This window comes from Micromonospora sp. NPDC005237, assembly GCF_040607775.1.
In the GTDB taxonomy this organism is placed as follows: domain Bacteria; phylum Actinomycetota; class Actinomycetes; order Mycobacteriales; family Micromonosporaceae; genus Micromonospora.
The window spans coordinates 392,650-507,992 of the sequence record NZ_JBEXHJ010000004.1; the positions used below are offsets into that span (position 1 = coordinate 392,650).

97 protein-coding genes, 3 tRNA genes, 1 other RNA gene and 2 pseudogenes (1 of these 103 running past the window's edge) are annotated in these 115,343 nt (G+C 72.3%); 47 read left to right on the forward strand and 56 right to left on the reverse strand.

All coding sequences use genetic code 11. The features are described 5' to 3' along the window. Together ABZT87_RS14310 and ABZT87_RS14315 are read left to right on the forward strand one after the other, a co-directional pair. Positions 1–1,995, forward strand: the 3' portion of a protein-coding gene (locus ABZT87_RS14310; protein WP_355135795.1) for an FtsK/SpoIIIE domain-containing protein. Its footprint begins 567 nt before the window's first position; only the last 1,995 of its 2,562 coding nucleotides appear in the window; its start codon lies off the left edge, out of view; it ends in the stop codon at positions 1,993–1,995. 46 nt (positions 1,996–2,041) lie between these two features. Then, the gene (locus ABZT87_RS14315) at positions 2,042–2,743 is read left to right on the forward strand and encodes a hypothetical protein (RefSeq protein ID WP_355135931.1); all 702 of its coding nucleotides are present in this window, start codon (positions 2,042–2,044) and stop codon (positions 2,741–2,743) included. A gap of 107 nt (positions 2,744–2,850) precedes the next feature. Here ABZT87_RS14315 and folE read toward each other — a convergent pair whose 3' ends face one another. The 4 genes from folE to ABZT87_RS14335 form a co-directional block, all read right to left on the reverse strand. Further along, on the reverse strand, positions 2,851–3,516 hold the full coding sequence (gene folE / locus ABZT87_RS14320; RefSeq protein ID WP_355135933.1) for a GTP cyclohydrolase I FolE: 666 nt from the start codon (positions 3,514–3,516) through the stop codon (positions 2,851–2,853). 35 nt (positions 3,517–3,551) lie between these two features. Next, a complete protein-coding gene (gene ftsH / locus ABZT87_RS14325; RefSeq protein WP_355135796.1) occupies positions 3,552–5,570 on the reverse strand; it encodes an ATP-dependent zinc metalloprotease FtsH in 2,019 nt (672 codons plus the stop codon). Between the two features lie 529 nt (positions 5,571–6,099). Continuing rightward, positions 6,100–6,675, reverse strand: a complete 576-nt coding sequence (hpt, locus tag ABZT87_RS14330; protein WP_354860805.1) for a hypoxanthine phosphoribosyltransferase — start codon at positions 6,673–6,675, stop codon at positions 6,100–6,102. Positions 6,676–6,775: 100 nt separating this feature from the next. After that, a complete protein-coding gene (locus tag ABZT87_RS14335; protein WP_234587421.1) occupies positions 6,776–6,925 on the reverse strand; it encodes a hypothetical protein in 150 nt (49 codons plus the stop codon). A gap of 138 nt (positions 6,926–7,063) precedes the next feature. On the opposite strand from ABZT87_RS14335, the gene ABZT87_RS14340 reads away from it, so the two are divergent. Then, positions 7,064–8,044 (forward strand): helix-turn-helix domain-containing protein, encoded by a 981-nt coding sequence (locus ABZT87_RS14340; protein ID WP_355135798.1) that lies wholly within the window; start codon positions 7,064–7,066, stop codon positions 8,042–8,044. On the opposite strand, the gene tilS is transcribed toward ABZT87_RS14340, so the two are convergent. The 3 genes from tilS to dacB all read right to left on the reverse strand — a co-directional run bounded on the left by tilS (position 8,031) and on the right by dacB (position 11,683). Beyond that, on the reverse strand, positions 8,031–9,023 hold the full coding sequence (tilS, locus tag ABZT87_RS14345) for a tRNA lysidine(34) synthetase TilS (protein WP_355135800.1): 993 nt from the start codon (positions 9,021–9,023) through the stop codon (positions 8,031–8,033). The genes ABZT87_RS14340 and tilS overlap by 14 nt on opposite strands. A 10-nt stretch (positions 9,024–9,033) precedes the next feature. Beyond that, positions 9,034–10,104, reverse strand: coding sequence for a zinc-dependent metalloprotease (locus ABZT87_RS14350; RefSeq protein WP_354860810.1), 1,071 nt, complete (start codon positions 10,102–10,104; stop codon positions 9,034–9,036). Between the two features lie 103 nt (positions 10,105–10,207). Further along, positions 10,208–11,683 carry a D-alanyl-D-alanine carboxypeptidase/D-alanyl-D-alanine-endopeptidase gene (gene dacB / locus ABZT87_RS14355; RefSeq protein ID WP_355135935.1) on the reverse strand — a complete coding sequence of 492 codons (1,476 nt, stop codon included), beginning with the start codon at positions 11,681–11,683 and terminating at the stop codon, positions 10,208–10,210. 526 nt (positions 11,684–12,209) lie between these two features. Here dacB and ABZT87_RS14360 point away from each other — a divergent pair. After that, positions 12,210–12,716, forward strand: coding sequence for an inorganic diphosphatase (locus ABZT87_RS14360; RefSeq protein ID WP_039907066.1), 507 nt, complete (start codon positions 12,210–12,212; stop codon positions 12,714–12,716). A gap of 31 nt (positions 12,717–12,747) precedes the next feature. Here the strand turns inward: ABZT87_RS14360 and eccD are convergent, their stop codons facing one another. After that, on the reverse strand, positions 12,748–14,151 hold the full coding sequence (gene eccD, locus ABZT87_RS14365; protein ID WP_355135802.1) for a type VII secretion integral membrane protein EccD: 1,404 nt from the start codon (positions 14,149–14,151) through the stop codon (positions 12,748–12,750). A 101-nt stretch (positions 14,152–14,252) separates the two neighbouring features. Here eccD and eccCa point away from each other — a divergent pair, with 101 nt between their 5' ends. The 4 genes from eccCa (at position 14,253) to ABZT87_RS14385 (ending at position 21,213) form a co-directional block, all read left to right on the forward strand. Next, complete coding sequence (gene eccCa, locus ABZT87_RS14370) at positions 14,253–18,227, forward strand: type VII secretion protein EccCa (protein WP_355135804.1); 3,975 nt, start codon at positions 14,253–14,255, stop codon at positions 18,225–18,227. Between the two features lie 77 nt (positions 18,228–18,304). Next, positions 18,305–19,636: a type VII secretion-associated serine protease mycosin gene (gene mycP / locus ABZT87_RS14375; protein WP_355135806.1), complete on the forward strand. Its 1,332-nt coding sequence runs from the start codon at positions 18,305–18,307 to the stop codon at positions 19,634–19,636. Positions 19,637–19,688: 52 nt separating this feature from the next. Further along, complete coding sequence (locus ABZT87_RS14380; RefSeq protein ID WP_354860818.1) at positions 19,689–20,480, forward strand: phosphatase PAP2 family protein; 792 nt, start codon at positions 19,689–19,691, stop codon at positions 20,478–20,480. Between the two features lie 37 nt (positions 20,481–20,517). After that, positions 20,518–21,213, forward strand: coding sequence for a phosphatase PAP2 family protein (locus ABZT87_RS14385; RefSeq protein ID WP_354860819.1), 696 nt, complete (start codon positions 20,518–20,520; stop codon positions 21,211–21,213). 13 nt (positions 21,214–21,226) lie between these two features. Here ABZT87_RS14385 and ABZT87_RS14390 read toward each other — a convergent pair whose 3' ends face one another. The 6 genes from ABZT87_RS14390 to ABZT87_RS14415 all read right to left on the reverse strand — a co-directional run bounded on the left by ABZT87_RS14390 (position 21,227) and on the right by ABZT87_RS14415 (position 26,524). After that, positions 21,227–22,405, reverse strand: a complete 1,179-nt coding sequence (locus ABZT87_RS14390; protein ID WP_354860820.1) for a MarP family serine protease — start codon at positions 22,403–22,405, stop codon at positions 21,227–21,229. 64 nt (positions 22,406–22,469) lie between these two features. Continuing rightward, positions 22,470–23,162 (reverse strand): CoA pyrophosphatase, encoded by a 693-nt coding sequence (locus ABZT87_RS14395; RefSeq protein ID WP_354860821.1) that lies wholly within the window; start codon positions 23,160–23,162, stop codon positions 22,470–22,472. Next, entirely contained in the window at positions 23,159–23,800 is a 642-nt protein-coding gene (locus ABZT87_RS14400) for a redoxin domain-containing protein (protein ID WP_355135808.1), read from the reverse strand. The genes ABZT87_RS14395 and ABZT87_RS14400 overlap by 4 nt, the downstream gene beginning before the upstream one ends. Then, positions 23,797–24,585, reverse strand: a complete 789-nt coding sequence (nth, locus tag ABZT87_RS14405; protein WP_354860824.1) for an endonuclease III — start codon at positions 24,583–24,585, stop codon at positions 23,797–23,799. The genes ABZT87_RS14400 and nth overlap by 4 nt, the downstream gene beginning before the upstream one ends. 41 nt (positions 24,586–24,626) lie before the next feature. Then, entirely contained in the window at positions 24,627–25,805 is a 1,179-nt protein-coding gene (locus ABZT87_RS14410; RefSeq protein ID WP_355135810.1) for a CapA family protein, read from the reverse strand. Positions 25,806–25,861: 56 nt separating this feature from the next. Further along, a complete protein-coding gene (locus ABZT87_RS14415; RefSeq protein WP_355135812.1) occupies positions 25,862–26,524 on the reverse strand; it encodes an adenosylcobinamide amidohydrolase in 663 nt (220 codons plus the stop codon). A 143-nt stretch (positions 26,525–26,667) separates the two neighbouring features. On the opposite strand from ABZT87_RS14415, the gene ABZT87_RS14420 reads away from it, so the two are divergent. From ABZT87_RS14420 to ABZT87_RS14460, 9 genes are all read left to right on the forward strand, one after another. After that, complete coding sequence (locus ABZT87_RS14420; protein ID WP_007466162.1) at positions 26,668–27,345, forward strand: Crp/Fnr family transcriptional regulator; 678 nt, start codon at positions 26,668–26,670, stop codon at positions 27,343–27,345. Between the two features lie 109 nt (positions 27,346–27,454). Beyond that, positions 27,455–28,198 (forward strand): metallophosphoesterase family protein, encoded by a 744-nt coding sequence (locus ABZT87_RS14425; RefSeq protein WP_355135814.1) that lies wholly within the window; start codon positions 27,455–27,457, stop codon positions 28,196–28,198. Between the two features lie 661 nt (positions 28,199–28,859). Continuing rightward, entirely contained in the window at positions 28,860–29,444 is a 585-nt protein-coding gene (locus ABZT87_RS14430) for a TetR/AcrR family transcriptional regulator (protein ID WP_354856553.1), read from the forward strand. A 37-nt stretch (positions 29,445–29,481) separates the two neighbouring features. Beyond that, the gene (locus tag ABZT87_RS14435) at positions 29,482–30,279 is read left to right on the forward strand and encodes a TIGR03084 family metal-binding protein (RefSeq protein ID WP_355135816.1); all 798 of its coding nucleotides are present in this window, start codon (positions 29,482–29,484) and stop codon (positions 30,277–30,279) included. Continuing rightward, positions 30,276–31,952: an acyclic terpene utilization AtuA family protein gene (locus tag ABZT87_RS14440; RefSeq protein WP_355135818.1), complete on the forward strand. Its 1,677-nt coding sequence runs from the start codon at positions 30,276–30,278 to the stop codon at positions 31,950–31,952. Before ABZT87_RS14435 ends, ABZT87_RS14440 begins: the two co-directional genes overlap by 4 nt. Next, on the forward strand, positions 31,949–33,196 hold the full coding sequence (locus ABZT87_RS14445; protein WP_354856544.1) for an acyl-CoA dehydrogenase family protein: 1,248 nt from the start codon (positions 31,949–31,951) through the stop codon (positions 33,194–33,196). The genes ABZT87_RS14440 and ABZT87_RS14445 overlap by 4 nt, the downstream gene beginning before the upstream one ends. Then, positions 33,193–34,794, forward strand: a complete 1,602-nt coding sequence (locus ABZT87_RS14450; RefSeq protein ID WP_355135820.1) for a carboxyl transferase domain-containing protein — start codon at positions 33,193–33,195, stop codon at positions 34,792–34,794. The genes ABZT87_RS14445 and ABZT87_RS14450 overlap by 4 nt, the downstream gene beginning before the upstream one ends. An 11-nt stretch (positions 34,795–34,805) precedes the next feature. Further along, positions 34,806–36,881, forward strand: a complete 2,076-nt coding sequence (locus tag ABZT87_RS14455) for a biotin carboxylase N-terminal domain-containing protein (protein WP_355135822.1) — start codon at positions 34,806–34,808, stop codon at positions 36,879–36,881. Continuing rightward, positions 36,878–38,041, forward strand: a complete 1,164-nt coding sequence (locus ABZT87_RS14460) for an acyl-CoA dehydrogenase (RefSeq protein WP_355135824.1) — start codon at positions 36,878–36,880, stop codon at positions 38,039–38,041. Before ABZT87_RS14455 ends, ABZT87_RS14460 begins: the two co-directional genes overlap by 4 nt. A 2-nt stretch (positions 38,042–38,043) precedes the next feature. Here the strand turns inward: ABZT87_RS14460 and ABZT87_RS14465 are convergent, their stop codons facing one another. Both ABZT87_RS14465 and ABZT87_RS14470 read right to left on the reverse strand, forming a co-directional pair. Next, positions 38,044–39,198, reverse strand: coding sequence for a hypothetical protein (locus ABZT87_RS14465; protein WP_355135826.1), 1,155 nt, complete (start codon positions 39,196–39,198; stop codon positions 38,044–38,046). Continuing rightward, on the reverse strand, positions 39,195–40,136 hold the full coding sequence (locus tag ABZT87_RS14470) for a transporter substrate-binding domain-containing protein (protein ID WP_354856532.1): 942 nt from the start codon (positions 40,134–40,136) through the stop codon (positions 39,195–39,197). The genes ABZT87_RS14465 and ABZT87_RS14470 overlap by 4 nt, the downstream gene beginning before the upstream one ends. A gap of 169 nt (positions 40,137–40,305) precedes the next feature. Between ABZT87_RS14470 and ABZT87_RS14475 the strand changes: the two genes are divergently transcribed. Further along, complete coding sequence (locus ABZT87_RS14475) at positions 40,306–40,647, forward strand: hypothetical protein (protein ID WP_355135828.1); 342 nt, start codon at positions 40,306–40,308, stop codon at positions 40,645–40,647. On the opposite strand, the gene ABZT87_RS14480 is transcribed toward ABZT87_RS14475, so the two are convergent. From ABZT87_RS14480 to ABZT87_RS14510, 7 genes and pseudogenes are all read right to left on the reverse strand, one after another. Further along, positions 40,634–42,178 carry a serine/threonine-protein kinase gene (locus tag ABZT87_RS14480; protein ID WP_355135830.1) on the reverse strand — a complete coding sequence of 515 codons (1,545 nt, stop codon included), beginning with the start codon at positions 42,176–42,178 and terminating at the stop codon, positions 40,634–40,636. The two genes, ABZT87_RS14475 and ABZT87_RS14480, sit on opposite strands and share 14 nt — an antisense overlap. Positions 42,179–42,385: 207 nt before the next feature. Next, positions 42,386–42,763: pseudogene (locus tag ABZT87_RS14485) on the reverse strand (hypothetical protein); the annotation flags it as partial. Positions 42,764–43,013: 250 nt separating this feature from the next. Beyond that, positions 43,014–46,616, reverse strand: coding sequence for an adenylate/guanylate cyclase domain-containing protein (locus ABZT87_RS14490; protein ID WP_355135832.1), 3,603 nt, complete (start codon positions 46,614–46,616; stop codon positions 43,014–43,016). After that, positions 46,613–47,449 (reverse strand): MBL fold metallo-hydrolase, encoded by an 837-nt coding sequence (locus ABZT87_RS14495; RefSeq protein WP_355135834.1) that lies wholly within the window; start codon positions 47,447–47,449, stop codon positions 46,613–46,615. Before ABZT87_RS14495 ends, ABZT87_RS14490 begins: the two co-directional genes overlap by 4 nt. 125 nt (positions 47,450–47,574) lie before the next feature. Then, positions 47,575–48,036, reverse strand: coding sequence for a RidA family protein (locus ABZT87_RS14500; RefSeq protein ID WP_007466196.1), 462 nt, complete (start codon positions 48,034–48,036; stop codon positions 47,575–47,577). Beyond that, positions 48,033–48,188, reverse strand: coding sequence for a DUF4177 domain-containing protein (locus tag ABZT87_RS14505; RefSeq protein WP_007466198.1), 156 nt, complete (start codon positions 48,186–48,188; stop codon positions 48,033–48,035). Before ABZT87_RS14505 ends, ABZT87_RS14500 begins: the two co-directional genes overlap by 4 nt. Positions 48,189–48,231: 43 nt before the next feature. Continuing rightward, positions 48,232–48,717, reverse strand: coding sequence for a hypothetical protein (locus ABZT87_RS14510; protein WP_354856521.1), 486 nt, complete (start codon positions 48,715–48,717; stop codon positions 48,232–48,234). A gap of 754 nt (positions 48,718–49,471) precedes the next feature. Between ABZT87_RS14510 and ABZT87_RS14515 the strand changes: the two genes are divergently transcribed. The 3 genes from ABZT87_RS14515 to ABZT87_RS14525 are packed head-to-tail and all read left to right on the forward strand — an operon-like array spanning position 49,472 to position 52,263. Beyond that, positions 49,472–50,053 (forward strand): hypothetical protein, encoded by a 582-nt coding sequence (locus ABZT87_RS14515; protein WP_354856551.1) that lies wholly within the window; start codon positions 49,472–49,474, stop codon positions 50,051–50,053. Between the two features lie 26 nt (positions 50,054–50,079). After that, on the forward strand, positions 50,080–51,057 hold the full coding sequence (locus ABZT87_RS14520) for an ArsA-related P-loop ATPase (RefSeq protein ID WP_355135836.1): 978 nt from the start codon (positions 50,080–50,082) through the stop codon (positions 51,055–51,057). A 54-nt stretch (positions 51,058–51,111) separates the two neighbouring features. Continuing rightward, the gene (locus ABZT87_RS14525) at positions 51,112–52,263 is read left to right on the forward strand and encodes an ArsA-related P-loop ATPase (RefSeq protein ID WP_355135838.1); all 1,152 of its coding nucleotides are present in this window, start codon (positions 51,112–51,114) and stop codon (positions 52,261–52,263) included. A 6-nt stretch (positions 52,264–52,269) separates the two neighbouring features. Here ABZT87_RS14525 and ABZT87_RS14530 read toward each other — a convergent pair whose 3' ends face one another. Continuing rightward, positions 52,270–52,590 carry a WhiB family transcriptional regulator gene (locus ABZT87_RS14530; RefSeq protein WP_007466209.1) on the reverse strand — a complete coding sequence of 107 codons (321 nt, stop codon included), beginning with the start codon at positions 52,588–52,590 and terminating at the stop codon, positions 52,270–52,272. Positions 52,591–52,994: 404 nt separating this feature from the next. On the opposite strand from ABZT87_RS14530, the gene ABZT87_RS14535 reads away from it, so the two are divergent. Next, positions 52,995–55,430, forward strand: a complete 2,436-nt coding sequence (locus tag ABZT87_RS14535; RefSeq protein ID WP_354856514.1) for a transglycosylase domain-containing protein — start codon at positions 52,995–52,997, stop codon at positions 55,428–55,430. Between the two features lie 77 nt (positions 55,431–55,507). Here ABZT87_RS14535 and ABZT87_RS14540 read toward each other — a convergent pair whose 3' ends face one another. Further along, positions 55,508–55,963 (reverse strand): GatB/YqeY domain-containing protein, encoded by a 456-nt coding sequence (locus ABZT87_RS14540; protein ID WP_355135840.1) that lies wholly within the window; start codon positions 55,961–55,963, stop codon positions 55,508–55,510. Positions 55,964–55,988: 25 nt separating this feature from the next. Between ABZT87_RS14540 and ABZT87_RS14545 the strand changes: the two genes are divergently transcribed. Further along, the gene (locus tag ABZT87_RS14545; protein WP_354856508.1) at positions 55,989–56,882 is read left to right on the forward strand and encodes a metallophosphoesterase; all 894 of its coding nucleotides are present in this window, start codon (positions 55,989–55,991) and stop codon (positions 56,880–56,882) included. 112 nt (positions 56,883–56,994) lie between these two features. Beyond that, a tRNA-Pro gene (locus ABZT87_RS14550) sits at positions 56,995–57,071 on the forward strand. A gap of 101 nt (positions 57,072–57,172) precedes the next feature. Here ABZT87_RS14550 and ABZT87_RS14555 read toward each other — a convergent pair. After that, the gene (locus tag ABZT87_RS14555; protein ID WP_355135842.1) at positions 57,173–57,646 is read right to left on the reverse strand and encodes a hypothetical protein; all 474 of its coding nucleotides are present in this window, start codon (positions 57,644–57,646) and stop codon (positions 57,173–57,175) included. A 129-nt stretch (positions 57,647–57,775) separates the two neighbouring features. On the opposite strand from ABZT87_RS14555, the gene ABZT87_RS14560 reads away from it, so the two are divergent. Continuing rightward, complete coding sequence (locus tag ABZT87_RS14560) at positions 57,776–59,053, forward strand: MFS transporter (protein WP_354856500.1); 1,278 nt, start codon at positions 57,776–57,778, stop codon at positions 59,051–59,053. A 105-nt stretch (positions 59,054–59,158) separates the two neighbouring features. On the opposite strand, the gene ABZT87_RS14565 is transcribed toward ABZT87_RS14560, so the two are convergent. From ABZT87_RS14565 to ABZT87_RS14580, 4 genes are all read right to left on the reverse strand, one after another. Continuing rightward, complete coding sequence (locus tag ABZT87_RS14565) at positions 59,159–60,865, reverse strand: bifunctional metallophosphatase/5'-nucleotidase (protein WP_354856497.1); 1,707 nt, start codon at positions 60,863–60,865, stop codon at positions 59,159–59,161. A gap of 269 nt (positions 60,866–61,134) precedes the next feature. Beyond that, positions 61,135–61,590: a lamin tail domain-containing protein gene (locus ABZT87_RS14570; protein ID WP_354856495.1), complete on the reverse strand. Its 456-nt coding sequence runs from the start codon at positions 61,588–61,590 to the stop codon at positions 61,135–61,137. Between the two features lie 311 nt (positions 61,591–61,901). Continuing rightward, the gene (locus ABZT87_RS14575) at positions 61,902–62,558 is read right to left on the reverse strand and encodes a histone deacetylase (RefSeq protein WP_354856493.1); all 657 of its coding nucleotides are present in this window, start codon (positions 62,556–62,558) and stop codon (positions 61,902–61,904) included. Positions 62,559–62,569: 11 nt separating this feature from the next. After that, positions 62,570–63,349, reverse strand: coding sequence for a phosphodiesterase (locus tag ABZT87_RS14580; RefSeq protein ID WP_355135844.1), 780 nt, complete (start codon positions 63,347–63,349; stop codon positions 62,570–62,572). A 168-nt stretch (positions 63,350–63,517) separates the two neighbouring features. Between ABZT87_RS14580 and ABZT87_RS14585 the strand changes: the two genes are divergently transcribed. Next, positions 63,518–64,939, forward strand: coding sequence for a sensor domain-containing diguanylate cyclase (locus ABZT87_RS14585; RefSeq protein ID WP_355064871.1), 1,422 nt, complete (start codon positions 63,518–63,520; stop codon positions 64,937–64,939). 91 nt (positions 64,940–65,030) lie between these two features. Here ABZT87_RS14585 and ABZT87_RS14590 read toward each other — a convergent pair whose 3' ends face one another. Both ABZT87_RS14590 and ABZT87_RS14595 read right to left on the reverse strand, forming a co-directional pair. Then, positions 65,031–66,092 (reverse strand): aspartate-semialdehyde dehydrogenase, encoded by a 1,062-nt coding sequence (locus ABZT87_RS14590; RefSeq protein WP_354856484.1) that lies wholly within the window; start codon positions 66,090–66,092, stop codon positions 65,031–65,033. A gap of 5 nt (positions 66,093–66,097) precedes the next feature. Further along, positions 66,098–67,363 carry an aspartate kinase gene (locus ABZT87_RS14595; RefSeq protein WP_354856481.1) on the reverse strand — a complete coding sequence of 422 codons (1,266 nt, stop codon included), beginning with the start codon at positions 67,361–67,363 and terminating at the stop codon, positions 66,098–66,100. Between the two features lie 267 nt (positions 67,364–67,630). Here ABZT87_RS14595 and ABZT87_RS14600 point away from each other — a divergent pair, with 267 nt between their 5' ends. Both ABZT87_RS14600 and ABZT87_RS14605 read left to right on the forward strand, forming a co-directional pair. Then, positions 67,631–68,416, forward strand: coding sequence for a hypothetical protein (locus ABZT87_RS14600; protein WP_355135846.1), 786 nt, complete (start codon positions 67,631–67,633; stop codon positions 68,414–68,416). Between the two features lie 84 nt (positions 68,417–68,500). Continuing rightward, positions 68,501–69,031, forward strand: coding sequence for a nitroreductase family protein (locus ABZT87_RS14605; RefSeq protein ID WP_354856475.1), 531 nt, complete (start codon positions 68,501–68,503; stop codon positions 69,029–69,031). On the opposite strand, the gene ABZT87_RS14610 is transcribed toward ABZT87_RS14605, so the two are convergent. After that, positions 69,032–70,030, reverse strand: a complete 999-nt coding sequence (locus tag ABZT87_RS14610) for an ArsR family transcriptional regulator (protein ID WP_355135848.1) — start codon at positions 70,028–70,030, stop codon at positions 69,032–69,034. A gap of 79 nt (positions 70,031–70,109) precedes the next feature. Here ABZT87_RS14610 and ABZT87_RS14615 point away from each other — a divergent pair, with 79 nt between their 5' ends. Further along, positions 70,110–71,381, forward strand: coding sequence for an MFS transporter (locus ABZT87_RS14615; protein WP_355135850.1), 1,272 nt, complete (start codon positions 70,110–70,112; stop codon positions 71,379–71,381). A 237-nt stretch (positions 71,382–71,618) separates the two neighbouring features. Further along, the gene (leuA, locus tag ABZT87_RS14620; protein WP_355135852.1) at positions 71,619–73,370 is read left to right on the forward strand and encodes a 2-isopropylmalate synthase; all 1,752 of its coding nucleotides are present in this window, start codon (positions 71,619–71,621) and stop codon (positions 73,368–73,370) included. 30 nt (positions 73,371–73,400) lie between these two features. Here the strand turns inward: leuA and ABZT87_RS14625 are convergent, their stop codons facing one another. Next, entirely contained in the window at positions 73,401–74,894 is a 1,494-nt protein-coding gene (locus ABZT87_RS14625) for an MFS transporter (RefSeq protein WP_355135854.1), read from the reverse strand. A 107-nt stretch (positions 74,895–75,001) separates the two neighbouring features. Here ABZT87_RS14625 and ABZT87_RS14630 point away from each other — a divergent pair, with 107 nt between their 5' ends. Together ABZT87_RS14630 and ABZT87_RS14635 are read left to right on the forward strand one after the other, a co-directional pair. Further along, positions 75,002–75,643: an HNH endonuclease family protein gene (locus tag ABZT87_RS14630; RefSeq protein ID WP_355135856.1), complete on the forward strand. Its 642-nt coding sequence runs from the start codon at positions 75,002–75,004 to the stop codon at positions 75,641–75,643. Next, on the forward strand, positions 75,643–76,035 hold the full coding sequence (locus ABZT87_RS14635) for a hypothetical protein (protein WP_355135858.1): 393 nt from the start codon (positions 75,643–75,645) through the stop codon (positions 76,033–76,035). The genes ABZT87_RS14630 and ABZT87_RS14635 overlap by 1 nt, the downstream gene beginning before the upstream one ends. Positions 76,036–76,163: 128 nt before the next feature. Here ABZT87_RS14635 and ABZT87_RS14640 read toward each other — a convergent pair whose 3' ends face one another. From ABZT87_RS14640 to ABZT87_RS14680, 9 genes are all read right to left on the reverse strand, one after another. After that, the gene (locus tag ABZT87_RS14640; RefSeq protein WP_354856455.1) at positions 76,164–77,264 is read right to left on the reverse strand and encodes an oligopeptide/dipeptide ABC transporter ATP-binding protein; all 1,101 of its coding nucleotides are present in this window, start codon (positions 77,262–77,264) and stop codon (positions 76,164–76,166) included. Then, positions 77,261–78,247, reverse strand: a complete 987-nt coding sequence (locus ABZT87_RS14645; RefSeq protein ID WP_354856452.1) for an ABC transporter ATP-binding protein — start codon at positions 78,245–78,247, stop codon at positions 77,261–77,263. Before ABZT87_RS14645 ends, ABZT87_RS14640 begins: the two co-directional genes overlap by 4 nt. A 55-nt stretch (positions 78,248–78,302) precedes the next feature. Beyond that, on the reverse strand, positions 78,303–79,262 hold the full coding sequence (locus ABZT87_RS14650) for an ABC transporter permease (protein WP_354856549.1): 960 nt from the start codon (positions 79,260–79,262) through the stop codon (positions 78,303–78,305). A gap of 65 nt (positions 79,263–79,327) precedes the next feature. Further along, entirely contained in the window at positions 79,328–80,335 is a 1,008-nt protein-coding gene (locus ABZT87_RS14655; RefSeq protein ID WP_354856450.1) for an ABC transporter permease, read from the reverse strand. Between the two features lie 98 nt (positions 80,336–80,433). Then, positions 80,434–82,107: an ABC transporter substrate-binding protein gene (locus ABZT87_RS14660; protein WP_355135860.1), complete on the reverse strand. Its 1,674-nt coding sequence runs from the start codon at positions 82,105–82,107 to the stop codon at positions 80,434–80,436. Positions 82,108–82,334: 227 nt separating this feature from the next. Continuing rightward, on the reverse strand, positions 82,335–82,793 hold the full coding sequence (locus tag ABZT87_RS14665) for a hypothetical protein (protein ID WP_355135862.1): 459 nt from the start codon (positions 82,791–82,793) through the stop codon (positions 82,335–82,337). 62 nt (positions 82,794–82,855) lie between these two features. Then, positions 82,856–86,806: an SGNH/GDSL hydrolase family protein gene (locus ABZT87_RS14670; RefSeq protein WP_355135864.1), complete on the reverse strand. Its 3,951-nt coding sequence runs from the start codon at positions 86,804–86,806 to the stop codon at positions 82,856–82,858. 141 nt (positions 86,807–86,947) lie between these two features. Next, entirely contained in the window at positions 86,948–87,541 is a 594-nt protein-coding gene (recR, locus tag ABZT87_RS14675; protein ID WP_234583245.1) for a recombination mediator RecR, read from the reverse strand. 8 nt (positions 87,542–87,549) lie between these two features. Further along, positions 87,550–87,858, reverse strand: a complete 309-nt coding sequence (locus tag ABZT87_RS14680; protein ID WP_220090758.1) for a YbaB/EbfC family nucleoid-associated protein — start codon at positions 87,856–87,858, stop codon at positions 87,550–87,552. 275 nt (positions 87,859–88,133) lie between these two features. Between ABZT87_RS14680 and ABZT87_RS14685 the strand changes: the two genes are divergently transcribed. Then, a complete protein-coding gene (locus tag ABZT87_RS14685; RefSeq protein ID WP_355135866.1) occupies positions 88,134–88,826 on the forward strand; it encodes a DUF998 domain-containing protein in 693 nt (230 codons plus the stop codon). 16 nt (positions 88,827–88,842) lie between these two features. Here the strand turns inward: ABZT87_RS14685 and ABZT87_RS14690 are convergent, their stop codons facing one another. Both ABZT87_RS14690 and ffs read right to left on the reverse strand, forming a co-directional pair. Beyond that, positions 88,843–91,764: a DNA polymerase III subunit gamma and tau gene (locus ABZT87_RS14690; protein WP_355135868.1), complete on the reverse strand. Its 2,922-nt coding sequence runs from the start codon at positions 91,762–91,764 to the stop codon at positions 88,843–88,845. Between the two features lie 189 nt (positions 91,765–91,953). Continuing rightward, positions 91,954–92,043: signal recognition particle sRNA small type (gene ffs / locus ABZT87_RS14695), an RNA gene on the reverse strand. An 82-nt stretch (positions 92,044–92,125) separates the two neighbouring features. Here ffs and ABZT87_RS14700 point away from each other — a divergent pair. Together ABZT87_RS14700 and ABZT87_RS14705 are read left to right on the forward strand one after the other, a co-directional pair. Continuing rightward, positions 92,126–92,210, forward strand: a tRNA-Ser gene (locus ABZT87_RS14700). A 77-nt stretch (positions 92,211–92,287) separates the two neighbouring features. Beyond that, the gene (locus tag ABZT87_RS14705) at positions 92,288–93,124 is read left to right on the forward strand and encodes a class I SAM-dependent methyltransferase (protein ID WP_355135870.1); all 837 of its coding nucleotides are present in this window, start codon (positions 92,288–92,290) and stop codon (positions 93,122–93,124) included. A 193-nt stretch (positions 93,125–93,317) separates the two neighbouring features. Here the strand turns inward: ABZT87_RS14705 and ABZT87_RS14710 are convergent, their stop codons facing one another. Then, positions 93,318–93,560, reverse strand: a complete 243-nt coding sequence (locus tag ABZT87_RS14710; RefSeq protein WP_354856438.1) for a flavin reductase — start codon at positions 93,558–93,560, stop codon at positions 93,318–93,320. 196 nt (positions 93,561–93,756) lie between these two features. Here ABZT87_RS14710 and ABZT87_RS14715 point away from each other — a divergent pair, with 196 nt between their 5' ends. The 5 genes from ABZT87_RS14715 to ABZT87_RS14735 all read left to right on the forward strand — a co-directional run bounded on the left by ABZT87_RS14715 (position 93,757) and on the right by ABZT87_RS14735 (position 98,650). Beyond that, complete coding sequence (locus tag ABZT87_RS14715; protein WP_355064841.1) at positions 93,757–94,524, forward strand: helix-turn-helix transcriptional regulator; 768 nt, start codon at positions 93,757–93,759, stop codon at positions 94,522–94,524. Next, positions 94,515–94,706 (forward strand): DUF397 domain-containing protein, encoded by a 192-nt coding sequence (locus ABZT87_RS14720; protein WP_355135872.1) that lies wholly within the window; start codon positions 94,515–94,517, stop codon positions 94,704–94,706. Before ABZT87_RS14715 ends, ABZT87_RS14720 begins: the two co-directional genes overlap by 10 nt. A 213-nt stretch (positions 94,707–94,919) precedes the next feature. Next, positions 94,920–95,474, forward strand: coding sequence for a hypothetical protein (locus ABZT87_RS14725; RefSeq protein WP_355135874.1), 555 nt, complete (start codon positions 94,920–94,922; stop codon positions 95,472–95,474). Positions 95,475–95,567: 93 nt separating this feature from the next. Then, entirely contained in the window at positions 95,568–96,062 is a 495-nt protein-coding gene (locus ABZT87_RS14730; protein WP_355135937.1) for a hypothetical protein, read from the forward strand. A 158-nt stretch (positions 96,063–96,220) separates the two neighbouring features. Next, positions 96,221–98,650, forward strand: a complete 2,430-nt coding sequence (locus ABZT87_RS14735) for a hypothetical protein (protein ID WP_355135876.1) — start codon at positions 96,221–96,223, stop codon at positions 98,648–98,650. Positions 98,651–98,788: 138 nt separating this feature from the next. Here the strand turns inward: ABZT87_RS14735 and ABZT87_RS14740 are convergent, their stop codons facing one another. Further along, a complete protein-coding gene (locus ABZT87_RS14740; RefSeq protein ID WP_355135878.1) occupies positions 98,789–99,133 on the reverse strand; it encodes a hypothetical protein in 345 nt (114 codons plus the stop codon). A gap of 80 nt (positions 99,134–99,213) precedes the next feature. Here ABZT87_RS14740 and ABZT87_RS14745 point away from each other — a divergent pair. Continuing rightward, positions 99,214–99,801, forward strand: a pseudogene (locus tag ABZT87_RS14745) (SDR family oxidoreductase); the annotation flags it as partial. 57 nt (positions 99,802–99,858) lie between these two features. Here the strand turns inward: ABZT87_RS14745 and ABZT87_RS14750 are convergent. After that, positions 99,859–99,945 (reverse strand) — tRNA-Ser (locus ABZT87_RS14750). A 75-nt stretch (positions 99,946–100,020) separates the two neighbouring features. Here ABZT87_RS14750 and deoD point away from each other — a divergent pair. Beyond that, positions 100,021–100,728, forward strand: coding sequence for a purine-nucleoside phosphorylase (gene deoD, locus ABZT87_RS14755; RefSeq protein WP_030328147.1), 708 nt, complete (start codon positions 100,021–100,023; stop codon positions 100,726–100,728). 150 nt (positions 100,729–100,878) lie between these two features. Here deoD and ABZT87_RS14760 read toward each other — a convergent pair whose 3' ends face one another. The 4 genes from ABZT87_RS14760 to ABZT87_RS14775 form a co-directional block, all read right to left on the reverse strand. Beyond that, on the reverse strand, positions 100,879–101,325 hold the full coding sequence (locus ABZT87_RS14760; protein WP_355135939.1) for a nucleoside deaminase: 447 nt from the start codon (positions 101,323–101,325) through the stop codon (positions 100,879–100,881). A gap of 196 nt (positions 101,326–101,521) precedes the next feature. Next, entirely contained in the window at positions 101,522–102,049 is a 528-nt protein-coding gene (locus tag ABZT87_RS14765; protein WP_355064830.1) for a tRNA adenosine deaminase-associated protein, read from the reverse strand. Between the two features lie 117 nt (positions 102,050–102,166). Further along, positions 102,167–102,334: a hypothetical protein gene (locus ABZT87_RS14770; RefSeq protein WP_167626078.1), complete on the reverse strand. Its 168-nt coding sequence runs from the start codon at positions 102,332–102,334 to the stop codon at positions 102,167–102,169. A gap of 112 nt (positions 102,335–102,446) precedes the next feature. Then, a complete protein-coding gene (locus tag ABZT87_RS14775; protein WP_355135880.1) occupies positions 102,447–102,836 on the reverse strand; it encodes a hypothetical protein in 390 nt (129 codons plus the stop codon). Positions 102,837–102,898: 62 nt separating this feature from the next. On the opposite strand from ABZT87_RS14775, the gene ABZT87_RS14780 reads away from it, so the two are divergent. Both ABZT87_RS14780 and ABZT87_RS14785 read left to right on the forward strand, forming a co-directional pair. Then, the gene (locus ABZT87_RS14780) at positions 102,899–103,660 is read left to right on the forward strand and encodes a M23 family metallopeptidase (protein ID WP_355135882.1); all 762 of its coding nucleotides are present in this window, start codon (positions 102,899–102,901) and stop codon (positions 103,658–103,660) included. Positions 103,661–103,689: 29 nt separating this feature from the next. Beyond that, on the forward strand, positions 103,690–104,760 hold the full coding sequence (locus ABZT87_RS14785) for a PHP domain-containing protein (protein WP_355135884.1): 1,071 nt from the start codon (positions 103,690–103,692) through the stop codon (positions 104,758–104,760). 18 nt (positions 104,761–104,778) lie between these two features. Here the strand turns inward: ABZT87_RS14785 and ABZT87_RS14790 are convergent, their stop codons facing one another. Then, complete coding sequence (locus ABZT87_RS14790) at positions 104,779–105,765, reverse strand: DMT family transporter (RefSeq protein ID WP_355135886.1); 987 nt, start codon at positions 105,763–105,765, stop codon at positions 104,779–104,781. Between the two features lie 120 nt (positions 105,766–105,885). On the opposite strand from ABZT87_RS14790, the gene ABZT87_RS14795 reads away from it, so the two are divergent. Beyond that, positions 105,886–107,556, forward strand: a complete 1,671-nt coding sequence (locus ABZT87_RS14795) for a DUF885 domain-containing protein (RefSeq protein WP_355064822.1) — start codon at positions 105,886–105,888, stop codon at positions 107,554–107,556. Positions 107,557–107,638: 82 nt separating this feature from the next. Here the strand turns inward: ABZT87_RS14795 and ABZT87_RS14800 are convergent, their stop codons facing one another. Together ABZT87_RS14800 and ABZT87_RS14805 are read right to left on the reverse strand one after the other, a co-directional pair. After that, on the reverse strand, positions 107,639–109,159 hold the full coding sequence (locus tag ABZT87_RS14800; protein WP_355135888.1) for a DUF6114 domain-containing protein: 1,521 nt from the start codon (positions 109,157–109,159) through the stop codon (positions 107,639–107,641). A gap of 73 nt (positions 109,160–109,232) precedes the next feature. Continuing rightward, positions 109,233–109,856, reverse strand: a complete 624-nt coding sequence (locus ABZT87_RS14805; protein WP_355135890.1) for a DUF6230 family protein — start codon at positions 109,854–109,856, stop codon at positions 109,233–109,235. A gap of 413 nt (positions 109,857–110,269) precedes the next feature. Between ABZT87_RS14805 and ABZT87_RS14810 the strand changes: the two genes are divergently transcribed. Then, positions 110,270–111,013, forward strand: coding sequence for a class I SAM-dependent methyltransferase (locus ABZT87_RS14810; RefSeq protein ID WP_355135892.1), 744 nt, complete (start codon positions 110,270–110,272; stop codon positions 111,011–111,013). Positions 111,014–111,090: 77 nt separating this feature from the next. On the opposite strand, the gene ABZT87_RS14815 is transcribed toward ABZT87_RS14810, so the two are convergent. After that, on the reverse strand, positions 111,091–112,134 hold the full coding sequence (locus tag ABZT87_RS14815; protein WP_355135894.1) for a DUF3068 domain-containing protein: 1,044 nt from the start codon (positions 112,132–112,134) through the stop codon (positions 111,091–111,093). Between the two features lie 266 nt (positions 112,135–112,400). Between ABZT87_RS14815 and ABZT87_RS14820 the strand changes: the two genes are divergently transcribed. Then, positions 112,401–113,750 (forward strand): acyltransferase, encoded by a 1,350-nt coding sequence (locus ABZT87_RS14820; RefSeq protein ID WP_355135941.1) that lies wholly within the window; start codon positions 112,401–112,403, stop codon positions 113,748–113,750. Positions 113,751–115,343: the final 1,593 nt, after the last annotated feature.

A 115,343-nucleotide genomic window follows, 5' to 3' on the forward strand; every position in this document is an offset into this window, starting at 1 on the left:
GCGAGCGGGCGTCGTCGCCACGACCGCACCCTGCTGCTGGTGGTCGCCGCGTTGCCGGAGCTGACCGGTCCGACCGACCTGGCGCGGATCGAGGCGCTGGCCGAGCAGGGGCCCACGGCCGGCCTGCACCTGGTGGTGGCCGGTTGGCCGCCACCGGGCCCGTACGCGTCCCGGGCACCGTTGCCGCAGGCCACCTCACTGGTGCTGCGCAACGCGTACGCGCTGCTCGGCGACCCGCCGGGGGCGTCGTTCGCGGGCCCCGGAGCCGAGCCACCGGGCGGGTTGAACTCACCGGTCTTCGTGGAGACGGACCCGCCGGCGGATCTCGTCGACGCGGTCTGTCGACGGCTCGCCGCCCAGGTGGAGGCGGGCTCCCGGTTGGCACTGGCCGATCTCCTGCCGGCGACGGGTGAGCGGCTCTGGGAGGCGGACTCCTCGGACAGCCTCACCACGATGGTGGGTGACGCCGGGGGCCGGCCGGTGCCGCTGGGCTTCACCGAGTTGACCCCGCACTGGTTGGTCAGTGGCCGGTCCGGGGCGGGACGTGCGGCGTTCCTGACCACCGCGCTGCTGGGGCTCGCCGCCCGGTACGGCCCGGACGACCTGGCGCTCTACCTGGCGGATCTGGGCGACGGTGAGTCGTTCGTGGAGTTTCTGCAGACCGAGCGGGACCGCTCCTGGATCCCGCAGGTGCGGGCCGCGGCCATGGCCGCCGACCGGGAGTACGTCCGGGACCTGCTCGACCAGCTGACGGCCGAGGTGCAACGCCGCGCGGAGGCCGCCGGGCGGGCCGGTGGGCAGCGCTTCGCGGAGCTGCGCCAGCACCGCTCGCTGCCCCGCATCGTCTGTGTGGTGGACAATGTGCCGCTGCTCTTCGCCGAGCGGGATCGGCTGGCCGCCGAGCTGACCGCGCAGGTGGATGGGCTGGCGCGCGCCGGTCGGGCGTACGGCGTACACCTGGTGCTGGCCGGCGCGGGCGAGCTGGGATTGAGTGGCCGCGCGGACGCCGGGCACCGGGATTCGGTTCTCGGACAGTTCCCGGTGCGGGTGGCGTTGCCGGGCGGCGGCCCGGTGCTGGAGCCGACCAACGACTCGGCCGCGGGGCTGCCGGTGGGCAGCGCGGTGGTGAACACCGCCGGAGGGCTCGGTGGTCCCCAGGGCGCGATCCGTGGCCACGAGCGGTTGATCCGGCACCCGGATCCGCTGGACCATCCGGAGGTCGTCGAGCAACTGCGGCACGAGCTGTGGGCGGCCCGGCCGGCCGGGTCGGCGCCGCCGGTGGTGTTCGCCGGTTACGCTCGCCCGCTGCTGAGCAACGATCCGCGTCACCGGGCGGCTCTGGCGGGCCAGGCACACGGACCGGCCGCTCTGCTCGGCCGGGCGGTGGACGTGGCCCGTACGACGGTTGCCGTTCCGATGGGGCCGGCGGCCGGGCGCAACCTCGCGGTGCTGGGCTCGGGGCCGGCGGCGGGTGGCCTGTTGGCGACGGCGGCCCGGAGCACCGCGGCTCATCATCCGCCGGGCACCGCCCGGTTCCTGGTGGCCGCGCCGGACCAGGGGGCACGCCCCCTGGCGGAGGCGTTGACGGCCGAGCTGGCCGCCCGCCATCCGGCGTGCCTGGTGGACGTGCCGACGCTGCTCGCGGACACCGATGGGGAGCTGCCGACGTACCTGGTGGTCTTCGGGTTGGATCGGCCCGGGCCACGGGAGTTGCCGGCCGACCGGTTGCGCGCGCTGCTGCGGGACGGGCCGCCGGCGGGCCGGCACCTGCTGGGCTGGTGGCGGGCGGTGCCGCCGTTCGCCGCGCTGCTGGAGCCGGACGGCGAGGTCGACAAGCTCGCCGCCGTCGTGGTGCTGGACGTGCCGGCGGCGCAGCTCGCCGCCGTCTTCGGCCGGCCGGTCCAGTGGCGGGCACACCCGGACCGGGCGGCGCTGTGGGACGGTCCGGACGAGCGGGGCACGGTCCTGGTGCCGTTCGCCGACAAGGTGGGGTGAGCGGGCGGTGCACGCGGGAGGTGTCGGTGTGGGGTCGAACGTTACGGTGACCGGGCCGGGGCGGCAGCGGACCGCCGGGGCGGACGGCGATGGCACGCCGGCGGCCGTGGAACCCGTCAGCGGCTGGGCCGAGTACCTGGCGGCGGCGCGGCAACTGGATGCGGTCCGGCGCGGCGCGGCTGCCGCCGCCGGTGAGCAGGCCCGCTCGGCGGAGGCCGCCCGGGAGGAACTGACGGTCGTGCGTGCCGGGCTGGCGAGTCAGCAGGAGCGGCTGCGGGAGCGAGGCGTACCGGCGATCTCGCTGGTGCCGTCGCCGCCGGAGCTGACCGAGGCGGCCCGGTCGATGGTCGGCGGCCCGGCCGCCGTACTGGCGGCGCTGCGGGCCGCGCGGGGTCGGGCCGAGGCCGCGGACGCGGCGTTGGCCGCGCGTCGCGGCCTCCGACCGGCCTCCTGGCCCACGCGGGCCCGCAACCTCCTGGTGTACGGGCCGTTGGCGCTGCTGGTGCCGCTGATCCAGGTCATCGTGTACGCGACGACGGGTACGGGCCCGGCCAGCGTGACGGCCCTGATCGCTGGGCTTCCGATGCCGGCGGTCGCCTTCGTGGTCGGCTGGGTGGGTGTCGGTCGGCTGTTCCAGGCGAGCCCCGGCGAGCGGCTGGACCGGACGGTGCGCCTCGGTGCGCTGGTCTGCCTGGTGCCGGCGGTGCTGGTCACGGCCGGCCTGCTCCTGGCCCTGCTGGCCGGCTGACCGGCTGACCGGCTGACCACCCCGCAGACGCGACGGCCGGCCACCCTCAAGACGCGACAGCCGGCCGTCCCGGAAGAGGGCGGCCGGCCGTTGTCGCGTCCGGGAGGTCAGCGGGGAATGATCAGCGCCATCGCCTCGGCCCGCGACTTGGGGTCGGACTGCAGGACGCCGCGCACCGCCGACGTGATGGTCTTGGCACCGGACTTCTGGATGCCACGCATCGCCATGCACATGTGCTCGCATTCGAGCACGACGACGACGCCGCGCGGGGCGAGCTTGCTCATCAGCAGGTCGGCGACCTGCGAGGTGAGCCGCTCCTGCACCTGGGGTCGGCGGGCGAAGACCTCCACGAGGCGGGCCAGCTTGGACAGGCCGGTGATCCGCCCGTCCGGGCCGGGGATGTAGCCGATGTGCGCGCTGCCGCGGAACGGCAGCAGGTGGTGCTCACAGAGGCTCATCACGTCGATGTCCCGGACGATCACCAGCTCTTCGTGGTTGGCCTCGAAGGTGGTGCTGAGCACCTGGGCCGGGTCGACGCGCAGGCCGGCGAAGAGCTCGGCGTACGCGCGGGCCACCCGGGCCGGGGTCTGCTGGAGGCCGTCGCGGTCCGGGTCCTCGCCGACCGCGATCAGGATCTCCCGGACGGCCTTTTCGATCCGGCCGAGGTCGACTGCGTCCTCGATCGGGCGCCCGGTCAACCGGCCGCTGATCAGCCGGGCGGCAACGTAGTCCAGCCCGTCGTCGCCGTCGGGCTCGGTCGCGGAAACGGCCAGCTCCCGGTGAGGGGAGCTGGCCGTCGGGTCGTCGCTCAGTGCGTACCGTCCGAGTTGTTGGACGGCGGGCCGCCACCAACGGACGCCTGCGCGCCGTCGGCCTGGGCCTGCGCCTTGAGCTTGTCCTTCTCCGCAGGGGTGAGCACGGGCGGCTCGGTGGACGGCTGGCGCTTGCCGAAGCCGTTGTACGGAGCCAGCGGCGGGCGCTTGACGACCCGCGCGCAGATCCGCGCCATGTCGGCCGTGGAGAGGGTCTCCTTCTCCATCAGCTCGAGCACGATGCTGTCCAGGACGTCCCGGTATTCCACCAGGATCTCCCAGGCCTCGTCGTGCGCCAGCTCGACCAGTGCCCGCATCTCGCCGTCGATCTCGGCGGCCACCGAGTCCGAGTAGTCCCGCTCGTGGCCCATGTTGCGGCCGAGGAACGGCTCGTCCCCGCTGGTGCCGTACTTGATCGCGCCGAGCTTCGAGCTCATGCCGTACTGGGTGATCATCGCGCGGGCCAGCTGGGTGGCCTTCTCGATGTCGTTGCCGGCGCCGGTGGTCGGCTCGTGGAAGACCAGCTCCTCGGCGGCCCGGCCGCCCAGCGCGTACGCCAGGGTGTCGATCATTTCGGCGCGGGTCTGGGTGTACTTGTCCTCGGTCGGCAGCACCAGGGTGTGGCCCAGCGAGCGGCCACGGGACAGGATCGTCACCTTGTGCACCGGCGCGGCGTGCGGCAGCGCCCAGGCGACCAGCGCGTGCCCACCCTCGTGGTACGCGGTGATCTTCTTTTCGTTGTCGCTCATCACCCGGGTGCGGCGCTGCGGACCGGCGACCACCCGGTCGATCGACTCTTCCAGCGAGTCGTTGGTGATCGCCCGCTGGTCCTTGCGTGCGGTGAGCAGGGCCGACTCGTTGATCACGTTGGCCAGGTCGGCACCGCTGAAGCCCGGGGTACGTCGGGCCACCGCGTCGAGGTCGACGTCGGGGGCGAACGGCTTGCCCTTGGCGTGCACCCGCAGGATGGCCTTGCGACCCTCCATGTCGGGGGCGTCCACCGGGATCTGCCGGTCGAACCGGCCCGGGCGCAGCAGCGCCGGGTCGAGGATGTCCGGTCGGTTGGTGGCCGCGATCAGGATGACCCCGCCCTTGGTGTCGAAGCCGTCCATCTCGACGAGCAGCTGGTTGAGCGTCTGCTCGCGCTCGTCGTGGCCGCCGCCCATGCCGGCGCCACGGTGCCGGCCGACGGCGTCGATCTCGTCGACGAAGACGATCGCCGGGGCGTTGGTCTTGGCCTGCTCGAACAGGTCGCGGACCCGGCTGGCGCCGACACCGACGAACATCTCCACGAAGTCGGAGCCGGAGATGGAGTAGAAGGGCACCCCGGCCTCGCCGGCGACCGCGCGGGCCAGCAGCGTCTTGCCGGTGCCGGGCGGGCCGAACAGCAGCACGCCCTTCGGGATCTTGGCGCCCAGGGCCTGGTACTTCGCAGGGTTCTGCAGGAAGTCCTTGATCTCGTACAGCTCTTCGACGGCCTCCTCGGCACCCGCGACGTCCGCGAAGGTCGTCTTCGGAGTGTCCTTGGTGATCATCTTCGCCTTGGACTTGCCGAAGTTGAGCACCCGGGAGCCGCCGCCCTGCATCTGCGACATGAAGAACAGCAGCAGGAGCACGAGCAGCGCGATCGGCAACAGGTTGACCAGCAGGCTCACCCAGATGCTGTCCGACGAGACCTTGGCGTCGGCCGGGCCGGTGACCCGGTTGGCCGCCTTGGCGTCCAGCACCTGGTTCCAGATCTCGTCCCCAGCCTGGTACGGGAACTGGGCCTCGATCCGGTCGGTGTTGGTCTCACCGAACTTGGTCTTGTTCTTCAGGTCCAGCTGGAGCGTCTGCTCCTTGTCCTGGAAGACGACCTTGTTGATCTGAGCGGTGTGGAGCTGGTCGAGCGCAACGGAAGTGTCCACGCGGTGGTAGCTGGGACCAGCGGTGAACAGCTGACTGAGCACAACGGCGCCGAGGATGACCAGGATGATCCAGACCACCGGTCGGCGGAAGAAACGCGTACGTTCCATACTGTTGTCGAGCGCCGGAGCGCCCGCATCCTCCTGATCGACGTCCTGACCGTCTGATGGTGTCGCCGCCCTGGGCGGCGTCGGAGCCGCCGTGCGGGCCGGCCTCGACCCCGAGGCGCGAAAACTGCCGCGCCGCGGTCATTCGACGGTACACCGTGTACGCGAGGAGTGAGCTTGCGAGCCCCGCAGTGGTGTATCAATCGAAGGCCCCGTGTACGCGAGGAGTGAGCCCGCGAGCCCCGCCCTCGGTTCTCCGTCGCCATCGACGACGGGCTCCGTGAGCGGCCTCGCCAGCCCCGCACCAGGACGTACGGCGGGTCCGGGCAAGAACCGGCGTGGCGGGGAATCCAGCCCGGCCACCCGCACGCCCGGTCACGCGGTCGAGGAGCCGGGCACGGAGTTGCCTCCGCGCCACCGGGCTCCACGGTAACCGGAACAGCTGGGAGCCCGCTGAACGTCGGCTTGACGAATACCGATGCGAGTTGCTCTCACGCCGCCGGGCGCGACCCGTCGGGACGGTCGGCCGGCATCAGGACCGGGCGTAGACCTCGGGCTTGAGCACCCCGACGTAGGGCAGCTCCCGGTACCGCTCGGCGAAATCGAGGCCGTACCCGACCACGAACTCGGTGGGGATGTCGAAGCCGACGTACTTCACGGCCACCGGCACCTTGACCGCCTCCGGCTTGCGGAAGAGCGCGACCACCTCGACGCTCGCCGCCGAGCGCGACTCCAGGTAGCGCAGCAGCCAGGAGAGCGTCAGGCCGGAGTCGACGATGTCCTCCACGACCACGACGTGCCGGCCGGCGATGTCCCGGTCGAGGTCCTTGAGGATGCGGACCACTCCGGAGGAGGTGGTGCCCTGGCCGTAGGAGGAGATGGCCATGAAGTCGAGTTCGGCCGGGGGGCCGTTGCGGCCCAACGCCCGGGCGAAGTCCGCCATGAACATCACCGCGCCCTTGAGCACGCAGACCAGCAGCAGTCCGTCGCCCACGTGGGCGTAGTCGGCGGAGACCTGCTTGGCCAGCTCCGCTGTCTTCTCGCGGATCTGCGCCTCGGAGATGATCACGTGGTCGATGTCGGCGTCGTACCAGGAGCCGTCAGCCATGACTCCTAGCCTGCCGTACGTCGGATGGCCTCCGTCGGCGGGGCCGCACCTTTTGGTGCGGTCCCGCCGGGGATCTTCGGCGCAAAGGGCATCAAACGCATCAGCTGGTGCGAGACCGCCAGCGGCGGCCGTCCTCGCTGGGCTTCCAGTCGGCCGAGTCGTGGCTGTCCGCGGTGAGGCCGGCCGCCGAGGCGGCGACGAGCAGGACGAGGAACAGGAGGAAGAGCAGGAACTCCATGGCGGCGCTCACTTTCGCATGGTTGCTGTCGGTTTCGCCGCCGGTGCGCACCGGACTGAGACCAGTCTGCGCCGACTCCCGCCGGCCGGACAGTGGCAGAGATGCCACTGGGCATCGATTTACTGCCACCTCTCGGGTTACCCTCGTCACATGCTCCGATCCGTCGCCGTCCTCGCCCTCGACCAGGTCGCTCCCTTCGAGCTCGGTGTGCTGGCCGAGGTGTTCGGCACCGACCGGACGGCCGACGGCTTCCCCGCGTACCGCTTCGACGTGTGCAGCCCCGACGGCGCTGCGGTCCGGACGTCCGCCGGCTTCCACCTCACCCCGAACGCCGACCTCGGCCCGCTGGAGGAGGCCGACCTGGTGGCCGTCCCCGCGCACAGCGCGGGCACCGTCATTCCCGACCCGGTGCTCGACGCGCTGCGCCGGGCCGACGCGCGCGGCGCGCACCTGTTCAGCGTCTGCTCCGGCGCCTTCCTGCTCGGTGCGGCGGGCCTGCTGGACGACCGGGAGTGCACCACCCACTGGCGCTACGTCGACGAGCTGCAACGCCGGCATCCCCGCGCCCGGGTGCGCTGCAACTCGCTGTACGTCCAGGACGGTCGGCTGCTCACCAGCGCCGGCACGGCGGCCGGCATCGACGCCTGCCTGCACCTGATCCGCCAGGTGCACGGCTCGGCCACGGCGACCCGGCTGGCCCGGCGGATGGTGGTCCCGCCACACCGCGACGGCGGCCAGTCGCAGTACGTCGAGGCGCCCATCCCCCGGGCCCCCGAGGCGCCGACCCTGGAGCCGGTGCTGGAGTGGCTGATGGGGCACCTGGACCGGACGATCACGGTGGAGGAGCTGGCCGCCCGCGCCGCCATGGCCCCGCGCACGTTCGCCCGCCGGTTCCGCGCCGAGACCGGCACCACGCCGCACGACTGGCTCACCAACCAGCGGGTGCTGCTCGCCCGACGGCTGCTGGAGGAGACCCCGTTGAGCGTGGAGGCCGTCGCCGACCAGGCCGGCTTCAGCGACGCGGCCGCGCTGCGCCACCACTTCAGCCGCCGGGTCGGCGCCACCCCGCACAGCTACCGGACCACCTTCCGGGACCGGGCGGACGGCGCCGGGGCTCTCAGCCCGAGCTGAGGGCCGTCAGCCGGTCGCCACGACGGAGTACGCGGACACCCCCGGGCAGGTCGGTGGGACCCTGACCGTGCCAGTCGGTGACCAGGGCGTCCAGAGCGGCGACGTGCCGGTGCGACAGCGCCCCGGGCACCGCGCCCAGCTCCCGCGCCCAGGCGTGCAGCACCCGACCGCGTACGGCGGCGGTCAGACCGGCCAGCTCCGGCACCGCGAGCCCACCGGCGGGGTGCCGGGCCGCCGCCAGCGCCGTCGCCGCCGTCTCGTCGAGGGCGGCGTTGTCCGCCGCCACCAGTCGGGCGGTACGCGCCAGGTTGTCCACCACGCCCGGCCCGAGCGCCCGCACCAACGCCGGCAGCACGTCGGCCCGCACCCGGGAGCGGGCGTACGACGGGTCGGTGTTGTGCGGGTCCTGCCACGCGCTGAGACCGAGCGCGGCACAGGCGGCGCGGGTCTGCTCCCGACCGATCTCCAGAAGCGGGCGCAGCAGCGGCACCCCGGCCAGCTCCCGCCGGCCGGGCATCCCGGCCAGCCCGCGTGGACCGGCGCCCCGGGCGAGCGCGAGCAGCACGGTCTCCGCCTGGTCGTCGCGGGTGTGCCCGGTGAGCACCGCGACCGCCTCGTGCTGCCGAGCCGCCTCGGTCAACGCCTCGTAGCGGGCCTCCCGGGCCGCCGCCTCCGGGCCACCCGGACGCCCGGCCACCCGCACCCGCACCGCCACCACCGGCGCGAACCCGGCCTCTCGGGCCCAGCCGGCCACCGCCTCCGCGCGCTGCGCCGAGCCCGCCTGCAGGCCGTGGTCGACGGTCACCAGGCCGGCGGTCCGGCCCAGGCGGGGCGCCACGAACACGGTGGCCGCCGCCAGGGCGAGTGAGTCGGAACCACCGGAGCAGGCGACCAGCACCGGGCCGCCGGACGGCAGGTGAGTCAGCGCGCGGCGGACCGCCACCCGGATCGCGGCCACCGGCGGCGCGAGCGCGCCCATCGACGGACGGTCAGCCAGCGGCCGGTACGGTGCCGGCCGGGCCGTGCACCCGCGCCACCCAGGCGTCCGGGTCGCCCAACTCGGACAGCCGGGGCAGGGTGAGCGGCGAGTTGAAGATCGAGTTGAAGCCCTCCATGCCGACCCGCTCGACCACGCCGTGCACGAACTTGCGGCCCTCGGCGTACTGGCGCATCTTGACGTCCACCCCGAGCAGCCGGCGGATCGCCTTCTCCAACGGGTTACCCGCCTCGCGCCGGCGGTTGAACGACGCCCGGATCCGCTCCACGCTCGGGATCACCTGCGGGCCGACGCCGTCCATCACGAACTCGGCGTGCCCCTCCAGCAGGGTCATCAGCGCGGTGAGCCGGTCGAGGACGGCCCGCTGCGCCGGGGTCTGGACAATGTCGAGCACGCTCGTCCGGCTCTCCGGGTCGCGGACCGCCTCGGACAGCGTCGCCACCCCGCGCCGCAGCCGCTCGACGAGGTGCTCGCCGCCGCTGGACGAGGCGTCGACGAACGCCTGCACCTCGCTGAGGAAGTAGGCCCGCATCCATGGCACGGCGGTGAACTGCGTCCGGTGGGTGACCTCGTGCAGGCAGACCCAGAGCCGGAAGTCCCGGGGGTCGGCGCCGAGCTTGCGCTCCACCTCGACGATGTTGGGCGCCACCAGCAGCAGTTGGCCCGGGTCGGCGGAGAAGACCTCGTACTGGCCGAGCACCCGGCCGGAGAGGTAGGCCAGCACGGTGCCGGCCTGCACCCCGGTCAGCCGGGACCCGATCGCCTCGGTGAGCGCGCCGGGTTGCTTGTCGCCGGACAGCCGACTGACCAGCGGAGTGATCACCTCACGCAGCCCGGCGATGTTGGTGGCCGCCCAGTCCCGGCGGTCGACGACCCGCACCGGCGGGTGTGCCACCTGCGCCCGCAGCCCCGTGTAGTCGGCCACGTGCCCGGCCGCCTCGTCGGTCAGCCGACGCAGGTCGCCGACCACGTCGGTGGCCTCCGAGTACGACACCCGGGGGCCCGACTTGCTCAACGCCCCCGCGGTCGCGGCGGCCAGATCCCAGTCCACGAACTGCGCCATGAACCCACCGTACCCGCGTCGCGACACCCCGGCCCGGGCTCGCGTCGGCGATCGACGCCGGTCGCGCGCCCGGCGCCGGCCGGAAACCCCGCCCCGACGCTCGTCAGCGGCAACCGCAGCCGGCCAGCGCGGCGGCGATGCGGTCCAGCGCCGGTTGGGCGGTGTCCGTCCCACCGGGCACCCTGTCGGTGAGCACCGCGAACGTGAGCAGTCGGCCGTCAGCGGTGGTGACCAGGCCGGCGATGGCGTGCACCCCGGTCAGGGTGCCGGTCTTGGCGCGGACGGCGCCCGCCCCGCCGGCGGTGCCGGGAGCGCCCCGGTACCGGTCGCCCAGCGTGCCGGACCAGCCGCCCACCGGCAGACCGCCGAAGACGCCGGCCAGCTCCGGGTGGTCCGGGCTCGCGGCCAGCCGGATCAGGTCGGTGAGCAGTGACGGGCTGATCCGGTTACGGCGGGACAGGCCACTGCCGTCGGAGAGGGTGATCTCCTCGGCGGGCAGGCCCAGCGCCGCCACCTCGGCGTCCATGGCGGCGGCGGCACCGTCGAACGACGCCGTCTGGCTGCGGGCCAGCGCCACCTGGCGGGCCAGCGCCTCGGCCAGCAGGTTGTCACTCTCGCTGATCATGATGTCGACCAGCCGGATCAACGGCGGCGACTGCACCACGCCCAGCTCCGTACCGGGAGGCGGGGTGCCACCGGCGGCGGTCGCCAGGGCCGGGGCCGTGCCCCGCTTGACGGTGCTGGCCGGTACGCCGAGCAGTTGGGCGAACGACCGGCCGGCGGCGAGGTCCGGCTCGGCGACCCGCTCGGCGCCACCGGCCTCGGCACCCGGGTCCTTGCGCGCACCGTCGGTCATCAGCGCGGTCACCGCGCCGCCGTACCCGCCGGTCGGGATGTCGTCGTCCCAGCCGGGGCCGTACACCGGGCCGGAGTAGATCGTGCCGTCGACGGTGACGCTGGTCGGGGCCGTGCCGCCGAGCGCGGTGCGCACCTGCGCGGCCAGGTCGTCCAGGCGTGCCGCCCCGGGGTAGTAGCCCTTCTTGTCCACCGCGAGCGTGGGGTCGCCGCCCCCGACGATCACCACCTCGCCGGGCTTGGCGCCGGCCACCGCCCGGGTGGGGATCCGGTACCCGGGCCCACGGGCGGCCAACACGGTCACCGCGGTCGCCAGCTTCGTCACCGAGGCGGGCACCGTCCCGTCGTCCGCCCCCTTGGCGAACAGCGTCTGACCGGTGGTCACGTCGGCCACCGAGACGTTCACGCGGTCGCCCAGGGCGGAGACACCGACCAACGGGTCCAGCGCGGCCCGTACGCCGTCCGGCGCGGGCAGCGGGGCGTTCGGGTCGGGCCCGTCCAGCACGTCCGCCGGATCGGGTTCCACGGCGGGGCCGGCGGCGGTCGGCGCGGACGCCGCATCCTCGCCCAACCAGCCGGCGACCGGGCCGGGCCGGGTCACCACGACGCCGACACCGGTCAGCACCAGCAGCAACACCACTGCCAGCACGGCCACCAGCCGCCCCCGGCGGCGCGGCGAGGTCGGCGGCGCTACCGGCGGCTCGGCGTCGGCCGGCGCCGGCAGCGCGGAGATCGGCGGGCCCAGAGGCGGTACGCCGGTCGGAATGCGGACAGTGGGGCCGTCACCGGACGGCGCGCCACCCCGGGCCGGACTGGTCGGGGCGGGACTGGTCGGGTGTGCGCCGCTCGGCGGGGCGCTCGTGGGATGGTTTCCACCGCCCAGGACCGGGAAGCGTCCGCTGTTCGGCCCGGCGGAATTCGCCTCCGACGGGTGCCACGGCAGCGGCGGAGGCCGCTCCGGCGCCGACTCCTCGGGCGCCCGGGGAAGGTGGGCGTCGGGCACCGGGACCCGCCCGGTGGCGCCGCCGGAGCCGGATCGCCCGGTACCACGCGCGGTGCCCCCGTCCGGGCGGTAGTGTGAATCTTCCCTCCCCACGACCCCCTCCTCCCCCAGCGAAAATCGGCTTGGGTGACACTACTTCGGTCCGAAGACTATGCGGTGGCCGGAGTCGGCGGGTGGGCATTCACCTGTCCGGAGGGCGCCACCAGTGGTTCCGTTAGCCAGCGTGGGCAGACGAGGGAGCGTGCAGATGGATTTCGACGTGACGGTTGAGATCCCCAAAGGTCACCGGAACAAGTACGAGGTGGACCACAAGACCGGCCGGATCCGGCTGGACCGCACCCTGTTCACGTCCACCCAGTACCCGGCCGACTACGGGTTCATCGAGGAGACGCTGGGCGAGGACGGCGACCCGCTGGACGCGCTGGTGCTGGTCCCCGAACCGACCTTCCCGGGCTGCCTCATCCGCTGCCGGACCATCGGCATGTTCCGGATGACCGACGAGAAGGGCGGCGACGACAAGGTCCTCTGCGTGCCCTACGAGGACCCCCGCCAGGAGCACCTGCGCGACATCCACCACCTGGGCGAGTTCGACCGCCTGGAGATCCAGCACTTCTTCGAGGTCTACAAGGACCTGGAGCCCGGCAAGTCGGTCGAGGGCGCGACCTGGGTCGGCCGCACCGAGGCCGAGGCCGAGATCCGGGCCTCCTACCAGCGGGCCCGCGACGCCGAGGCGCGCGGCGAGTCCACCCACTGACGAACGCTGACCGACCGGGCCCGGGAGCCGCTCAACCGAGCAGTCCCCGGGCCCGGTCGTACAGGTCGAGCACCGCGCAGGCGACCGGCACCACGGCGACCACCAGGGCCGTGTCGGTGAGGTCCGCGACCCTTCCGAGGTACGGCGAGACCGCGCGCCGGGCGTACCCGGTGCCGGCGGCCACGGTCACCAGGCCCAGCGCCGCGCCACCGAGGACCAGCGCCAACCGGCCGGTGCCGTCGGCCCGGTCGACCAGCACCGCACCCAGCACCGCGTAGCCGGCGAGTCCGGCGAGCACCGTCGGCACCCGGTGCCGCAGTGCCACGAACAGCCGCGACCGCAGCAGCAGCACGGCCGAGACCACCGCCACCAGCACCGGGCCGGCCGTCCCACCGGCCACGCCGAGGACGACCGCCGCGCCCACCGCCAGCACGGCGTGCCCGAGCAGCATCCCGGTCAGCACCTCCTCGGTGCGGGTGACTGCCGCGTGCACCCGACCCCGGTCCGGCAGGTCCCGGGGGCGCTCCGGCTCGGCACCCGACGCGGCGGCCGGCAGGGTGATCGGCGGCAACGGCAGCTTGCCCAACCGGATGGCGAGCAGCGGGATCGCCCCGAGGGCGAAGACCAGCGCGCTGAGCAGCACCGCCGCCGTGCCCGCCGGGGTCAGCAGCAGCGCGCCGAGCGCCGCGCCGGCACCGAGCAGACCGACCGTGACGCCGGCCACGAAGACCCGCAGTCGGCTGGCCACCCCGAGCAGACCTACCAGCGCCACCAGGAGCAACGCCACCGAGCCGGTCAGCAGCTCGGGTGCGCCGACCCAGCGCATCGGCCCGAGCGGGCCGACCGGATCACCGGAGCCGATCGCCAGGGCGCCGGCCACGAAGGCGTACGGCAAGGCGTAGCCGCCGAGCGTCGCCCCGGCGGCGCCGTCGCCGTTGGCGCGGGAGGCGACCGCGCCGGCCACGGTGAGCAGCAGCGCCACCACCGCCGCCGCGAACCAGCCGCTGGGCAGCGTCGGACCGCCGGCGAGCAGGGCGAACAGCCCGACGGCGAGCGGCACAGCGGCACCGGCCAGGCCGGCGACCCGGGTGGCGTCTGGTGACCAGGCCCCACCCCGTCGGCGGGCGCCGTCGGCGATCGCCTCCACCACGTCGTCGTACTCCAACTCGGGCCAGTGGGCGCGGGCCGGCACCAGGTGCAGCACCTCACCGTCGCGGACCCCCTGCGGCAGCAGCGCCTGCGCCGTCGCCAGCAGCGCCCCGTCGGTACGACGCAGCACCCAGCCGCCGTGCCGCTCGCCGTCGTCGGCCAGGCCCTCGCCGGCGTGTCGGAGCACGTCGGGCAGCAACTCGGCCAGGGGCACCTGCTCCGGCAGTGCGACGTCGACCCGCCGTTGCGGCGCGCTGATGGTGACGCGGGCCAGCCCGGTTGTCATCGAGTGATCTCCATATCGAGGGGGATCGGAGGCTGCGCGGACGACAGGACTTTACCTACGATGAGCCAGGCTCGGGTTACCCAGCGCTGTCAGGAGGCCGAGTGTCCACTGTCGTCATCAAGCGCCCGCCGCGTCGGCCGGCGCCGGAGATCCCCGTTGGCGAGCTGCCCGTCGAGGCGCCGCCGGAGATCCCCGCGGTGGCCGGCGGACGGTGGCAGCAGATGCTGATGGTGCTGCCCATGCTCGGCGGCACGGTGGCGATGGCGATGATGTTCGGCCGGGGCGGCGGCGCCTATTCGTACGTGGTGGGCGGGATGTTCGGGCTCTCGTCGCTGGCGATGCTGGTCACCTCGTGGGGCAGCGCCTCGGGCACCCCGAAGAAGTCGGAGATGATGGCGGCCCGCCGGGAGTACCTGCGCCACCTGGCCACGCTGCGCCGCCGGGTCCGGCAGACCGCCGGGCAGCAGCGGGCCGGGCTCTACTACCGACACCCCGACCCGGGTCGGCTGTGGTCTACGGTGGACAGCCGCCGGGTCTGGGAACGCCGCCCCGCCGACCCGGACTTCGCTGTGGTACGCGTCGCCGTCGGGCCGCAGACCCTGGCCACCCCGCTCGTCGGGCCGGTCACCCGACCGCTCGAGGAGCTGGAGCCGATGACCGCCGGCGCGCTGCGCCGCTTTCTGGACGCGTACTCCGTGGTGCCGGAGCTGCCGGTGGCCCTGTCGCTGCGCAGCTTCGCCCGGGTGCACGTGCGGACCGCCGCCGGTGGCCCGGCCAGCGGTGGGCCGCCCACCGGCGACCCGGCCGCCCAGGCCCTGGCCCGGGCGGTGCTGACCCAGTTGGCCGTGTTCCACGCCCCCGACGAGCTGCTGATCGCGGTCTGCGCCGGCCCGGAACGCCGGGCCGACTGGGAGTGGGTGAAGTGGCTTCCGCACGCGCACCATCCCTCTCGCACGGACGCGCTCGGGCCGGTGCGGCTGGTGACCTCGTCGGCCGCGGAGCTGGAACGGCTGCTCGGTGACGTGCTGGCCAGCCGGTCCCGGTTCAGCCCGGCCGGACCGGCCACCGACGGCCCGCACGTGGTGGTGGTCCTCGACGGCGGTGACCTGACCGGCGCCACCGACCTGACCGGCGACGGCGGCATCGACGCGGTCACCGTGCTGGACCTGGACACTCCGCCGCCCCGCCTGCTCGACCGGTACGCGCTGCTGTTGGAGCTGCGCGGCCGGCGGCTGCACTCGTGGTCGGTCCAGGGGCACGCGGAGGTGGGCACCGCCGACCACCTCGACCTCGCCGACGCCGAGGCGGTCGCCCGGCGGTTGGCGCCGCTGCGGCTGGCCGGCACGGCCCGCGGCCCGGACGCCCCGCTCCAGGTCGAGCTGGGCCTGCCGGAGCTGCTCGGCCTCGGCGATCCGGAGAGCTTCACCGCCGAGCAGGGCTGGGCGCCGCGCTCGGCCCGGGACCGGCTGCGGGTGCCGATCGGGGTGGGTGTCGACGGCGGCGCCATCGAGCTGGACCTCAAGGAGTCCGCCCAGGACGGGATGGGCCCGCACGGCCTGCTCATCGGAGCCACCGGGTCCGGCAAGTCCGAGCTGCTCCGCACGCTGGTGCTGGGGTTGGCGGCGACGCACAGCAGCGAGCAGCTCAACTTCGTCCTGGTCGACTTCAAGGGCGGCGCCACCTTCGCGCCGTTCGACCGGCTGCCGCACACCGCTGCCGTGATCACCAACCTGGCCGACGCGCTGCCCCTGGTCGACCGGATGGTCGACGCGATCAACGGGGAGCTGGTCCGCCGGCAGGAGCTGTTGCGCCGCGCCGGCAACTTCGCCAGCGTGCGCGACTACGAGCGGGCCCGCGCCGCCGGCAGCCCGCTCGCCCCGCTCCCGTCGCTGCTGCTGATCTGCGACGAGTTCTCCGAACTGCTCTCCGCCAAACCCGACTTCATCGACCTGTTCGTGCAGATCGGCCGACTGGGCCGGTCGCTGGGCGTGCACCTGCTGCTCGCCAGCCAGCGCCTGGAGGAGGGCCGGCTGCGCGGGCTCGACACCCACCTGTCGTACCGGATCGGGTTGCGCACCTTCTCCGCGCTGGAGTCCCGGACGGTGCTCGGCGTGCCGGACGCGCACGAGTTGCCCCGCTCGCCGGGTCACGGCTACCTGCGGGCCGGCACCGATCCGCTGGCCCGTTTCAAGGCCGCGTACGTCTCCGGAACGGTGCGCCGCCGGGCCGCGACGGCGGGTGCCACGGCCGGCGGCGGCGCCCGCCTGCTCACGTTCACCACCCACGCCGTGCCGCTGCCCGAGCCGGCCACCCCGGCCCTGACCATGGCGGCCGAGGACGAGAGCGACCGGGAGACCCTGCTCGACCTGCTGGTCGATCGGCTCGTCGGGCAGGGCCCGCCCGCCCACCAGGTGTGGCTTCCGCCGCTCGGTGAGCCGCCGGCCCTGGACGAGCTGTTGGGCCCCGTCGAGGTGGACCCGGCGCGCGGGCTCACCGTGGGCAACCCCGAGCTGCACGGCGCGCTGGGCGTGCCGGTGGCGGTGGTGGACCGGCCGTTGGAGCAGCGCCGGGACCTGCTCTGGCTGACCCTGGACGGCGCGGCCGGGCACGTCGCGGTGGTCGGTGCGCCGCAGAGCGGCAAGTCCACCGCGCTGCGTACGCTGATCTGCGCGTTGGCGCTCACCCACACCCCGGCCGAGGCGCAGGTCTACTGTCTCGACTTCGGCGGCGGTGGCCTCGCGGCGCTGCGCGGTCTGCCGCACGTGGGCGGCGTGGCCGGCCGCGCCGATCCGACCGCCGTGCGGCGCACGGTCGGCGAGATGACGACCCTGCTGGCCGAGCGGGAGCGCCGATTCGCCGAGCTGGGCGTGGAGTCGATGGCCGTGTACCGGCAGCGTCGCGCCGCGGCGGGAACGACCAGCCAGCCGGGCGCCGACCCGTTCGGCGACGTGTTTCTGGTGATCGACGGCTGGAGCACCGTCCGCGGCGAGTACGACGACCTGGAACCGCTGGTCACCGACCTGGCCACCCGGGGTCTGTCGTACGGGGTGCACGTGGTCGCCACGGCGCTGCGCTGGCTGGATTTCCGCCCGGCGATCCGGGACCTGTTCGGCTCCCGGTTGGAGCTGCGCCTCGGCGACCCGGCCGACTCCCTGGTGGCCCGCCGGGCGGCGGCGAACGTGCCGGAGCGCCCCGGCCGGGGGGTGACGGCGGAGAGCCTGCACTTCCTCACCGCGCTCCCGCAGCTCGCCGCCCCGGGCGCGGGCACCGCCGACCTCGTCAAACGGATCGCCGACAGCTGGGCCGGCCCGGCGGCGCCCCGGGTCCGGCTCCTCCCGCCGGTGCTGCCGTACGCCGGCCTGGATCTCGCCGCGACGACCGGGCTGCGGCTGCCGATCGGGATCGCCGAGGCGGACCTGCGGCCGGTGCTGCTCGACTTCGCGAGCGAGCCGCACTTCGTGGTCTTCGGGGACGCGGAGTGCGGCAAGTCGACGTTCCTGCGGGCGCTGGCCGCCTCGATCACCACCCGGTTCACGCCGGAGGAGGCCCGGGTGATCCTGGTCGACTACCGGCGCAGCCTGCTCGGCGCCATCGAGACGCCGCACCTCATCGGGTACGGCACCGCCGCCGCGCACACCGCCGACCTGGTCGAGTCGGCCGCCGGATACCTGGAGCGGCGGGCTCCCGGGCCGGAGGTCACCCCGCAGCAGTTGCGGGACCGCTCCTGGTGGTCGGGGCCGGAACTGTTCGTGCTGGTCGACGACTACGACCTGGTGGCCGCGGGGCCGGCGAACCCGTTGCGGGCCCTGGAGGAGCATCTGCCGCACGCCCGCGACGTCGGGCTGCACCTGGTGCTGGCCCGCCGCTCCGGAGGTGCGGGACGGTCCCAGTACGAGCCGATCGTGCAGCGGCTGCGGGAGCTCTCCACCGCCGGGCTGGTGATGGCGGGCAGCCCCGAGGAGGGTGCGCTCGTCGGCCCGGTGCGGCCCGGGCCGCTGCCGGCGGGCCGTGGTCGGCTCGTCACCCGGCGGGAGGGCGTACGCCTCGTTCAGCTCGCACATCTGCCGCCACCATGACCTGTCTCGGTAGTTCCTCCCGTGACGGGTGGGGAAACCGGTAATCTCCGATCGTCGTGGTTCCGTCGTCGGATTGAATGGCTGGGGATGTGACAGGGGTTCGGCACAGCGGTCCGGCAGTGGCCCGGCGGGCCGGCCGGGCGCTGCTCGGTGTGGCGGCGATGCTCGCTGTCGCGGTCCCGACCGCCGCACCCGTCGCCGCGCCCAGCAGCGGCGGGCAACTCGCCGGCGCGTCGGTGGCGCTCGCCCCCGGTGACAGCGTCGCCCGCACCGACCAGGTCCGTGACGAGCAGTGGCAGCTCGACGAGTTGCGGGCCGACACGGCCTGGCGCACCTCGACCGGCCGGGGCGTGACCGTGGCGGTGGTCGACTCCGGTGTGGACGCCAACCATCCCGACCTGGCCGGCCAGGTGCTGCCCGGCCTCGACCTGGTCGGGCCCGCCGGCGGCGCCGGGCCGGATCCGGTCGGTCACGGCACCACTGTCGCGGGCCTGATCGCCGGGCGTAACGACGACAAGCGGGGCGTGGTCGGCCTGGCGCCGGACTCCCGGATCCTCCCGGTCCGCGTGCTGGACGAGCGCAACAAGTACGACGACGCCCTGATCGTCGCGAAGGGCGTCCGCTGGGCGGTCGACAACGGCGCCCGGGTGATCAACCTGTCGCTGGGCGGCAGCGGGGACAGCCCCGCCCTGGCCGCGGCTCTGGACTACGCGTTCGCCCGGGACGTGGTGGTGGTCGCCTGCACCGGCAACCTGGCCACGTCGACCGACTCCAAGGTCTGGTACCCGGCTCGTGAGCCGGGCGTGATCGCGGTCGCCGGGCTGGAGCGCAGCAGCGACAACCTGTGGTCCGGGTCGATCACCGGCCGGGCGACCGTGCTTACCGCCCCCGCCACCAACCTGGTCGGCGCCCGCCCGGCCGACGGGTACTGGCGGGTGCAGGGCACCAGCTTCGCCGCGCCGTTGGTGGCCGCCACCGCCGCGCTGGTCCGGTCCCGCTTTCCGGACATGCCCGCCGGCGAGGTGGTCAACCGGTTGCTGGCCACCGCCCGTGACCTCGGCCCGACCGGCCGGGACGACCGCTTCGGGTACGGGGTGGTCGACCCGGTGGCGGCGCTGACCGCGGACGTTCCCCCGGTCACCGCCAATCCGCTGGACGATCTGACCTCGCCGGGCGTGGTCGGCTTCGGTCCGGCCCCCGGTTCGGGCGACAACGGCCCGGTCAGCGGCGCCGGCAGCGATCCGCTCGGTTTCACCGCTCCACGGCAGCAGACGGGGTGGACGGCCCGGCCGGCGGGCGCGCCGGACGAATCCGCGCCGGAGCAACTGTGGACCGGGGTTGTGCTCTTCGCCGCCCTGGTGACCGGCGCGGCGCTGATGGTGCGCCGGTTCCGTCAGCGCGCTCGCTGAGCGCCGCTGACGGCAGGTCTGATTGCCCTGCGGGTGGGGTAGAACCGTCCGCATGAGCACGCCCGCCCCCCGTAGCCTCGACACCACCCGGCGCCCGTCCTGGCGGCGCCGCCGCCTCGACCCGGACCACTCGTTGGGTCTGCGGCTGACCCTGGCGGCGACGGCGGCGTTCCTGGTGCTGGTGCCGTTCGCCCTGCTCGCGCTGCTGGTGCTCGGTGCGTGGGCGCCGCTGCACCGGCTGGACACGACGATCACCGACGCGCTGCACGACCACGCGGTGGACCACCCGGCCTGGGTCGCGCTGATGGAGGTCTGGAGTGCGGTGTTCGCGCCCATGCCGCTGCGGGTCGTGGCCCTGCTCGTGGTGATCTGGCTGCTGCGCCGGCAGGCTCGGCGGCTGGCCCTCTGGGTGACCACGACGATGGTGGTCGGCGGGTTGATGGGTCCACTGCTCAAGTTGCTCGTCGGCCGGGACCGGCCGGAGCTGCTCGATCCGGTGGCGCGGGCCGCCGGCTACTCGTTCCCCTCCGGGCACGCGCTGAACGCCACCCTGGCCGCCGGGGTGCTGCTGCTGGTGTTCCTGCCGTACGTCCGACGCTGGGCCTCGCGGGTCGCGCTCTGGGTCGCCGCGCTGCTGCTCACCGTGGTGACCGGGGTGAGCAGGGTCGCGCTCGGTGTGCACTTCACAAGCGACGTGCTCGGCGGTTGGCTGCTCGGCGTGGCGGTGGTCGCGGCGACCACCGCGGCGTTCACCAGTTGGCGGGCGCACACCGGCCTCCGACCGGTCCGGCCGGTCCGCGACGGCGTCGCGCCCGAGGTCGAGCGGCAGCCGGACAAGACCTGAGGCGTGACGACGACGCCGACCGGGTACTGGCCCGCTCATGTCCGACACCGTGGTCCAGATCGTCCGGCGGGTGCTGCTGCCGGTGTCCCTCCTGTTCGGTTTCATGGTGCTGCTCGGGGTGCTGGTCACCCGCGTGTTCGCCCGGACCTGGCCGTTCACCGTCGAGGACGCGGTGAATCGGGAGTTCGCGGGTGACCGCACCGGCGGCTGGAACGACGTCTCGCTGGTGTTCAGCACGCTGGCCAGCACCCAGATGATCGTCGTGGTCACCGTGCTGGTGGCGCTGGCGCTGCGGCTCTGGCTGAAGCGCTGGCGGGAGCCCCTGTTCCTGTGCGCGGCGGTGACCGCCCAGGCGCTGGTGTTCCTGCTCACCACGATGGTGATCGACCGGCAGCGGCCGGCGGTGGAGCACATGGATGTCTCGCCGCCCACGTCGAGCTTCCCGTCCGGGCACACCTCGGCGGCGGTGGCGCTCTACGTCGGTATCGCGGTGCTGATGGCCCTGCGGGCGCGCAGCACCGGAGCGAAGGTCGCCTGGTGGACGCTGCTGCTGATGGTGCCGGTGGGTGTGGCGCTGACCCGCATGTACCGGGGGATGCACCACCCGAGCGACGTGGTGGCGTCCTTCCTCAACGGCGGCGCCTGCGTCGCGATCATGGCCCGGGCGGTGCTGGACCGGGGACTGCGCTGGGGGCGGACGAAGCTGCCGCTCGCCGCACCGGCCCGGACCTGATCCGGCGCGACGCTCAGGTGCACTCGCCGGTGGCGACGGCCCGGTTGCGCTCGGCGCCGGCCAGCGCCACCGGCCGGGCCTCGGCGGCGGTCACCGCGAACCCGGTGTTGGGGTCGTCCGCCGCCGCCGCGAAGATCACGCCGAGCACCAGGCCGTTGGCGGAGAGCAGCGGCCCACCGGAGTTGCCGCTACGCACCAGAGCCCGGATGGTGTAGATCTCCCGGGTGACGTCGCCGGAGGAGTAGATGTCCGGCCCCTTGATCCGGTCGACGTCCCGAACCCGCGCCGACTGCGCGTTGTACGGGCCGTCGAGCGGGAAGCCGAGCACGATGGCGTCCGAGCCGCTGCCCGCGTTGCCGGCGGCGAACCGCAGCGACGGGCCGGGCAGCCCCGGCACCAGCAGCACCGCCAGGTCGCGGTTCGGGTCGTAGACCACCACCTGACCGTCGTACCGCTCCCCGCCCAGCTCCACCGCCACCGATCGGGTGCCGGCGACCACGTGGGCGTTGGTCATGACCCGGTCGTCGGCGTACACGAAGCCGGAGCCCTCGATGCGGCGCGAACAGCTGGGCGCGGAGCCGAGCACCTTGACCACCGAGCGCTGGCCGTTGACCACCAGCTGGGAGCCGGCCAGCGCCGGGTCGGGCGGGTCGACCTGCCGGGCCCGGGTGGGCGCGAGACCACCGAAGACGTCCGGGAACCCGTCGGTGTCGACGGTGTCCTCCAGAGCGGTGGAGAGCCGGTGCGCCTCCTCCGGCAGCACCCCGTTCACCACGGTGATCAGCGCGCTGTTGCGCACCGCGGCGGCGAGCCAGGGCACCGACGACGACCCGAGCGGTACGGCGACGAGCCAGGCCAGCAGGAGCACCGCGAACAGTGAGACGAACGCCCCGCCGATGTCGTCGACCCGCCGACCCACGTCGCTGGTGATCGTCTTGCGCAGGTGCGAGCCGAGCCAGCCGGCGAGCGCCTGCCCGATCACGGCCAACCCGAAGATCGCCACCAGTGAGATCAGCACCCGGGTGCCGGCGTCGACGAACTGCCTGGCGAACAGCGGCCCGAGTTGCAGGCCGAGCAGCAGTCCCAGGAAGAAACCGGACAGCGACGTGATGCCGATGACGAAACCCTGGCGGTATCCGCTGATCGCGAACACGAGCATGAGCAGCAGCAGGACGAGATCCACGACGGACACGGGGTCCAGCGTACGGGCAGCGCGCCTACCGGATGACCACCGCTTGCGGAAGGTGACCGCGTGGTCAGCGTAGGGCGGTCTCGTCGACCTCTTCGGTGCCGGCCGACGGCGCGGGAGTGGCCCCCGTGGGCGGCAGCTCGACCAGCCGGCCGGGCGACCACGGGCGGGCCCAGCCACCCATCTCCAGCAGGGCCGCCAGCACCCCGGCGGTGAAGCCCCAGACGAGCATGCCGCGCGCCGAGAACGCCGGCCCCTCCCAGCCGCTGGGATGGCGGACCCGCAGCCGGTTGGCCGGGTCGACCAGCTCGCGGACCGGCAGTCGCGCCACGTGCGCCACCTCGGCGGGCTCCCGCGGGTGCACCGGGTGCGGGTCGTGCCACCAGGCCAGCACGGGGGTGACCACGAAGTCGCTGACCGGGATCCACAACTTCGGCAGTTCGGCCAGCACGGTGACGCTGGCCGGGTCGAGGTCGACCTCCTCGTTCGCCTCGCGGAGCGCGGTGGCCCGGACGTCGGCGTCCTCCGGGTCGGCCGCCCCGCCCGGGAAGGCCGGCTGACCGGCGTGGTTGCGCAGGGTGGCGGCCCGTTGCAGGACCAGCACGTCGGGGCCGGTGCCGGGCTGCTCACCGAGCAGCACCAGCACGGCGCTCTCCCGGCCGCCCTCGGCGGGGGTGGTCAGCCGGGTGAAGTCCTCGGCACGGGCGGTGCCCAGCCGGGTCAGCAACGGCTCGATCCACTCGGGCGGTCGGCGGATCATGCTGGCACCGTCAGGCCGAGATGCTGGCGGACCAGCTTGGCGATCTGCGCGTCATCGAGAGCCCCGGTGGCGTCGATGTGCCGGATGCGGCCCTGCGCGTCGACGAAGAGGGTCAGCGGGAAGGCGTTGCGCTTCAGTTCCCGTTGCAGCGCGTCGCCCTGGTCCACCAGGATCGGGAACCGTACGCCGAAGTCCTCGCCGATGGACTGGGCGCCGCCCCGGCTGTCCCGGGTGTTGACCCCGACCACCTGGAGTCGCCCGGCGGCGCGCTCGCTGAGCCGCTGGAAGGCGGGCAGTTCCTTGCGGCACGGCCCGCACCAGGAGGCCCACACATTGATCACGGCTGGCCCGGCCACGTCGCGCAGAGCGACGGGGGCGCCGCCGGTGAAGCAGGCGAGGGTCAGCTCCGGCAGCTCCTGCCCGCCGGGTGCCGTCGCCGTGCCGGGCGTGGCGGGGGCCGTCGTGCCGGCGCCGGGCGACGCGGCCGTGGGGGGCGTGCCCAGCCCGGCGCAGTCGCGGAAGGGCGACGGCCGTTCGGCGGCGGCCGGCCGTGGTGCGGGGTCGTCGGCCGGGCTGCCGGTGCAACCGGCAACGACCAGTAGCAGCGGCAGGACGAGCACAGCGAGGCGCCGGTTCACGGCACCTCCGCGGCGACCGCCTGCGCGGGCACCAGCTCCGGGTCGACCCCGGCGGCCACCGCGAGGTCACGCGCCCGAGGGCCCTTGAGCAGCTTGGCTGCGGCAGCCGGCTCGGTCGGGCCGGTGCCGTACGAGGGGCAGAGCTTCGCGAGCGTGCACGCCCCGCAGGCGGGCTTGCGGGCATGGCAGACCCGTCGCCCGTGGAAGATGATCCGGTGCGACAGCATGGTCCAGTCGCGCTTGTCGTACAGCGCGCCGATCGCGTGCTCGATCTTGACCGGGTCGGTTTCGGTGGTCAGCCGCCACCGGTGCACCAGCCGCTGGAAGTGCGTGTCGACCGTGATCCCGGGGACGTCGAAGGCGTTGCCGAGAATGACGTTTGCGGTCTTGCGGCCGATCCCGGGAAGCGTCACCAGGTCGACGAGCCGGCCGGGGACCTGACCGTCGTACCGGTCGAGGAGGGCCTGCCCGAGCTTGAGCAGCGAATCGGTCTTGTTGCGGTAGAAGCCAGTGGGCCGGATCAGCTCCTCCATCTCGCCCCGGTCGGCCCCGGCGTACGCGGCGGCGCTCGGGTAGCGGGCGAAGAGCTTCGGGGTGACCTCGTTGACCTTCTTGTCGGTGCACTGCGCCGAGAGGATGGTGGCGACGGCCAGCTCCAGGGCGTTGGAGTGGTCCAGCTCACAGTGCGCGTCGGGGTGCGTCTCGGCCAGCACCCGGCCGATCTTGCGGGCACGACGTTTGCGCCCGAGATCGGTCTCGCTGGCACCGGGAGGGCTACTGGTCACGACGGTCAGCCTACGTCGCGCCCCGGACGTTCCTGCTCGGGTCAACCGGCCGTCGGCGCGGTGATCCTGCCCTGCCCGTCGAACCGGGCCCCACCCTTCGGGAAGTCGGCGCGGCTCAGCTCGGTGACCAGGCCCAGGCCGCGGTCGTCCGGGTCCATCGTCGGCTTGCCGGTGGAGTTCATGTACGTCGAGGTGAACGTGCCGCCGGCCCAACTGCCGTCCGGCTTGAGCGACACCTTCAGCACCCCGCCCCAGCCGAGCCGGCCGGTATTGATCAACGTGTTGCTACCGCCGGCGAAGTTGCCCAGGCTGTACGCGATCAGGCGCCCCTGATAGAACTCCATGCCGCGCAGCACGTGCGGCCCGTGCCCGACGATCAGGTCCGCGCCCGCGTCGATCATGGCGTGCGAGAACTTCACCGGGTCCCCCCGGTTCTCACCCAGGAATATCTCGGTGCCGGGTTTCACCCGGGTCTGGTCCGCGCCCTCGCCGCCCATGTGCACCTGCACCACGACCAGGTCGGCCATGGTGGCCGCCTTGGCCACCACCGTCTTGGCCTTGGCGATGTCGACCAGGCTGTTGGACCAGACATACGACGAGAAACCCACCACGGCAACCTTGACGCCCTTGATGTCGACCACGGTGATCTCGTCCGGGGCGCCGGTGTGCTCCAGGTCGTACTTCTCCAGCGCCTTCTGCGTGTTCTCGTAGCCCTTCGGCCCGTAGTCGTAGCCGTGGTTGTTGGCCTGGTTGAGCACCTTGAAGCCGGCGTCGCGCAGGTGCGCGGCGTACTCCGGTGGGGCCCGGAACTGGTAGCAGCGGGTGGAGTTGGCCCCGCACTTGCCGGCGCCGGTGTCCACCGTCAGCGGCTCCTCCAGGTTGCCCATCACCAGGTCGGCCTTGAGCGCCTGCTTGACCGAGTCGAAGAAGCCCTTGCCGCCGGCGGCGGGGAGCCGGCTCGGCGCGTTGCCCATGATGATGTCGCCGGTGGCGGAGAGCGAGATGGCGCCACCCCCGCCGGAGGTTGCGGCGCCGCCGCTCGCCTTCGGGCCGGACGTGGTCACCGGCGCTCCGGTGCCACCACCACCGGCGCCGGGCTGCCACACCGGGGCCTCCCCGCTGTCGGCACAGCCGGCGACGAGCAGGGCGGCCAGCAGCGCCGCGAGGCCGAGGGCGACGCGGCGGAACGGGCGGGGCGCGAGGGGGGCGAAAGCGTACATCGCCCGCGACCCTACCGGCCCCGCAACGCGCCGACGAGGGCCGATCGGTCGGAAGTTCAGCCGGTCAGCCGGTCTGACCAGGGAACGACCGGCCGGTCACCGCCCGCGCGCACTGCGGCGTGCACGGCTCGGGCCAGCGGGGCGCCCCAGGTGGAGCGCGGCCCGCCGTAGGCGACCTCCGGCCCGTCCACCGGACAGAGCACGGTGACCGCGTCGGTGGGGGTGCCGGTCCCGGGCAACCCCAGCTCGACGATCGCCTGGGTCTTCGCCTCGGTGGCGGTGGCGACGGCGTTGACGAGCGCCGAGTCGGCGAGCCGGGCCGGCACGTACACCACGATGTTGACCGTGCCCACCCGCTGGGCGAGCGCGGCCGGTTCCGGCGCGGCGGCGGGCACCGGGGTGCCGAGCCCGACCGTCGCCCAGGCCCGCACCCGGGTGTCGGTCCGGGCGACCACCTCGGTCACGTCGACGCCGGTCAGCAGGCCCACCCCGGGCCCGTCGAGGGCCAGGTCCGCGGCGAGCGCGGTCAGGTGGGCGGCGGGGTCGTCCCGGTCGTACGACATGGGCACGGTCGCGTTCAGCACCCAGTGCCGGACGCCGATTCCACCGCCGAGCGGGCCGCTGCTGACCGCTCGTAAGGGCCCGTCGGCCCGCCAGACGAGCAGCGGAATCTGCCGCCCGTCCTCGGCGCGGCTGGTCAGAGTCGGGTCGCTCAGCACGTCGGGCAGGTTACGCCCACCGATCAAGATTCCAGGGGCGACCTCTGATTCATGCTCACGTGCGCCTAGACTTGGCGGCGCGCGAGGGGATCAGCGGACGGCGGACCCGGCCGACGGACGGCACGCGCAACCGGAGGTGCGCGATGGATGAGGTACTGGCCCGCAGCGGGATCTTCCAGGGTGTCGACCCGGAAGCTGCCGAGGCGCTCGCCAAGGAGATGGAGACGATCGAGGTCCGCAAGGGCGAGATCGTCTTCAATGAGGGCGAGCCCGGCGACAGCCTCTATATCCTGCTGTCCGGGAAGATCAAGGTCGGCCGCCGGGCGGCGGACGGCCGGCAGAACCTGATCGCGGTGATGGGGCCGTCGGACATGGTCGGTGAGCTGTCGCTCTTCGACCCAGGTCCGCGTACGGCGACCGCCACCGCGGTGACCGACACCCGGCTGGTGCGGCTGCGCAAGCAGGCGCTGCGGCCGTGGCTCAACAACCGTCCGGAGATCGCCGAGCAGTTGCTCCGGGTGCTCGCCCGGCGGCTGCGTCGGACCAACGACTCGCTCGCCGACCTGATCTTCACGGACGTGCCGGGCCGGGTCGCGAAGAACCTGCTCCAGATGGCCGGCCGGTTCGGCACGCGCGATGGCGGCGTGCTGCGCGTGACGCACGACCTCACCCAGGAGGAGATCGCCCAGCTCGTCGGCGCCTCCCGGGAGACGGTCAACAAGGCGCTTGCCGACTTCGCCTCGCGCGGCTGGCTGCGGCTGGACGGCAAGAGCATCATCATCCTGGACCCGGAGCGCCTCGCCCGCCGCGCCCGCGTCTGAGCGGTACGTCCCGTCCCCGCCTGCCGTCACCGACGGCAGGCGGGGACGTTTTCGTCTGCCCGGCGCAGAAATGCTGGCTCGGTGCGGCAGCAGCGGTGAGGGTGGGCCCATGGTGAACAGAGTTGCGGTGCTCTCCGACATCCACGGCGTACTCCCCGCGCTGGAGGCCGTGCTGGCCGAGCCGGACGTCGCCGCCGCCGACCTCATCGTGCTGACCGGCGACATCGCGTCCGGCCCGCAGCCGGTCGAGGTGCTGGACGTGCTCGCCGACCTGGGTGACCGGGTCTGCTGGGTGGGCGGCAACTGCGAACGTGAGCTGGTCGACGCACGGGCCGGCCGGCCCGCCGCTTTCGAGGTGTCCAACTGGGCCGGCGGGCAGCTCCGCGAGGACCAGGTGGCCCGACTCGCGGCCCTGCCGGCGACGGCGACGTTCGAGATCGACGGCCTCGGGCCGACACTGTTCTGTCACGCGACCCCTCGTGACGACGAGGAAGTCGTGCTCGTCGACTCCCGAATGTCCCGCTGGTCGGAGGTGTTCGCCGGCCTCCCGGCCGAGATCGCGACGGTGGTCTGCGGCCACACCCACATGCCGTTCACCCGGCTGGTCGACCGGCGCCTGGTGGTCAACCCGGGCAGCATCGGCATGCCGTACGGGGGTGCGGGCGCGTGGTGGGCGCTGCTCGGTCCGGGCGTACAGCTGCGCCGCACCGCCTTCGACGTGGACGCGGCCTGCGCCCGGGTGGCGACGGAGTCGACCTACCCCGACGCCGCCGCCTGGGCCGACGAGTACCTGCGCTCCCAGCACAGCGACGCCGACGCCCTCACCGTCTTCGGCCCGCGCGACGGCCGCTGACCCACACCGCTCCGACGCTGCACATACCCCCGGCGCCGCACATGCCCTCGACGTTGCACAGGGCCTCGACGTTGCGGACGGCCTCGACGTTGCGGACGGCCTCGAGATTGCAGACGGCCTCGGCTGGCCGCCGACAGCTGGCGCAGGCCAATCAGCTGGGGTCGGAGGACCTCCTCTGCTGCCTGTAGAGCTGCCCCAGATCTGGGGCAGACCAGACGTCGCCGCTGCCCCACTCCTGGGGCAGCTCTACAGGGCCAGGGAGTGGCAGGTGGCGCATCGTCGCCGCCTCAGCCCCGGGGCAGCTCTACGAAGGCCCTGGAGGTGGAGGGGCAGGTGGCGCATCGTCGCCGCCCAATCCCGAGGCAGGGCAGCTCTCCGGAGGGCCCCGGAGTAGGAGGGGCAGATGGCGCGTCATCGCTGCCCCATTCGTGGGGCAGCTCTACAGGGGCCGGGGAGGGCAGTCGAGGTCAGCTCGACCTGAGCACATCGCCGATCCAGCCATAAAAAAGTCAGTCTTGACTGTTTGTTTCGGAGGCCGCAGGCTGTTGCCGTGTCCGCCGCATCGACGTCTGCCGCCGCGACGTCCGCTGCCTCGACGTCCGCTGCCGCGACGTCCGCTGCCGCGACGTCCGCCGGCGCGGCGTCCGCCGGCGCGACGCGTGTGCCCCAGCAGGAGCGCAGTCGCGCCACCCAGGCCCGCCTGCTGGAGGCGACCGTCGACTGCCTCATTGATCATGGCTGGTCCGGCACCACGACCACCGTCGTGGCGGCGCGAGCAGGTGTCTCGCGGGGCGCGCAGCTGCACCACTACCCGACGAAGGCCGCGCTGGTCACGGCCGCCGTCGCCCATCTGGCCGAGCGCCGGGCCAACGAGCTGCGCACCGAGGCCGAGGCGTTGCCGGCCGGCCCGCAGCGGCTGGACCGGGTGATCGACCTGCTCGGGGTGGCCTTCACCGGGCCGCTCTTCGTCGCCGCGCTCGAACTGTGGGTGGCCGCCCGCACCGACCCGGAGCTCCGCGACGCTCTGGTCCCGTTGGAGGCGACGGTCGGCCGGGAGATGCACCGGCTCACCGTCGCCCTGCTCGGGGTCGACGAGCGTCGTCCCGGCGTCCGCGAAGCCGTGCAGGCCACCCTCGACCTGCTGCGCGGGCTCGGGGTGGCCAACCTGCTCAGCGACGACTCGGCCCGCCGTGCCGCCCTGCTCGTCACCTGGAAACGCCAGCTCGCCACCCTCCTCACGCCCTGACCCCGGCCACACCGGCCCAGCACCGACCGGAGGCACCATGGTCGACCTCAGTGACCTGCTCGCGGATCTGGCCGACGAGTCCGCTGACCTGGACGCGCTGGTGGCGCCGCTGCCGGCAGCCGACTGGGCCCGCCCGACCCCGGCGGCCGGCTGGAGCATCGGGCACCAGATCGCCCACCTCGCCTGGACCGACCACGTGGCGCTGCTGGCCGCCACCGATACCGAGGCGTTCTACGCGACGGTGACCGGCGCTCCGGACGTGACGCGGCTGGTGGACGCGGGTGCCGATGGATTCCTCGCCCCGCCCGTCGACTTGCTCGCCCGCTGGCGCGCCGGGCGGGCGGCACTCGCCGACGCCCTGGCCGCCGTCCCGGCCGGCGAGAAGCTGCCCTGGTACGGCACCCGGATGTCGGCCACCTCGATGGCGACGGCCCGGATGATGGAGACCTGGGCACACGGCGAGGACGTGGCCGACGCCCTCAGCGTCGTCCGCCCCGACAGCGACCGGCTCCGGCACGTGGCGCACCTGGGCGTGCGTACTCTCGGGCACGGCTTCGCCGCCCACGGCCGGCCGGCACCGGCGGCGCCGGTCCGGGTCGAGCTGGTCGGGCCCGGCGGTGACATGTGGACCTGGGGTCCGGCGGACGCCGCCGACCGGCTGAGCGGCCCGGCCCGGGACTTCTGCCTCCTGGTCACCCAACGCCGCCACCGCGCGGACCTCGCCCTGGTGGCCACCGGCCCGATCGCCGACGAGTGGCTCGACGTGGCGCAGGCCTTCGCCGGGCCGCCGGGGGCCGGCCGGGCACCGGCCAGCGAAAACGGAGTACGGGCGTGATCCGCATCGGCAACGCCTCCGGCTTCTACGGCGACCGGTTCACCGCCTGGCGGGAGATGCTCGACGGCGGCGAACTGGACGTGCTGACCGGTGACTACCTGGCCGAGCTGACCATGCTGATCCTCGGTCGGGACCGGCTGCGCGACCCCGACCTCGGCTACGCGAAGACGTTCCTGCGCCAGCTGGAGACGTGCCTGGGCACAGCCCTCGACCGGGGGGTGCGGATCGTGACCAACGCCGGCGGGTTGAATCCGGCCGGCCTGGCCGCCGCCATCGAGGCGCTCGCCGGCCGTCTGGGCCTGTCGGCCCAGGTGGGGTACGTCGAGGGCGACGCGCTCCAGCGGCCCGACGCGCTCACCGCGAACGCCTACCTGGGCGCGTTCGGGATCGCCGCCTGCCTCGACGCCGGTGCCAACGTGGTGGTCACCGGCCGGGTCACCGACGCGTCATTGGTGGTCGGCCCGGCCATCGCCCGATACGGGTGGGGCCGCGACGACCTCGACGAGCTGGCCGGGGCGACCGTCGCCGGGCACCTCCTGGAGTGCGGCGCGCAGGTCACCGGCGGCAACTTCAGCTTCTTCACCGAACTGCCCGACGGCGGCCACCGCCCCGGCTTCCCGATCGCCGAGGTGCACTCCGACGGCTCATCCGTGGTCACCAAGCATCCGGGCACCGGCGGCGCGGTCACCGTGGAGACCGTCACCGCCCAGCTGCTCTACGAGATCGGCGGGCCGGCCTACCTGGGGCCGGACGTGGTCACCCGGCTGGACTCCGTGACGCTGCGCCCCGACGGGCCGGACCGGGTCCGGGTCTCCGGCGTCCGGGGCACCCCGCCCCCGGCAACGCTCAAGGTGGGCGTCAACAACCTCGGCGGCTTCCGGAACTCGATGACGTTCGTCCTCTGTGGGCTGGACATCGAGGCGAAGGCGGCCCTGGTACGGGGGCAGATCGAGGAGGCGGTGGGCAAGGACGGGCTGGAAGTCACGCTGGCCCGCACCGACCACCCGGACGCCGCCGACACCGAGGTGGCCAGCGCCCTGCTGCACGTACACCTGCGCGACAGTGACAAGGCGCGGGCCGGGCGGGCCTTCTCAGCCGCCGCGGTGGAGCTGGCGCTGGCCTCCTACCCGGGCTGCACGCTGACCACCCTCCCGGGCGACGCGACACCGTACGGCGTCTTCACCGCCGACACCGTGCCGCAGGACGAGGTCGCGCACGTCGCGGTCCTGCCCGGCGGTGAGCGGGTGCCGATCGCCCCGCCGTTCCGCACCGTCCCCACCGCGGACGACGAGACCGTACCGGGCGGCGACGCGGCGGTCGACGGCCCGACCCGGCGCGGGGCGCTCGGCGAGCTGGTCGGCGCGCGCTCGGGCGACAAGGGCGGCGACGCCAACCTCGGTGTCTGGGCCCGCAGCGACGCCGGGTACGCGTGGCTGCGCGCCTGGTTGACCGTCGAGCGGCTGGCCGAGCTGCTGCCGGAGACGGCGTCGCTGTCGGTGCGGCGCTACGAGCTGCCGAACCTGCGCGCGGTCAACTTCGTGATCGAGGGCCTGCTCGGGGCCGGGGTCGCCGCGTCCACCCGGTTCGATCCGCAGGCCAAGGCGCTCGGTGAGCTGCTGCGCGCCCGGATCGTCGACCTGCCCGCCGATGTGCCGACGGGGATGGCGCGATGAGCATCGTGGACACCCCCGAACGGCGGCAGCTGCGCGAGTTGACCCGGGCCTTCGTGACCCGGGAGGTGCTGCCGCACCTGGACGACTGGGAGCGGGCCGGCGAGGTCCCCCGGGCCCTGCACGCGACCGCCGCGAAGCTCGGCCTGCTCGGCATCGGCTTTCCCGAGTCGGTGGGCGGCAGCGGCGGTGACCTGCTCGACTCGATCATCGTGACGGAGGAGCTGATCCGCTCGGGCGGCTCGTCCGGTCTGGTCGCGGCCCTGTTCACGCACGGCATCGCGTTGCCGCACATGGTCGCCGCGGCCGGCGCCCGCACCGGCGGGTCGCTGGGCGGCCGGCTCGGCGGCAGCCCGTCGCCCGCCGACGACGGCCTCATCGAGCGGTACGTCCGGCCCACCCTGGCCGGCACGATGATCGGCGCGCTGGCGATCACCGAGCCGGACGGCGGCTCCGACGTGGCCGGCATCCGCACCACCGCCCGCCGCGACGGCGACCACTACGTGGTGAACGGGTCGAAGACCTACATCACCAGCGGGCACCGGGCCGACTTCGTGACCACCGCGGTGTGCACCGATTTCCCCGGCAGCGGTGAACTGACCCTGCTCGTCATCGACAAGGGGTCGCCCGGGTTCACGGTGGGGCGCCGACTGGAGAAGCTGGGCTGGCACTGCTCGGACACGGCGGAGCTGTCCTTCGTCGACGTGCGGGTGCCGGTGGCCAACCGGATCGGCGCGGAGAACACCGGCTTCCTGGCGATCATGCAGCACTTCGCCGCCGAGCGACTGTCGCTGGCGACCCAGGCGTACGCGACCGCGCAGCGCTGCGTCGAGCTGGCGGTGCGCTGGTGCCGGGACCGGGAGACCTTCGGGCGTCCGCTGGCCAGCCGACAGCTGGTCCGGCACCGGCTGGCCGAGATGCACACCCGCGCCGAGGCGGCCCGGTCGTACGTGCACGAGGTGGCCATCCGGGTGGCTCGACCACTCCAGCTCGGCGCGTCTGACGCCGCGCCGCGACCTGGAGCAGTCGCCGGCGAGCCGGTGGTGACCGAGGTGGCGATGGCCAAGAACGTCGCGGTGGCCGCCTGTGACCAGGTCGTCGACCAGGCGTTGCAACTGCACGGCGGCTTCGGCTACCTGCGCGACGCCGAGGTGGAGCGGCACTACCGCGATGCCCGGATCCTCGGCATCGGCGGCGGCACCACCGAGATCATGAACGAGATCATCGCGAAGGGCATGGGCCTATGACGATCCTGGACAGCGCGATCGATCCGGCCGCACCGGGGCACGTGGCGAACCGGGCGGCGTTGCTGGAGCGACTGGCCGAGCTGGACGCCGCGCTGGACCAGGCCCGGGCGGGCGGCGGCGAGAAGTACGTGTCCCGGCACCACAAGCGCGGCAAGCTGCTCCCCCGGGAGCGGATCGAGCTGCTGGTGGACGCCGACAGCCCGTTTCTGGAGCTGTCGCCGGTCGCCGCGTACGGCACGGATTTCCCGGTCGGGGCCAGCGTGGTCACGGGTATCGGCGTGGTCGAGGGCGTCGAGTGCCTGATCGTCGCCAACGACCCGACGGTACGCGGCGGCGCGGTCAACCCGTGGTCGCTCGCGAAGACCCGGCGGGCCGGTGAGATCGCCCTGGCCAACCGGCTGCCGATGGTCAATCTGGTCGAGTCGGCCGGGGCGGACCTGCCCACCCAGGCGGAGATCTTCATCCCGGGTGGCCGGGTGTTCCGGGACCTGACGCGGCTCTCGGCCGCGGGCATCCCCACGGTCAGCGTGGTCTTCGGCAACGCCACGGCCGGTGGCGCGTACGTGCCGGGGATGTCCGACCACGTGATCATGATTCGGGACCGGTCGCAGGTCTACCTGGCCGGGCCGCCGCTGGTGAAGATGGCGACCGGCGAGGTCACCGACGACGAGTCGCTGGGTGGCGCGGCGATGCACGCCGGCACGTCCGGGCTCGCCGACTACCTGGCCGCCGACGAGCGCGACGGCATCCGGCTGGCCCGGCAGTGCGTCCGCCGGCTCAACTGGCGCAAGCAGGGCCCGTCGCCGCGCACGGCCGTGCCGCAGCCGCCGAAGTACGACCCGGAGGAGCTGCTCGGCATCGTCAGCTCCGATCTGAAGGTGCCGTTCGACCCGCGCGAGGTACTGGCCCGGATCCTGGACGGCAGCGACTTCGACGAGTTCAAGCCGGCGTACGGGGACGCGCTGGTCACCGGCTGGGGCGAGCTGCACGGGTATCCGGTGGGGGTGCTGGCGAACGCCCGGGGGGTGCTGTTCAGCGCGGAGGCACAGAAGGCGGCTCAGTTCATCCAGCTCGCGAACGCCTCGGACACCCCGCTGATCTTCCTGCAGAACACCACCGGCTACATGGTCGGCACCGAGTACGAGCAGCGCGGCATCATCAAGCACGGCGCGTTGATGATCAACGCGGTGTCGAACTCGACGGTGCCGCACCTGACGGTGAACCTGGGCGCCTCGTACGGGGCCGGCAACTACGGCATGTGCGGGCGGGCGTACGAGCCGAGGTTCCTGTTCACCTGGCCGAACGCCAAGTCGGCGGTGATGGGCCCGGCGCAGCTCGCCGGGGTGCTGTCCATCGTGGCCCGGCAGGCCGCCGCCGCCCGGGGGCGCTCCTTCGACGAGGAGTCCGACACGGCGATGCGGATGATGGTCGAGCAGCAGATCGAGTCGCAGTCCGGCGCGCTCTTCCTCTCCGGCCGGCTCTACGACGACGGGGTGATCGACCCCCGGGACACCCGTACCGTGCTGGGGCTCTGCCTCTCGGCGATCCACAACGGACCGGTGAAGGGCGCCGACGGTTTCGGCGTCTTCCGGATGTAGAGGGGCCACTCATGATCAACAGACTGCTCGTGGCCAACCGGGGCGAGATCGCCCGCCGGGTCTTCGCCACCTGCCGCGCGATGGGTGTGCAGACCGTCGCCGTGCACTCCGACGCGGACGCCGACGCGCCGTTCGTCGCCGAGGCCGACCAGGCGGTGCGGCTGCCCGGAAACACGCCGGCCGAGACGTACCTGCGGGTGGACCTCATCCTGGACGCGGCCCGGCGCAGCGGCGCGGACGCCGTCCACCCCGGCTACGGCTTCCTCGCCGAGAACGCTGAATTCGCGGCGGCGGTGACCGACGCCGGGCTGACCTGGGTCGGGCCGCCGGCCAAGGTGATCGCCGCGATGGGCGACAAGCTGGCGGCGAAGGCGCTGCTCGCCGACGCGGGTGTGCCGATGCTGCCGAGCTGGACCGACGCCGACGAGGTCACGGGCTTCCCGGTGCTGGTGAAGGCGTCCGCGGGTGGTGGCGGGCGGGGCATGCGGATCGTCCGGGCCGCCGCCGAGCTGCCCGAGGCCGTGGCCTCCGCGCGCCGCGAGGCGGCTGCCGCGTTCGGCGACGGCACGGTCTTCATCGAGCGGTACGTCGAGCGCGGCCGGCACGTCGAGGTGCAGATCTTCGGCGACACCCACGGGACGGTGGCCGCCCTCGGTGTCCGGGAGTGCTCGATCCAGCGCCGGCACCAGAAGATCATCGAGGAGGCGCCCGGGGATCTCCCGCCGGGGCTGCGGGAGCGGCTGCACGAGACCGCCGTGGCTGCCGGACGGGCTGTCGACTACGTGGGGGCCGGCACGGTCGAGTTCCTGCTGGCGCCGACCGGCGAATTCTTCTTCCTCGAAATGAACACCCGGCTCCAGGTGGAGCACCCGGTCACCGAGTTGATCACCCCGGTCGGGCTGGACCTGGTCCGGATGCAGTTGTTGGTGGCCGAGGGCGCCCCGCTGCCCGAGCAGCACCACTACCCCGCCACGCGCGGCTACGCGATCGAGGTACGGCTCTGCGCCGAGGAGCCGGCGCAGGGCTGGCGGCCCGCCACCGGCACCCTGCACCGCTTCGACGTGCCCGGCGTGGACCGCGAGTTCGGCTGGCTCCAGCGGGCGGGCCTGCGGCTCGACTCCGGCGTGGTGGCGGGCTCGGTGGTGGGTGTGCACTACGACTCGCTGCTCGCCAAGTTGATCGCGGTGGCGCCGACCAGGTCGGAGGCGGCCCGCGCGCTGGCGGGCGGGCTGGCGCGGGCCGAGCTGCACGGGGTGGCGACCAACCGCGATCTGCTGGTCCGGGTGCTGCGCAGCCCGGAGTTCGCGGCCGGCGAGATCGACACCGGATTCCTGGACCGGCACCCGGAGGTCTTCGCGCCGCTGCTCCCCGCCGACCGACTCCCGGTCACCGCGCTCGCGGCGGCGCTGGCCGGTGCCGCGCAGCGTCGGACGGACGCGCCCGTCCTCGCCGGACTCCCCTCGGGCTGGCGCAACGTGCCCGCGGTCTCCCAGACCACCCGCTTCGTCGGGTCGAACGGCGACGAGATCGAGATCCGCTACCACCTGGACCGGACCGGCGCGCTCGCCGACTGGTCCAGCACGTTGCCAGGCGATGACTCCGCCGAGCGGCCGAAGGTCACCGACGCCTCCGAATCGGCGAACGCGCCGACCATGGCGCTGGTCGAGGCGACCCCCGACCGGGTGGTGCTCGACGTCGACGGGGTTCGGCAGGCGTACCGCGTACACCGGGTGGGGTCGGAGGTCTTCGTGGACGGCCCGGACGGGGCGGCGAGCCTCGTCGAGCTGCCGCGTCTCCCGCTGCCCACGGCGGCGGTGGCGGCCGGGTCGCTGCTCGCGCCGTTGCCCGGCGCGGTGACCCGGGTGCACGTCCAGGTCGGCCAGCGGGTCACGGCCGGCGATCAACTGCTCACGCTGGAAGCGATGAAGCTGGAACATCCCGTGCTGGCCCCGACCGACGGCGTGGTCACCGAGCTGCCGGTGCCGGCCGGCGGTCAGGTGCGCACCGGCACCGTCCTGGCCGTCATCGACGGCTCCCCCGCAAGCGGCGACCTGGAGCCGTCGAACCCCGAGGAGGACTCCCGATGACCTTCGACTTCACCCCCGAGCAGGACCAGCTGCGCGACGCCGTGCGGGCGCTGGGCCGCCGGTACGGCCACGGCTACTTCGTCGAGAAGGCGAAGGCCGGTGAGCACACCACCGAGTTGTGGGCCGAGGCCGGACGGCTCGGCTATCTGGGGGTCAACATCCCCACCGAGTACGGCGGCGGGGGCGGCGGCATCACCGAGCTGGCCATCGTCTGCGAGGAGTTGGCGGCGGCCGGCTGCCCGCTGCTGCTGCTCGTGGTCTCCCCCGCCATCGCGGCCACCGTCATCAACCGGCACGGCACCGAGGAGCAGCGCAAGCGGCACCTACCCGGCCTCGCCGACGGCTCGCAGAAGATCGTCTTCGCGATCACCGAGCCGGAGGCCGGTTCCAACTTCCACCGGCTCGGCACGGTGGCCCGCCGCGACGGCGACGACTGGCTGCTCAACGGCCGCAAGTGCTACATCTCCGGGGTCGACGAGGCCGGGCACGTCCTGGTGGTGGCCCGGACCGAGGATTCCTCCACCGGCAAGTTGAAGCCGGCGCTGTTCCTGGTGCCGACCGACGCGGCCGGGCTGACCCGGTCCAAGCTGGACATGGAGATCGTCTCTCCGGAGAACCAGTTCCTGCTCTACCTCGACGACGTGCGGGTGCCCGCCGACGCGCTGGTCGGCGAATCCCTGGACGCCGGGCTGCCGGCGCTCTTCGCCGGGCTCAACCCGGAGCGGATCACCGTCGCCGCGATGGGCGCCGGCACCGGGCGGTACGCCATCGAGCGGGCCAGCGAGTACACCGCCACCCGCAAGGTGTGGGGTGGCCGGAGCATCGGCTCGCATCAGGGGGTGTCGCATCCGCTCGCCCACGCGGCGGTGCAGGTGGAGCTGGCCCGGCTGATGATCCAGAAGGCCGCCACCCTGTACGACGCCGGTCGTGACCTGGAGGCCGGGGTGGCCGGCAACATGGCCAAGTACGCGGCCGGGGAGGCCGCCGCGCTCGCCGTGGACACCGCCGTGCAGGCCCTCGGCGGGGCGGGCATGACCACCGAGTACGGGGTGGCCACCCTGCTCGGCGCGGTCCGGGCCGGCCGGATCGCCCCGGTCAGCCGGGAGATGATCCTGAACTTCGTCGCCCAACACGTCCTCGGTCAGGAGAAGTCGTACTGACCTCAGCCGGGGGCGCGGCAGGCGGCGTCGATGCGGTGCACCGGGCGGACGCGGCGGCCCATCCCCTCCAGCAGCGAATCCTCGATGTGGAAGTCGTGGATCCGCAGCCGGTGCCGGGGCAACTCCTCCTCGCTCGGGCAGAGCACCTGCGCGCGGACGAGGCCCACCGGCACGTACCGGACTCCACCCCGTTCCTGCAGGATCACCATGTTGACGTCGTCGGTGGTCACCACGTGCCCCCGTACGTCTTCGGTCGGGCCGTTCTCGGCGCCCACAGTGGTGACGGTGAGCGGGAGCACCGGTGTGCTGATCACCGGCAGCGCGGCCCAGACCAGCATGGCCAGCACTGCCACCTCGGTCAGCGACGCCAGCGGTCGGATCACCACGCCGGGTAGCGGCCCGGCGATGAAGAGCGCCAACACCGGCGGCACCACGAGAAGTGCCAGCACCAGCAGCTCACCCTGCCCACCCGCGTCGCGCAACGTCGGCAGCAGCAGCCAGCCGTACCCGGCGAAGAACGCGGCGATCGCCGACAACCGGGGTACGACCCACTCGTGCAGCCGGTCCGGACGGAGCTGGAACGCGGCGGCGAACGCCGGCAGCAGCAGCGGCAGGTAGAGCAGCGGCCAGGTGAGCAGGGCGAGCAGGAAGCTCGCCAGCACCACCCAGGCCGGGGTGAGGTCCGCCCAGCGCGCGAAGAGCGGGCGGCGACGGGTGCCGGGCGGCAGTCGTTCCACGCTCACGGCCAGCACCGCGCCGAGCGCGAAGACGGCGACCAGTCCGGTGGAGAGCAGCCGGGCCGCCGTGGTCAGGAACCCGGCGAGCAGGTTGACCGGACCGACGTTGGCGACCAGCAGCAGCGTGGTCTGGAGTTCCCCACCCGCCTCCACGCCGAGCCGGAGCACCGAGAAGATCGCCGGTACGCCCACGACCGCCGTCCAGAACGACTGGCTGGCCCGCGCCCGCCGCTCCGCCGGTTCCCACCGCACCGGCACCTGCTCGACGTCGGCGACCGGCACGGCGGGTTCGGCCCGCGGCACCCCGGTCGGCCACCCAACGGCGTCCACCTCGACGTGGTCGGTCGGCACGGAAGGCCGGGGCGGCGGCACCCCGCCGCCGGCGCTCGCGTCACCGGTGGCGGTCGGCACCGTGCTCACCGCCGGGGCGCCTTGTCGTCGAAGTCGACCAGCTTCGGAACCTCAAGGGGTTGCGGCTGAGTCTTCTCGACGCGCAGCCACGGGCCCAGGGTCCGGTTGTACGCCGTCAGCCACGGGCTGGCCTGCCCGTTGCGGCCCTGCTGGTAGCTCTTCTGCAGGAAGAAGGCGACCAGGTCACGCAGCGCCGGATCGCCGATCGGCACGCCGATGCCCAACAGCTCGCTCGTGCCGAAGGGCAGGTCGACGATCTCGAACTCCTTCGGGTACGTGGCCAGGAAGCCCGCGAGGATCGTCTCGTCCGAGCTGACCACGTCGTACCGGCCGGCGCGGATGCCTGTCACGCAATCCCAGACGTCCTTCACCACCAACGCCTTGACCTGGCGCTTCTCCAGCTCGCCCTCCGTGGTGGAACCGCCGGTGGTGCAGACCTTGTAGGCCGGGTCGCGCAGGTCCTCAATGGTGCGGATCTTGTCCTTCAGCCGGACCGGCACCAGCACCTCCTGGGTGGTGACGAAGTACGGCCCGGCGAAGCTGACCAGCTTCTTGCGCTCCTCGGTCATCGAGAAGCTGGACACCACCAGGTCGACGGTGCCGCCCTGCAGATACGGGATCCGGTCCTCGGTGGCCGCCGACACGAACTCCAACTGCTGGTCGCCCTCGTAGCCGAGGGAGGCGGCGATGTACCTACCGATCTCGACGTCGAAGCCGACGTGCTGGCCGTTGCGGAGGTCGCCCATCAACGGCTCGTTGGTGGCGACACCGATGCGCAGCTTCGACTGCCCGTAGATGTGCGACTCGCGCAGCTTCTCCTGCACCGACGGCAGGTCCGGCTCCTTGCGGCTGTCGCAGCCGGCGGCGGCGGAGAGGGTGAGGGTCAGGGCAACCGCCAGCGTCGTCGCGACCGAGCGGAGCCGGGACTGGGAACTGTGGACGTTCATGGGCGACCTCGCTGACGGAGCAGCCTGCGGAACACCGAGAGTAGCGAGCTGGGTCCACTGCGTGTGCACGCCGACCGGTCGGGTCGGCTGGTCCGTTCGATCAACGCCGATCGGCGCGGCGGATCGCGTCTCCGGTTGACAGCGGGCCCGGTCACGACATGCTGGAGGAGTGAGTCGACTGTCCAGGATCGATGCGCGGATGGTGGCGGCGGTCGCGGCGCCGGGCGCCGTCGCGCTGCTGGCCCTGCTGGTCGTTCTGCGCCGGCAGGACCTTCTCGGTGTCGTTCTCGCGCTGCTCTGCGTGCTGCTGGCCATGGTCACCGCGGTCGCCGTGTCCGCCGCCCGCCAGCGCGCCGAACCAGAGCCGGCGGACCAACCGCACGCCACCGCGCCGCCGGAGTTGATGCCGTACGGGATCGACGCGGACACGCTCGACGCCCTGGACAGCCGGGACGCGTTGCGTGCGGTGCGTGACCGGGGACGGGCGCGCGGCGGGTTCAGCGACCGGTGAGCGTGGGCGCGGTGAGCGCGTCGACGCCCCGCCCCGCCAGGCACCGGTAGATCCGGTCGACGTTGCCGTCCACCGGCGGCAACACCTCCAGGTGCCAGCCGACCGGCTCGGCGATCTTCGTGGTCAGTCGGAACGTCGTGGCGCTGCACACCTGCCGTACCGGCTCGGCGGCGATCACCTCGTCGTAGGCCGCGCCGACGAGCGGCACCGGCAGGATGCCCTCGGCGTACGTCTCCCAGGTGTGCCGGCCGTCGCAGGGGACCCGGGCCGCCTCGGCGCGGGCGCCGCGGATGCGCACCGGGCCGAAGCACTCCAGCTCGGGCAGGCAACGGGCACCGCTGGGCAGCGCGGTCGGTGCCCCGGCGCCGGACGCGCAGCCGGGCAGCGGCCCGGTCGCCGGTGCCGCGACCTGGGTCACCGACGGTGACGGGTCGGGCGGCGAACCACTGCTCGCCAGCCAGGCCCCGGTGGTGGCCGAGGCGGCGAGCGCCAGCACTCCGGCGCCGCCGAGGAACCAGCGCCGCCGCCAGCGCCGGCCGCCGGGGACGCTGGGGCGGGAGCCCTCGACCGGGGGGCGCGGCACTGGCTGACCGGTGCCGTACAGGCCGGACCGGCTCGGGCCACCACTGACCGGAGAGCCACTGACCGGGGCACCGCTGACCGGGGAGCCGCTGGTCGGGACGCCGCTCACCGGGGCGGCCGGCGAGCCGAACGGCAGGTTGGCGAGCAGGTCGTGCAGTTCGAGGGCGGACGGTCGCTCGGCCGGGTCGTTGGCCATGCCGAGGCGCAGCACGTCGATGAGCTCGTCCGGTACGCCCGCGAGGCCGGGAAGTGGCTGGTTGAACATCTCCAGCACGGTCACCAGGCTGGGGTTGCGCTCGGACTGCCAGCGGGGCGGCCGGCCGTGCATCACCGCGTAGAGGGTGGCGCAGAGCGCGTACACGTCGACGGCCGGCGACGGCGGGCTGTGGCTGAACATCTCCGGCGGTGCGTACGCCGGGGTGAGCACCTCCAGGGTGACCGAGGCGTCGCGCGCCTCGGCCAGCACGGCCAGCCCGAAGTCGGCCAGCACCGCCGAGTTGAAGTGCGAGTAGAGGATGTTCGCGGGCTTCACGTCCCGGTGCAGCACACCGGCCCCGTGCGAGTGCGCCAACGCATCCGCGATCTTGATGCCGAGATCGCGGGCCTCCACCGGGCCGAGCGGCGAGCTGCGCATCCGCTCGGCGTACGACCCGTCACAGAGTTCCATGATCAGGTATGGGTGCTGGTCGACGGTGACGCCGACGTCGAAGAGGTCCACCACGTGCGGGTGCGACGACATCCGCCCGGCGGCCCGCGCCTCGCGCAGGAAACGGGCCTGGTCGCGCTCGCTGTCCAGCGTGCGGTTCTCGACCTTGACGGCGACCTCTCGGCCGACCGAGATCTGGGTGGCCTGGTAGACAGTGGCGTAGCCGCCTCGGGCAAAGACCCGCAAATCAGTCAGACCGGGCACGATCGGCACCGGCAAGCCACCGGTCGGGGTGTCGGTCACCGCTCGAAAATACCCAACCCGGCCGGCGGCTCAGCGCGCCGCGTCCGCCGGAGCGGCACCGGCCGCGCCGGGCGCCTCTCCGGCGCCTCCCGGCACGTCGACATCGGCCGACGTGGAGGCGGCGGGAGCGGCAGGGGCGGGAGACACGGCAGCGGTGTCGGCAGCGGTGTCGGCGGCGGCCGGCGTGCCCCGGCGAGCGTCCATCCGCAATCCGACCGCGGTGGCCGCCGCGCCCAACCCCTCCCAGGCGGCCACGCCGAAGAACCGGTCCGGGGCGATGTCGGCCAGCACGGCGATGCTGAACACGGTGAAGGTGACCAGCCGGAAGACCACCGTGAACCGGTAGAACGCCCGCCACTCGGTGACCGTCGCGAGCAGGTAGTAGACGCCCATGTTGAACGACGCCATCGAGGACGCCAGCAGGAACGTGCCGGTGTAGTCGCCGGCGCCACGCGTCGCCGGCACCTCGAACCCGAGCAGGCGCAGCTGCGCCTCCGGCCAGAGCAACCCGACCGCGCCCATCACCAGCGCCAGTACGCCGAAGACCGCGATGGTCCACCCCGCGACGGAACGCGGCAGCTTCATGAGGGCCTCCCCAGGCACGGCGACGGTCGCCACTGTGGACCACCGCACGGTGGTGACACGCTAGCCCCTCACCCCGACCACCACATCCCCAGAACCGCCAAAACCGCCCCACCCCACCCCACTCCCACCCCACCCGCCACCCACCGCGGCGATCATGAAGTTATTGCCACCGATATCGGCGTGTCGGCGCAATAACTTCATGATCAACGGGCGGGGGGACCCCGGGCGGGGACCCGGGGCGGGGGAGGGGTCAGGGGAGGGTTAGGCGGGTTTGGAGGGCTTCGGCTGCTGCTCGTTCGCTGCGTTGTTCGGTGGCGTACGCGAGGCGGACCGCCTCGTCGGCGCAGGACCGCGCCTCCGCCGCGTGGCCGCAGGCCGCCAGCGCCTCGGCGAGCACGCTCGCCGCGATCACCTGACTGCGCACGTCCTCGGCGGGCGCGGTGACCGCCCGTCGGGCCCAGTCCAGCGCCTGCTCCCGCTGACCGTGGGCGAGCAGCGCCGACGCGTACCGGGCCATGGTCTGGCGGCGGGAGAAGAGCAGGGAGGGCGCGTTGGCGGCAGCCGTCGCCACCGGGGCGAGCAACCCGACCGCCGTCGCCGGGTCACCGGCGGCCAGCCGGGCGGTGGCCAGCAGCACCCGGGGCGCGACCTGCGCCGGCGCCTGCGGGTTGTGCGGTTCGACGGCCGTCAGCACCGCTCGGGCGGCCTGCTCGGCGGTCTCGTGGTCGCCCATGTCCAGCGCCACGAAGCCGCGCAGCGTGCCGGCCATTCCGGTGAGCAGCGGGTGTGAGGTCTGGTCGGCGTACGCCAGGGCGTCGGTGAGCAGGTCGGCCGCGTGCTCCGGCTCGCCCAGCCCACGGGCCACGACGGCCCGGACGACCAGCGCGAACCCGCGCCCCCAGTCGTCGGACGCGGCGGCGAACTCGCGGTACGCCCGGCGGGCCTCCCGGTCCGCCTCGGCCAGCTCGCCCAACTCGGCGGTGGCGAACGCCGCGACCGCGCGCAGCGTGCCCACCGCCCACGCCTCGCCGACCCGCTCGCCGAAGGGCAGGAAGACCTGCGCCATCCGGCACGCCTCCCGCAGCCGACCGGCGAGCAGCCGGGCGAACGCGGTGGTGCCCCGCAGCCAGGCCCGCCCGTACGGGTCCTTCAGTTCGGCGAAGAGCCGGGCGGCCCGGCCGAGGACGGCATCGGTACCGGCGAAGTCACCCCGGGTCGTGGTCACCCAGGCCAGGTTCTGCAGCGACCAGGCCTGCCCACGCCGATCCTGTGCGCTGAGGCTGACCTGGTAGGCGGCAGCCAACCGGCTGCTCGCCTGGCTGAGCCGACCGGCCACGAAGTCGCCCATGCCGAGCCGACGCATGGCGGACGCGCGCAGCGTGGGCAGCCCGCCGGCCGTGGCCACCTGCAACGCCTCCTGCCAGGCGGCCTCCGCCCGACCCTGGTCGCCGAGGGTCTGCTGGGCCTGCCCGGCGAGCAGCAGGGCGCTGGCACGGGTGGCTTCGTCCCCCGCGTTGGCGGCGATCTTCTCGGCGAAGGCGAGCGCGTCGGCGACCCGGCCGATCTGCAGCAGCGCACGGGCGTGCACCACCCGGTCGGTCGCCGGTATCCCGTCGCGGGCCAGCTCGCTGGCGCGTTCGGCGTACTCGACGGCGAGCGCGGGCTCCCCGGCGGACAGCGACCGGCGGGCGGCCCGGCCGAACGCGGCGACCCCGAGCGGGACCACGGCGCGGGCCGGCGCGTCCGGTCGCAGTTTCACCGCGTCGGCGAGCGTGGCGGCCCGCTGGACGTGCATGGCGACGAAGTCGTCGCGTGCCTCCTCGGTGAAGCCGCCCACCCCGCCGGTCGTGACCCCGTCGACGGGCACCGCCCAGCGGGCCAGCGCGGCGTGCCGCTCGGCCAGTTCCGCCTTGCTCACCCCGGCGTACGCGGCCTCCCGCATGAGCGGGGTGGCGAACGCGTAGCCGGCGCGGGTGCGGTGCAGCATGCGGCGTTGCAGCAGCTCCTCGACGGCCCGGTCGAACTCCACGGCGACCACCGCCGAGGGCCTCCCGTCGCGGCCGGCTCGCTGCTCGCGCAGCGCCTCCAGCGCGCCGGTCGGCACCGTGTCACCGACCACCGCCGCGTCCCGCAGGACGGAACGGGCGTCCGGTGGCAGCGCGTCGATCCGGGCGGCCAGGACGGCCGCGAGGTCCCGGGAGAGCAGCCGGCTGCCCAGGGAACCGGGTACGAGGCGCCAGCCGGCCGGCGTGCTCGGGTCACGGTCACCGGACGCGGGCCACTCGGCGGTCAGCGCGCCGCGTTCGATCAGCAGGGTGACCAGCTCCGCGAGGTAGAACGGGTTGCCCTGGGCGGTGGCGAGCAGCCGGTCCGCGTCGGCCGGTGGCAGCTTCCCGCCGCCGAGGTAGCTGGTGAGCAGCCGGGCGGCGTCGGCGCCCCGCAGCGGCGGCAGGGAGTGCACCTCGGCGTCCGCGACGCGGGTCAGCGCACCGGCGGTGCGGACCAGCTCGGGGCGGCCGAGCAGCAGCACGAGCACCGGGCCGGTGAGTCGGGAGAGGGTCCCCCCGAGAGCGCGGATGGTCTCGGGGGTGGCGTCGTGCAGGTCGTCCACCACGATCACCAGGGGCGCCTCCGAGGCGAGCCCGCTGAGCAGGTCGGCGACGGCGTTCGGCACCGCCTCGGCATCGGCGGGCGAGGCGGTCGTGCTGCCCCACTCGCCGTTGTCGGTGCCGCCGTGCACGGGCAGTTCGGCGTACCCGAGCAGGGTGAGCAGTTGGTCGGTGGCGATCGCGGGCGTCTCGCCGGCGGAGCGGGCGAGCCGCTGACCGAGCCGCCGCAGCCGCTCCTCCACGGCCGGCCGGGTCAGCGCGGTTGCCGCGTCACCGGGCAGACCGACCGCGGCACGGACCAGGTCGGCCAACGGCGCGAGCCTGCGCCGCTCACCGAAGGCGGCGCACCGCACCGAGAGCACCCGGGCGCCGGTGTGCGCGGCGTACCGGCCGGCGCCCACGTCGTACCCGGCGGCGAGGCGCTCGACCTCGGCGGCGAACCGGGACTTGCCGATGCCCGCCTCGGCGGTCATCAGCAGCACCCGCGGGTCACCCTGGTCGATCACCTCGGCGAGTCGGCCGGCGACCCGGCCGATCTCGGTCTCCCGGCCCACGTAGGGCGCCTCGTCGCCGAGACCCGACCGGGTGCCCGGCGCGTCCAGCAGGCCCAGCAGCTCGTACGCCTCGACCGGCTCGCGCTTGCCCTTGAGCCGCAGCGGGCGCAGCGCCCGCCAGGAGGCGACGTGCCGGGTCGCGGCGGCGGTCCGTCCGCCGGCGTAGACCGCGCCGACCGCGGCGGCGTCGGCCAGCCGGGCGGCGGTGTTCACCGTGTCGCCGATGACCGTGTATTCGATGGCCGCCTGGATGCCGGCGATGACGTCGCCGGTGTTCAGACCGACCCGCAGGCCGAGCGGCGCACCGCCACCGCGCTCATCGTCGAGCACCCGGCGCACGGCCCGCTGCATGGACAAAGCGGCCCGGACGGCCCGTTCGGCGTCGTCCTCGTGTGCCACCGGCGCCCCGAAGACCGCCATGATCCCGTCGCCGGTCAGCTTGTCGACGTGCCCACCGAACGTCTTCACCGCCCCCGCGAGGGAGGCGAGCACCCGGTCGGTGACCGCTCCGACCCGCTCCGGGTCGAGGTCCTCCGACCAGGAGGTGAATTCGGAGAGGTCACCGAAGAGCACTGTGACGACCCGACGCTCGGCCGCCGGCAACGTGGCGGCGGCCGGCAGCGCGGCACCGCAGTTGTGGCAGAACCGTGCGCCGGGGACAGCGACAGTTCCGCACACCGGGCAGGTCACATGTGCTCCAACCCACTGACCCCCGGCGCGGATTCCCCGGTGTCGACGCCCAGATACTCCAACTGGGCACGGACCGACCATTCCGCGGCCCACCAGAGCGAGCGGTCCACGTCGGCGTAGACCGCCGCGACCACGTCCGCCGGTGTCCGCGCGCCGGCGGCGACCGCCGCCCGGACCTGGTCGAGGCGGGCCCGGCGGTGGGCAAGGTAGAAGGTGGCGGCGGCGGCGCAGTCGGCCAGCGCCGGGCCGTGCCCGGGCAGCGCCGGAATTCCGGTGTACGCGGACAGCAGCTCCAGGCTGCTCAGGTAGTCGCCGAGGTGCCCGTCCGGGTGGGCCACCACGGTGGTGCCGCGGCCGAGGATGGTGTCGCCGGTGAACACGACCCGCTCCTCGCCGTGCTCGACCAAGAAGCAGACCGAGTCGGCGGTGTGTCCGGGGGTGTTCAGCAGGTGGATCTCCAGCCCGAAGCCGCCGAGGTGCTCGCCCGGCTCGGTCAGCGGCTCGCCGCCGATCGTGTGCGCCGGGTCGGCGGCCAGGACGTGCACCCCGCCGAGCAGTTCGCTGAGCCGGGCGGAGCCCTCGGTGTGGTCGGGGTGGCCATGCGTGATCAGGATCAGCGCGATCGGGCCGTGCGCGGCGATCGCCGCCAGGTGCCCCTCGTCGGCCGGCCCGGGGTCGACGACCACCGCCGGTTCACCCGGTGCCGCGCGCAGCAGCCAGGTGTTGGTGCCGTCGAGGGTCATCGGGCCGGGGTTCGGCGCGCGCAGCAGTGTCACCCAGCTCGGCAGCCTGTCGGCCAGCGCCGCAGTTGCCCCCGTCACGTGCCCGCTCATGGCTGCGATCGTACGACCCCGCCCGCCACGGCCCGCGATCATGCAGGTCCAGCCCCTGATTCATCCCTGTTCAGGGCTTTCCTCCGGGCGCGACGGCGCACGATCGCGGGACGGTGGCGGTGCGGTCAGGCGACCTCGACGATCAGTTCGATCTCCACCGGGGCGTCCAGGGGCAGCTCGGCGACCCCGACGGCGCTGCGGGCGTGGCGGCCGGCCTCGCCGAAGACGGTGCCGAACAGGTCGGAGGCGCCGTTGATCACGGCGGGCTGGCCGATGAAGCCGGGGGCCGAAGCCACGAACCCGGTCAGCTTGACCACCTTGACCACGTTCTCCAGGCCGACCAGCGAGTCGACGGCCGCCAGCGCGTTGAGCGCACACCGCTGGGCCAGGTCCTTGGCCTGCTCGGCGGAGATGCCGGCGCCGACCTTGCCGGTCGCCAGCAGCTTGCCCTCGGCGATCGGCAGCTGGCCGGAGACGTACACGTGCTGCCCGGACTGCACGGCCGGCACGTAGCTGGCCACCGGCGGCACCACGTCGGGCAGTTCGAGGCCCAGCTCGGCGAGCTTCGCGTGGGGGCCGTTGCTCATGCCTTGGGCCGCTTCAGGTACGCCACCAGCTGGTCGGGATTGGGGCCGGGGACCACGGCGACGAGTTCCCACCCGTCCTCACCCCAGTTGTCGAGGATCTGCTTGGTCGCGTGGACCAGCAGAGGGACCGTGGAGTATTCCCACTTCTGCATCGCTGGAGGGCTCCCTCGTGGTGCGGACTTCGTCGGGCACAGCCTACGGTCCGCTGGCCGGACGAGGCGCGGGACGCTGCTCCGGCGTGGCCGGCAGTTCTCCACAGGGCCCCTGGTGCTCGTACCCCTGGGGGCAGCGCGACCGGTCGGGCAGCAGCAGGTCGCAGAAGACCCGGTGGCGGTTGTTCTGGTCGTCGGCGTTGGACACGGTGGTCTCGCCGGCGTCCAGCTCCGGTAGGAAGCCCAGCGACTCGGCGACTCGACCGGCCAGCAGGGTCGCCGAGGCCAGGTCGGGCACCCGGATCGGCAGGTGGATGACGAACCCGGGCTCGTCGTCGTCCCGCAGCCGCTCGCCGGGCCGGCTCGACCCCCGGATCACCTCCGGGGGCTCCGGAACCCGACGGTACGACCGCTCGTTGATGGGCAGGCTGCCGAACGGCCCGCCGGCCACCTCTCCCACGGACCCGGGCCGGCGTTGCCGCTCGTTCGTCGGGAACTGGGTGCGAGGGATGTTGTCCGCATCGCGCATGAACTGCCTCCGGTCGTACCTCTCGGACCACGCTTCCGGCCCGGACCATTCATCCGTTCCGGCCCCCGCACCGGACGAAGGTAGGTCCACGGCGACAGTCCCGCCAACAGGACGCGCACGATCAGTCACCGGCAGTCACATATGCGACAGATGTCGGGCAGGAATCCCGACTGCGAGTGATCTCACGGTCTGGACGTGCGCGCGATGCCAAGCACCGCGCGGTAGGGGCGACACCGAACCGGCGGCTGGCCGCTACCCTTCCGGTCGGACGGTCGCACAGCGCCCGGCCGCCCGCTCGATCTCGCTCGGCGCCAGGGGTGGCGGCCGGGCGCCGCACCCCCGGGGGAACGAGATGACCCAACCGCCCAGCGGCGACCAGGCCGGCCCGCGCGCTCTTCCGTCGGCGCCCCCGGATTCCGCCGGTCAGCCCGAGACGCCGACCATCCCCGGACAGCCCGGCCCGACGGCCTCCGGCCAGTCCGATCCGGCGCCTTCCGGCCAGCCGATCTCCGGGCAACCCGACCCGACCGCCCCCTTGAGGGAGTCCGACGGGGCGACCGTCCAGGAGCGTCCCGGCTCGCCGACCGCCACCCAACCCGGCCCGGCCGCCCAGCCCGCACTTCCCGGCCCGGCCGCACCTGCGGGCCCGTTCGCCGCTGCGGGCCCGTCCGCCCAGCCAGGCCAGCTCGCCCTTCCCGGGCAGCCCGCTCATCCCGGGCAGCCCGCGCCGGGGGCGCTCCCCGCGCAGCCGGGCGTGCCGACCCAGCCCGGCCCGCCCGCTGGCGTCCCGCAGACCGACGACCCGGCCGGCACGCCGCAGTCCCCCGGGGCCCCGGGTGCGATCCCGCCACCCCCGCCCGGCTACCCGCCGTACCAGGGCACCGTCGAGCCGAAGAAGAAGCGCGGCCTGCTGATCGCCGCCATCGCGCTGGTCGTGATCATGGTGCTCTGCGTGGGCGGCGGCGTCGTGGCGTTCCTGACCCTGCGCAACGCCGAATCCGGCGAGGGCGCGAAGGAGCCGGCGGTCGCCGTCGACGAGTTCCTCACCGCCGTCTACAAGGACCGGGACGCGACCAAGGCCGCCAGTCACGTCTGCGCCGCCTCCCGCGACGACAAGAAGATCGCGGCGAAGGTGGCCGAGGTGCAGAAGTACGCGTCCGAGTACCAGAACCCCCGGTTCAAGTGGACCACCCCGAAGGTCGACAACCAGACCGGCGACCGGGCCACCGTCTCCACCCGCATCACCATGACCACCGCCGACGAGAAGGTGGCCGACCAGGACCTGCGCTTCACTGTGGTGCAGAAGACGGGTTGGTGGGTCTGCGAGGTCGCCTGACCGGCAAGCCTGGATAGGCTCGACGGGTGCGTGCAGCTGAGCGGCCGTCCGACCCGGCCGGTACCGGATGGTCGGCCCGCCTCCACGTGGTGACCGGCAAGGGCGGCACCGGCAAGACCAGCGTGGCGGCGGCGCTGGCCCTGGCGCTGGCCGCCGGTGGCCGGCGCACCCTGCTGGTGGAGGTGGAGGGCCGGCAGGGCATCGCCCAGCTCTTCGGCATCGAACCGCTGCCGTACGAGGAGCGGCACCTCGCCGACACGCCGGACGGCGGTGAGGTGCGCGCGCTCGCGGTGGACGCCGAGGAGGCGTTGCTCGAGTACCTCGACATGTTCTACAAGCTGGGCGCGGCGGGCCGGGCCCTGCGCAAGCTCGGCGCCATCGACTTCGCCACGACCATCGCCCCGGGTCTGCGTGACGTGCTGCTCACCGGCAAGGTGAAGGAGGCCACCACCCGGACGTCGGGGCAGCGGCGCGCGTACGACGCGGTGGTGCTGGACGCGCCGCCCACCGGTCGGATCGGCCGCTTCCTCAACGTCACGGCCGAGACGGCGCGGCTCGCCAAGGTCGGCCCGATCAAGACCCAGAGCGAGGGGGTGTCCGCGCTGTTGCGCTCCCCGATGACCGCCGTGCACGTGGTCACGCTGCTGGAGGAGATGCCGGTGCAGGAGACGGTGGACGCCATCGCCGACCTGACCTCGCTCGGCTTCGGTATCGGGAAGGTGATCGTCAACGGCGCCCGACCTCCGCTGCCGGCCGGCCCGGCGGTCACCGCCGCGGAACTCCGGCGCGGCCTGGTCGCCGCCGGGCTGCCGGCCGATCAGGACATCGTGGCCGGGTTGCACGACGAGGCGCGAGACCAGCTCATCCGACGCGAACTGGAGGATTCGCTCCGCGCCGACCTGGTGGAGTTGGGGCTGCCGATGGTCGAGCTGCCGTTGCTGCCCGACGGGGTGGACCGGGCGGCCCTCACGGCACTGGCCCGCGCCCTCGTCAGCGCCGATTGACTCACACCTGAGCTCGGCACGGGCGCATGGACCGACGCGGCCCGATACGCTCGATTGGTGCCTTCCGAAGACGCGGCGCCGCAGCTGGACGTCGACCAGATCCTCGCCGACCCGGGCGTGCGGATCGTCGTGTGCTGCGGTGCCGGCGGGGTGGGTAAGACGACCACGGCCGCGGCGCTGGCGCTGCGGGCCGCCGAGCACCATGGCCGGCGCACGGTGGTGCTCACCATCGACCCGGCCCGCCGGCTGGCTCAGTCACTAGGCCTGACCGAGCTGGACAACACACCCCGTCAGGTCAAGGGCATCGACGTCGAGGCCAGCGGCGGTGAGCTGCACGCCATGATGCTGGACATGAAGCGCACCTTCGACGACGTGGTGCTCCAGCACACCGACCCGGCGAAGGCCGCGGAGATCTTCGCGAACCCGTTCTACCAGGCGATGAGCTCGACGTTCGCCGGCACGCAGGAATACATGGCGATGGAGAAGCTGGGCCAGCTGCATGCCCGGGGCGAGTGGGACCTGATCGTGGTGGACACTCCGCCGTCCCGCTCGGCGCTGGATTTCCTGGACGCGCCGGCCCGGCTGTCCCGCTTCCTCGACGGCCGGATGCTGCGTCTGCTGCTGGCGCCGGCGCGCAGCGGCGGACGGAGCATGTTCAGCCTGGTCACGGCCTCGTTCGGGATGTTCTCGAAGGTGGTGCAGAAGGTGCTCGGCGCGCAGTTGCTCACCGATCTGTCCGGCTTCGTGGCCGCGCTCGACTCGATGTTCGGGGGCTTTCGGCAGCGGGCCGAGCAGACGTACCGCATCCTGCAGGCGCGGGAGACGGCCTTCCTGCTGGTCGCGGCGCCGGAGCCGGACGCGGTCCGGGAGGCCGCCTACTTCGCGGGCCGGCTGCGGGAGGAGAAGATGCCGCTGGCCGGCCTGGTGCTCAACCGGGTGCACCGACCGGTGGTCCCGGAGCTGGACGCCGAGCAGAGTGGGGCCGCCGCGGAGCGGCTGGCCGAGCTGGGTGGGCACGAGGCCACCGCCGACGTGCTGCGGGCGCACGCCGCGCTGGCCCGTCAGGCGGTACGCGAGCAGCAGGTGGCCGCGCGGTTCACCGAGGCGTTCCCGGCGGTGCCGGCGGTGTCGGTGACGGCGCAGCCCGCCGACGTGCACGACGTCGACGGGCTGCGGACGATCGGCGCGGCGATCGGCCGGTCGTGACCGGCGTCAGGTGGCCGCGCTGACGAGGATCTTGTCCTTGCCAGCCTTGTCCTTGCTGTTCTTCTTCATCGCTGCCTCGAACATCTTGCGCCAGCTCGTCACCTGTGGGTGCCGACGCAGCAACGCCCGGCGTTCGCGTTCGGTCATACCGCCCCACACACCGAACTCGATCCGGTTGTCCAGCGCGTCGGCCAGGCACTCGTACCGAACTGGGCAGCTCCGGCAGATCCGCTTCGCCACGTTCTGTTCGGCGCCCTGTACGAACAACGCGTCCGGGTCCCCGTTCTGACACGCCGCCAGCGACGGCCAGTCAGTGATCATGCCCATGTGTACACGTCCCCCCTTGCAGTACCTACCGACCTCGTTGCACGGCAGCCGGCAATTTCCCCCCGGTCGCCCGGCCGCCTTCCCCAAGGCGGTGCGGACGACATGTGGCGCTGTCGCCGCCATCATCATGCTCTGTAGTCGGCTGATTACGCAACGTTGTCGGCGAAATCCATCATTCCGGACACTCCCGGCTTCCCGGGCTCTCGACCGCCGGTTACCCCGCCGAGGTCGGCGAAAACGCTGCGGAGCCTCCGCCGAACGGTGGAGACTCGCGCCAGGTCACACGCAACCTCGTACGGGGGGTCATGCGTTTAGCACAACGAGGGCAGCGCACGCAGGAAATGGGGAAACAACGCCCCAGCGCCCCTCGTTCCCTACTCGCGTACCATGCCGAGGTGACCTGGATGCGGAAACGTGACCACAATGTGCTGACCAACGCCGCATCGCTGCTCATATGTGGCCTGTTGGCTGGCGTGGTGGTCGCTGCGGCGGCCTTCCCCGCGGTGGCGATGTCCGGCCTGGCCGCCAAGGCCGGCGCAGAGACATTCGGCAACCTGCCGACGGAGCTGACGGTGGCCCGCGCGCCACAGATCAGCTACCTGCTGGCGTCGGACGGCAAGACGCCGCTGGCGACGATGTACGACGAGAACCGCCGCGACGTGAAGCTCGCCGACATCTCGCCGTACATGGTCAAGGCCATCATCGCGGCCGAGGACCACGACTTCTACAAGCACAACGGCGTCGACATCAACGGTGTCGCCCGCGCGTTCGTCAACAACCAGAGCGACGGCGCCGGGCGTCAGGGCGCGTCGACGCTGACCATGCAGTACGTCCGGCTGGCCATCGCCTACTCGGCCACGCATCCGGCCGACGTGGTCGCCGCGACCGAGGACACCAGCGCCCGCAAGCTGCGTGAGATGCGGCTGGCCCTGCAGGTCGACAAGGAGTTCTCCAAGGACGAGATCCTGACCCGCTACCTCAACCTCGCCTCGTTCGGCAACGGCGCGTACGGCATCTACGCCGCCAGCCAGGTCTACTTCGGCAAGCCGCCGAGCAAGCTGAAGATCGAGGAAGCCGCGCTGCTGGCCGGCATGGTGAAGGCCCCGACGACCAACGACCCGACCACCAAGAGCGGCTACCCGCTGGCGCTGGACCGGCGTAACTACGTCATCCAGAACATGGTCGACACCAAGGCCATCACCCAGCAGGAGGCCGACGCCGCCAAGGCGGTCAAGCTGAAGGTGCAGGACAAGCGCACCCCGAACGGCTGCGTCGCCACCAACGTCAACAGCTGGGGCTTCTTCTGCGACTACTTCTACCGCTGGTGGATGCAGCAGGAGACGTTCGGTTCGACCTCGTACGACCGTGAGCGGCGACTGAAGAGCGGCGGCTACACCGTCGTGACCTCGATCGACGTCCAGGCACAGAAGGGCGCGGACGCGGCGGTTCGCCGGGCCAAGAAGGAGACCAGCAAGGAAGCCGCCATGGTCGCCGTGGTGGAGCCGGGGACCGGCCGGGTGCGGGCGCTCGCGGTCAACCGGCAGTTCAAGCTGGACGATCCGAAGAACCCGAAGAACAAGATCTCCAGCGACCCGGCGAAGAGCAGGCGCGGCATCAAGGGCAACTACCCGGCGACGGTCAACCCGCTGCTCACCGGCGGCGACGGCATCGCCGGCTACCAGGCCGGCTCGACGTTCAAGATCTTCACCATCGTCGCCGCGCTGGAGAAGGGCATCCCACTCAGTTATTCGTTCAACGCGCCGCAGCAGTTCAAGTCGGAATACATCATCGACAGCAGCAGCCCGGCGGCCTGCCCCGGCACCCACTTCTACTGCCCGACCAACTCCGGCAAGAAGGCCGGCGGCGTGCAGAACATGTGGAGCGCCTTCGCCCAGTCGATCAACACCTACTTCGTGCCGCTGCAGCAGCAGGTCGGCGCCGAGAACGTGGTCGACGTCGCCAAGCGGGCCGGCATCCAGTTCCGGGCCAGCAACGACGCCAAGTTCGCCGCCACCAAGGACTCGGCCCACCAGTGGGGCGCCTTCACCCTGGGCGTCTCCTCCACCACGCCGCTGGACCTGGCCAACGCGTACGCGACCCTCGCGGCGGACGGCAAATACTGCGAGCCGATCCCGGTGCAGGAGATCCGCGACCCGGAGGGCAAGAAGCTCGACATCGCCAACCCGCGCTGCGAGAAGCGGTTCAGCACCGACGTGGCCCGCGCCGCCGTGGACGCCGCCCGCTGCCCGGTCGGCGACAACTCCAAGACCAGCAAGTGCGGCAGCAGCCGCACCGCCGCGGTCGTGAAGGGCATCGTCGACGCGCCGGTGGCCGGCAAGTCCGGCACCACCGACTCCGAGAAGACCGCCGCGCTGGTCGCGATGACCAAGCAGTACGCGGTGGCCGGCATCATGGCCGACCCGGACTGGCCGCAGACCAACGTCAAGATGAAGCACGCCGAGAAGGACGGCATCAACCCGCCGGTGTACGAGACGCTGCGGGACGCCATGAAGGGCAAGCCGCGGATCAACTTCGAGCCCCCGGGCCAGAAGATCTCCGAGGGTGACCAGCGCAGCATCCCGGACGTGAAGTGCCAGCCGGTGGAGACCGCCAAGTCCCGGATCAAGGGCGCGGGCTTCGAGCCGATCGTCTCCGAGGCGAAGGTCGCGTCCCCCTGCCCGGCGGGCACCGCCGCCGGCACCAACCCGGACGGGCGCACCATCAAGGGCGGCCCCGTCACCATCCAGATCAGCAGCGGTGGCGGCACCCCGCCGGACGGCAACAAGCCGGCACCTCCCGGTGGCACGCCCGGTCGACCCGGCGGCCGCCCGAACGGCTGAGCCGACGAGCAGGACACACGAACGGGCGGGCACCCACTGCGGGTGCCCGCCCGTTTTCGTCGGTCCGAACCGGCAGATCAGAGGCCGAGCTGTCGGCGTACCTCGGCGGCGACCCGACCGCCCTCGGCCTGGCCGGCCACCGCGGCCTGGGCCGCCTTCATGGCCGGGCCCATCTGGGTCTTGCCGGTGAAGCCGCCCGCGGCGAGCGCCCCCGCGACCAGCTCCGTCAGCTCGGCGTCGGAGAGCTGCCTGGGCAGGTAGCGGTCCAGCACCTCACCCTCGGCGGTCTCCTTCGCGGCCTGCTCGGTGCGGCCCGCGTCGGCGAAGGCGGTGGCCGCCTCCCGGCGCTTCTTGGCCTCCTTGGTCAACACCGCGAGCACCTCGTCGTCGGTGAGCTCGCGCTTGGCCTTGCCGGCCACCTCGGCGGTGCCGACGGCGGCCAGGGCCATCCGCAGCGTGGAGGTGGTCAACTCGTCGCGCGCCTTGAGGGCGGAACGCATGTCGGCGGTGAGGCGGTCCTTCAGCGTGCTCATGGACGGTCAAACTACCCTGAACGTCATGCGAAAGCGCACACTATTCCGCCTCGCCGCCGGAACCGCCGCGGTCGGCGCGACCACCCTCGCGTACGCGTCGCTCGTCGAGCGCAACATGTTCACCCTCCGGCGGTACGACGTGCCGGTGCTGCCGTCCGACGCGGAGCCGCTGCGCGTGCTGCACCTGTCGGACCTGCACATGATGCCCGACCAGGCGCGCAAGCAGCGCTGGGTGGCGTCGCTGGCCGCCCTCGACCCGGACCTGGTCGTGGTGACCGGCGACAACATGGCGCACCCGGGCGCGGTGCCGGGCGTGCTGCGGGCGCTGCAACCGCTGCTGGACTACCCGGGCGCGTTCGTGTTCGGCTCCAACGACTACACCGGGCCGGTGCTGAAGAACCCGTTCACCTACTTCCTGCCCGACCGGGAGTACACCGAGGGCGTCGACCTGCCCTACGAGGAGTTGCGCCAGGTGTTCACCGGCGCCGGCTGGGCGGACCTCAACAACGCCCGGACCACCCTCAAGGCCGGTGGCCGGCAGCTCGACCTGGTCGGCGTGGACGACCCCCACATCGACCGGGACGACTACCCGGCGGTGGCCGGCGCCGTCTCGTCCTCGGCCGACCTGTCCATCGCGCTGACACACTCCCCCGAGCCACGGGTCCTCGACCAGATGGCCGCCGACGGCTTCGGCCTGCTGCTGGCCGGGCACACCCACGGCGGACAGGTCTGCGTCCCGGGGTACGGCGCGCTGGTGACCAACTGCGGCCTGCCCCGCTCGATGGCACGTGGGCTGCACCGGTGGCCGGGGTCGGACTCCTGGCTGCACGTCTCCGCCGGCCTCGGCACCCACCCGACCGCACCGATCCGCTTCGCCTGCCCCCCGGAGGCGAGCATCCTGACCCTCATCCCCCGCTGACCTGTCGTGCCCCGCCTCCCGGGCTCGGCTGACATCGCCGATGGTGGTGTCGAGGGGCGGGGTACCGAGTTTGACCATCGGAGCGGGTGGGCTACTATTTGTCGGCACGCCTCGGGGTGTGGCGCAGCTTGGTAGCGCGCTTCGTTCGGGACGAAGAGGTCGTCGGTTCGAATCCGGCCACCCCGACCAGAGGTAAGAGGGCACATCCGATCCATGGATGTGCCCTCTGTTGTTTGCCGGCGAAGGTGCCCGCCCACGGTATCGGGCGGGCCACCATCGCACGCGTGCTGTCAGTCCTGCCGTTCGGTGCGCTCGATCTCGGTGAACGCGGCGGCCAGATAGTCGTTCAACGGCACGCCCGTCACCGTCAACAGGTCGGCCACGAGTAGCGGGGCATGGCGGGCCTGGGCGGGCGCGTCCGGCCGCGACTCGTCGCCCTCGGGGTCGTACACCCCGAGCGCTCCGGCGAGCAGGACGAGCACCACGTGCGGATCGACATCGCGACGCCACCGCATCGCGTTCTGCACGCAGCGGGTCAGCACCTGGCGGATGTCGTCGCCGGCCAGCCCTTCCGGGTGGCCCTCCTCCAGCAGGAGCCGAACCACCGTTCCGAGCACCAGACCGGACCGGTCGTCAGCCGCGAGATCGGCGACCGCCTCGTCGTACGCCTGGTTGTCGCGCGCCTGGGCGGCGGCGACGGCCGCTGTGGCGGTCACCGCGATGGCGCGGGCGGTAGCGGGCAGGTGTCGCCAGGTGCCGGTCATCGGGCCAGCATCGCAGACCCGGCGGACACCGACGATCACCGTGGGGTTGGTCACCCGGCGGCCCGGGAACAGCGTCGCCGCTGCAAAACGGTTCGCGGGGCGTCACACCCACCGAACAGAATGCCGGACATGCTGCGTCGATCCCTGCCCCGTCGTCCGGAAGCCCGCCGGATGCTCCTCGGCACCCTGCTGTCGGCGATCGGGCGGGGCCTGACCCTGCCGTTCCTGTTCATCTACCTCACCGACGTGCGCGGGCTCACCGACACCCGCGCCGGTCTGGTGATCGGCTGGTACGGCGTCGTCACCCTGGCGTTGTCGCCGCTGGGCGGGACGCTTATCGACCGGTTCGGCGCGCGCCGGGTGGTGGTGCCGTGCTTCGTGATCGAGGCGATCGGCACCGGTTCGCTGGCGCTGGTCCACTCGACCGGCTCGGCCCTGCTCGTGATGACCGTGATCGCCGTCGGCAGCTCGGCGATCTGGTCCGGGCAGAACACCATCCTCGCCTCGCTCACCGACGACGGTGAGCGGCAACGGGTCTTCGGGCTGAACTTCGCGCTGCTCAACCTCGGCATCGGCATCGGCGGCATGACGTCCGGCGCGATCGTCGACACGGCGCGGCCCGGCACCTTCCAGACGATCTACCTGCTGGATGCGGTCAGCTACCTGATGCCGGCCCTGATCCTGTTGACCCTGCCCGGCGTCGGCCACCGACTCGGCCACCGATCCGCTGGCGACGGGCCATCGAGCGGCGGATACCTGACCGTGCTCCGGGACCGTCCGTTCCGCCGGCTCGTGATCTTCGGTCTGGTCCTCACCACCTGCGGGTACGCCCAGGTCGAGGTCGGCTTCGCCGCGTACGCCGTGCGCGTCGCCGAGGTGAACCCCCGGGTGGTGGCTTGGGCGCTCGCGGCCAACACCGTGATGATCGTGCTCGCCCAACTGCTGGTGATCCGCCGGATCGAGGGGCGCAGCCGCACCGGCGCGCTCGCCGTGGTCGGGGCGGTGTTCGCCGTCGCCTGGCTGGTCCTCGGCGTCGCCGGTGTGATCAGCACCGGCAACGCCCTGGTGGCTGCCCTGTGCGTGGTGGCCTGCTCGGCGATCTTCGGCCTCGGCGAGACGTTGCTGTCGCCGGTGATGCCGGCGCTGACCAACGCGCTCGCCACCGACGAGCTGCGCGGCCGGTACAACGCCATGAGTTCGATGATCTTCGGGATCAGCGGTGTGATCGGCCCGGTGACCGCCGGCCCACTCATCGGCGCGGCCAACGGCATGGTCTGGGTCGCGGTGGTGGTCGGCGGCTGCCTGATCGCCTCGCTCATCGCGCTCTCGCTGCGCCGACTGCTCACCGTCGACCAGGACGGCCGCCCGACGATCACCACGCCCGCCCCGGCACCCACCCCCGTCTGACGACCCGTCCCGCGTCCCGCGTCCCTTGCAGCAGCGGCCGGTGCCCGGGGACGGGTCGGGCCCCGGAGCGGGTGCTCCGGGGCCCGATCGTTGCGGGGTACGCCGTCAGGCGGCGGGGACCTCGGCGGTGGTGCGGATGCGGTCGAGCGTCGGGGCGGAGACCGGCGACTTCGCGGTCAGGTACGCCACGAACGCGTCCAGGTCGATCTGGCCGGTGACCTGGTTGGTCCCGGCGGTGAGGGCGCTGAAGCCGTCGCCGCCACCGGCCAGGAAGTTGTTCACCGTCACCCGGTAGGTGGCGGCGGTGTCGACGGCGGTGCCGCCGATGGTGAGGCTGCCCCGGACCACGCGGGTGCCGGCGCACGGGTCGGCGACGGTGCCGGTGGTGCCGGCCGGGTCGACCACGTAGCCGACGGTCGACGACGGGTACAGCGTCCGGCCGGTGACGAACTGCTGTTCCAGTACGCAGTAGAGCTGCGCACCGGTCAGGTCGAGCGTCACCAGGTTGTTGGCGAACGGCTGTACCGTGAACGCCTCCTCGTAGGTGACCGGGCCGGCGTTGAGGTCGGCCCGGACCCCACCCGGGTTCATGAAGGCGGCGACCGCATTCTGCTCGTCATCGGTGGCGGCGAGCTGCGCGTCGGCGATCAGGTTGCCCAGTGGCGACTCGCCCAGGGTCGTACCGAAGAGGGTTTCCTGGGTTTTGGTGATCGCGGTGGTGGTCTCGCCGACCTGGCGGCCGGCGACCGGGCCGAGCACCGTCTTGTACTTGTCGATCAGGGCGGTCTGCTTCGGGTCCTTGGCGACGTCGCGGGTGACCACGACGTTGTTCGCGGAGGCCGAGAGCACGTCCCCGGAGCGGCGGTCGATCTTCAGGTCGATGTCGGTGACCAGGCGGCCGAACGAGCTGGCGCTGGTGACCAGCTTGCCGTTGATGTTGCAGTTGTACGCCTGGTGGGTGTGGCCGCTGACGACCACGTCGATCGACGGGTCCATCCGGTTGGCGATGTCCACGATGGGCCCGGTCATGCCGACGCAGTCGTTGATGCCACCGGTCGCCGCCTGGGCGCCACCCTCGTGCAGCAGCACGACGATCGTCTCCACGCCCTTGCGGCGCAGCTCGCGGGCGTACCGGTTGGCGGTCTCCGCCTCGTCGGCGAAGGTGAGGCCCGCGACGCCCTGCTGGCTGACGATCTGCGGGGTGCCCTCCAGGGTCATCCCGATGAAGCCGACCTTGACGCCCTGCACCTTGTGGATCGCGTACGGCGCCATGAGCGGCTTGCCGGTGGCGGTCTTGAAGGCGTTGGCGGACAGGTACTGGAAGCCGGCGCCCCGGTACGGGGTGCCGTCGGCGCAGCCGTCGACCGGGTGGCAGCCGCCGTTCTGGATCCGCAGCAGCTCGGCGGCGCCCTCGTCGAACTCGTGGTTGCCGACGCTGGCGTAGTCCAGCCCGGCCATGCTCAGCGCCTCGATGGTCGGTTCGTCGTGGAACGCGGCGGAGAGCAGGGGGGACGCGCCGATCAGGTCACCGGCGGCGACGGTGATGGTGTTCTTCTTCTTGGCGGCGGCGCGCAGCTCGGCCAGGTGGGTCGCGAGGTATTCGACGCCTCCGGCGGTCTGCCCGGCGATGGTGCCGCTGGAGCCGCTCGGGGGTTCGAGGTTGCCGTGGAAGTCGTTGAGCGCCAGCAGGGTGACGTCGACCGGCTTCGGTCGCGCGTCGGCCTGCTCGGGGGTGGTGGCGACCGCGCCGAGCGCTGCCACCGCGAGCGCGGTCAGGCCGACAGCGGCCCGACGCATCCCGGGTATGGACATGGAACTCCTCGTGAGAATCGGCGCGTGCGGTGGCCGGCCTGTGGGTCGAGCGGCCGCCGTCGACGCCGTCGGAAGGATCGATCACGCTTGCGGGCGGTTGGGGCGTCGCCCGCCCGGCCAGCCTCTCATCCGGACGCTCACAGGTCGAGCCGAGCAGCACAGCAGAGCTGCGAATACACCGATTGGTCCACCATCGGTCACCGACCACATCTCGTCGATCGACGTCCGCGGCGAACGCCGCCGGCGGTCGACCGGCGGCGTCCGCTTGCTCAGCAGGAGGTGTAACTGCCCTTGCTGCCCCAGGAGCAGGAGTCGATCTGCTTCCCGGCCGAGTCGCGCAGGTACGCGCTGTCGCCGGTGTTGTTCCAGATGTACGCGCCGGATCCCCAGTAGCGGTGGGTCGACGTGTTCTTGCCCTTTCCAGTGTGGATGTAGACACTCGCTCCGGCGGCGAGGCGGACGTCGCCACTGAAGGTGTAGACATGGCGCGCCTTGTCCCGCAGCGTCCAGGACTTCAGGTTGATGGTGCTCGACCGCCGGTTGGTGAGGCGGACGTACTCCGCGTTCAGGCTGGAATTCGAGCGGTTGTCGCTGCCGGGCGAGTTGTAGTAGACCTTGGTGATCTGCACCGACGGAGTCGCGGCCTGCGCCGGTCCGGCGGTGGCCAGCGTGGCAGCGAGCGTCCCGGCGAGCGCGAGCGCGAGACCGATCATCTTCTTCGTCATTCCGTCTCCTCACTCCGTGCGCCGGCCGACGAACGCCGACGCAGTCGTTCCACGTGTGACGTGGAGCGCTGACGCTAGCGGCGGGACGGGGCGGGCGTGGCCAGCGAGGAGGACGCGTCGCCAACTCGATCCGGGCGGTGGAGCGTGGTGCGCCGGTCGGTGCGCGGCGACGCTGCCCGGCAGTTCGGACCGGTCGACCTTCGGACGCGTCCGGACTCTCACCGGCCCGTCCATCCGGTCCGATGATCTCGTCGGTCGATCCGGCCGGTGGATCATCGCCGCCGATCCGGGCGGAAGCCGGGCTTGGCCGGTCAGCCGGTGGTGAGCGCGTCGCGGACCAGAGTCGTCACCGCGTCGAGGGGCCAGCCGTCCGCGACTCCGGGGCGCTGTGCCAGGTAGTCGGCGATCCGCTCGGCGGCCCAGCCGTGTGACTCGTGCAGCCCTCGGGCGATCATGCGCAGGTAGGCCGGTGCCGGTGGCCGGCACCGCACGGCCGACGCCGGCTCGGGGGCGGTGAAGGTGAGCAGCGGGACGCCGGCGCGCAGGCCGGGGCAGATCAGGGTCTCGTAGCGGCCGGGGCCGAGCGTCGCCCGCCCCTCGGCGACGGCGGTGTCGACTGCCGCGCCGGCCGCCGGGACGAGGTCGGCGGTGTCGCCGGTCGGGCGGTACATCTCCTGAGCGGCGATGTCGGTGAACTGCTCGATGGTGACCAGGTAGGCCCGTGCGGCGGCCTCGCCCGGCAGCTGCGGGTCATAGAACGCCATCCCGCCGGTCCACGCGCCGGACTCGCCGGCGAAGTAGATCCCGCCGGGCAGCCACACCGGCGCCGACCGGCTCGGTGGGCGGGGGTCGCGGCAACCCGGGTACGTCCGCCGGCCGCCGGGCGGGCAGCCGCCGACGATGTACCAGGCCAGCCGGGCGGCGTGCATGTTCGAGCCGTACGCGACGTACCAGACGGTGCCGGGCATGGGCGCTGCGATCAGAAGCCGCAGGTCTGGCCGGCCGAGTGGCTGACCTGCACGACGTGGGTCACGCAGCCGTCGGGCTCGATGCGGTGCAGCAGGAAGGCGGTCGGCTCGGCGACCCAGCCGATCACCCCGTCCGTGGCCATCGTGAGGGTGCTCTGCTTCCAGGTGCTGGGCGCCACGGTGAGCACCGTGCCCGCGTACCCCACGGTGACCGTGCGGTGCAGGTGCCCGGCGGCGACCCGCACGACGTGCCGGTGCCGGCCGACCACCTCGGCCAGCGCGGGCCCGTCGGCGAGCCGGATGGTGTCCGCCGCCGGGATGCCGACCGCGACCGGCGGGTGGTGCAGGAAGATCGCGGCGGGCACGTCGGGCCTACCGGAGAGCACGCCGTCGAGCCAGCCGAGCTGCTCCTCGCCCAGGTTGCCGCCGCCGCTGCCGGGGGTGAGCGAGTCGAGCACGACGACTGTCGCCGCCTCGTGGTCGACGTGGTAGTAGGCGGAGAACCCGCCGCCGAGCCAGGGCGTGCCGCCGAACGCGTCGAGCAGCGACTCCCGGTCGTCGTGGTTGCCGGCGGCCAGGTACACCGGAAGCGGGAACCGGCCGATCAGGTCGCGCAGCGCGGCGTACTCGTCGGGTCGGCCGTGGTCGACCAGGTCGCCGGTGATGACCACGCAGTCGGGTCGCGGGCGCAGGGCCAGCACCCGGCCGAGCGCCCGGTGCAGCCCGGCGGCGGGCTCGGCGGCGAGCAGGCCGGTGGTCACGTGCGGATCACTGAGCTGGGCGATGAGCATGAGTGCTCGCCTCCTCGGCGACGGGAGTTCCACGCTATCGCCCGCCGCCTCTTCCCACAGGCTGCGTCCACAGCCTGTGGATAGCACATGTGTACGAAGCCCGGAGGGTTCCCTCAGCGTGGGTACGCTTGATCGCGCAGACCCTCCCCTACCTGGAACGACGTGCGAGTGGATCATCAGCGAGTCATCCGTGACGTCACCGTCCGCCTGTCGATGGCGTCGACCGCGCCGGAGGCCTGTCGGCGGACGGTCGCCGCGCTGTCGCGCCACACCCCGGCCACCATCTCGGTGCTGCTCGAGGCCCACGACCGGCTGCGCTGCGTGGCGGCGACCGGCGCGTGGCAGGTCTTCGCGACCGTCCCGGCGCGCACCGGGATCGTCGGCCGGGTGTACGCCACAGACGTCGCGGCGGTGGTCCCGGACGTCACCGCCGACCCGGACTACCTTCCGGTACGCCCGGACGTGACAGCTGAGCTGTGCGTGCCGGTGCGCGACCCGGCGGGCCGGGTGATCGGCGTACTGGACCTGCAGTGGAGTGGGCCTGTCGACCTGGAGCCGTGGCGGGAGACCGCGCAGCGGCTGGCGGCCCGACTCGGCGCCCGCATCGCCGCAGTGGGCGGCCCTCCGTCAGAGAGCCGGAGCGAGAAGCTGCTCCGGCACGCCGCCGCGCTCTCCGCCGCGCCGACCGAGGAGGCCGTGATCGGCGCGGCGACCTCCGCCGCCCGGGAGGTGTCCACCCTCTCCACCGCGGTGCTGCTGACCGGCGGCCCGGAGGGCGCCCAGCTCGGGCCGCCGCCGCTGGCCGGGTGCGAGTTGGAGACCCGCATCCGGGCGGAGTTGGCCGAGGCGGGGCCGGAGGCTCTCGGCCGGATGATCGAGCGGGCGCACCGGTACGGCGCCGGGTACACGCTGGGCGAGGCGGGGCACCCGCCGACCGAGGACTACCGGCCGCTGACCCGGGCCGGGGTACGCACGCTGATCGCCGTTCCGGTGGGTCCGCCGGGCGCGGGTGGGGCGCTGCTCGTCGCCGACGAGCGGGCGCTGCGGCCGGACCCGACCACGGTCAGCCTGATGGAGCTGCTCGCCGGGCAGGTGTGGACCAGCCTGGACCGGCTGCGTACGCTCGCCCGGCTGCGGGAGCAGGCCAGCTCGGACCCGCTGACGGGGCTGCGGCACACCGGCCCGTTCGGGCAGCGGATCGCGGCGGCCACCCCGGGGCGTACGGCTCTGCTGGCGATCGACGTGGACGGCTTCAAGACGGTCAACGACACGTACGGCCATCAGGCCGGCGACCAGGTGCTGGTCGGGTTGGCCCGCGCGCTGGAGGGGGCGTTGCGGCACGGCGACGAGCTGTACCGGATCGGCGGCGACGAGTTCGTCGCGGTGATCGAGGTGAGCCGTCCGGAGGAGGCGGTCCGGATCGCCGAGCGGTTGACCGAGGCGGCTCGACGGACCGGTCGCACGATCAGCGTGGGCGTCGCGTTGCCCCGCCCCGGCGAATCCCCCGATGGCACCCTGCGAAGAGCCGACCAGGCCCTCTACGCGGTGAAGCGCCAGGGCCGCGACGGAGTCCACCTGGCCGCGGCGTGAACCCTCCCGCCGATCCTGCGCTTCCGGTCGTCGTCTTGTCGCTCTGATCCCTTGTGCCGGCGCAGACACCGCGAGATCGCCGCGCGGGGGGTCAGGCGGTGCGGAGTTCCTTGGCGAGGAGTTCGGCGATCTGGGCGGTGTTGAGGGCCGCGCCTTTGCGGAGGTTGTCGCCGGTGACGAAGAAGTCGAGGGCGCGCGGATCGTCCAGGGCGCGGCGGATCCGGCCGACCCACGACGGGTCGGTGCCGACCGCGTCGATCGGCATCGGGAACTCACCGGCGGCGGGGTCGTCGACCAGGATCACGCCGGGGGCGTTGCGCAGCGCCTCGCGGGCGCCCTCCGCGTCGACCTCGGTGGCGAAGACCGCGTGCACGGCCACCGAGTGGCCGGTCACCACCGGCACGCGCACGCAGGTGGCGCTGACCTTGAGGTCGGGCAGGCCGAGGATCTTCCGCGACTCGTTGCGGATCTTCATCTCCTCCGACGACCAGCCGCCGTCGGCCGACGAGCCGGCCCAGGGCACCACGTTGAGCGCCAGCGGCGCCGGGAACGGGCCCAGGTCGTCGCCGACCGCCTGGCGGACGTCGCCGGTGCGCGAGCCGAGCGCGCGATCCCCGGCGACCTTGGCGAGCTGGTCGTGCAGGATGTCCACGCCGGCCTGACCGGCGCCGGAGACCGCCTGGTAGGAGGCGAGCACCAGCTCCCGCAGACCGTACTCGCGGTGCAGGGGCGCGACCGCGACGATCATCGCGAGGGTGGTGCAGTTGGCGTTCGCGATGATGCCCCGGGGCCGGTTGCGGACCTGCTCGGGATTGATCTCCGGAACGACCAGCGGGACGTCCCGGTCCATCCGGAAGGCGCCGGAGTTGTCCACCGCGATCGCGCCACGGGCGACGGCGATGGGCGCCCACTCGGCGGAGACCTCGTCGGGCACGTCGAACATCGCCACGTCGACCCCGTCGAACGCCTCCGGGGTCAGCGCCTGGACGACGAGCTCCTCGCCCCGGCAGCGCACCCGCTTCCCGACCGAACGCTCGGAGGCGAGAAGCCGGATCTCACCCCAGACGTTGCGACGTCCGCTGAGCAACTCACACATCACGGTGCCGACGGCACCTGTCGCTCCGACCACGGCGAGGGTGGGCAGCGCCGTCATCGGCGCTACCTACCCGTCCCGGCGTAGACCACGGCTTCGGTGTCGCCGCCCAGCTCGAACTGATCGTGGATGGCGCGGACCGCGGCGTCGAGGTCGGTGTCCCGGCAGACGACGGAGACGCGGATCTCGGAGGTGGAGATCATCTCGATGTTGACCCCGGCAGCGCCGAGCGCGGCGAAGAAGCCGGCGGCCACGCCGGGGTGCGAGCGCATGCCGGCGCCGATCAGGGAGACCTTGCCGACGTGGTCGTCGTAGAGCAGGCCCTTGAACTTGACCGGCTCCTGGATCTTGCTGAGCGCGGCCATCGCGGTCGGGCCGTCGGCCTTGGGCAGCGTGAACGAGATGTCCGTACGGCCGGTGCCCTCGGTGGAGACGTTCTGCACGATCATGTCGATGTTGATCTCGGCGCCCGCGACGGTGTCGAAGATCCGCGCGGCGGCACCCGGCTCGTCGGGCACCCCGACGATCGTGATCTTGGCCTCGCTGCGGTCGTGCGCGACCCCGGTGATCAGTGCCTGCTCCACGGAAAGGTCCTCCATCGATCCGGTGACCATCGTGCCGGTGTTGGTCGAGTATGACGAACGGACGTGGATCGGCAACCCCGCCCGGCGGGCGTACTCCACGCTACGCAGGTGCAGCACCTTCGCGCCGCACGCGGCCAGCTCCAGCATCTCCTCGTAGGTGATGTCCTTGATGTGCCGGGCGTTGGGAACGATCCGCGGGTCGGCGGTGAAGATGCCGTCCACGTCGGTGTAGATCTCGCAGACGTCGGCGTGCAGCGCGGCGGCGAGCGCGACAGCCGTGGTGTCCGAGCCGCCGCGGCCCAGCGTGGTGACGTCCTTGGTGTCCTGCGAGACGCCCTGGAAACCGGCCACGATGACCACCGAGCCCTCGTCGAGCGCGCCCTTGAGCCGCCCCGGGGTGACATCGATGATCCGCGCCCGGCCGTGCACCGAGGTGGTGATCACACCGGCCTGCGAGCCGGTGAACGAGCGGGCCTCGTACCCCAGGTTGTGGATGGCCATGGCCAGCAGGGCCATGGAGATCCGCTCCCCGGCGGTGAGCAGCATGTCCAGCTCGCGGCCCGGCGGCAGCGGGCTGACCTGGTTGGCCAGGTCGAGCAGCTCGTCGGTGGTGTCCCCCATCGCGGAGACCACCACCACCACGTCGTCGCCGGCCTTGCGGGCGGCGACGATGCGCTCGGCCACCCGCTTGATCCGCTCGGCGTTGGCGACGGAGGACCCGCCGTACTTCTGCACCACGAGTGCCACGACGGTGCACTCCCTCCCAGTGACCCTGAGCGTGCCGACGCCGCCGGAACCGGGGCCGGCGGCGCGTGTCAGACCCCATGAGGGTATCGGGCGGGCCACGGCGGCGGGTCGGGTGATCCCACGATCCGGCCCGCGCGGCCGTGCGGGCAACGCGGGCGGCCAGGTCCGCGAGTTCGGGCGGTACGCCGAAAGGCCGCGCCCGACACGCCGGGGCGGACGGCTGCCCGCCGCTGCCCGCGCCTGGCCCGCACCCACCAGAATGGGCCGGTGCCCGTCCTCTTTCGCTCGGCCGGCCGCGTGCTCGGGCCGCTCGTGTTCGCCCTGCCGGCAGTCCTGGTCTCCTGCACCAGCGAGCGGCCTCCGCCTCCGCCGCCAGCCGACCCCGGCCCGGTCGAGGTGGACGCCACCCGGGACGAGCTGGCCGCCCTGGCCGCCGCCGCACAGGATCGCCACCTGGTGGCGCGCTACGTGTTCACCCGGACCGGCCAACCGGACCGCAGCATCGTGTTCACCAGCGCGAACGACGGCAGTTGGCGGGTCGACGTGCCGGGCGGGGCGCTGGGTGGCACCGCCGACGTCTCGCTGGCCGCGACCGGCGACGGGCTGTTCCAGTGCGCGCTGCCCTCGACCGGTCACCCGGAGCCGGCGCGCTGCGTACGCCTCGGCGAACGTGACGACGCCCTCCCGCGCCGGCTGGACCCCCGGATCCAGCATCCGCTCACCGACTGGCTGGACGTGCTGACCGACCGGCGCGCGCCGCTCGCGGTGGCCCTGGCCGCCACGCCCAAGGGGCTGACCGGCACCTGCTACTCGGTCGACTCCACCTCCGCCTCGCTGAACGCGCCGTTGGACGTCGGCATCTACTGCTACGACACCGACGGCACGCCGACAGGCGTCCGGACCGACGCCGGCACGCTGCGGCTGGCGGCCCCGCCCGGCCCGGCGCCCGCCACCGTGCAGCTCGCCGGGCCGGTGGTGGACGCGGAACCCCTCGACACGGCGGCCCCTCCGACGCCCGATCCGACACTCAGCCCGAGCGCGGGAACGTCCTGATCTTCATCCCGTTACGGGTGCTTTTGCCCACATCCCGTAGGCCCATGTTGAGTGGCGAATCACCCATACAGGACGATTCTCGGCATGGCTGACCTGACCCCGCTGCTCGCCTTCCGCTGGAGCCCTCGGGCCTTCGACCCGAGCGCCACCCTGACCTCGGACGAGGCGGCCTCGCTGCTGGAGGCCGCGCGGTGGGCGCCGTCGGCGGACAACGGGCAGCCCTGGCGGTTCGCCCTCGGCCACCGGGACGACCAGAACTGGAAACGGATCCTGATCAACCTTCCCGCCGACGACCAGGGCTGGGCCCGGCACGCCGCGACCCTGGTGGTCGGCGCGCACACCGGCGGCGACGCCGAGCGGGCCGCGTACGACCTCGGTCAGGCGATCGCCCACCTGACGCTGCAGGCCACCGCGCTCGGTCTGCACGTCCGCCAGCTCGTCCGCTTCGACCGGGCCGGCCTCGCCACCGAACTCGACCTGCCCGGCGGCGTCCGGCCGCTTGTGGTCGCCGCCGTCGGTCGGCTCGGAGATCCGTTCGCCCTCCCGGCCGAGCTGCGCGCCCGGGAGACCGGCCTGCGGCACCGCCGGCCGGTCGCCGACCTGCTGCTCGCCTGATCACCTGATCGGGTCAGCCGCCCCGCTGGCCCGCAGCAGAACCCCCGCGGCGTCGGTGTTGCGGTAGAGCACATGCCGACCCTGTCGGGACCGGCCGACCAGGCCGGCGGCGTGCAACGCGGCCAGGTGCTGCGAGACGTTTCCGGCCGACATCCCGGTGAGCCGGGCCAGGTCGGTGGTGGTGGTGGCCGTGTCGAGCAGGTGCAGCAGCGCGGCGCGACCGGGGCCGATCACCCGTGCCAGCGGGTCGCCGGGCGGTGGCGCGCTCGTCTCCCAGAGCGTCCCGACCGCCCGGACCGGGTACGCGGCGGCCGGCAACGAGTCCTCCAGCAGGTTCCACAGCACCCGGCGTTCGCTGAACACCGTCGGGTTCAGCGCCAACCCACGGTCCCGCAGGTCGAAGTCCCGCTCGAACGGGTCGTCGCTGACCACCCGGTCGCCGAGCCAGCGCAGGCTCGGGTGGAGCTGCTCGAAGAAGCGACCGGCGCCGTTCTCGGCGAGCTGGGCGGCCCGGTACGCCACGTCGGCGTCGAGCAGCGCGCGCATGCGCGGCCAGTCCGGGGCGATCGCCTCGTCGTACCAGACCCGCACCGCGTCGACGAGCTGCGGCAGCAGCCCCCGGGGGTCGGCGAGCAGCGCCCGCCCGAACGGACTGAGCGGCCGGCGCCCGGTCGTCGACAGCAGATCCTGGACCACCACGGCCGACGGCGTCGCCGCGATCTGGTCGAGCTGCTCGGTCACCTCCACGTTCGGGCGGGCCGCCGGGGTGAGGAAGTCGGGCAACGGGCAACCCCGCCAGGTCAGCTCCTTCAGCGGTCGGACCCGGGCGGCGACCTCGGGACGGCGCAGGGTCACCCGGGCCCGGTCGATCCAGGGCAGGTGCACCGGGTAGCGGATCGGGCTGGCCAGCGCCCACATGCTCATGACCGTCTCGTTGACCGGCGACACGGCGAGCCGCACTCTCGCGACGTCGGCCAGGCTGAACCGCAACTCGGACACGCGCCCTCCCCCGGGAGCAGGATTCGGTCCAGCCTAAAAGGCTCGACCGATCTATTCGGTCCCGGTTCACTTCTCGGCCATGGGGGCCAGAGAAACCATCCGCACCGCTGTCCACAACGTCGTACCGCCGGCCGGGCTGACCCGCGCGCTGGCCGTGCAGGCCATGGTCTACGCCGTCGGCAGCGGCCTGTTCCACGCCGGCAGCGCCGTCTTCTTCACCCGGGCACTCGGGCTCAGCGCCGCGCAGGTCGGTCTGGGCCTGTCCATCGCGGCGGGGGTGTCGCTGCTGGGCACGGTGCCGCTGGGCGGGCTCACCGACCGGTACGGACCGCAGCGGGTCTGGATCGTCGGGCTCGTGCTGGACGCGGCGCTCTTCGCGTCGTACCCGTTCGTGGGCGGCTTCGCGAGCTTCCTCGCCGTCGTGGTGGCGCTGGCGGCGGTGGACGCGTCGACAGGCGTGGCCCGGCAGGTCTACTCGATCAACGCGCTTCCGCCGGCCGAACGGGTCACCGCGATGGCGTACCAGCGCTCGTCGCTGAACGTCGGATTCGGGCTGGGCGCGGTGATCAGCGGCCTGGTGCTGGCGGTGGACACGATCGAGGCGTACCGCGCGATGGTCTGGTTCATCGCGGCGGTGATCCTGGTGACGGCCCTGTTCGTACGACGACTGCCCCGGCTGCCGCAGGTGGCCCGGCCGGTGGAGCCGATGGGTCGGCTCGCCGTGCTGCGGGACCGGCCGTTCATGGTGGTGTCCCTGCTGTCCGGGCTGCTCACCGCGCACGGGGTGCTCTACCTGACGGTGATGCCGCTGTGGATCCTCACCCACACCGACGCCCCGAAGACGGTGATCGCCGCCCTGGTGCTGCTCAACACGGTCCTGATCGTGCTGCTCCAGGTACGCGTCAGCCGGGGTGCCGACACCGCCGCCGGCGCGGCCCGGGCCTCTCGACGGGGTGCCCTGCTCATCGCCCTGGCCTGCCTGGTCCTGCCGATCTCCGGGGTCACCCGGGGCCCGCTCACCGTCGTGGTGCTGGTGGCCGCCGCGACGCTGCTGATCCTGGCCGAGCTGATCCAGTCGGCGGGCGCCTGGGGGCTCACCGCCACCCTCCCGCCGGACGACCAGCGCGGCGCGTACGTGGGGGCGCTGCGGCTCGGCGAGCAGGTGCAGTACCTGATCGCCCCCGCGGGGCTGACCGCGCTCGGCGTGACCACCGGCGGCTGGGGTTGGTTACCGACGGCAGCGATCTTCGTGCTGGTCGGAGCGGCGATCGTGCCCGCCGTGGCCTGGGCCGGACGGACGCCGAGGCTGGGTGCCGAGGTCCAGGAGCAGACCATGACGCCGGTCCCATAGTCCGGACCGGCCTTTCCACCCCCGGTTCCATCACGTAGGGTGACCTGGTCATGTGGCGGGCGCTTCTTCTCCTTAGCCGCCGCGACGGGGCCTGACCGGCCGGCACCTCGTCGCGGAGTCGCATCGCGCCGTCCAGCACATCTGAGTTTCCTCTCGGCACCGCCGCGCACCGTCGCCCGGCACCTCGCCGACACCTTCCGATCTGCTGACGCCACATGTTCCAGGGAGCACTCTGAGATGGCTCAACCTGTCACCGACGCCGAGACCGATCCGATCGCCCGGCAGCGCCCCAGCCGGATGCCGTACCACCGCTACCAGCCCTACCGGGAGCAGTTCCGGATCGACCTGCCGGATCGCACCTGGCCCACCCGCACCATCGAGGCCGCCCCGCGCTGGTGCGCGGTGGATCTCCGGGACGGCAACCAGGCGCTGATCGACCCGATGTCGCCCGAGCGCAAGCGGCGGATGTTCCAGCTGCTGGTCCAGATGGGCTACAAGGAGATCGAGGTCGGCTTCCCGTCGGCCAGCCAGACCGACTTCGACTTCGTCCGGCAGCTCATCGAGCAGGACATGATCCCGGACGACGTCACCATCCAGGTGCTCACCCAGTGCCGGGAGCACCTGATCGACCGGACGTTCGAGTCGCTGCGCGGCGCGAAGCGGGCCATCGTGCACTTCTACAACTCGACCTCCACCCTCCAGCGGCGGGTGGTCTTCGGCCTGGACAAGGACGGCATCGCCGACATCGCCACCAGCGGTGCGCGGCTCTGCCAGAAGTACGCGGAGATCCACACCCCGGACACCGAGATCTTCTACGAGTACTCGCCGGAGTCGTACACGGGCACCGAGCTGGAGTACGCGCTGGAGGTCTGCTCCCGGGTGATCGACGTGATCGACCCGACGCCGGACCGGCCGCTGATCATCAACCTGCCGGCCACCGTCGAGATGGCCACCCCGAACGTGTACGCCGACTCGATCGAGTGGATGCACCGGCACCTGCCGCGCCGGGACAGCGTGGTGCTGAGCCTGCACCCGCACAACGACCGGGGCACCGGGGTCGCCGCCGCCGAGCTGGGCCTGCTGGCCGGCGCGGACCGGATCGAGGGCTGCCTGTTCGGCAACGGCGAGCGCACCGGCAACGTCGACCTGGTGACGTTGGGGCTCAACCTCTTCTCCCAGGGCATCGACCCGATGATCGACTTTTCGAACATCGACGAGATCCGGCGGGCCGTCGAGTACTGCAACCAGCTCCCGGTGCACGAGCGCCACCCGTACGCGGGCGACCTGGTCTACACCGCGTTCTCCGGCTCCCACCAGGACGCCATCAAGAAGGGCTTCGACGCCCTCGCCGCCGACGCGAAGGCGGCCGGCGTGCCGATGGACGAGCACACCTGGGCGGTGCCGTACCTGCCGATCGACCCGAAGGACCTGGGCCGCACCTACGAGGCAGTCATCCGGGTCAACTCGCAGTCCGGCAAGGGCGGCGTCGCGTACATCATGAAGAGCGAGCACCAGCTGGACCTGCCCCGCCGGCTCCAGATCGAGTTCTCCGGGGTCGTGCAGCAGGTCACCGACCACGACGGCGGCGAGGTCGACCCGCGCGCCATGTGGGAGATCTTCGCGACGCACTACCTGCTCGACCACCAGCCCGACCCGGCGGTCCGGTTCGCCGGCTACACGATCGGCACCGCCGACGGCAAGGTCGAGATCGAGGCACAGGTCGGCGTGGGCGGCGAGCAACGGTCGCTCACCGCGGTCGGCAACGGCCCGATCGACGCGTACGTCAACGCGCTCCAGTCGGTCGGGGTGGGCGTCCGGGTGCTCGACTACCACGAGCACGCGCTGTCCTCCGGTGGGGACGCGCAGGCCGCCGCCTATGTGGAGTGCGAGGTGGACGGTCGGACGGTCTGGGGTGTCGGCACCGACGCCAACATCGTCACCGCGTCGATCAAGGCGGTCACCAGCGCCGTCAACCGCGCGCGCGGCTGATCGCACGCGCCGCGCCCCCGAGGTGGTTCGCTACCTCGGGGGTGTGGCGGCGGGCATCGAGTGGCAGGGCTGCGACGGCGGGGCCGCCCGGGGCGGTCGGTGCACCAGCACGAGAGCCAGCACCGCTCCGGCCAGCAGCAGCCCCGCACACCAGGCGAGCGCTCCCCGGAACGCGTCGGTCAGCTCGGTCTTCTGCTCGTACCCGCCGCCGGAGAGGCCGACCAGCAGCGGCAGCGCGGCCACCGCGAGCAGACCGCCCGCTCGGGACGCGGCGTTGTTGAAGCCGCTGGCCACCCCGGAGAACCGGTCCTCGACCGCGGCGAGCACCGACGCGGTCAGCGGCGCCACCACCAGGGTCAGCCCGAGGCCGAAGAGCAGCACCCCGGGCAGCACGTCGGTCCAGTACGACGCGCCCGGGCCGACGCCGCGCAGCAGCAGCAGACCGGCGGCGGCCACCACCGGCCCGACGGTCAGCGGCAGCCGGGGGCCGATCCGCGCCGACAGCGCGCCCGCCCGGGCCGACCCGATGAGCAGCAGCACCGTCATCGGCAGCAGCGAGATCCCGGTGCGGAAGGCCGACCACTCGACCACGTTCTGCAGGTAGACGGCGAAGAAGAAGGTGAAGCCGTTGAGCGCCGCGTAGACCACCACGGTGAAGATGTTCAGGACGGAGAAGAGCCGGCTGCCGAACAGCCCGGTGGGCAGCATCGCCGTGTCGCCGCGCCGCCGTTCCAGCAGGACGAAGGCCACCGCGGCCACCACCCCGGCCAGCGCGGAGATCAGCACCGACGCCGAGGTGAAGCCCCGCGCGGGCGCGTCGATCAGGGCGTACGTGACGCCGGCGAGCGCCAGCGCGCCGAGCAGCGCCCCGGCCACGTCGAACCGGCGTCGGGTCCGGCCCGGCCCCTGCGTCCGGGAGGCGTTCTCGTCGCGACTCTCCGGCACCCAGCGGGCGGTGGCCAGCACCACCAGCACGGCGATCGGCAGGTTCAGGAAGAAGATCCACCGCCACGACAGCGCGTCGATCAGCCAGCCACCGAGGAACGGGCCCAGCGCGGTGGACACACCGGACAACCCGGCCCAGGCGCCGATCGCCTTCCCCCGGTCGTCCGGGTGGAAGCTGGCCTGGAGCACCGACAGGGAGCCGGGGGTGAGCAGCGCCCCGCCAGCGCCCTGGAGGAACCGGGCCCCGATCAGCCAACCGGTGCCCTGGGACAGCCCGCACAGCACCGAGGCCAGGGTGAACCACGCCACGCCGATCAGGAAGACCCGTCGTCGGCCGAAGCGGTCCCCGAGCGCCCCACCGAGCAGCACGAACGCCGCCAGCATCAGCAGGTACCCGTTCACGGTCCACTGGAGATCGGCCACGTTGGCCCCGAGATCCTGGCCGAGTTTCGGCAGCGCCACGTTGACGACGGTGCTGTCGAGGAAGACCATGCCGGAGGCGAGCACCGCGGCGAGCAGCGTCCCCCGGCCGGCGGCGGTGCCCATCCGCAGAGCGGGCGACGGTACGGCTGTGGTCATCTCACCAATCTGCCTTGCACGATGTGGGAGACGCCACGAAACGCCGAAACCATGCCCGGGTACTGTGCGCAATCGCCGGGAGCCCGCAAGCTGGAGAGGTGTCGTCTGTGCGTACCAGATCAGGACCGCGCGCGGCGGTGACCGCGCTCGTCGCGGCGCTGGCGCTCGGCGTAGCCGGTTGCGTCCCTCCGGACGAGACCGGAACGCCGCCACCACCGACGGACGGCGGCAACGCGGCGCAGCAGCTGGGCCAGCTGACCGTCGCCAACGCCGGCTCGATGAAGGGCTACAGCCGCGACCGCTTTCCGCACTGGCGGAACACGGGTAAGAACTGCGACGTGCGGGACAGCATCCTGCAACGCGACGGCAAGGACGTGAAGCTGTCCGGCTGCAACGTCGTCGGCGGTCGCTGGGAGAGCGCGTACGACGGTCGCAGCGCCACCGATCCCTCCGACGTGGACATCGACCACATGGTGCCGTTGGCCAACGCGTGGCGGTCGGGCGCCGACGAGTGGGACGACGCGAAGCGCGGCGACTTCGCCAACGACACGACCCGGCCGCAGCTCCTCGCGGTTTCCGCGTCCTCCAATCGGGCAAAGGGTGACCAGGACCCGTCCCAGTGGAAACCGGCGAACCGGTCGTACTGGTGCCAATACGCCAAAGACTGGGTGACGGTCAAGCACCACTGGCGGCTGACGGTGACCAGTGCCGAGAAGGCCGCCCTGACCGACATGCTGGAGGGCTGCTGATGAGCGAGGGAGCCGTGACAGGCGGCGAGGCGAAGGGTGACACAGGCCCGGCCGCGGCGGGCATGACGGCGGATGGCAGCGCCGAACCCTCGGCCGCCTTGCCGGGGGCCGGCATGGTCGCCGATTCCGACGGCGCCGGTGGCCCGCAGAGCCGCACGGCCGACATCGTGCCCGGTCCGGGCGGGGTCATGACCGACGAGGTCGGGGTGGTCACCGGCGAGCTGACCCTGCGCACCGAGTACGCCGACGGCAAGGTCACGCTGCGGGTGCAGTACAAGGACGCGGACGAGTGGTACGCGGTGACCGGCGGCTCGGTGCCGCTCGCCGACCCGGCGGGGCTGGACGCGGTGCACGCCGTGGCGGTGGCCCTGCTGCACCGCCCGGAGGGCTGACGCCACACCCGGGCACCGTCGACCCGTGAGACCGGGGGCCGTCCTGTGGCAGGACGGCCCCCGGTCTCGTCACGGCGTCGGGATCAACTCACTGCGGCATCACGGCGCCGGATCACCTCACTGTGTCGTCACGGCGTCGGGATCAACTCACCCGGCGGGTCGAGCGGGCCGGTGCCCTCGGCCGGGCGCACCAGCTCCACCTCGACCTCGTGCGGCCGGATCCGGCCGGCGGCGATGTCCTCGGCGAAGTGGCAGGCCACCCGGTGCCCGCCGACCACGTCACGCAGCGCCGGCCGCTCGCTGGCACAGCGGGTCGGCTGCGCCCACGGGCACCGGGTGTGGAACCGGCAGCCCGACGGCGGGTTGGTGGGCGAGGGTAGGTCGCCGGCGAGCAGGATGCGCTCCCGACGGTCCTCGACGACCGGGTCGGGCACCGGCACCGCGGACATCAGCGCCCGGGTGTACGGGTGCATCGGCTCGCGGTAGAGGTCGTCGCTGGACGCCTCCTCCACCAGACCACCCAGGTACATGACGCCCACCGTGTCGGCGATGTGCCGGACCACCGCCAGGTCGTGCGCGATGATCAGGTACGTCAAGCCCCGCTCGTTCTGCAGATCCTCGAGCAGGTTCAGCACCTGCGCCTGGATCGACACGTCCAGTGCGGAGACCGGCTCGTCGGCGACGATCAGGTCCGGGTTGAGCACCAGGGCCCGGGCGATGCCGATCCGCTGGCGCTGGCCGCCGGAGAACTCGTGCGGGTACTTGCTGAGAGCCGACGCGGGCAGGCCCACCGCCTCCAGCGTCTCGCGCAACCGCCGGTTCGTCTCGGCCTTGTCGCCGGCCAGCCCGTGCGCCTTGAGGCCCTCCACGAGCAGCGACTCCACCGACTGTCGAGGGTCGAGGCTGGAGAGCGGATCCTGGAAGATCATCTGCATGCGGCGGCGGGCGTGCCGCATCGCCTCGCCCTTGAGGGAGCGGACGTCGGTGCCGTCGAAGACGATCTCGCCGTCGGTGGGCTCGACGAGCCGGAGCAGGCCACGGCCCAGCGTCGACTTGCCGCAGCCCGACTCGCCGACCAGGCCGTACGTCTCGCCCTTGCGGATGCTCAGCGACACGCCGTCGACGGCGTAGACGTAGCCGATGGTCCGGTCGAAGAGCAGACCGCTCTTGATCGGAAAGTGGACCTTGACGTCGCGCAGCTCGATCAGCGGGGTGGTCTCTTCGGTCATCGGGCCGCCACCTCCTCGGAGACGGGGTTGTTGCAGCGCAGGTCGCCGCCGGTGGCGGTGGGTTCGAGCGGCGGAGGCCCCTCCAGGCACGCGTCCACGACGTTGTCGCACCGCGGGGCGAACGCGCACCCCTCGGTCCACGGAATGTTGTCGGAGACCGACCCGCGGATCGCGTGCAGCCGCTCACCGCGCGGTGAGTCCAGCCGCGGCACCGAGTTGAGCAACCCGTGGGTGTACGGGTGCCGGGCGTGCGCGAACAGCTCGTGCCGTCGGGCCCGCTCCACGACCTTGCCGCCGTAGAGCACGTTGACGGTGTCACAGAGCCCGGCCACCACGCCCAGGTCGTGCGTGATCATCACGAGCGCGGTGCCGGTGTCGTCGACCAACTGCTTGAGCAGGGTGAGGATCTGCGCCTGGATGGTCACGTCGAGCGCGGTGGTCGGCTCGTCGGCGATCAGCAGTCGAGGCTTGCAGGCCAGGGCGATGGCGATCAGCGCGCGCTGGCGCATTCCGCCGGAGATCTGGTGCGGGTACTCGCTGAGTCGCCGTTGCGGGTCGGGAATCCCGACGGCGTCGAGCAGGTCGCGTGCCTCCCGCAGCGCCTGCTTGCGGTCCCGGCCCTGGTGGCGTTCCAGCACCTCGGCCACCTGGACGCCGATCGGGATGACCGGGTTCAGCGACGACAACGGGTCCTGGAAGATCATGCTGATCTCCCGGCCGCGCCGGTCCCGCATGTCGTCCGGTCGCAGCTTCAGCAGGTCGGCGCCCTCGAAGAGCACCTCCCCGGTGACCTTGTTGCCCCGCTTGGGCAGCAGGCCCATGATGGCCAGGCTGGTCACGCTCTTGCCGCAGCCGGACTCACCGACCAGGCCGACGGTCTGCCCCGGCTCCACGGTGAAGCTGACCTTGTCGACGGCGGTGAAGGGCCGCTCGCCCCGCCGCTGGAACACGACGCTCAGGTCACGGACGTCGAGCAGGCTCATCGGGTCACTTCCTCTCGCCGGCTCACGCCGGCCGTGCTGATTGCGCGCACCGCGGTCACCGCCGGTTCTTCGGGTCGATCGCCTCGCGCATCGCCTCACCCAGCAGGGTGAAGCCGAGCGCGACCACGATGATCGCGAGCGCCGGGTAGTACGCCAGCTCCGGACGGACCTCGAAGTAGCGCTGACCGTCCACGCCGAGCATCAGGCCCCACTCGGCCCGGTTGATGTCCGGGTCGCCGAGGCCCAGGAACGAGAGCGCCGCGGCGTCCAGGATGGCCACCGCGAAGGTCAGGGTGGCCTGCACGATCACGGCGGTCAGTGAGTTGGGCAGCATGTGCCGCAGCACGATGTTGCGCTCCTTGACGCCGAGCGCGCGGGCGGCGAGCACGTGGTCGCTCTCCCGCTGGGCAAGCATCGAGCCGCGCAGCAGTCGGGCGAAGATCGGCACGTTGACGATGGCCACCGCGAAGATGACCGTCCACTGGCTCGATCGGCTGGCCATCGCGACCAGGGTGATCGCGAGCAGCAGGCTCGGCAGGGCCAGCATCACGTCGGTGAGTCGCATCAGGACGACGTCGACCCAACCGCCGAAGGCGCCGGCGACCGCGCCGATCAGCACACCGAGAGCCAGACCGATGAGGGTGGCGAGCACGCCCACGAACAGCGTCTGCCGCGCCCCGTAGATCATCCGGGTCAGGAAGTCCCGGCCGAGCGGGTCGGAGCCGAGCGGGAAGTCACCGCTGGCGCCCGGGATGCTGTCCACGGTGAGGTTCTTCGTGAGCTCCTCGAAGCGCTGCACCGGGTCGTGCGGCGCGATGAGCGGGGCGAAGATCGCCACCAGGACGAACAGTCCGACGATGCTGGCGCCGACGATGGCGACCGGGTTGCGCCGCAGCCGGCGCACGGCGTCGCGGACAAGGCTGATGCCGCCCCGGTCGGACGCGCTGGCGCGGGCCAACTCGTCCAGTCGTGCCTTCTTGCGGTCGCCGAGCACGCCGATGCTGCGTTCGCTCATGCCGGGGCGGGGCTTGTCGTCCCCGCTGCGGGGCGTCGGCGCTCCGGCCTGGGTGATGGGGTCACTCATCGCACACGCACCCTGGGGTCGATGAAGGCGTAGGAGAGGTCGACCAGCAGGTTGACCACCACGAAGACCAGCGCCGCGAGCAGGATGATCGCCTGGAGCACCGGGTAGTCCCGGCCGCCGCTGATCGAGTCAGTGATCAGCGTGCCGATGCCACCCCAGTTGTAGACCTTCTCGGTGAGCACCGCGCCGGAGAGGAGCGCGCCGGTCTGCAGGCCGATGGTGGTGACCACCGGGAGCAGCGCGTTGCGCAGGATGTGCCGGCCGCGGATGGTGCGGTGCCGCAGGCCCTTGGCCTCGGCGGTCCGCACGTAGTCCTCGTTGAGGACGTCGAGCACGCTGGCCCGGGTGATCCGCACGATCACCGCCAGCGGGATGGTGGCGAGCGTGATCGCCGGCAGGATCAGGTGCCACAGCGCGTCCGCGCTGGCGTCGAACTCCCGGGTGAGCAGGCCGTCGAGCACGAAGAAGCCGGTGACGTGGGTGTTGTCCAGACCCGTGGTGAGCCGTCCGGACGGCGGGAACCAGTGGATGTTCTGGGTGAAGACGTCCTTGAGCAGATAGCCCAGGAAGAAGATCGGGATGGAGATGCCGAGCAGGGTGCCGGCGATGGTGAGGTTGTCCAGCGATCGTCCGCGCCAGCGAGCGGCGAGGTAGCCGAGCGGCACCCCGAGTCCGACCGCGATGATCATCGCGGCGAGGGCCAGTTCGATGGTGGCCGGGAAGGCGCGGCTGATGACCTCGGTGACCGGGTCACCGGTCCGGATCGAGTTGCCGAAGTCGCCGGTGACGACTCGCTGCATGAACTTGCCGTACTGCACCAGGATCGGCTGGTCGTAGCCGAGCGCCTTGGTCAGCAGCACGCGGCGCTCGGGCGTGGCCCGCTCGCCGAGCAGCGCCTCGACCGGGCCACCGGGCAGGTTCCGCAGCCAGATGAAGATCAGCGCCGACAGCGCTATGAGGGTCACCACCAGCTGCAACAGGCGGCGGACTATGACTCGCAACATCTCTCACACACCAGACTCTCGATGAATCGCGGATCGGCCCGGGCCGGGAGGAACCCCGGACCCGGGCCGATCACGCCTACGGCCTCAGCCGAGGGACGTCACTTGCTGACGCTGACCGTGTTGAATCGCTCGTCGGTCAACGGGCTGGCCACCATGCCCTTGACGTCCTTGGTGACGACGATGGCCGGCGGGGCGTGCCAGAGCGGCACGGCCGGCAGCCACTTGGCGGCGATGTCCCGGTTGACCTGCTCCCAGGCCGCCTTCTTGCCGGCGTCGTCGACAGTGCCGTCGGCCTTGGTGATCGCGTCGAACATCTCGGTCATCCCCTGGTCACCGAACTCGACCTTGCCGCGGCCGAAGAACGTGCCGACGAAGTTGCCCGGGTCGTTGTAGTCACCGGTCCAGCCGAGGATGTGCAGGTCCTGCTTGCCGAACTGCTGCACGTCGTCCTTGAAGCCACCGTTCCACGGGCGAGGCACACCGTTGACCTTGATGCCCACGGCCTGGAGGTCGTTGGCGAGGACGGTGAAGATCTCCTGCGGGTTCGGCATGTACGGCCGGGAGACGTCCGGCGGGTAGTAGAAGTTCAGCGTCAGACCCTCGGCGCCGGCCTCCTTGAGGAGCTGCTTGGCCTTGTCCGGGTTGTACTCGTACTTCTGCACGTCCGGGGCGTAGCCGAGCACGGTGTCCGGCATGAACTCGTCGGCGACCTTGGCGCCACCCGGGCCCTTGGTCTGCACCAGCTGCTGGCGGTTGAGCGCGTAGGCGATCGCCTGGCGCACCCGCAGGTCCTTGAGCTTCGGGTTCTTCTGGTTGAGGCCCAGGTAGAGGACGTTGAACGCCGGGCGGTTGATGACCTGGAAGCCCTCGCCCTCCAGCGCCTTGCGGTCGGCCGGGGCCGGGAAGTCGATGCCCTGGACGGTGCCGGCGCGGAGCTCCTGCTTGCGGGTGCTCTCGTCCTTGATGACCTTGATGATCACCTTGTCGACCTTGGCCTTGTCACCCCAGTAGTCCGCGTTGCGGTTCAGGGTGATCTCGTTCTTGGCCTTGTCCCAGCCACCGAAGGTGAACGGGCCGGTGCCGACCGGGTTGGTGGTGGCGAACGCGCTGTACTCGAACGAGTCGCCGTTCTGCTTCACCGTGTTGGCGTCGTACTTCTTCAGCGCCTCGGGGCTGGCGATCGAGAGCGAGGTCAGCGCGAACGCGCCGGGGAACGCCCCCTTGTACTGGTTGAGGGTGACGACGGCGGTGCCGCCGTCCTTCGCCTCACACTTGTTGTAGATCGCCTTGCCGGCGTCCGGGCTCTCGTTGTTGGCGAAGCCCCCGAAGACGTCCATGTAGTAGATCATCTGGGACTGGGCGGCAGCGCCCTTCATGTTGTACCAACGGTCGAAGTTGAAGCAGACCGCCGCGGCGTCGAACGGGGTGCCGTCGTGGAACTTCACACCCTGGCGGAGCTTGAACGTCCAGACCTTGCCCTCGGGGTCGTGCTCCCAACTCTCGGCCAGGCCGCCCTGCAGCTCCGCGGTGCCCGGCTTGTGGCTCACCAGGGTGTCGAACATCTGCCGGACCGGCCGGAACGACTCACCGTCATCGTTGAAGATCGGATCGAAGTTCTTCGGGTCACCGGCACCCGCGAAGATGAAGGTGCCGCCAGTCTTGGCCTCGCCACTGCCACCGTCGCGCTCGCTCTTCGCGCAGCCGGCCGCGCCGACCGCCAGAGCGGCAACGGCCGCGATGGCCACAGCCGATTTAAGCCTTCTCGCCTGCATCTCTCACCTCTGTCATGCGCATGACCACGCCGAGCTGTGGCTCGGTCCGTGTGCGGGAGGCTATGACATGTAACACCGGAAGCGGAACGGCCGTCAGGCAATCGCTACCAAGCCGACACCTTGCGCGGACGTCTGACAGTCGACGGCACGGCGAATACATGGAGCGACACATGACCCGACGCCACGAAGCCAGCCGTCGACGCCGGGTGTCGACGACTCGGGACGCGTCAGGAGGGCGACGGCCAGGCCACGGGTGGTGGGCAGGCGGCCAGCCGCTCGACGGCCGAACCCGCCGCAGCGGTACCCAGGTCGTGGAAGGTCACGCGGTGGCAGGCGGTCAGGTTGCTCGCTCCGAACAACGTGCCGACAGGGGCGGAACCGTACACGACCACCACCAGGCCGGAAGTCCGGCGAACCTCCCGAACCTCGACCCGGGCACCCTCCGCGACCACCGCCAACCGTTCGTCGGTCGGCGCCGGGTCGCCGGTGGCGACCACCGCGGCGGCGTACGCCTGGGCGTCACGGGTCACGGCGGCTTCGGCCCCGGCCTCCTCCGCGCGGGTGTCCGCGGCCAGTCGCCGGCTCCCCACCTCGATCGCCACGATGACGCCAGCGATCACCAGGGCCAGCACGACCACCAGCACCGCCGGAGCCCAGGACCGCTGGGCCGGCCGCCGCGTCGCCACACGCCACCTCCCCGAGGTACGTCGGTGGGCCCGCGCTCCTCACGCGGACCCACCGGATCGGCTCAGTTGTATCCCACCGCCGACAGTCGGGAGGTCACGGCATTGGAGTATGTCACCGCGCCGGTGTCCTTCGGGTGGAACGAAGCCCGGCTGATGCAGACGTTCAGACCCGCCGTGATCCAGCCGACGCAGGTCGCGTAGTCGTCGTTGGTCACCAGCCGGAAGTCGCCCTCACCCTCGGGACCGACGACCAACCCGTTGATGTCGTCCGGCACGAGGATGTCGTGGGTGGCGTCGTACTTGCGGCACGTCCCGTGGTCGAGCATGCCCTCGACCATGTCGGTGAACTGCACCTCCCGCCCGGCCGCGCGCGCCCCGTCGACCATGGTCCGCTCCGCGTCCCGCATGTAGAGCGCCAGCCTGTTGATCATCGCCATCTCACCCGCCGTGTACCGGTTGAAGACGCACGAATCCTGGTAGTAACTGGCGAAGATGCGGGGATAGCCGACCACCATGATGGTGGCGTTGGGCGCCTTCGAGGCCACCGCGTCGATCAACTGGCGCACCTCGGCCTGCGCGCTGTCGATCCGCTGCTGGACGGTCGTCTCGTAGGCGGCGGTGTCACAGGCCGACTCCGCGCACGTGGTCATCGTGAGAGGGAAACGAGCGTCGTTCCCGCCGGCCGAGAGCAGCACCAGGGTCGTGTTGCCGTCCAGCGTGCCGGACTCGATCTGGGACATCTCCCGGAACTGCCCCTCCGCGGCGCGTCCGTACTCGCCGATCTCGTCGGGTGGGTTCTGCCAGTAGTAGGGCGTGCTCGTGCTCCTCATCCCTGCTGCCGTCGCTCCGGAGCAGGTGACGTTCTGGAAGTCCAGACTCTGGTCGTGGCTGGCCAGCCGGCTGGAGATCGAACTCGACGAACCGGGAAGGCGGCTCAACAGCGGCCACGCCTTCGTGCTGCGGCGGCAGGCGTTCCACGCCCGATTGCCGTAGTTGTTGTCCGTCTCGTAGTAGTAGCTGCCGACGCCCTCGCCGGAGCCGTACGAGTCACCCATTGCCACCACGAAGTGTCGCGGCTTGGCGCTCAGGGGGACGAACGCGAGAGCGTCCCACGCCACGTCCTCGGTGCCGTTGCCGTCCTCGGTGATGTTGTTCAGCTCCACCGACTGGGCACCCGCGTTGGAGAACTGGTACGTCCCCAGGGTCACCCAGCGGTGCTCCTCGGTCCGCGTGGGGATGTACCGGGTCTTCTGCCCCGCCCCCGTGTTGATCACGTACTTCGCCTGCTGGGTGTGCGCGCCGTGGTCCGGGATGTGCACCATCACCTTGGCCCAGCCGTTCAGGCGGTTGGTGGGGGTCCAGCGTCCGGTGACCTTCTCCGGCGCCGTGTCGGACCGCTGGGTGTGCGCCCACCAGAAGTGACCGCCGAACCCGCCGCCGATCTGGTGGGTGTCCACCTTCCCTGGATAGATGGTCACGTTGTTCGGCCCGACCCGGGACGGATAGTTGAACGAGAACTTCCCCGCCGGCGTGTAGTCGCGCTGGCAGCCCTGCGGGCCGAGTGGGGTGGCGCTGTCGATGTCGTCGATGATCAGCGCGTTGCTCGGCAGCCCGTCCCGGCTGCATTGCGAGTCGTAGATGCTGGACCCGTACGGGCGGGGCTCGACGCTGGTGTACCGCCGGTTCTCCAGACCGCAGTTGACCGAGCAGTCCGTCCAGGTGACCGGCGAGTGCCACCAGCACTTCAGATCGTCCCGGGTGCACGGCCCCGGAGGATCCGTGGGGTAGTCGCCCGGCACCTCCGACACGTTCGGGTCACAGGCGTTCTGGGCCGGTACGCAGAAGGTGAATCGTTCCGGCTGGGCGACGAGCTTGTTGCGTTCCTGGGCGGTGGCGTACGTCGCGCTGTAGTTGCCCGTCTCGTAGTTGTAGCGGCGCAGCGAGGTGTAGGCGAAGCCGATCACCCGCTCCGGATACGACCAGTGGTTCGGGTGCTTGGCGTTGTCGTAGCCGACCTGGTCGTCCACCGGCGGGTTGGCGGTGGGCACGTCCAGCGGCTGGGTCAGGAACATCTTGCGGTCCGCCGGGTAGTTGGGATTGGACGGGTTGTTGGCCCAGCCCACCCCCCAGGGCAGGGTGGGACTCTGCGGGATCTGGGAGTAGAAACCGGTGTTGTACGCCCAGATGGCGAACCACCAGTTCTCGATGTACCTCGCGTCGCCGTTGTTGGCGATCAGCCCGGCGTTCCGGGTCTGGTTCCACTTGTCCTGCAGGATGCGCAGGCCGGCCGCCACGTTGACCGCGTAGTCCAGCGCCACCGCCTTCTGCTTCGTCGTGTCCCACTGCACGCCCGCGATCCACTGGTCGGTGTCGCTCTTCTTCATCCCGGACGTGACCTGTCCGACGCCATAGCCGCAGTCGGTCTTCGTCCAGTCGATCTTGGTGTAATCCGGGCTTGCCAGATCCAGGCCGTAGTAGCCGAGGCTGGTCAGTGGATTGCCGGCCAGCCCGTCGACGACGTGGTAACTCGCCTGCCACAGGTTCGACTCCTGCGCGAGGATGCCGAGGAACACCTGCGCCGGCACGTCGCCACCACCCGTGAGCGCCATCGACGGGAACATCGTCTGCGGCGAGTACGCGGGCAGGCCGTTGTTCGCCCAGTTGGCCGCGCGCTGGAAGGTCAACTGTCCGCGTACCGCCAGGTCGGCAGCCCACTCCACCTGCTCCCGGGTCGGTTGGTAGACCTGGATCGCCGGATCGTTGCGGCGTACCGCGCAGGAGCCGTCAAGGTCGTACGCCACGGTCTCCGGGCTCGGGTCGGCGAGGGTGGTCGCCTTGCCCGCCGCGCCGGCGGCCGGGGCCGCCTGCCCACCGACCCCGCTCGGCGGCTGCACCGTGAAGGCGACATCGCCCCCCATACGCAGGCGAGCTTTGATGTCGACCCGGTCCGTCTGCCCGTCACTCGGCGCACCTCCGACCGACCCGGCGGCCTCCCGACCGGTGACGGCCCTGGTCAGCACCAGATCGCCGGTGCGGGAGACGTCGCTGTCGGGTGGCGCGTCGATCGTGCTCCACCGCGAGGGCAGGCGCTCGCGGCCGAGCCGGCCGCCGGCCCGGCCGCCCACGGCGAAGACTCGGCCTTCACCACCGGCGCGCAGCTTGACGGTGCCCGTCGGGACAGTCGCCACCGGAACCAAATGACCACCGGCCATTCGCGCGAGATCAACCTCGTCTCCGCGGGCCACCTGGAGCGCGACGTCCCGGGGCCCGTCCGCCATCAGCCGGAACGGGGATCCTCCGGTCCGGAGGGTTGCCCGGACCGCTCCTCGGCGGTCGAGGGTGAGCAGCGCGTCACCCTTGGCGGCGATGATCCCATCACCGACGGGGATGGCCGAGGTGAGCTGACCCGGCGCCACCGCCTTCTGAACGGCGGACGGCTTCCGAGTGTCCACAGTGGTCAGAATGGTCCGCGCCACCGTGCCGGCGCGCGGCGATGCCGGCAGCTCCAGGCGGGACAGCACAGCCGTCTCCCCCGCCCCGCAACCGGGATTGTGATAGGCCAGGGAATAGCGTTCGGGCAACCTGGTGACCGCGCCCGTGTCCAGGTCGATGACCGCCGCGGAGGCCCCCGCGTTGAGCAGGTTCTCCCGGTTGGTGAATTCACGGGGCGCGTAGACCGCCACCGCGCGTCGACCGGAGCCGGTCAGGCAGACCTGCCCGACCCACTGGTCCGTCGGCAGGCCGGCTCCACCGAGTGTGGCGGCCGTCCGCCAGCGGTACGCCTCCTTGGCGTCCGCCACCAGCACGTGCAGGCCGGTCTCGTCGGACGAGGTGGTGACCACCCGGTCTGCGGAACGCCGCCAGGTGGCACCGAGCCGTCGGTCGGGATCGAGGATCCGGTCCGGGTCAGCCGGCCGGCCCGGATCGGCCGGTCGACTGACGGTGGTCGTCTTCGAAGGGTCGACGGAGGCGGCCGAGGCCGCCTGTTGAGACGGAACCAGCGGTGTCAACACCGCGAGTCCCAATAGGGGAGCCAGGAACCGGCGCACGGTGACCTCCGTCGCGAGATGCGGAGAGAAGCGACACCATCCTCACGACGGAGATCACCGTGGCGTCATCGCCGGCTCACCGGTCGCACATCACCGGCCGAGGGATCAGACGGCCCGACGCCCCTCGAACGCCCGGCCCAGGGTGATCTCGTCGGCGTACTCCAGATCGCCGCCGACGGGCAGCCCACTGGCCAGCCGGGTCACCGCGATCCCCATCGGCTTCACCATCAGCGCCAGATAGGTGGCGGTCGCCTCGCCCTCCGTGTTCGGATCGGTGGCCAGGATCAACTCCCGGACCGCGCCGCCGCTCAACCGGGTCATCAGCTCCCGGATGCGCAGGTTGTCCGGGCCGATCCCCTCCAGCGGATTGATCGCGCCGCCGAGCACGTGGTAGCGACCGCGGAACTCACCGGTCCGCTCGATGGCCACCACGTCCTTGGGTTCCTCCACCACGCACAGCACCTCGTCGGTGCGGCGCTGATCGCGGCAGATCCGGCACTGCTCGGACTCGGCCACGTTGTAACAGGTCGTGCAGAAGCGCACCAGCTCCTTGACCTTGCGCAGCGCGCCGGCCAGCCGGTTGACGTCGGCCGGGTCGGCCGACAGGACGTGGAACGCGATCCGCTGGGCGCTCTTCGGGCCCACGCCCGGCAGTCGTCCCAGCTCGTCGATCAGATCCTGGATGGCGCCTTCGTACATCTGCCGGCTCAGAAACCGGGCAGGCCGAGGCCGCCCATGCCGCCGGCGACCGGACCCATCTTGCGCTCGGTCAACTCGCGCGCGGCCTCGGCGGCGTTGTGCACGGCCGCGACCACCAGGTCTTCGAGGGTCTCCACGTCGTCCGGGTCGACGGCCTTCGGGTCGATCTTGATGGCCTTCAGGTCACCGGAGCCGGAGACGGTCGCGGTGACCAGCCCTCCGCCGGCGGTGCCGGTCAGCTCGGCCTCGGCCAGCTCGGCCTGGGCAGCGGCGATCTGCTGCTGCATCTTCTGCGCCTGCTTCAGCATCTGCTGCATGTTCGGCTGTCCACCTGGGCGCACGGATGGCTCCTTCTCGCACTCGTCTGCTCGGCCGCCGACCAGCCTAACCGCTGGGACCGACCCCGCCCCGCCCGGTGCGTCCGCCCACGCCGGGCCATGCCGGCTTCCGCACGCGGGCCGGGAACGACCGGGTTCACAACCGGCCGACGAGCCGCCCGCCCGAACGACCCGCTAGGTATGGCTGGCACCACCCCGAACCGGCCCTCTGCGGGTAGTGCGTCGGCACCCACCGCGCTGGTCTGCTCGACAGCATGAACCTCAACCCCGCGGGCCGGGTCGGCGCACTGTGCTGGGTGATCGCCGCACCGGTCTTCCTCGTCGCCAGCCTGGTCGCCGGCCTGCGCTGGCGCGAGCCGGCCTACAGCTGGGCCAGCCACAACATCAGCGACCTCGGCAACGTCCACTGCGGCATCTGGGACACCACCCGACCCCGGTACGTCTGCTCCCCCTGGCACCCGTTGATGAACGCCGCGACACTGGCCACGGCCGTGCTGCTCGCCGCCGGGCTCCTGCTGACCTGGCGGTTGCTGGGTCGCGGCGCGGTGGTGCGCTCCGCGCAGACGCTGCTGTTGCTGGCGGCCGGCGGGTACGCCCTGGCGGCCCGCTACCCGGCCGACGTCGACGAGAACCTGCACGTCCTCGGCGCATTCGTGATCATGGGATTGGGCAACGTCGGGCTGCTCCTCGCCGGCTTCGCGCCGCACACCACGGTGCTCGGCCGATGGCGACCGCTCACCCTTGCCGCCGGGTTGACCGCGTTGGCGGGGACCGTGCTGTTCTTCGCCCAGCAGGGCTTCGGGATCGGAGTGGGCGGCATGGAACGCGTAGCGGTGCTGCCCTTTCCCGTGTGGGCCTGCTGCCTGGGCGCCCTGCTCGCCGAAACCCCGCCCGGCCCCGTCGCTCAGGAGGCCGCGGTGTCGGCCGAGAGCCACACCACTTCATGATCGACGGGGCAGGGTGTCAGCGGGCGTCCACCTCGTCGATCTTCTCGGCGCCGAAGGTCTCCCGGAGCAGCCGTACCGCCTGCTCCTCGCTCGACTCCCGGGCGGTCTTCTCGTCGATGACCTCGTCCAACGGTTCGTCGCCCGGGTCGAACCCCTCGTAGGTCGGTACCGCCGCCGGTGCCGCGCCACCCGGGCGCCTACCGCGCTGCGGGCCGTCGAAGTCCGGGTCGTAAGGCGGTTCGCCCGCCCATTCGGCGTCCGCGACGGGCCGGGCCGCCGATGCGGTACGCGCGCCGCGCCCCGCCGCCGCCGCTCGTGCGGCGGCGATGGCGCTGCTCACCGGTGCGCCACCGGCTGCCGCCGGCTGCCGGGCCGCCGGCGTCGGGTTGGCCGCCCGTGCGTCCGGCTGACCGGGCACGGCGCCGGAGCCGCCGGAGCCGCCACCGTTCGCCCCAGGGCCGCCACCGTTCGCCGCGCCGTTCGATCTGGGGTGGGCCGCGTCGGCGCCGTTCACGCTGGTCGACACGGGTGCGGAGGAGCCGCCCGAGGCGGAGTCGCGGTCGTCCACGGCGGTACCGCCCGGCCGGGCGGCCTCCGGCCAGTCGTCGTCATCCGTCGCCTGGGCGGCGGGAGCATTGCCACCGGGGCGCGCAGCCTCCGGCCAGTCGTCCTCGTCGTCAGGTGTCGCAGCCGCCGGGGTGTTCGTCGAGCCAGCCGCGGCGGCCGTGTTCGTCGAGGCCGGAGACACGTTGGGCGATGTGTTCGTGGGGGCAGGTCGGACATCCGCCGAAGCAGGCGACGCGGCGGCAGCGGCCGGCGCGGCAACCGGGGCCGACGTCGGCGCAACCGCGGTCGGCGCGGCCTGGGTCGGCGCGGTCGGCTGCGCGGCAGAGGTCGGAGCGGTCGGGGTCGGCGCGAACGGCTGGGCGGCAGCGGCCGGCACGGCAGCGGCCGGCGCGGACGGCTGCGCGGCAGCGGTCGGAGCGGCCGAGGTCGGCGCGGTCGGTGCCGGCGCGGCAGCGGTCGGGCGGGGCGGCGCGGCCGGCTGGGAGCGCGGTGGGCCGGACAGCGACACGCCACCCCGCTCGCCGGCCACCTCGCAGCGGATCTGCCAGCGTCCGCCCAGCTCCTCGTAGAGCGCGTCGGTGAGCACCGCCGAGTGGTCGGCCATCATCTTGGCCAGCACGGTGGACTTCACCGTCAGCACCAGCATGTCGCCGTCGAGTTCCCGCACGACCGCGTCGCGCATGAGGGCGGCGATCCGCTTGTTGGTCCGGTTGACCTTGCCGACCACGTCGGGCCAGGCCCGGCGAACGGCTACCGCGTCCAGTGCGGCGGCCGGCGCGCCGGGGCGAGGCGGCACGGGTGTCGCCGGGTCGGGCAGCACGGCCGACGGCGGCACCACGCGACGCGGGGCCGGCGAGACGGGTGCGACGGCCGGGTCAGCGGAGGTCGACGCGGCGACGGCCGACGCACCGGGCGAGGCCGGAATCGGTGAGTCGGCCCCCGAGGGCGCGTGCGCGGCCGGTACGCCGGGAACGCGAGCGCCCGAGCCCGCAGCACCCGAACCCACAACGCCCGAGCCCGCAGTGTCTGCGGCCCGCGCGCCTGGGGTCGGGGACGCGGTCGGGTCGACGTCCCACGGCGGTGCGGAGGTCGGGGCGTTGGCGGGTGCCGGGGTGGCGGCAGCCGGGACCGGAGGGGCGTGCTGTGGGCGTACCCCTTGGTGGGCTGCTGACGCGGAGCCGGCGGCGGCCGACGGCGCGTCGGTGCCGCCCAGGGTGAGCCGGCGTTCCATCCGTTCGAGGCGCTGGAGGAGGCCGCCGGCGGAGTCGTCCACGCCGGGCAGCAGCATCCGGGCGCAGATCAGCTCCAGCAGCAGGCGGGGCGCGGTGGCGCCGCGCATCTCCACCAGGCCGTCGTGCACGATGTCGGCGCAGCGGGAGAGCGTGGCCGGGCCGAGTTGGGACGCCTGGGCGGCCATCCGCTCGATCTGGTCGGCGGGGCCGTCGATGAGGCCCTTCGCGGCGGCGTCCGGCACCTGCTGGATCACGATCAGGTCGCGCAGCCGTTCCAGCAGGTCGGAGGCGAACCGGCGCGGGTCGTGCCCGGCCTCGGCGACCCGGTCGACGGTGGCGTACGCGGCGGCGCCGTCACCGGCGGCCAGCGCGTCGCACATCTCGTCGATCAGCGCGGCGTCGGTGACCCCGAGCAGGGCGGCGGCCCGCGCGTAGGTGACGCCCTCCGGGCCGGCGCCGGCCATGAGCTGGTCGAGCACGGAGAGGCTGTCCCGGGCGCTACCGCCACCGGCGCGGACCACCAGCGGGAAGACCGCCGGCTCGACGGTGACGCCCTCGGCCTGGGTGAGCTGCTCCAGGTACGGGCGGAGCACCTTCGGCGGGATCAGCCGGAACGGGTAGTGGTGGGTCCGCGACCTGATCGTGCCGAGGACCTTCTCCGGCTCGGTGGTGGCGAAGATGAACTTGACGTACTCCGGAGGCTCCTCGACCAGCTTGAGCAGGGCGTTGAAGCCCTGGGTCGAGACCATGTGCGCCTCGTCGATCACGTAGATCTTGAAGCGGCTGCTGGCTGGCGCGAAGAAGGCACGTTCGCGCAGCTCGCGGGCGTCGTCGACACCACCGTGGCTGGCCGCGTCGATCTCGATCACGTCGATGGAGCCGGCGCCGTCGATGGCCAGCGAGCGGCACGACTCACACTTGCCGCACGGCTCGGGGGTGGGGCCCTGCTCGCAATTGAGCGAGCGGGCCAGGATCCGGGCGCTGGACGTCTTGCCGCAGCCACGGGGGCCGGAGAAGAGGTAGGCGTGGTTGAGCCGGCCGCTGCGCAGCGCCTGCGACAACGGCTCGGTGACATGCTCCTGCCCGATGACCTCGGCGAAGGTACGTGGCCGGTACTTGCGGTAGAGCGCCAGCGTCACTCGTCCCGCCTCCTCTCGACCGAGCCATTCTGCGCCGGTCGGGCGCGGGTGACCACCCACCCCGCCGGGCAGCTTGGGTTACCCCGGGTTGCCGCGCTTGATCGACTCCATCTCGGCGACGTGGCGGTATCCACGGCCCAGAACAGCCCCACATCGGCGACCTGGAGTGGATCAAGGCCCCGGAGACAAAAAGGCCTCCCGTGCACCCGGCAGAGCTCGCTTATCCTTGCTGCCTTCCGGCCCTGGGGAGGTTCACGAGATACCGCCGCACGGGAGGTGACGCCAACCCTACCCGACGGCTCGTCGATCTTCAGGGGGTGGTGGGGTGGCCCGGCCGGCAAGGGCCTGTATCCTGGCTCGCGGAGGATTCGCCTAGAGGCCTAGGGCGCACGCTTGGAAAGCGTGTTGGGTTTACACCCTCACGAGTTCGAATCTCGTATCCTCCGCTCGCCTGAGCAGCAGAAACGCCCAGCAGACCGATAACAGGTCGGCTGGGCGTTCTTGCTGTGGTGTCATCGACGCCATGGCCGAGACCGCGTGGGAGTGGGACGAGACGTTGTACGCGGGCAGCGCGCACAACTACAGCGTGGGCCGGCTGCCCTATCCGCCCGAACTCGTCGACGCCATCCGTACGGCGCTCGACCTGGACGGCACCGGCCGCCTTCTGGACGTCGGTTGTGGCCCCGGGTCGTTGACGCTGCTGCTGGCGCCGCTGTTCGAGGCGGCGGTGGGGGTCGACCCCGACCGGGACATGCTCACCGAGGCGCAGCGCGCGGCCGCTGAGTCGGGGACCACCAGCGTCGAGTGGCGGCACCTGCGCGCCGAGGCTCTGCCGGCCGACCTGGGTACGTTCCGGGTGGCCACGTTCGCCCAGTCGTTCCACTGGATGGACCGGCCGTTGGTGGCCCGGCGGGTCCGCGACATGCTCGCGCCTGACGGGGCCTGGGTCCACGTCAGCGCCACCACCCACCAGGGCGTGACCGGGGACGACCCGCTGCCGTACCCCCGCCCGCCCTGGTCGCAGATCAACGACCTGGTCGCGCGCTACCTGGGGCCGGTGCGCCGGGCCGGTCAGGGGTCGCTGCCCGCCGGCACCCCCAGCGGCGAGGGCGAGATCATGCTCGCGGCGGGCTTCACCGGCCCCACCCGGGTCACTGTCGAACAGGGGATGGTCGTGGAACGCCCGGTGGACGAGATCGTCTCGGCGGTGTTCTCGCTGTCCAGTTCGGCACCGCACCTGTTCGGCGATCGGCGGCCCGCGTTCGAGGCCGACCTGCGCGAGCTGTTGACGGCGACGGCGCGGGACGGCCGCTTCGCCGAGCGACGACGCGACATCGACATCGTGATCTGGCGACCCTGACCGGCGGAGCGAGCTTTGCGGCCGCGTCTTCGAGGGCTGGCGCGGCTGGCCCGCGCGCCGAAACGACGAGATCTTGGACAGTTTCCGTTCGGAGCTAACGGAAATTGTCCAAGATCTGGAGCCAGACCGCCCGCCGGACCTCCCGTCGGCGGGCCGGCAGAGGTCCACGGCGGCGCGTACCGTGCCCAGACTCTCACCCCCGGGCGCGAGTCCAGGAGAAGAAGCGCTCGGTGAGCCGGGCCGGGTCGACGTCCCGGAGGTGTTCACCGGCCTCGGCCTGGAGCGTCGCCAGGTAGATGGTCAACGCCAGCCGGTCCTGCCGGTACTCCCCGAGCAGTCGCAGTTTCGCTGGCGAGCAGGGCCAGGCGATGCCGCACGCCTGACATCGCCAGGTGGGTCGGATCGGCAGGTGGTTCCGGTGGCGACGGCGGGGCAAGAGTCAGCCTCCTTCGCTGGTGGAGGGAGTCACCCCGCCTCCGCGTCGGGGCGACCCCGGACTGACGCCGACCGCCGGGTTGCTGCGCCTCCACCGGCCACGCCGTCTTCTGCAACCACCCTCGGGCGCGTCACCGGGCAGATACAGGGCGTAGCTATATGGTTCTCAGATATTCGAGACATCCGATGGAGGGGCCGTGAACGACGCGCTGCGGGTGGCACTGAACGACACCGGGCACACCACCGAATCCCTCGCCGAGACCGTCGGCGTCGACCCGAAGACCGTGGCGCGTTGGCTGACCGAGGGCCGCATCCCGCATCCTCGGCATCGGTTCGCAGCAGCGGAAGCCCTCCACAAGGACGTGTCGGACATCTGGCCCGACACTTCAAGACGTCGTGACCCCATCTGGTTTCGTCCGTGGCAGGAGATCGAGCGCGAGGCGGTGTCGCTGCGCTGGTTCGAATCGACGGTCCTGCCGGGGCTGCTCCAGACCGAGGCGTACGCCCGCGCGGTTCTCGGCGGCGCGGGCCTGATCCCGCCGAGCGAAATCGAGCGGCACCTCACCGTGCGGCTCAACCGGCAGGGCGTGCTGAAGCGAGACGACCCGCCGCAGTTCACGGCCGTCATCGACGAGGCGATCCTCCGCCGGCCGGTGGGCGGCCGGGCGACCATGCGCGAGCAGCTGCTGGCCGTGGTCGCCGCCTGCGCGGAGCCGCACATCCGGGTGCACGTGGTGCCCAGCGCGGTCGGCGCGTACGCCGGCCTCAACGGGCCGTTCGTGATCGCGCACAGCCACGACCATCGGGTCGCCGGCTACCTGGACAACCAGCTTCAGGGACAAGTGGCTAGCGACCCCGACGACATCGCGGCCATGATGGCGGCATGGGAGAACGTGCGCGGCGAGGCGCTGTCGCACTGGCAGTCGGTCGATCTGATGACGGAAGTGGCGGAGACATGGAGCTGAACGGCGCCCGGTGGCGCAAGAGCAGCCGCAGCAGCGGCAACGGCGGCGCGTGTGTCGAGGTCGCCGACAACCTGCCCGGCGTGATCGGCGTACGCGATTCCAAGGACCCGAGCGGCCCGGCGCTCGCCTTCGCGCCGACGGCCTGGCGCGCGTTCGTCACCCAGGTCGCCCGCCGCGCCTGACACCCGCGAGGGCTCACCGCCGCAGATCTTGGACAGTTTCCGTTCCGCGCGAACGGAAACTGTCCAAGATCTGCGCGGCCGTCGCGGTGCCGCCGGGACGGGTCTGAGCGCTTCGGATCGGCGGCAACACCGGTACCGTTCCAGGGACCGGCGGCACCCGGAGAACCGTCGTACACATGTTCTATCCACAGGCTGTGGACGGCGGAGGGTTCGATGGGTTACCAGCTCAGCGCGGTGGTCGCGGACGTGGACCTGCTCCGCGAGCAGACCGCCGAGCTGGATCACGCGGTCCTCGGCGAGCTGCGGCAGGATTTCGCTCTGCTGCCGATCACCCCGCAGCTGGTGGTGGAGCTGACCGGTTCGCTGCCCGATTACGCGACGGACGACCGCAGCGCCGCGCGCCCGTTCGAGCTGGTGCTGTCGCCGGCGCTGGCCGACCTGCTGGCCCGCTGGTCGCGTTCGGGGCCGGTGGCGTACGTGGAGGCCGAGTTCGGTGGTGGCGTCGGTCACCAGTCGGCGGCGGTGTGGCTGGGCGGCACCCTGTCCTGGGGGCCGCGCTTCGACGACGTCCTCGATGCGCCGCGCGAAAAGTGGCCGATCAACGCGGCGCTGGTTCAGCTCGGCGTCGAGCGGGGCGTGTGGATCGACCCGTTCGCCGAGGTGGGGTTGCACCTGGAGCGCAACACCGACGGCTGGCTGGCGCACGGCCGGCGGCGACTCAGCGCCGACTACTGGGACGAGCTGGTCGAACAGTGGGAAAACCAGTAATCCGGCGCTGGCCAGCAACCTGAGCGGCCCCGTCCCGTTGGGGGACTGGGGGATTCCATGAAATTGCGACAATTAGCTTTTATTGCCATGCTGCTGACTGCTGCCTCGATCGCGGGCAGCGGGACGCCACCACCCGGCCCGATGCCACCGCACCGGCCCGCCGGCAACGTCGAGATCATCGACCTGAACGGCCTGCGCAACATCGAGTTTGGCGACACCGAGGCCGAGCTGACCCGCCGGGGCGTCCTGCGTACCGACCAGGACGCCTGCGGGCCGGTGCTCACCGGCCACGAGACGGTCAGCCCGGTCTTCGTCGAGGACAGACTGGTGCTGCTGTGGGTCGGTGACCCAATGCGCACCCCGGAGGGCATCACCGCGGGCTCGCCGATCGACGAGGTCTGGGCCCGCTACCCGTCCGTCACGCGGCTGTCCGCTCCACAGGGGACGCATCGGCTCGACGGACTGTTCGCCCGCAGCGGCGACCGCGCGTACCTGTTCCTGCACGACGGGCGCACGGTCCGAAAAACCATCGCCGGGTACGCCGACTGGGCCCGCCGCCTCTTCGACGAGGGCGCCGCTCCCTGCTGAACGACCCGTCCCGTCCGAGCCGACAAGCCGATTGTCCGTGATCGACCATCGTGAAATTATTCCCTCGCTCGCGCAGATCGCGCGACACAACACGGGGGGACATCGTGCGTACAAACGCGTCCGATCCACGGTGGAGACACCTCGCAAGGTGGGCCGCCGTGGCGGCCCTGAGTCTCACGGGGGCGGGCCTGCTGGCCGACCCCGCCACCGCCGCCCCGACGGCCCAGCCGTCGCCGCGACCGACACTGACGATCGAGCAACCGCCCGCCGTCACCGCACCCTCGAAGCCAGCACCCACGACTCCCGCCCCCGGCCGGGCCACCGCGGGTCCGACGACTGTCGTTGGCCTCTCGGCCGCCTGCGGCGGCCATCTCCCGCTGGGCCAGGTCAAGAACTGCGCGTCGATCGCCGGCGCCGCACAGCAGAAGTGGACGATCACCTCGACGGTTGACCAGGACACCCTGTTCATCCGGCTCCGCGAGGTCTCCGGTGACGGTGTCGGCGCACAGGTCAAGGGCGGCGATGGCACCACCATCTGCTACGTCGGTCCGTACCTCACCGAGTGCAAGCTCGGCGCTGCCGGCACCTACACGGTCACGGTGACGCTCGACTACGGGACCGGCAAGGGCGTCTATTCGCTGTCGGCCGAGTCGATGCGGACCCCGTCCACCTGCGTCAGCCTGCCCGCGAGCTTCTTCTCCTTCGCCTCCGCCGGTCGCAGCGGCACGCTGCCCGTCGGCCTTGCCGCCCGCTGCTTCACCTTCAAGCAGCCCACCGGCACGGTCCTGCACCTCGCCGACCCGGGCGGCGTCGAGGACATCCAGGGCAACATCCTGGACGCCCAGTTCCAGCCGGTCTGCTCGGTGCGCTACCCCACCGAGTGCACCCTCCGCGAGGCCGGACCGTACCGGCTGTTCCTGGAGGAGACCTACGGCAACAAGGCCCCCTACACCCTCAAGATGCCCCGGATCTCGCAGTCGGTCGGCTGCCCGGCGCTGCCGCTGACCGCGTTCGGAGACCCGGGCGCGGTGGTCGGGACCGGCACCGTGCCACCGAACCAGGGGATCGGCTGCCAGTCGCTGCGGATCACCACTCCGGGCCGACTGATCGTCCGCTTGGACCAGTACGCGAACCAGTACCTCGACTGGCGGCTGTACGACGACGCCGGACAGGTGGTGTGCACGGAGTACGACTCCTCGCGGTCCTGCGCGGTACCGGCAGCCGGCGCCTACACGCTGGTGGCGCAGAACTGGAACTGGGAGCCGGTCACCTATCGGGTGGCGGCAGCCCGCCTCGACCAGACCGAAGGTTGCGCCGCCCCCACCGGACTCAACTGGGACCAGCCGGCCCTGACGGTGCACCAGACCTCGGCGGTGCAGACCAACTGCCAGCCGTTCCACGGCGAGGCCGGTGAGCGGGTCATGGTCTACCGGGCCCCGGACCGGTACAACGACGTCTCCTCCTCGATCGTCGACGAGCAGGGTGCGGTGCTGTGTACCGACTGGTCGGAGCAGGACGGGTGCGTACTGCCCTCCACCGGGACCTACCGCGTCGTCTCCTACCTGGCGAACTGGGACGCCGACAGCGTGGACCTCACGTACAAGGTCCAGGTCCGTCGACTCTCCGACGCGGTCGGTTGCCCGACCATCACCCCGGGCACGTACAACTCGGCACCGGCCGGCGCCCTCGGCGGCATCCGCTGCCGGACCCTGGACCTTCCCAGCGCAGGGGTGTACCGGGTCACGGCGGTGGACGGGGAGAACTACCGGTCGTACGCCACCGTCTACGACTCCGCCGGGATCAAGGTCTGCACCGACACCTGGTGCGAGGTCCCCGCGGCGGGGAAGTACACGATGGTCCTCAGCGGGGGCGTAACCGGCACGGTGATCGACACTGACTTCCGCTACGCCGTCGCGCTGCTGCCGTGGAAGCCGTCGGATTGCACGCCGGTGTCCGACACCGGCTGGCAGGACGCCCCGCACCGGGGCGGGTTCGACGCCGCTGGGCAGCACAACTGCCTCCAGCTGCCCAGTCCGGCGGGGGCCCACGTCGCCGAGCTGCTGGCCGGGGACGTGACGGCCGCGACCTCACCGGAGATCAGCGTGCTGAACGCCGCCGGCGAGCAGGTGTGCGACTACTCCTCGCTGCGTCAGTACAGCTGTGAGCTGACCGGCGAGGCACCCTTCTCCGTGCTGCTCACCGCGGATGAGGGATCCCCCACCAGCTCGTACGCCGTGGGCTTCGCCCGGACCGACGGGCCGCCGGCCTGCCCGGTCCTGCCGGGGGACGCGGCCGGCGCAACGGTGACCACCGGAGCGGACCACTTCGCGGTCTGTTACACAGTCCCGGCCGACCAGCGCGCCAGCCGGGAGAGCTTCACGTGGACGCGTACCGCCGGCTCCGGTGACGCCCGCATGTCGGTCTTCGACAGCCAGGGCATCCGGTACTGCGGCCCCGGCAGCTCGGCCGTCGAACGGACGATCACCTGCACCCTGCCCGCCGGTCCGGTGACGGTGATCCTGGAGACGGATGCCGTCGATGCCTCGTACCGCTTGACCCACCGGGACGGCACCGCCCCAACTGCGTGACGGGCGGCGGGCCGGCCCTCCACCACATTGGAGGGCTGGCCCGCCGGTCGGCAATCGACCTCAACGTTGACAGCCTCTTCGAGTTCGGGCTGCAACGGCTCCTCGACGGGGTGGCGGCGCTCGTCCGACCGTGAGCGCTCAGGCCGGGTTGTCCGCAGACGCGGGGAGCCGCGCTCCGGACACGGCGGCGAAGCCGGCGAGCGCGATCTCCGCCGTCTGACGCAGGTCCTCCCGAGCGACCCCGGCGGCGGCGTGTATCGCCTGCCCCTCGGTGACGCTCATGACGAAGCGGGCGAGCGCGGCCGGATCGGCGTCGGCGGGTAGGTCGCCTTCGGCCACGGCGCGGGTGAACCGGTCGGCGAGAGCCAGCTCACCGGCCAGGCGGCTGCTGGCGAGGAACCCGGCGACCGCGGCGTTCTCGCCGGAGCAGGCCGTGCCGCCCTGGATCGACAGGCAGCCGGCCGGCCGGTCGGGCCGGGTCACGGCGAGCACGTTCTCGCGCAGCAGAGTGGCGACGACCTCGTACGCGGTGGGTTGGGCGAAAGCGTTCCGCCGCCAACGCGACAGGCATCGTCAGCGACGTCGGCAACCTCGACGACCTGGACCGGGTGATGCGGGCGATCGAGGCCCGCGGCGCGGGGCTGGACGTGGTGTTCGCCAACGCCGGCGGCGGCGAGTTCCGTTCGCTCGACTCGATCACGGTCGAGCACGTCGCCAGCACCTTCGACACCAACGTGTACGGCACCATCTTCACCGTGCAGAAGGCCCTGCCCCTGCTCAACGAGGGCGCCTCGGTCGTGCTGACCGGCTCGACCTCGGCGGTCAGCGGCATCCCGGCGTTCAGCGTGTACGCCGCCTCCAAGGCCGCCATCCGCTCGTTCGGCCGCACCTGGGCCGCCGAGCTGATGGGCCGGAAGATCCGCGTCAACACCCTGGTGCCCGGCTCGACCGAAACCCCCGGCCTCGCGGGCCTGGCGGCCAGCCCCGAGGAGGCCCCCGGGCTGCTGAAGGGCATCGCCTCCGGCGTGCCCATGGGCAGGATGGCCCACCCGGACGAGATCGCCAACGCCGCGCTCTTCCTCGCCTCCGACCAGAGCAGCTTCATGACCGGCGGCGAGCTGTTCGTCGACGGCGGCCAGCAGCAGCTCTGACGCGAAAACGCCCGGTCGATCCTCACGGATCGACCGGGCGTTTCTGCATCTCTCCAGCGGTGGCGGAGGGATTTGAACCCTCGGAGGGCGTTAACCCTCACACGCTTTCGAGGCGTGCTCCTTAGGCCGCTCGGACACGCCACCGCCGACGAGGGTACAGGACCGCCGGTTCGGACGCCGAACCGGTATCGCTCGGGCCGGCCTGGCAGGATCTTTGCCATGAGTACGCACATCGGCGCGAAGCCGGGCGAGATCGCCGAGCGGGTCCTGATGCCGGGTGACCCCCTGCGGGCCAAGTGGATCGCGGAGACCTACCTCGAGGGCGCCACCTGCTACTCGACGGTTCGCGGCATGCTGGGCTTCACCGGCCGCTGGAACGGCGTCGAGGTCTCGGTCCAGGGCTCCGGCATGGGCATGCCGTCCGCCTCCATCTACGCCCACGAACTGATCAACGAGTACGGCGTGAAGACGCTGATCCGAGTCGGTTCCTGCGGCGCCCTCAGCACCGACCTGCAACTGCGCGACGTGGTCGCGGCGATCGGGTCGTCCACCGACTCGAACATGAACCGGATGCGCTTCGACGGGCTGATCGACTACGCCCCGGTGGCCGACTTCGGGCTGCTGCGTACCTCGGTCGAGGTGGCCGAGCGGCGCGGCATCAGCATGCACGTCGGACCGATCCTGGCGGCGGACGCCTTCTACACCGACCGGCCGGACCTCTACGACACGCTCGCCGACTACGGCGTGCTGGCGGTGGAGATGGAGTCAGCGGCGCTCTACACGATCGCCGCCCGGTTCAAGGCCCGCGCGCTGACCGTGCTGACCGTCAGCGACCACATCAAGACCGGCGAGAAGACCACCTCGGAGGAGCGCGAGCAGACCTTCAGCCAGATGGTCGAGATCGCGCTCGACACGATCATCGCCTGATCCGTCCCGGCAGGGCGGTGTCACTGCCGAGAGCCGTATGACTCAGAGGAATAGATATTCCTCTGAGTCATACGGCTCATTGGCGCGCGGCCTCTCCCGGCCGCGCGACGTCCAGCCGGCGGCCGGAACAGCGGACGGGGCGCGGCAGTCTCAGCGGAAGAAGGCGCGCAGGACGGCGGCGGTCTCGGTCTCCAACACGCCGCCGTAGACCTCGGGGCGGTGGTTGAGCCGGCGGTCGCGCATGACGTCCCAGAGGGAGCCGGCGGCGCCGGTCTTGGGCTCCCAGGCGCCGAAGACGACGGTGGAGATCCGGGCCAACACCAGCGCGCCCGCGCACATGGTGCACGGCTCCAGGGTGACCACCAGGGTGCAGCCGTCCAGTCGCCACCGACCGACGCGCTCGGCGCCCCGGCGCAGGGCCAGCACCTCGGCGTGGGCGGTGGGGTCGCCGGTCAACTCCCGCTCGTTGCGCCCGATCGCCAGCTCGGTGCCGTCCGGACGGTAGAGCACCGCGCCCACCGGCACGTCGTCCACGTCGGCCGGGCCCGCGTCGTCGACCGTCGGGCCGGTGACGGCGACCTCCAGGGCCCGGCGCATCCACAGCTCGTGCCGCTGCCGCCGGCCGAGGTCACCCGGGTCGGCCAGCTCCTCGTGCGCGCCCGGCCCGGCTCGGCCCACCGCGCCGGGCGTCGGCTGCCCCGGCCGGATCGCCTCCAACAGCGGATCGGTGGCGTCGGCCGGCTCCGCGCCGCCCGCCGGAACGATCCCACCGCGTGCTGCCGACCCGGCGGGGTCAGACCTCACGCAACTCCTCGACCTCGTCGGCGCATCCGAGCACCTCACAGATCTCGGCGGTGACGTCCGCCGGCAGCATCCCCTCGGTGCCGCAGAGCGTCAGCAGCTTCTGCGCCGAGATGCCCAGGTTGGCCAGCAGGTCGGCGTCGCCCACCGGGTCGGCCTCCGGATCGACGGCGGGCTGCTCGCTCTCGTCGTCGCCGCCGGCGGCCAGGCGGGGCTCGTCGTCGCCGTCCAGCCCGGTCACGGACGTCTTCAGGTCACCGACCAGCAGCTGACCCAGCCGGGACTCCTCGGCGAACGCCGAGTCCGAGCCGAACACCCGCAGATCCTCGCCCTCATCGAGACGCAGAATCACCAGGTACGCGTCGTCGGCCTCGACGAACAGCAGCGACACGTCGGCTTCCTGGTCGACGTCGCGCAGCCGGTCGGCGACCTCATCGATGTCGGTGGCGCCCCGCAGGCTGACCTCGGCGGCGGTCCAGCCACTGTCGTCACGCACCACGGCCGCAGCGAAGTACGACACGGTTCCCCCAAAAGCCCTCGGCACAGCGCCGACTCGTCAAGGGTGCACGTTAGCCGGTCGGGTCGGCAGGCGACCGGTCAACGCCCCGAGACGCCAGCCAAACCTGACAAAGTCGGATCAGCCGGCTACCCGACGGCGGGTGGCGATGAGCTGGCGCAGACGCTCGGTGCGCTGTCGCTGCGGCCGGCTGCGCTGGCGTACCGCCCGAGCGCCCGCCAACTCGGCGAGCAACTGGAGGCGGCGGCGGTTGCGATCCGGGTCCTGCCGCGGGGTGGTCCAGGCCATAGTGCCGAGCGTGCCGAGTATCGACAGCCACGTCAAGACGGCGTTCGCTACGCAGCCAACCGGGCACGCGGCGCAGTCGTCCGCCCCCGGATCCGGGCCGGTCCGAACACGCTCACCACAGCGGCCAGTCACCGCTGGTCGCCCAGCGGACCGCCACCACGGCGGCGGCGATGCTCCAACCACCGGCGGTGACGATGGCCACCCCGGTGGCCACGCCGCGATCGCCGTAGCGGACCAGCACCAGAGCCGTCAGCCAGGCCAGCAGGCCGGCCACCACAGTCCACCACGCGTACCTGGCGACGTCGGTGCCCAGCAGCCCGAACAGCAGCAGCCAGGCAGCCGCCGCGCCGCCGCCGGCGGCGACACCGCCGCCGGTCACCGGGTGCGGTTCGCGGTAGGTGGGTCTGGTCGGCGGCTCGGCCGGAAAGAGCCCCGACGGGGTACGCGACGCCGGGCGGGCGAGACCGGGATCCGGGACGGGGTCGGGTCGGGCGATGGTCATCGACTGCCCTCCCCTCACGCGCGTCGCTCGTGCCCACGGTACCGGTCTGTCAGGATGACCGAATGCCCTCGCCGACGATCGGTCGCCGCGTGCGTCCGGCGTACCCGATCCTGCTGCTGCTCGCCCCGGTGCTGGCCGCCGGCTGCGCGACCACCCGGCCGGGGGTGCCGCCGGATGGCGCCGCGGCGTCGCCGTCGGCGGTCTGGGCGACCGGTGAGCAGCCGGCGGCGCCGGCGGCCACGCCGACGACCCGCCCGGCCAGCCCGACGCCGTCGTCGGCCAGGCCGTCGCCGACCGCACCCCGCGCCGGGCTCCGGCACGTCTTTCCGGTACGCGCCGACAACGTGGACTACCACACGACGCACGGGGCGTACCCGGCGACGGACGTGTTCGCCGATTGCGGTGAGCCGTTCGTGGCGGTCACCGACGGCAAGGTCCTGGAGGTGAGTCGTGTCGACCGGTACTCCAAGAGTGGGCCGCAGGGCCCGGACAACGGCGGCCTGTCGGTGTCGCTGCTCGGCGACGACGGGGTGCGCTACTACGGCTCGCACCTGAGCGTGGTCGGCGCCGGCATCGAGGCGGGGGTTCGGGTCCGTGCCGGGCAGCAGCTCGGCAAGGTGGGCCGCACCGGCAACGCGAACAACGTCTGTCACGTGCACTTCGGCATCTCGCCGCCGTGCACCGGCAAGGACGGGTGGTGGATCCGGCGCGGTGTGCTCTGGCCGGCGCGCTACCTGGACTCGTGGCGGCGCGGCGGCAACCGGGAACCCGCCGCCGAGGTGACCGCGTGGCAGCGCGAACACGGCTGCCCGAAGGCTCCCTGACGCGGCTCGTACGCACTAGGTTCGGTGGGATGAGCGCCCGGGACCCTATTGCCGACCTGCGCCGGATCGCGTTCCTGCTGGAGCGTGCGAACGAGGCCACCTACCGGGTGCGGGCGTTCCGTTCGGCGGCGAAGGCGCTGGCCGGCCTCCCGGCGGCCGAGGTGGCCGAGCGGGCCGGCAACGGCACGCTCACCGAGCTGGCGGGCGTGGGGGACGTGACGGCCCGCTGCGTGGCGGAGTCCCTGGCCGGCGAGGAACCGGTCTATCTGCGCCGGCTGGTGGCGATCGAGGGCAGCGACCTGGACGCCGAGGCCACGGCGCTGCGCGCCGCCCTGCGCGGCGACTGCCACACCCACTCGGACTGGTCCGACGGCGGCTCCCCGATCGAGGAGATGGCGCTGGCCGCGGTGGAGCTGGGCCACGAGTACCTGGTGCTGACCGACCACTCGCCCCGGCTGAAGGTGGCGCGAGGGCTGACCGTCGAGCGGCTGCGCCGGCAGCTCGACCACGTGGCGCAGGTCAACGCGGCGCTGCCGGAGGGCTTCCGGATCCTGACCGGGATCGAGGTGGACATCCTCGCCGACGGCTCACTCGATCAGGACGACGAGCTGCTGGCCCGGCTGGACGTGGTGGTCGGCTCGGTGCACAGCGGCCTCAAGGACGAGCGGGCGAAGATGACCCGGCGGATGCTGAGGGCGGTCGCCAACCCGCACCTGGACATTCTCGGTCACGTCACCGGGCGGATGGTGTCGTCCCGGCCGGCGGGGGTGACCGGCCCGGGTGATCGGGGGCACCGGGCGCGGACCAGGAGCGAGAGCGACTTCGACGCGGACGCGGTCTTCGCGGCCTGCGCGGAGCACGACACCGCCGTTGAGATCAACTCTCGGCCGGAGCGGCAGGACCCGCCGAAGCGACTGATCCGTCGCGCCCTGGAGGCGGGTTGCCGCTTCGCGATCAACACGGACGCGCACGCGCCCGGTCAGCTCGGCTGGCAGCGGTTCGGCTGCGAGCGGGCGGCCCGCTGCGGCGTCCCGGCCGACCGGGTGGTCAACACCTGGTCGGCCGAGCAACTGGTGGAGTGGACACACGACCGGGCCTGACCAGCGGCCCGGTCGGGGTCACCGACGGGCGGGTTCGGCGGCGGGGACGGCGGGCGCGCCGACGCCGACGCCGACCACCGGGCGCGGCTTCCGACGGCCGAACAGGCCCTGCGCGACCGCGACCCCCAGCAGCACGATGAGCGCGCCGACCGGCTGGTGCCAGTTGAGCCGCTCGTCGAGCACCACGGCGCCGATCAGCACCGCGAAGATCGGAATCAGGTACGTGACGGTGGAGGCGGTGCTCGCGCCGGCCACCCGGATGTTGCGCATGTTGATGACGAAGGCGAGCCCGGTGCCGAGCGCCCCGAGGGTCAGCACACTGGCCACCACCTTCGGCGACAGCTCGGTGGGCAGCGGCGGCGCACCCGCGACGAACGGGGTGACGACGGCGAGCTGGACGGCGGCGAGCAGCAACTGCGCCGTGGACAGCGAGAGGCCGGAGTGCGCGCTGCCCGCGACGAACCGCTTCTGGTACGGGATGGCGACGCCGTAGCAGGCGGCCGCGCCGAAGCACATCAACTGCCCGACGAAGTGCGCCCCGCCGATGCCCTCCCAGACCCCGAGCACCACGAGCACGCCGAGGAAGCCCAGCCCGAGGCCGATCGCGCGGCGCACGGTCAACCGCTCGGTGCGGAACACCAGCACCGCGAGCGGCAGCACGATCAGCGGCGTCGTCGCGTTCCAGATGCCGGCGAGCATCGACTCGACCCGCTGCTCACCGTAACCGAAGAGGGTGAACGGCACGGCCACGCCGAACGCGGCGACGACGAAGAGGTGCGCCCACACGCGGGGCTCGCGCGGCAGTCGGTCGCGCAGCACCGCGAGGACGACAAGCAGGGTCAGCGCGCCGGCGACGACGCGGTAGAGGGTCAGCTGGACGGGGTGCAGCTCGGCCACGCCGACCTTGATGAACAGGAAGCTGGAACCCCAGATGGCGGCGAGGGCGAAGAAGCCCGGCAGCCAGGCACGCAACGGCGCCTTGTCAGGAGCGATGTCGGTGGTCACTCCTGACAGTCTGCCGGACGGGTACGACAAAGTCCCGCGGCTTTCCGCCCTCTGGATCTGGCACCTGAACACGACAAACGTCGTCGACATCCAGGCGGGGTGGTCACGTAGTGTCGCACTGTGGGACGAATTGATGAACTCGCCAACCGCTACGTGGCCGAGTGGGCGCCGTTGAGCCCCACCGGCGCGACCTACGTCGGCATCGCCGGCCATGACGACCAGCTCGACGACCTCTCCCCCGACGGTTACCAGGCCAAGGCCGACCTCACCCGCCGCACACTCGCCGAGCTTGAGGTGACCGAGCCGGACACCGAGGCGGAACGCACCGCCAAGGAGGCCATGCAGGAACGGCTCGGCCTCGACCTGGCCCGCTACGAGGCCGGCGAGACGACGAGCGAGATCAGCGTGATCGAGAGCGGGCTGCACGAGGTCCGCATGGTGTTCGACCTGATGCCGACCGCGACGGCCGACGACCAGGCCAACATCGCCGCCCGACTCAACGGCCTGGCCGGCGCGCTGGAGGGTTACAAGACCACGCTGCGCGAGGCGCTCGCCGACGGGCGGGTCAGCTCGAAGGTGCAGCTCGTCGAGGTGGCCAAGCAGTGCGACACCTGGACCGACCCGACCGGGGACAACTTCTTCCACGGCCTGGTCGAACGACTGGGCGCGGATGGCACGCTCGGCGCCGAGCTGCGCCGGGGCGCGGCGGCGGCCACCGCGGCGACCGCCGAGTTCGGCCAGTTCCTGCGGGCCGAGCTGGCCCCGCACGGTCGGGACAAGCAGGCCGCCGGCCGGGAGCGCTACGAACTCGCCTCGCAGTACTTCCTCGGCGCGAAGGTCGACCTGGACGAGACGTACGCCTGGGGCTTCGCGGAGCTGGCCCGCCTGGAGGCGGAGATGCGGGTCGTGGCCGGGCGCATCGCCGGCTCGGGCGCGACGGTCGACGAGGCGGTGGCCACGCTGGACGCCGACCCGGCCCGGACCATCCGGGGCAAGGAGGCGTTCCGCGACTGGATGCAGGCGCTCGCCGACAAGGCCATCGCAGAGCTGCACGGCACCCACTTCGACATTCCGGAGCAGGTCCGCCGGATCGAGTGCTGCCTCGCGCCGACCAGCGACGGAGCCATCTACTACACCGGCCCGAGCGAGGACTTCTCCCGGCCGGGTCGGATGTGGTGGGCGGTGCCGCAGGGCATCACCGACTTCTCCACCTGGCGGGAGGTGACGACGGTCTACCACGAGGGCGTGCCCGGTCACCACCTTCAGGTGGCGCAGACCGCCGTCCGGGCCGACCTGCTCAACCGCTGGCAGCGGCTGCTCTGCTGGGTCTCCGGGCACGGCGAGGGTTGGGCGCTCTACTCGGAGCGGCTGATGGACGAGCTGGGTTACCTGGAGGACCCGGGCGACAAGCTGGGCATGCTCGACGGCCAGGCGATGCGCGCCGCCCGGGTGATCGTCGACATCGGCATGCACCTGGAGTTGGAAATCCCGAAGGACAACCCGTTCGGCTTCCACCCGGGCGAGCGGTGGACGCCCGAGCTGGGCTGGGAGTTCATGCGGGCGCACTGCCGGGTGCCGGACGAGAACCTGCGCTTCGAGCTGAACCGCTACCTGGGCTGGCCGGGGCAGGCGCCGTCGTACAAGGTGGGTGAGCGGATCTGGTTGCAGGCCCGCGAGGACGCCAAGGCCCGCAAGGGCGCCGACTTCGACCTGCGGGAGTTCCACCGGCAGGCGTTGGACCTGGGCGCGCTGGGCCTCGACCCGCTGCGTAAGGCGCTGGCCCGGCTCTGAGCCCGTCGACGACTCCGGGTGCCGGCGGGCCGACCGCCGGCACCCGTCGCGTCCGCGCCCGGTCCGGTCGACCACCCACCACTCAGGCGAGGGTGAGGGCCAGCGCTGGCCTCGCCGTCAGGGTGTTGCTGGTGACGTACGCCAGGTCGATGACGGGGTCGGTGAACGTGATCGGGATGGGTGAGGTGACCGGGAGGCCGTTCGGCAGCGGCAGGTCCGGAGTCAGCGTGATCTTGATGCCGAGCAGGCGGCCGACGAACCGGGTGGCGTAGAAGGCCACGTCTCCGCTGACGGTCAGCCGGTCGGTCGCGTACCGCTGACTGCGCCCCTGCGGGCCGTCGGCCTGCAGCAGGAAGTCCTCGGTCACGGCCTCCCGCATGCTGAACTTCAGGACCTTGAGGTGCCCCTTCTCGGTGTCCAGTTCGGTGACGCCTTCGAACCGCAGCTCGGTCATCCGGACCGAGGACCCGGTGAGCTTGGACGGTGTCTGCGCCACCTTGGGCAGGGTCGGGTCGTCGGCGATGCGCGGCAGCGGCTTGCCCGGCTCCACGCTGCCGGGTTTCGCCGAACCCGGCGTCGTCGCGCCCGGTCGGCCCGGCCGGCCTGGGGCCGGGCAGGCCGTGGACCCGGGACGGGCCGTCGGTGTGGCGGTCGGCTTGGCCGAGGGCGTGGCGGTCGGGCTTGTCGACGGTGTCGCGGCGTCGCGGCGGTGGCCGCCGGTAAGCAGGTCACCGATCCCGTCCAGGATGTCGGTGACGACGTTGCCGTCCCGGTGCGGGCTCGCGCTCGGTGCCGGCGTCCCGGTCTGCGCGCTCGGAGTGGGCGATGGAGTCGCCGGCCGGGTGGGGCAGACGCTCGCGACGGGGAGGGTCGGGGCGGCCTGCACCGGCCGAGGCTGGGCGGCCAGGCCGGCGGTGGCGAGGCCGAGCACCACCAGGGCGACACCGAAGGTACGCGGATCAACGGCACGGCCGGACGCGCCCGCGTCGGGGTCCGCCACAGAGCCGGTCCGGCCGTCGGTCGCGTCGGCCGGGGCGATCCCGGCCGGTGCGGAGTCGGCGCCCCGCTCGGGTCGGTGCTCGTCCGGGTTCTGCGGCGCCTCACCCGTGCCCGCCGGCCCGACGACGACCGGGTCAGCGACGGCCGGGTCGCTGGCAGACCGCTCGGCGGCGGTCGGCTCGGTAGAGGCCGGGTCAGGGGTGGCAGACGCTGGCCGGGTCGGCGTCCAGGCGAAGGCGAGCGCGCTGCCGACGATGCCGAGCAGCAGGCCGACGAAGAAGCCTCCGAGGTTGAGCCCGATGAGCGCGTAGACCGCCGTGACCGCCGCGACGATCGAGTAGAACAGCCGCTGCGCCGGAGTGAACCAGAGCAGCAGGCCACAGGTCACCAGGATGACCGGGATCAGCAGCGAGAGCAGCCCGGTGGCTCCGCTGTGGAAGCTCAGGCCGTTGATGGTCATCCGGGTGGAGGCGAACATCTCCACCCCGGCCAGGATGGTGAAAAGGCCGCCCCAGAACGGCCGGCTCCGTCGCCAGCGGCGGAACCTCCGCCACGCCTGGGCCGCGTTGCTCGGCCGGACATGGGACGGGTTGGCGGTTGTCACGTACTCCTCCTGGCGGAGCGGGGACGGGGATGGGCGGGCCCGCGGCGGTGAGTCGCCGCGGGCCAGGCTCAGCTCAGAAGCACTCCTTGCCCTTGGCGTCGTCGCCCACGTTGACCTTGAGCCGCAGGCCGACCAGGTTGAACGTTGCCGCGGTCGTGTACCGGGACACCTGCTGCAGGTTGGTGATGGTGACGTGGTCGGCGTTCTGGCCGAACGAACCCTCCTGCGCCGTCGGGTTCAGGTCGGTGGCGTCCCGGCCGATCTTGATGGTGGTGAACGTCGCGTTGCCGTTCAGCGAGTCCATCGCGATCAGCAGGTCCTCGGCGTGGGCGGGCTGCTTGCCCTCGCCCGCGTTGATGGTGAGCACCACGTCCGTACCGGGCAGGTCGGCGCGGACGGACTGGCAGAGGTTGTACAGGTCGGCGCTCCTGATCTCGGAGAGCGCGATGGGATGCACCTGCCCGTCCTTGCCGTCCTTGCTCTTCTCCTTGACGATGCCGCCGTACTGCTTGAAGCCGTCGCCCTCCAGGCGGTCGGCACCGATCTTGAACGTCTGCCCGGAGACCGTGATGTCGGACGCGATCGCGCCGGTCGACATGCCGAAGAGGATGGCGCCGGCAGCCGCCGTGGCGGGCACCATCATGGCGGCGAAGCGCCGCCACCGGGTACGACCCTGACTGTCTAACCGATCCTGCACGGGTTCCTCCTCGGGTGGATGTGCGCGGCGGCCGTTCGCGGCGGCGGCCCACGCCGGGCCCGTCATCTATTACCGGCGGGTAACGATCGAGCCTGATCGTGCACCCGTTGCGGCGCCTCTCACAACCCCCTGATTACCGGGCGGTAACACGGCGGCGACCGAGAGGCAGGGCGGTATCACGAAGTGTTCAGATCATGTCGGGTACATAGGCACTCATAAGCCACGAGATCTCGCATAAGGCGTCCCGGTCATGACAGGGAGTAGCCGATACATCGATGGATTACAATCAGGTAACGGATGTAAAGTTCGCAGGTCAGGGCGAGCCGTTCGGACCGGCGCACCCGTCCGAACATCCGCACGGGCGCGGAGGCAGGTCGATCCCGGCGTCCCCCGGGATGCCCTAGGGTTTCGGCGTGAATCTGAACGACGTACGACGCGACTGGACCAAGCTGGGCGCCGAGGATCCGCTCTGGGCCGTGCTGGTTCAGCCCGGTAAGCGGGGCGGCCGGTGGGACGTGGACGAGTTCCTGGCCACGGGTCGCGCCGACGTCGAGGAGACGGCCAACTGGCTGGACCAGCTCGGGCTGCCCACCCGCTGGGAGCGAGTACTCGACTTCGGCTGCGGCGCCGGGCGGCTGTCGCAGGGGCTCGCCCCGCACGCCGACGAGGTCGTCGGCGTCGACATCGCGCCGTCCATGCTGGAGACCGCCCGACAACTGGACCGGAGCGCCGGGAACATCCGCTTCGTCCTCAACGACGCACCGGACCTGAGCCAGTTCCCGGACGGCCACTTCGACCTCGTCTACAGCGCCCTGGTCCTGCAACACCTGCCGCGGCCCGCCATCGACCGCTACCTCGCCGAGTTCCTGCGCGTCCTGCGACCCGGCGGAATCGCCGTCGTGGGGCTGCCCACCGAGCCGGCGCGTACGGCCAAGGGTTTCATCTGGCAGGTCGTGCCGTTTCGGCTGATCAGCTGGGCGCAGCGCCGGCTGCTCGGCTATCCGGCGCCGATGAGCATGACCGCCGTGCCGGATGCCGACATGGTGCGGCTGGTGGCCGCGCACGGTGGGCACATCGTCGGGCAGCGCCCCGACCTGCCGTACACCGAAGACTGGGTGTGCACCCGCTACGCCGTGCGGCGCGACCAGCGGGCCTGAGACGCGAGGGCCGGCCGACCCGAAGGTCGGCCGGCCCTCTCAGGTCGGCGTGCGGTGGTGCGGTGGTGTGGTTGTTGTTACGGCTCGCTGCGCTCGACTGCGTGACGGCCGCCGGTCGGCGTCGCGGTCTCCTCGACCGGCTCCGAGGACGCCTGCGACGGCAGGTCGGTCGTCGGTCGGTCGTCGGCGTTCACCGGCGACGCGTCGGACCTGCGGCGAGTCGCGCGGATGATGATGAACAGACCGAGCAGGACCAGGGCGAGGCCGAGGAGTCCGAGGACGATCGGCAGCACCGTGGTCAGCAGGTTGATCTGGTTACGCGCGTCCTTGGCAGCCTTGGCCTGCTGCTTCTGGGTGTCCTCGGTGAAGGCGAGGGTCGCGTCGATCATCTTGACCTTGTCCACGCCGGTCGCGTCACGCAGGGTCTGCGCCTGCTTCTCCTGGCCCTTGACGATGACGCCGCTGTCCGGCTCCACCCACAGGGTGCGGACGTTGGTGTAGAAGAGACCGGCGCTCACCGTGGGCTCGGTCGAGCCGACGAGCCGGCCCGGAACATCGATCTGCTTGATCTGGATCGGCTCGGCCGTCATCTCGAACTTGTAGACGGTCAGGCCCTGCAACTTCTCGGTGCTCACGTACTTGGCGGGGTACGCCTTGCGAGCGGTGTTGTCGAAGTACCGGTAGGTCTTCTTCTCCGTGCCGAACGGGAAGGTGTAGGTCAGCCCCTCGTGCTTGAAGGGCGAGCCGTTGATGTCCTCGGCGCAGCAGGCCACCGCCTCGGCGGTCCGCCGGTCGAGGGCAACCCGGTCCGTGTTGACCGTGATCTCGGCCTTGCTGGCGTCGTCGATCACGCGGACGCCGACGTTGAAGACCGCGCGGTCATCGTTGCCGGCCCCGACATCGCCCCGCACCGCGCGGTGGGCTGTGAGGTTGACCCCGCTGCGCTCCGACAGGGTGGGGAAGTCGAAGACAGTCGCGTTCTCGGCCTTCGACACCGTCACCGAACTCTGATCAAGGGGCACCTTGACGAGAGCGGGCGCGACGGTCAGCGGCGTCGCCACCGCCCCGACGATCAGGAACGCGCCCGTCGCCACCAAGATGGCACCCGACGTAGGTCGCATGTAACTCCTCCCCTTGTAAAGACTCGACTGGCGGCTGACAGTACATGACGGGGCCGATTTCGGATATGGTCCGACGCGGCCTTCGGAAGACGTACCGACTCCGGTGGCACGTGGCCGTCCGGCCACCCCGCCGAATGGGATGTTGAGGAACTGTGAGCCGACCCGTCAGACCCGGCGCGAGCAACGGACAGGTGGGCCATTCCGCGTCCAATACCGTCCGTTCGGATGGTTGGTTGCCGGCATTGGAAGGACTCCGCGCGGTGGCGGTGCTGTGCGTCGTCGTCCACCACGTCTCCTTTCTCAGCGGGTTGACCAACTCGATCGCCCGCCTCGGAGGTGTGCTGGCCAGACTGGATGTAGGGGTGGCGATCTTCTTCGCGCTGTCCGGCTTCCTCCTCTACCGGCCATTCGCGCACGCCACCATTCATTCGCAGTCGCACCCGCCAGTTCGGCGATACCTCTGGCATCGCGCGCTGCGCATTTTGCCCGGGTACTGGGCAATGGCGGTTGTCGCACTGCTGTGGCTCAACATCGATTACCTCAGGTCGGTCTGGGACTGGGCAATCCCCTTCCTGCTGGCACAGATTTATCAGCCATTGCGACTGCCGGTCGGCATGGAACAGACCTGGAGCCTGGCTACGGAGGCGACTTTCTACCTGGCGCTGCCGGTGATAGCGGTGCTCGGTCGCCGAATGGGCGGTCGGACCCCGCTTCAGCGAGCCCGACGCCAACTGGCACTCGGCGCCGTCCTCGTTCTCGCCGGCCTCACCTGGAATGCGTACGCGCACGGCCCCGACTCGCCACTACCGGGGCTGGCGGTGCTCTGGCTACCCGCCTTCCTCGACTGGTTCGGCATCGGCATCATGCTGGCCGTGCTCGCCTCCTGGCCCACGAGCACGACCTCGTCGGTGCTCCTCACCGGACTGACCGGGAGCGGCCCCGGGCGGGGCGACGAGGACCTGTGGTCCGCCACGCCTCGCGGGCTGCGCGTCTTCACGTTCGCCCCGGGCACGTCGTGGCTCATCGCCGGCGCGCTGCTGTGGATCGCCAGTACGCCCATCGCCGGCCCACGCGGGGTCGAGCCCACCAAGCCGATCGAGTCGATCATCGAGCACCTGGTGTTCCTGCTCGTCGCCTGGTTCCTGATCGCCCCCCTCGTCGGCCCGGGCTCGGGCGGGGTGCCGCGGGCGTTCCTCGACCAGCCGGTGATCAGGTTCCTCGGTCGGATCTCCTACGGCATCTTCCTCTGGCACCTCCTCGCCCTCGAGGTCTGCTTCCGCCTGCTCGGGTTCACCCGGATGGACAGCTCGTTCTGGGTGCTCCTCGTGCTCACCCTGGCCCTCACCATCCCCGCCGCGGCGGCCACCTACTACCTCATCGAGCGGCCGACGCAGCAACTGCGCAGGTTCCTGGAGCGGCGGCGCAACCGACACCGGGCCGGGATCGTCGCGACCGACACCCTGGTCCAGGCGCCGGTGCCGGCGTTGCAGGCGGCGGGCCCAGCCGAACGCCCGGCCCTCCCGGCGCGACTCGTAGCGTCCGCGGACCCGGCGGAAGCGCAGCACCAGGGCGGCGATCGCGACGAGGAGCAGGCCGGTCGGGACCGTGACCAGTAGGTCGCCGAGCCGCTCCGAAGCGATCTTAGGCAGCCACCACCGTTCGGTCCCGTACGCCGCCAGCCCCACCGCTGCCGGCACCCAGATCCAGCCGGGGCTGGGCATCCGGCGCCGGTGCAGCACCACCACCACTGCCGCGCAGCCGAGCCCGACCAGGCCCCCCAGCAGCGCCGGCACCCCCAGTGCGAGCACCGGCGCGGTCGGCATCGTCGCCGGGACGATCGGGTACGACGGTCGGTGGCGACGCGCGGGGAGCAGGGCTGCGACGACCAACAGCAGCAGCAGTCCCGCCCCGACGCGCAGGACGAGGGCGTACTGCTCCCCGGGTGTGAAGACCAGCTCGACGCGGCCGGCGGCCCCGGCCGGCACGAACCACGCCTGCTTCCACCCGTCCAGCCGGGTCGGTACGAGCCGGACACCGTCGAGGGTGGCCCGCCAGCCCGGGTTGGCGTTCTCCGGTACGACCAGGTAGCTGCCGCCACCCGCCCCGACCTCCACCGACCGGCGCTGGTCGTCCCAGCCGAGCACGGTCAGGGCCCGGCGGGGCGGCTCGGCGGCGGCCGGTCGCCGCGGCGGTTCACCGGTCAGGATCACGCTGTCCACGACGAACCGGTCCGGCGGAGCGGAGACCTCGTTCGGGCCGGCGCGCAGCCCGACGCGGTCCTCGTCCGCCCGCGCCGTGGTCTTCGCCCCGGGCTTCGGGGCGGGAGCGCAGGCGCGGTAGCGCAGCGGTCGCAGATCCCGCAGATCCCGCAACGTGCCCGTCGCCGTCGTCGGCACCGTCGCGCCGTTGATCACGATCGTCGGCCCCGCGCCGCAGGGCAACGTCACCGTCTGGGAGAGGTCGCGCGCCTGGTTGGCCTCGGGCCCGCCCTCCACGTCCACCCCGCTGAGGCCGACGGGCAGCGACTGCGGCTCGAACAGCGCCGTCGACCGGCTGACCCGCGGCACCGTCGAGGTCACGGCCACGACGAGGCTGCGGGTCCGCAGGGCGGGGAAGCGGGCGACGCCGTCCAGGCCGACCGCCACCTCCCGGATGCCGTTGTCGCCGGTGATCCGCACCGTCCTGGGTGGCGCCGCGACGAGGCTCGGCGCGAACCGCAGCCGCACCCAGCTCACCTTCCGCGCCTTGGCCCAGCGCAGCCGCACCGTGGGCTGCGGGTCCTTCGGGTCCGCCCACCAGGACGTGCCGTCGTCCCCGTCCGACAGCGCCCGCGACGAGGCGACCGGATCGGCGAACCACGAACTCGACGTGCTGAACGTCTCGCCGCCCACCACCTCGTCGTACACAGCGAGTGCGGTGGCCGGCGTGGCGCGAGCCAGGCCGGTGAGGCGGGGGGTGGAGGCGGCCGGCAGGTCGAAGCGGCGGGGGGCCAGCCCGGTCTCCTCGCCCTGACGGATCAGGTCGGGAGCGCACAGGTAGTGGTCGACGACGACAACGCAGGCCGGCCGGTCCACCGCCTTGCGGGCAAGGGCGACGACCTCCGGGGTTGCGGTGGCGTCGGGCAGCGCCGGCAGCCGCAGGTACCGCTGAGGACTCACCCCGGGCACGCGTAGCTCCCGGATGCCCGCGCGGCGTCCCGGGACATCGAA

Coding starts and splice junctions, on each gene's coding strand:
- ABZT87_RS14340 (WP_355135798.1), top strand. CDS start 7,064: ATGCTCCGATCCGTCGCCGTCCTCGCCCTCGACCAGGTCGCTCCCTTC.
- ABZT87_RS14640 (WP_354856455.1), bottom strand. CDS start 77,264: ATGACCGAAGAGACCACCCCGCTGATCGAGCTGCGCGACGTCAAGGTC.
- ABZT87_RS14495 (WP_355135834.1), bottom strand. CDS start 47,449: ATGAGCGGGCACGTGACGGGGGCAACTGCGGCGCTGGCCGACAGGCTG.
- ABZT87_RS14395 (WP_354860821.1), bottom strand. CDS start 23,162: ATGATCCGCCGACCGCCCGAGTGGATCGAGCCGTTGCTGACCCGGCTG.
- ABZT87_RS14775 (WP_355135880.1), bottom strand. CDS start 102,836: ATGACCATCGCCCGACCCGACCCCGTCCCGGATCCCGGTCTCGCCCGC.
- ABZT87_RS14535 (WP_354856514.1), top strand. CDS start 52,995: ATGCGGAAACGTGACCACAATGTGCTGACCAACGCCGCATCGCTGCTC.
- ABZT87_RS14615 (WP_355135850.1), top strand. CDS start 70,110: ATGGGGGCCAGAGAAACCATCCGCACCGCTGTCCACAACGTCGTACCG.
- ABZT87_RS14385 (WP_354860819.1), top strand. CDS start 20,518: ATGTCCGACACCGTGGTCCAGATCGTCCGGCGGGTGCTGCTGCCGGTG.
- ABZT87_RS14360 (WP_039907066.1), top strand. CDS start 12,210: ATGGATTTCGACGTGACGGTTGAGATCCCCAAAGGTCACCGGAACAAG.
- ABZT87_RS14530 (WP_007466209.1), bottom strand. CDS start 52,590: ATGGGCATGATCACTGACTGGCCGTCGCTGGCGGCGTGTCAGAACGGG.
- ABZT87_RS14425 (WP_355135814.1), top strand. CDS start 27,455: ATGGTGAACAGAGTTGCGGTGCTCTCCGACATCCACGGCGTACTCCCC.
- ABZT87_RS14720 (WP_355135872.1), top strand. CDS start 94,515: ATGGAGCTGAACGGCGCCCGGTGGCGCAAGAGCAGCCGCAGCAGCGGC.
- ABZT87_RS14650 (WP_354856549.1), bottom strand. CDS start 79,262: ATGAGCGAACGCAGCATCGGCGTGCTCGGCGACCGCAAGAAGGCACGA.
- ABZT87_RS14685 (WP_355135866.1), top strand. CDS start 88,134: ATGAACCTCAACCCCGCGGGCCGGGTCGGCGCACTGTGCTGGGTGATC.
- ABZT87_RS14435 (WP_355135816.1), top strand. CDS start 29,482: ATGGTCGACCTCAGTGACCTGCTCGCGGATCTGGCCGACGAGTCCGCT.
- hpt (WP_354860805.1), bottom strand. CDS start 6,675: ATGGCTGACGGCTCCTGGTACGACGCCGACATCGACCACGTGATCATC.
- ABZT87_RS14660 (WP_355135860.1), bottom strand. CDS start 82,107: ATGCAGGCGAGAAGGCTTAAATCGGCTGTGGCCATCGCGGCCGTTGCC.
- ABZT87_RS14510 (WP_354856521.1), bottom strand. CDS start 48,717: ATGCGCGATGCGGACAACATCCCTCGCACCCAGTTCCCGACGAACGAG.
- ABZT87_RS14560 (WP_354856500.1), top strand. CDS start 57,776: ATGCTGCGTCGATCCCTGCCCCGTCGTCCGGAAGCCCGCCGGATGCTC.
- ABZT87_RS14565 (WP_354856497.1), bottom strand. CDS start 60,865: ATGTCCATACCCGGGATGCGTCGGGCCGCTGTCGGCCTGACCGCGCTC.
- ABZT87_RS14605 (WP_354856475.1), top strand. CDS start 68,501: ATGGCTGACCTGACCCCGCTGCTCGCCTTCCGCTGGAGCCCTCGGGCC.
- ABZT87_RS14545 (WP_354856508.1), top strand. CDS start 55,989: ATGCGAAAGCGCACACTATTCCGCCTCGCCGCCGGAACCGCCGCGGTC.
- ABZT87_RS14380 (WP_354860818.1), top strand. CDS start 19,689: ATGAGCACGCCCGCCCCCCGTAGCCTCGACACCACCCGGCGCCCGTCC.
- ABZT87_RS14760 (WP_355135939.1), bottom strand. CDS start 101,325: ATGCGCCGGGCCCTGGAGGTCGCCGTCACCGGCCCGACGGTCGACGAC.
- ABZT87_RS14450 (WP_355135820.1), top strand. CDS start 33,193: ATGACGATCCTGGACAGCGCGATCGATCCGGCCGCACCGGGGCACGTG.
- ABZT87_RS14445 (WP_354856544.1), top strand. CDS start 31,949: ATGAGCATCGTGGACACCCCCGAACGGCGGCAGCTGCGCGAGTTGACC.
- ABZT87_RS14680 (WP_220090758.1), bottom strand. CDS start 87,858: ATGCAGCAGATGCTGAAGCAGGCGCAGAAGATGCAGCAGCAGATCGCC.
- ABZT87_RS14655 (WP_354856450.1), bottom strand. CDS start 80,335: ATGTTGCGAGTCATAGTCCGCCGCCTGTTGCAGCTGGTGGTGACCCTC.
- ABZT87_RS14625 (WP_355135854.1), bottom strand. CDS start 74,894: ATGACCACAGCCGTACCGTCGCCCGCTCTGCGGATGGGCACCGCCGCC.
- ABZT87_RS14780 (WP_355135882.1), top strand. CDS start 102,899: ATGCCCTCGCCGACGATCGGTCGCCGCGTGCGTCCGGCGTACCCGATC.
- ABZT87_RS14470 (WP_354856532.1), bottom strand. CDS start 40,136: ATGAACGTCCACAGTTCCCAGTCCCGGCTCCGCTCGGTCGCGACGACG.
- ABZT87_RS14570 (WP_354856495.1), bottom strand. CDS start 61,590: ATGACGAAGAAGATGATCGGTCTCGCGCTCGCGCTCGCCGGGACGCTC.
- deoD (WP_030328147.1), top strand. CDS start 100,021: ATGAGTACGCACATCGGCGCGAAGCCGGGCGAGATCGCCGAGCGGGTC.
- recR (WP_234583245.1), bottom strand. CDS start 87,541: ATGTACGAAGGCGCCATCCAGGATCTGATCGACGAGCTGGGACGACTG.
- ABZT87_RS14575 (WP_354856493.1), bottom strand. CDS start 62,558: ATGCCCGGCACCGTCTGGTACGTCGCGTACGGCTCGAACATGCACGCC.
- ABZT87_RS14460 (WP_355135824.1), top strand. CDS start 36,878: ATGACCTTCGACTTCACCCCCGAGCAGGACCAGCTGCGCGACGCCGTG.
- ABZT87_RS14705 (WP_355135870.1), top strand. CDS start 92,288: ATGGCCGAGACCGCGTGGGAGTGGGACGAGACGTTGTACGCGGGCAGC.
- ABZT87_RS14540 (WP_355135840.1), bottom strand. CDS start 55,963: ATGAGCACGCTGAAGGACCGCCTCACCGCCGACATGCGTTCCGCCCTC.
- ftsH (WP_355135796.1), bottom strand. CDS start 5,570: ATGGAACGTACGCGTTTCTTCCGCCGACCGGTGGTCTGGATCATCCTG.
- ABZT87_RS14555 (WP_355135842.1), bottom strand. CDS start 57,646: ATGACCGGCACCTGGCGACACCTGCCCGCTACCGCCCGCGCCATCGCG.
- ABZT87_RS14580 (WP_355135844.1), bottom strand. CDS start 63,349: ATGCTCATCGCCCAGCTCAGTGATCCGCACGTGACCACCGGCCTGCTC.
- ABZT87_RS14770 (WP_167626078.1), bottom strand. CDS start 102,334: ATGGCCTGGACCACCCCGCGGCAGGACCCGGATCGCAACCGCCGCCGC.
- ABZT87_RS14500 (WP_007466196.1), bottom strand. CDS start 48,036: ATGAGCAACGGCCCCCACGCGAAGCTCGCCGAGCTGGGCCTCGAACTG.
- ABZT87_RS14785 (WP_355135884.1), top strand. CDS start 103,690: ATGAGCGCCCGGGACCCTATTGCCGACCTGCGCCGGATCGCGTTCCTG.
- ABZT87_RS14350 (WP_354860810.1), bottom strand. CDS start 10,104: ATGGCGCAGTTCGTGGACTGGGATCTGGCCGCCGCGACCGCGGGGGCG.
- ABZT87_RS14815 (WP_355135894.1), bottom strand. CDS start 112,134: ATGCGACCTACGTCGGGTGCCATCTTGGTGGCGACGGGCGCGTTCCTG.
- ABZT87_RS14455 (WP_355135822.1), top strand. CDS start 34,806: ATGATCAACAGACTGCTCGTGGCCAACCGGGGCGAGATCGCCCGCCGG.
- ABZT87_RS14590 (WP_354856484.1), bottom strand. CDS start 66,092: ATGACGGCGCTGCCCACCCTCGCCGTGGTCGGAGCGACAGGTGCCGTC.
- mycP (WP_355135806.1), top strand. CDS start 18,305: ATGGCTGGGGATGTGACAGGGGTTCGGCACAGCGGTCCGGCAGTGGCC.
- eccD (WP_355135802.1), bottom strand. CDS start 14,151: ATGACAACCGGGCTGGCCCGCGTCACCATCAGCGCGCCGCAACGGCGG.
- leuA (WP_355135852.1), top strand. CDS start 71,619: ATGGCTCAACCTGTCACCGACGCCGAGACCGATCCGATCGCCCGGCAG.
- ABZT87_RS14725 (WP_355135874.1), top strand. CDS start 94,920: ATGGGTTACCAGCTCAGCGCGGTGGTCGCGGACGTGGACCTGCTCCGC.
- ABZT87_RS14645 (WP_354856452.1), bottom strand. CDS start 78,247: ATGAGCCTGCTCGACGTCCGTGACCTGAGCGTCGTGTTCCAGCGGCGG.
- tilS (WP_355135800.1), bottom strand. CDS start 9,023: ATGGGCGCGCTCGCGCCGCCGGTGGCCGCGATCCGGGTGGCGGTCCGC.
- ABZT87_RS14505 (WP_007466198.1), bottom strand. CDS start 48,188: ATGCAGAAGTGGGAATACTCCACGGTCCCTCTGCTGGTCCACGCGACC.
- ABZT87_RS14635 (WP_355135858.1), top strand. CDS start 75,643: ATGAGCGAGGGAGCCGTGACAGGCGGCGAGGCGAAGGGTGACACAGGC.
- ABZT87_RS14410 (WP_355135810.1), bottom strand. CDS start 25,805: ATGTACGCTTTCGCCCCCCTCGCGCCCCGCCCGTTCCGCCGCGTCGCC.
- ABZT87_RS14420 (WP_007466162.1), top strand. CDS start 26,668: ATGGATGAGGTACTGGCCCGCAGCGGGATCTTCCAGGGTGTCGACCCG.